Genomic DNA, 100,060 nt, shown 5'->3' on the forward strand with positions numbered 1-100,060 from the left:
ATCGACTGATATGACTACTGATGCAGTGCAAACCATGATCCCGACGCTCGATGTCACCGAGCGTCCGGCCCCGCGTGCCAAGGTTGAAGCCGGCGTCAAGCTGCGCGGCGCCGAGAAGGTTGCACGTATCCCGGTGAAGATCATTCCGACCACCGAACTGCCGAAGAAACCCGACTGGATCCGCGTACGCATCCCGGTTTCCCCGGAAGTCGATCGCATCAAGGCCCTGTTGCGCAAACACAAGCTGCACAGCGTCTGCGAAGAAGCGTCCTGCCCGAACCTGGGCGAGTGCTTCTCCGGCGGCACCGCGACGTTCATGATCATGGGCGACATCTGCACCCGTCGTTGCCCGTTCTGCGACGTTGGCCACGGTCGTCCGAAGCCACTCGATGTCAACGAGCCGGAAAGCCTGGCCATCGCCATCGCCGACCTGAAACTCAAGTACGTGGTGATCACGTCGGTAGACCGCGACGACCTGCGTGACGGCGGTGCCCAGCACTTTGCCGACTGCATCCGCGAGATCCGCAAGCTGTCGCCGAACGTGCAGCTCGAAACCCTGGTCCCGGATTACCGTGGCCGCATGGACGTCGCGCTGGAAATTACCGCCGCCGAGCCGCCAGATGTGTTCAACCACAACCTGGAAACCGTGCCGCGCCTGTACAAGGCGGCGCGTCCGGGTTCGGACTACCAGTGGTCGCTGACCCTGCTGCAACGTTTCAAGCAGATGATGCCGCACATTCCGACCAAATCCGGCCTGATGCTGGGCCTGGGCGAGACCGACGAAGAAGTCATCGAAGTCATGAAGCGCATGCGCGAACACGACATCGACATGCTGACCCTCGGCCAGTACCTGCAACCGTCGCGCAGCCACTTGCCGGTCCAGCGTTTCGTGCACCCGGACGTGTTCGCCTGGTTCGCCGAGGAAGGCTACAAGATGGGCTTCAAGAACGTCGCTTCCGGCCCATTGGTACGTTCCTCGTACCACGCCGACGAGCAGGCGAAGCTGGTCAAGGCCGAGCTGATGTCGTCCTGATCCACTGCAAGACATGAAAAAACGCCCGCCAGGCATTCAGCCTCGCGGGCGTTTTTTTGCCTTGCCCACGGCCACTACCGCCTTTTCCTGCAACCTGCGGAGCAACGAAGCCTCTTCTGTTTGTCTCCGTTCCTGACTACTGTGTGCTTGACGCTTTCACGCAGGGAGATTCATGGATGACCGTTCGACCGACCCACACCCTTTGCCCTCATGCACCCGTTCCGGCCTTGCCGTCGGCTGGGCTGATCGGCGTCATCGCGCCTGCCGGTCCGGCGGCGCTGGATACCGATAAAGCCATAGCCTGGATGCGCGCTCGCGGGTATTCGCTGCGGGTATTTCCCGGTGTGTATGAGCAGGATGGCTATCTGGCCGGCAGCGATGAGGTGCGGCTCAATGATCTGCATGCGGCGTTCGCCGACAGCGAGGTCGACGCGATCATCTGCCTGCGCGGTGGCTACGGTACGCCGCGACTGCTTGATCGAATCGACTTCGCACTGCTGCGCAACAATGCCAAGCCGTTCATCGGCTACAGCGATATCACCGCGCTGCACCTGGCCATTAGTCGTTACGCGGGGTTTGTGACCTTTCATGGCCCGATGCTCAACGCTGACGTGCTGGGTGAAAAGCAAAAACCCACCGAGTCCTCGTTTTTCAACCTGCTCAGAGGGCAGGTGAAGGCGGGCAGCGTGCTGACGCACCCGGTGGCCTACCCGTTGACCACGATCGAGCCTGGCATCGCACACGGGCGTTTGTTGGGCGGTAATCTGTCGATGATCGCCGCGACCATGGGCACGCCGTACGAGATTGATGCCGAGGGCGTCATCTTGTTCATCGAGGACATTAACGAGCCGCTGTATCGCATCGACCGGCTGCTGACCCATTTGCGTTTGGCGGGCGTGTTAAGCAAGCTGCGAGGGGTTCTGGTCGGGGATGTGGCAGGTGTGGACAGCGATGCGCTGGCGCGCTTGCTCAAGCAGACCTTCGAGCCATTGCGCATTCCGGTGCTGGCGGGATGGCGCAGCGGGCATTGTGATCCGAACCTGACGTTGCCGATGGGGGCGCTGGTGAGGCTGGATGCGGGGAACAGGGAATTGGTGTTGGAGCAGGATGTGGTAATCAAGCGGTAGGCATTCATCGCCTGATAGTTAGTCTTCGCGAGCAAGCCCGCTCCCACATTTGATCTATGTTGTTCACAAATTATGTGTTCACAGAAAATCAAATGTGGGAGCGGGCTTGCTCGCGAAAGCGGTATCCGCCATACGGCTAACTATCGGCTACGCAAACCTTCCAGCAACTTGTGCGTCGGATAACCATCCGCCGGCCAGCCAAACGACTGCTGGGCGCTGCGGATCGCCTTGCGGGTGTTGGCGCCGATGATGCCGTCGGCCGTGCCCGCGTCGTAGTTCTGCGCACTCAGCAAGCTTTGCAGTTCCATCCGTTCGCTGCGGCTCAGGGGCAAATCGTCTTTGGGCCACGAGCCGTTGATCAGGCCTGAACCGTTGAAACGCTCGGACAACAGGCTCACCGCCAACGCATAGGACGACGAATTGTTGTACTTGAGGATCGCGCGGAAGTTGTCGAGCACCAGGAACGCCGGGCCGCGGTAGCCGGCTGGCAGCAGCAGGGCGGCGGACAGATGTTCGGAGCCTGGTGGAACCTGGCCGCCATTGGGCAGTGTCACGCCCAGTTGCTGCCATTCGGCGACGCTCTTGCGAATCGTGCCATCGGCCAGCACGTAGTTGAAGCTGCCCGGCAGTTGCACTTCGAAGCCCCATGGCTGGCCTTTCTGCCAACCGGAGCTTTGCAGGTAGTGCGCGGTCGAGGCCAGGGCATCGGCGGAACTGCCCCAGATATCGCGACGGCCGTCGCCATCGAAGTCCACCGCGTGGGTGTTGTAAGTGGTCGGAATGAACTGGGTCTGGCCCATGGCGCCGGCCCAGGATCCGAGCATTTTCTCCGGTTCGATATCACCCTGTTGCAGAATTTGCAGGGCGGCGATCAGTTGCGCGTGGGCGAAACCAGGGCGCCGGCCTTCGTAGGCCAGGGTCGCCAGCGAGTTGATCACCGACTTGCTGCCCTGGAACTGCCCGAAGTTACTCTCCATGCCCCACACCGCGACCAGTGCCTGACGATCGACGCCGTAGCGCTGTTCGATGCTTTGCAGGATGTCGGCGTATTGGCTGACCAGCGCTTCGCCTTTACGCACGCGCAGTGGCGAAAGGGCGCCGTCGAGGTATTCCCACACGGGGCGAGAGAATTCCGGCTGGCTACGGTCGGCGCGGATCACGCTGTCGTCGAAGCTGACATTGGCGAAGGCGCGGTCAAACAGATCGGCGCGAATACCGGCGGCCAGGGCGTCCTTGCGGAAACCGGCCTGCCATTCGGCAAAGGTCTGGGTCGGCTGGATGTCGAGGTTCTCACCGTTCGGCACCACGGGCGGAATCATCGCAGGGGCGGTCGCGACGGGGAGGGTCTGAAGCGGTTGGGCGTCGGCGGCGGTCGGTTTTTCCGCGCAAGCGACTAGCAAGATGAGGCTGGAGGCAGCGATCAGTTGGCGCAGGTGCCAACGACGGGAAAGACAAAAGGGCATGCACGGGTCCAGGGAATACGGATCAGGTGCAGACCTTAACATGTTGAGCGAGCGCCTGCCTTTCAGGCAGCCAGAAAGTAAGAAGCCTCCCAGCTTTTAGACTGGAAGGCTTCGCGGCGGTAGCTGCCTTTGCCCTTGCCGGCGGGTTCCTGACGGCTGCGGAACAGTGGCTGGGCGATGATCGATTTGGCCTTGTTGGGGCCATTCCTGGATGGCTTTTTGCTCATGATGATTGCTCGCAAGTGAGTGGGTTTTGCGGGGGAAATAATCTGCTGATGTTGGGGTTCTGTCTATAGGGGAAATGGAGGCGGTTGTTGTAGGAAACAAGATCAAAAGATCGCAGCCTCGTTTCACTCGACAGCTCCTACAGGGGGGCGCATTCCAATGTAGGAGCTGTCGAGTGAAACGAGGCTGCGATCTTTTGACCTTACTCGGCAGGCAAGGTAAGGCGCTGGCCCGCCATCAACAACGACAACCGGCTCAAACTCATCCACGGCGAACCCGCGGCCTGGCCTTTTATCTGGGCGTCGATGCGCTGTGCTTCCAGCAACAACTGCGCCCAGCGTTGCGCCGAATAGCGTTGCAGGGCTTTGCTCATCAGCGGTTTGCGCTTGTCCCAGACCGGCGGTCGGGCCTGGCTGAAGGCTTTGTCCAGCGGCACACCCTGGCTGTATTGCAGTGACAGGTTGGCCAGCAGGCGCAGTTCGCGGGCCAGGGCCCAGAGAATCACCGGTGGTTCGACGCCTTCACCGCGCAGCCCTTCGAGCATGCGCAAGGCGTGGGCGGCCTCGCCGTTGAGAATCGCATCGGTCAGCCCGAAGACGTCGAAGCGCGCACTGTCGGCCACCGCCGCTTGCACGGTTTCAACGGTGATCTGACCACCTTCGGCCATCAACTTGAGCTTTTCGATTTCCTGGGCGGCGGCCAGCAGGTTGCCCTCGACCCGTGCCGCGATCAGTTCGACCGCGTCCTGGCTGGCGGAAAGCCCGGCCTGGGACAACCGTTGGCGGATCCAGCTCGGCAACTGATTGGCATCCACCGGCCAGATTTGCACGAACTGGGTTTGCTGGCCGTCGACCAGCGCCTTGCCCCATTTGGTTTTCTGCGCACTGCCATCGAGCTTGGGCAGGCTGATCAGCAAAATCGTGTCTTCGGGCGGCCGCGCGCAGTATTCGATGAACGCCGCAGCGCCTTTGTCGCCGGGCTTGCCTGATGGCAGACGCAGTTCCAGCAGGCGTTTTTCAGCGAACAGCGACATGCTTGCGCCCGCTTGCAGCAGCGTACCCCAGTCGAAACTGGCGTCGGCGGCGAAGACCTGGCGTTCGTCGAAACCTTGTTGGCGGGCGGCGGCACGAATCGCGTCGGCAGCCTCCTGACACAACAGTGGGTCATCGCCACTGATGATGTAGACCGGCGCAAGCGGGCCTTGCAGGTGTTTGGCGAGTTGGGCGGGAGCGAGTTTCATAGGCTAGGGCGAACGGGGCGCCTGAGCGCCCCGTAAGTCTTACTGCTGCGGCAGCTGGATGGGCGACTGACGCGGCGTTTCCGCTTCAGACTTCTGCGCCGCTTCCAGCGCTGCGGCTTCAGCCTTGGCTTTGGCCTCGGCCGTCTGTTGCAGCTGATCCAGTTGAGTCGGCGTGAGCTGCTGCAGGCGCAGCATCATGCGTTGAACCAGTTCGCGACGCATTTCGACGCGGGCGTCGTTGGCTTCCTGATCGGACCCCACCAGGTTGTTGCCGTCGTGAATGAAGACTTTCTGTACTTCAAGCTTGTCGGTCATCAGCGGCAGGTTGCCCTGGCCACGAATGTCGTAGCTGAGCACTGTCGTCATCTGGTACTCGCCAGTACGGCCGGCGCCTGCGTAGCTGAGGATGCGCTGGCTTTCCTGCTCGTCGGTCAGAATCAGTTTGTACGGTGCGCCGCTGTAGACCTTGACGCCGCTGCTGCTCAGAACCTGACGCAGTTGGGTGACGGTTTCGCCATAGGCGTTGCGGGCGGTCAGGTCGAGTTCCTTGATCGCCAGTTCAGTGGTGCCGGTGCCGCGCAGCTGGAAACCGCAGGCGCTCAGCAGAACGGCGAGGCCTATCACCAGCAAATTGCGTTTGATCATCTTGTTGCTCCCCTTGAAACCATGGGGGCCGATCTTGCGGCCCGAAAGGTTTTACTCGGCGCCAGGCATGACCTGGCGCCCGATCCAATTAGCTGGCGACGATATTGACCAGTTTCCCGGGCACTACGATCACTTTACGAATCGTCAGACCGTCGACGAAGCGCAACACGTTCTCGTTGGCCCGTGCAGCGGCTTCGACGTCTTCGCGGCTGGCGCTGGCGGGCATTTCGATGTGTCCGCGCAGCTTGCCGTTCACCTGAATCACCAGTTGCAGGCTGTCTTGCACCAGCGCGCTTTCGTCCAGCTTCGGCCAGCCAGCGTCGATCACCGGGTCAGCGTGACCCAGTCGATTCCACAGCTCGTGGCTGATGTGCGGAGTGATCGGCGCCAGCAGCAGGACCACGGTTTCCAGGCCTTCGTGAATCAGTGCGCGATCCTGTGCGGTGCCTTGCGGGGCTTTTTCCAGCACGTTCATCAACGTCATCACCTGGGCGATGGCGGTGTTGAATTTGTGGTTCTGGCCGACGTCGTGGCTGGCCTGCTTGATGGCCTGGTGGATCGAGCGGCGAATGGCTTTCTGCTCGTCGTTCAGACTGGCGACGTCCAGTGTGCCCGGCAGGCCCTGAGTCACGTGCGCTTGCGCCAGGCGCCAGACGCGCTTGAGGAAGCGGTGCGAGCCTTCTACGCCGGAGTCGGACCATTCCGCGCTCATGTCGGGTGGCGAGGCGAACATCATGAACAGGCGGCAGGTGTCAGCGCCGAACTGATCGATCATCGACTGTGGGTCGACGCCGTTGTTCTTCGACTTGGCCATCTTCTCGGTGCCGCCGATCTCGACCGGCAGGCCGTCTGCAATCAGCTTGGCGCTGACGACCTTGGCCTTGCTGTCGCGTTCGAGTTCGACGTCCGCCGGGTTGAACCAGGTGTAGGCACCGTTGGCTTCGCGACGATAGTAAGTCTCGGCGATCACCATGCCTTGGGTCAGCAGGTTCTTGAACGGCTCGTTGGAGCTCACCAGGCCTTCGTCACGCATCAGCTTGTGGAAGAAGCGCGCGTACAGCAGGTGAAGAATCGCGTGTTCGATACCGCCAATGTACTGATCCACCGGCAACCAGTGGTCGGCCGCGGCTTTTTCCACCAGGCCACCTTCATAGTGCGGCGAGGCATAGCGGGCGTAGTACCACGAGGACTCGACGAAGGTGTCCATGGTGTCGGTTTCACGCTTGGCTGGCTGGCCGCATTTCGGGCAAGCGCACTCGTAGAACTCGGGCATGCGCGCCAGTGGCGAGCCGGCGCCATCCGGTACGACGTCTTCCGGCAATACGACCGGCAGTTGATCTTCCGGGACCGGCACATCACCGCAGGTCTCGCAGTGGATGATCGGGATCGGGCAGCCCCAGTAGCGCTGGCGGCTGATGCCCCAGTCGCGCAGGCGGAACTGGGTGCGCGAGGCGCCGAGGTTTTTCTTGATCAGCGCAACTTCAATGGCGTCGAACGCTCCGGCGAAGTCGAGGCCGTCGAACTCGCCGGAATTGATCAGCGTGCCGTGCTCGCCATAGGCGTCCTGCCACGGGGCCGGGTTGGTGTCACCGGAACTGGTGCGCACCACCGATTTGATCGGCAGGTTGTACTTTGTGGCGAATTCGAAATCACGTTCGTCGTGCGCCGGTACAGCCATGACCGCGCCGTCGCCGTAGTGCATCAGCACATAGTTGGCGACCCACACCGGGAGTTTCTCACCGGTCAGCGGGTGCTCGACGAACAGCGAGGTCGGCAGGCCTTTTTTCTCTTGAGTGGCGACGTCGGCTTCGGCAACGCTGCCGCCTTTGCATTCAGCGATGAACGCTTGCAGCTCAGGATTGTTCTGTGCGGCCAGGGCCGCCAGGTGGTGTTCGGCGGCCACGGCAACGTAGGTCGCGCCCATCAGGGTGTCCGGACGGGTGGTGAACACTTTCAGCGCGCCGGTTTCGCCGATGGAATCGACGTTGTACGGGAACTGCACTTCCATGCCGCGGGATTTGCCGATCCAGTTGCGCTGCATGGTCTTGACCTGTTCAGGCCAGCCCGGCAGATCGTCGAGGCTCTCCAGTAGCTCATCCGCGTAAGCGGTGATCTTGAAGTAGTACATCGGGATTTCGCGCTTTTCGATCAGCGCGCCGGAACGCCAGCCACGGCCGTCGATCACTTGTTCGTTGGCCAGGACGGTCTGGTCGACCGGGTCCCAGTTCACGGTGCCGCTTTTTTTGTAGATCACGCCTTTTTCGAACAGGCGAGTGAACAGCCATTGTTCCCAGCGGTAGTAATCCGGCTTGCAGGTGGTCACTTCGCGCGACCAGTCCACCGCCAGGCCCAGGCTGCGCAGCTGGGTTTTCATGTAGGCGATGTTTTCGTAGGTCCACTTGGCGGGCGCTACGTTGTTCTTCATCGCGGCGTTTTCCGCCGGCATGCCAAAGGCGTCCCAACCCATGGGTTGCAGGACGTTCTTGCCTAGCTTGCGCTGGTAGCGGGAGATCACGTCGCCGATGGTGTAGTTGCGCACGTGCCCCATGTGTAGCTTGCCGCTGGGGTAAGGGAACATCGACAGGCAGTAGAACGTCTCCTTGCCTGGCTGTTCACTGACTTCAAAGGACTTTTGCTCGTCCCAGAACGACTGGGCGGCGGCTTCGATTTCACGGGGCTGATATTGTTCGTGCATGGCTACTTTTGAACTGAATAGGGGTGGCCTAATCCTCTTCAATGCAACGTTGGACATTGATCACGCCAAATCGGCGTTTCGGTGTCCAGACGAGCTGGAAGTGGAGTTACAGGAAGCGCCGTAGCATACATGACCGCGCTCTACCGAGGGAAACCCTGATTACTGCCGCAGGTCACCCGAAACCCGCTGCGAGGGCCGTTGGTCGCAGCACTCAGCCGGTTTGTTGATGGAAGCTAAGCTCTAAATGGGGAGTAAGTCTTATCTTCAATGAGGTGAGGGATGGTTGAGTCACGGCAAAAAGTTACAAAACCGGAGCTTTACGAAAGACTGATCGATCGTCTGGGAATGGCCCTGGACGCGGCTAAAACCGCTGGCCGGTTACGCGACGAACGTCCGCTGGAACTGGAATTGCGTGGCTTGAGCCCCGCAGAGTTTGCACTGGTCAAAGCGTACCTCGATCGCAGTGAACGTGAGACACACGGATGCTTGTCAGAAGCAGTGAAGCAACTCGACGCACCACGTTCGGCCAAGATCATCTGGCTCAAGGACAAGACTCCCGGCAGAGACGCGGTAAAGGTCCGGTCTCTGCAATTCAAGTAAGGGCACTTGAAGCCATGTCGTATGGTTTTTTGAAGCATAGTCCTTCCGCATCTGTTGTCGCATCGCGTCAACCCACTTAGGCTTCGAGCATCTCTGGAGATGCTCGATGCCTTTTCGTTATTTCGTGAAACAACTTCTACTGCCGCCCGGCATTCTTTTGTTGCTGTTGGTCCTCGCCTGGTGGCTACGCCGCTCAAGACCGAGACTTGCCAGCCTGTGCTTTGTCCTCGGCGCGGGCGGCTTCTGGTTGATGAGCCTGCCCGTTGTCGTGCAGTGGAGCGCCGAACTGCTTGAGCGTGAACCGCCGCTGGCTCGCGACGAATGGGCGACGCTGGCCCAACAGGCTGACGCGATAGTGGTGCTGGGTTCAGGGCGTGAGCGTGGCGACCTGGCGTGGGGTGAAGACCAGCCGACCGGCGTGGGCCTGGAGCGCCAGCGGTATGCGGCGCGATTGGCCAAGGCGTCCGGCCTGCCGATCCTGACCAGTGGCGGCCTGCATTACGGCACGCCGCCGACTGAAGCCAAATTGATGGCTGACTCTTTGCTGGATGATTTCGGCGTGACCGTGCGTTGGCAGGAAGGGCGTAGTCGCACGACTTGGGAGAATGCGCAGTTCAGCGCCGAGGTGTTGTTGCCGCAAGGGATCAAGCGCGTGGTGCTCGTGACCCAGGCGTGGCACATGCCGCGTGCGGTCTGGAGTTTCCAGAAGGCCGGGTTTGAGGTGGTGCCGGCGCCGATGGGGTTTCTGGGCGTAGACAACGCCCGGCCATTGGGTGGCTGGTTGCCGGAGTTCAAGTCGATCTGGCAGAGCGGGCAGTTGATGAATGAGGCGGTGGGGCAGGTCGGGTATTCGTTGTTTTACCGGAGTGAGGTCACCGCCGATTGATGCGGCGTCTGCTGTACCGCCTTCGCGAGCAAGCCCGCTCCCACATTTGAACTGCGTCGTACACAGATCAAATGTGGGAGCGGGCTTGCTCGCGAAGCTTTTAAACGGTCTTGGCCATCCGGCTGGCTATCAACGCCCAGCCAAACAACAACACACACACGATGATCAGCGGCCAGGAACGCCATTCCAGGTACGGCGTCAGGTTGTGCATTGGCACCACTTCGCCATACAGAATGCCGCGTTCGAACTGCGGGATCTGCACCGTGATCTGCCCGAACGGGTTGATCAGGCCGGTCACGCCGTTGTTGGTGGCGCGGATCATCCAGCGACCGGCCTCCAGCGCGCGCATCTGCGCCATCTGCAAGTGTTGCAGCGGGCCGATGGAAGTGCCGAACCAGGTGTCGTTGCTGATGGTCAGCAGCAGATCGCTTCGGGCGGCGAGGCTGGCGGCGAATTCCGGATACACCACTTCATAGCAGATGAACGGCGCAATCTGATAACCCTTGGCCTGCAACATCGGCTGGTCGGCCGGGCCACGGGCAAAGTCCGACATCGGCAGGTCGAAGAAGGCGATCAGGCCACGCAGCACGTCCTGCAACGGCACGTACTCGCCAAACGGCACCAGCTTCTGCTTGAGGTACGTGCCGTCGCCTTCACCGACCACGGTAATGCCATTGAAGAAACGCTTTTCGTGGCGGACTTCTTCGCGAATCGGTACCCCGGTGATCAGCGCGGATTTACGCTCGGCCGCGAAGTTGCCCATCATGTTCAGGTAGCCCTCGGCGGACTCCTTGAGCACCGGGACTGCCGTTTCCGGCCAGATCAACAGGTCGACAGGTTTGGAGCTGAAACTCATGTCGCGGTACAGCGCCAGCTGCGCGTTGAGCTGCGCCGGGTCCCACTTCATGCTCTGTTCGATATTGCCCTGAATCGCCGCGACACTCAGCGGAGCGCCCGCCGGGGTTGTCCAGGCGTGTTCCTTCAGCGTCATACCGGCCACCCACGGGCCGATCAGCAGCAACACACCGGCGGCGATGAAGCCTTTGCGCCCGGTGCGCACCAGTCGTACAGCGTTGTAGATCAGCGCCGCCGTCAGGGCCAGGGTGAAGGAAATCAGCCACATCCCGCCAACCGGCGCGAGCCCGGCCAATGGCCCGTTGAGTTGGCTGTAACCGGAGTAGAGCCACGGGAAACCGGTCAGGAACCAGCCGCGAAAGGCTTCCTGGCCGACCCATAACGCGGCAAACGCCAAGGCATCGGCCAGCGGCGCCTCGTTACGACGCAGCCAGCGCGCCCAGATCCAGGCGGGCAGGGCGAAGAACCAGGCAATCGCCGCCGTGAAGATCAGCATCAGGAAACCGGCCAGCAGCACCGATGCGCCGCCGAAGTGGTGAATGCTGTAGTAGATCCAGCTGGTGCCGGCACCAAACAGGCCGAAACCGAAACACCAGCCACGGCCCAGGGCCTGACGGGGATTCAGTTCGCGCAAACCGGCATAGAAGAAACCTACCGCCAGCAATGCCAGCGGCCAGATATCGAACGGCGCCAGGGCCAGGGTGGTGAGTGCACCGGCCGCCACGGCCAGCAGGTTACCGGGCCAGCCGGGGCGGGTCAGACGATGCATTTCAATCCTTAGCGTGCAATAGGTGTCAGGCGCAGCAAGTGAATCCGACGGCTGTCGGCGTTCAGGATGCGAAAGCGATACGGGCCGATTTCAGTGATTTCGTTGCGTTTGGGCAAGTGCCCGAACGCGCTCATCACCAGACCGCCCACAGTGTCGAATTCGTCATCGGAGAATTGGCTGTCGAAGAACTCGTTGAAGTTCTCGATCGGCGTCAGGGCCTTGATCAGGAAGTCACCGCTGGGCAGTGGCTTGATGTAGCTGTCTTCTTCGACGTCGTGTTCGTCTTCGATGTCGCCGACGATCTGTTCCAGCACGTCTTCGATCGTCACCAGACCCGCCACGCCGCCGTATTCGTCAATGACGATGGCCATGTGATTATGGTTGGCGCGGAACTCGCGCAGCAGCACATTCAGGCGCTTGGACTCCGGCACGAAGGTGGCCGGGCGCAGCAGGTCCTTGATGTTGAAGCTGTCGCCGTTCTCCTTGAGGATCAACGGCAGCAAGTCCTTGGCCAGCAACACGCCCATCACGTCATCGTGACTTTCGCCGATCACCGGGTAACGGGAGTGGGCCGAGTCGACCACGGCCGGCAGGAACTCGCGGGGTGTCTGGGTCGCCTTGATGCTGACCATCTGCGAGCGCGGGACCATGATGTCCCGTACTTGCAGGTCCGCCACCTGGATGGCGCCTTCGACGATGGCCAGCGCTTCGCTGTCCAGCAGTTTGTTTTGGTGTGCGTCGCGCAGCAGCTCAAGCAGCTCCTGGCGGTTCTTCGGCTCGTGGGCAAAAGCCTGGGTGAGCTTACCCAGCCAAGACTTTTGCCCGTTGCTCGATCGATCTTCGCTCATAGCGATTACTCTGAATCCTTTGTTGTTACGATTGGGGGTGTGTCAGTTTCGTCGTCCGCATACGGGTCTCGATGACCCAGCTCTGCAAGCAACGTTCGTTCCAGTGCTTCCATTTCTTCGGCTTCCTCGTCATCTATATGGTCGTAACCAAGCAGATGCAAGCAGCCGTGAATGACCAGATGCGCCCAGTGGGCCTTGAGTTCCTTGCCTTGTTCGGCGGCTTCGCGCTCGACCACGGCCACGCAGATCACCAGATCGCCCAGCAGCGGGATGTCGAGAAACTCGTCAGGCACGTCGGCAGGGAACGATAAGACGTTAGTGGCGTAATCCTTTTGCCGCCAGGTGTGATTCAGTTCGCGCGCTTCTTCTTCATCGACCAGGCGAATGGTCATTTCGGAGTCAGCCGTGCGCTGGCGCAGAGCCAGTTCGCACCATTGGCGGAACTCGGCTTCGCTGGGGGCAGGCGCTTGGGTAGCCAGTTGCAGATCAAGCTCAAGCATCGTGGCGATTGTCCTTGGAAGAGAACTTCGCCGGTTCGTCAGCCACACGATTCTCGAAGCGCTCGTAGGCTTCGACAATGCGCTGCACCAGCGGATGGCGCACAACGTCCTTGGGCATGAAATGGGTGAAGCTGATACCCGGCACGTCTTTGAGCACTTCGATCACATGGTGCAGCCCGGACTTGGTGCCTTTCGGCAGGTCGACCTGGGTGATGTCACCGGTGATGACTGCCGTGGAGCCGAAGCCGATCCGGGTCAGGAACATCTTCATCTGCTCGACGGTGGTGTTCTGGCTTTCGTCGAGAATGATGAAGCTGTTGTTCAGCGTACGACCACGCATGTAAGCCAGCGGCGCGACTTCAATGACCTGGCGCTCGATCAGCTTGGCCACGTGTTCGAAGCCGAGCATCTCGTAGAGTGCGTCGTAGAGCGGGCGCAGGTACGGGTCGATCTTCTGGGACAGGTCGCCGGGCAGGAAACCGAGCTTTTCGCCCGCTTCAACCGCCGGACGAACCAACAGGATGCGGCGGATCTGCTCGCGTTCCAGCGCATCCACAGCGCAGGCAACGGCCAGATAGGTCTTGCCGGTACCGGCCGGGCCGATGCCGAAATTGATGTCGTTACCGAGGATTTCCTTCACGTAGCGCAACTGATTCAAGCCGCGAGGGCGAATCATGCCTTTCTTGGTGCGCAGGGCGACGGAAGGTTCGGACGGGGAAACGTTGTCCAGCTCTTCGACGGCCGATTCCTGCAGGAACAGGTGAACCATGTCCGGCGACAGCTCGGTACCCTTGGTTTCCCGGTACAGGCGGCGCAGGAGGTTTTCCGCGGAGGTGGTGTGTTTGGGTTCGCCGATCAGTTCGAACTGGTCTCCGCGGTTGCGGATCTCGATATTCAGGCGCTGTTCGATCAAGCGCAGATGCTCGTCGAATTGCCCGCACAGATTGGCGAAGCGGCGAGCCTCAAAGGGCTCGAGGATAAAACGATGTGGTTCTATGGGTGCGTTCAAGGTCGTATTTAGCCGCCCTGGGGCAATTAAGATGAAATCAAGGATAACGCCAGTGGGCTGGGTGCGAAAGGCCTTAAATAACCAACGTCTGACACCGCCCTTGCAGGAGTGAGGCTTGCCCGCGAAGGCGGACTGACATTCAACCGATGAGTTGTCTGTCGTGGCGCCTTCGCGGGCAAGCCTCGCTCCTACAGGTTATGTGGGGTTATTGGATCAGCGAGCCCCGCAGCGAGTGCGGTTGTGCCGCGTCGATGTGCACGTCGGCGAACTGGCCGATCAAGGTCGGGTTGTCGCAGCGGAAGTTGACGATGCGATTATTCTCGGTCCGGCCTTGCAACTCACCGGGGTCTTTTTTCGAATAATCGGTGACCAGGATCCGCTGGATCGAACCGACCATTTGTCGGCTGATCTCGAAACCTTGCTGGTTCAGGCGATGTTGCAGGGCGTTCAGGCGTTCTTTTTTCAGCGCTTCCGGCGTTTCGTCGGCCAGGTCGGCCGCAGGTGTGCCCGGGCGTTGGCTATAAACGAACGAATAGGAGAAGTCGAAACCGACGTCTTCGATCAGTTTCATGGTCTGTTCGAAGTCTTTCTCGGTCTCGCCCGGGAAGCCGACGATGAAGTCCGAGCTGATGCAGATCCCCGGCACGGCGGCGCGCAATTTGCGCAGCTTCGATTTGTATTCCAGCGCCGTGTGGTTGCGTTTCATTGCCGACAGAATCCGGTCCGAACCCGACTGCACCGGCAAGTGCAGGTGTTTTACCAGCTCCGGGACGTCGGCGTGGGCCTGGATCAGGCTGTCGGAGAATTCCAGCGGGTGCGAAGTGGTGTAGCGAATGCGGTCAATGCCATCGACGGCGGCCACGACGCGGATCAACTCGGCGAGATCGGCCAGGCGTCCATCGTGAGTGGTCCCGCGGTAGCCGTTGACGTTCTGCCCCAGCAGGGTCACTTCACGCACACCGTTTTCGGCGAGGTGGATGATCTCGGCGATCACGTCGTCGAACGGCCGGCTGACTTCTTCGCCACGGGTGTACGGCACCACGCAAAACGTGCAGTACTTGCTGCAGCCTTCCATGACCGACACATAAGCGCTCGGGCCGTCGATGCGCGGTTCGGGCAAATGGTCGAATTTTTCGATTTCCGGGAACGAGACGTCGACCTGCGGCAGCTTGGTCAGGCGTGCGGCGTCGATCATTTCCGGCAGGCGGTGCAGGGTCTGCGGGCCGAACACCACATCGACGTACGGCGCGCGATCGCGGATGGCTGCGCCTTCCTGGCTGGCCACGCAACCGCCGACGGCGATCACCATGTCCGGGTTGGCCAGTTTCAGTTCACGCCAGCGGCCGAGCTGGGAGTACACCCGGTCCTGGGCGCGTTCGCGAATGGAGCAGGTGTTGAGCAGGATCACGTCGGCGTCTTCAGCGCGAGCGGTGACTTCCAGGGCCTGATGTTCGCCCAGCAGATCGACCATGCGCGAGCTGTCGTACTCGTTCATTTGGCAACCGTGGGTTTCGATGTAAAGCTTCTTGGCCATGGACAGAGTCATCACGTGATTCAAAGAACCGCGCATTATAGGGAACATGTTCCCAGGTTCCTACCGCTGTGCGTCCGGCGGCTATGCTATAGTTCGCGCCCTCATTTTTATCCCCCGATGTGTTGCTCGCCCACCATGACCAAACGTGAAGCTCCAATCTACAAGGTGATTTTCCTCAACCAGGGCCAGGTGTACGAAATGTATGCCAAACAGATCTATCAAAGTGATCTGTGGGGCTTCCTGGAAGTGGAAGAGTTCGTCTTTGGCGAGCGCACGCAAGTGGTCGTCGATCCGAGCGAAGAGAAGCTCAAGGCTCAGTTCGAAGGCGTTGTGCGCAGTTTTGTGCCGATGCATTCGATCGTGCGCATCGACGAGGTCGAGCGCCTTGGCACCCCGAAAATCAGCGAAGCCCGCGGCGCGGTCGGCAATGTCATGCCGTTTCCGATGCCGATGCCTGAGAAGTAAGTTTCGAGACCGAGTCGCGCCCTTCGCGAGCAAGCCCGCTCCCACATTTGATTTGTGTACGACGCAGATCAAATGTGGGAGCGGGCTTGCTCGCGAAGGGGCCTAGTCATAACAACGCAGATTCAGGGGAGTGGCGAAAAAGGCGTACGCCCATCGGCGCTTTGCAATTCCATCAGGTACTTGCGGAATATCTGCCCCAGCACCTGAGTCGCCACCTCAAGCTCTTCGCGTGGCATCTTCTCGGCGACTTCGTCAGCCGTGTCCAGCGCGTCTTCCGCGCCATTGACCGCCGCCATTTTCAGCACGATGTACGCCTGAACGTTATTGGCTGGCACGCCTTCGCCGTGGAAAAACATGGTGCCGAGTTTGAATTGCGCCTGGGCGTGGCCTTGCAGCGAGGCCTTTTCGAAGTAGTCCAGGGCTTTCTTGAGGTCGCGCGGGGTGTTATTGCCGTCGTAGTAGAACTCACCCAACTCGTATTGCGCTTGCGCATCCCCTTCATCCGACGCTTTCTGGCAGGCAGCGAGTGCCTGAGCCAGGTCTTGCGGCTGAGTATTGAGGGTGCAACGACCCATCGCTGGGATTAACAACGAGTTGCCGCCTGCTTGTGCGAGCGCGAGCAGGGGCTGAAGGAGCAACAGGCAGCCCAGTGCAAGGGCGCGGCCGGTGCGGTTCATGGGAATCGACTTACCTCTGAAGGGCGCGCGGACCCATCGAGGGGATCCAATAAGCGCGCATTATGAAATAAGCAGGGCCAACCTTACAAAGTCTTTACTCGTTTTTCTGCTGCGCGGGGAATATATCGCCCACTTTGCGGCTGATTGCTGGCAGAAGCGTAGGAAAAGAGGCGGGAATGTAGGTGAAAGCTGACGCTGGCAATCGCCAGCGTCAGCGCAACAGCGTTATTTCAACGCGGCAAATGCGCGTTCGGCGGCATCCAGGGTCAGTTTCAGCTCGGTGTCGCCGTGGGCGATCGAGGTGAAGCCGGCTTCGAATGCGCTCGGTGCCAGGTACACGCCACCTTCCAGCATCAGGTGGAAGAAGCGCTTGAACAGGTTCGCGTCGCTGCCCATCACGTCATCGAAGGTCACGATGTCGTCGGCGCCGCTGAAGTACAGACCGAACATGCCGCCGGCCTGCGTGGTCACGAACGGAATGCCGGCGGCATCGGCGCGTTGCTGCAGGCCGTCGAGCAGGCGGCTGGTGTAGTCGGTCAGCTCGGCGTGGAAGCCCGGACGGCTGATCAGGCGCAGCGTGGTCAGGCCGGCAGCCATCGCCAGCGGGTTACCCGACAAGGTGCCCGCCTGATAGACCGGGCCCAGTGGCGCGATGTGCGACATGATTTCGCGCTTGCCGCCGAAGCAGCCGACCGGCATGCCGCCACCGATGATCTTGCCGAAGGTGCTCAGGTCCGGCGTCACGCCGTAGTGAGCTTGTGCGCCGCCGAGGGCAACCCGGAAACCGGTCATCACTTCGTCGAAAATCAGCACCACGCCGTGCTGGTCGCACAGGGTCCGCAGGCCTTCGAGGAAGCCCGGTGCCGGCGGCACGCAGTTCATGTTGCCGGCCACCGGTTCGACGATGATGCAGGCCACGTCCTGGCCGACGTCGGCGAGCATGGTTTCTACCGCGTCGATGTCGTTGAACGGCAAGGTCAGGGTGTGTTTGGCGAAATCCGCCGGCACACCGGCCGAGCTCGGCACGCCTTGGGTCAGGGCGCCGGAACCGGCCTTGACCAGCAGGCTGTCGGAGTGACCGTGGTAGCAGCCTTCGAACTTGATGATGCTGTCGCGGCCGGTGAAACCACGGGCCAGGCGGATCGCGCTCATGGTCGCTTCGGTGCCGGAGCTGACCATGCGCACCATTTCCATCGACGGCACGATCGAGCAGACCAGATCAGCCATCTGGGTTTCCATCTCGGTCGGCGCGCCGTAGGACAAACCGTGTTCCAGTTGTTTGCGCACCGCGTCCAGCACGTCCGGATGGCTGTGGCCGAGAATCATCGGCCCCCAGGAACCGACGTAATCCACATAACGCTTGTTGTCTTCGTCGGTGACGTAGGCGCCTTCAGCGTGTTTGAAGAACAACGGCGTGCCGCCAACGCTTTTGAACGCGCGAACAGGCGAGTTCACGCCACCGGGAATGTGTTTCTGGGCATTGGCAAACAGGGTTTCGGAACGAGACATGATCGGGCTCTCAAATCAGATTTTTAGCTACTTAAACAGAAAGCAGGTCGTTGAATGCGCGGGCGCGGCGTGTCACTTCCGCCGTGCTCTCGGCGCCAAACAAGCCATGCACCACCGCCAGCAGATCGACCCCGTGGGCCACCAGCGGGGCGGCGTTGTCGAGGGTGATGCCGCCGATCGCGCAGATCGGCAGGTGCAGTTTGCTGCGGGCCTGATCGAGCAGTTCGAGGCTGCACGTCGGGGCGCCGGGTTTGGTGCTGGAATTGAAAAAGCGGCCGAAGGCGACATAACTGGCGCCTTCCTTGGCGGCTTGCTCGGCGAGTTCGAGTTGCGCGTGGCAGGTCGAACCGATGATCGCCTGGCGACCCAGCAGCGCACGGGCCGGGGTCAACGGGCCATCGGTCTGGCCCAGGTGCACACCGACGTTCAGGCGTGCGGCCAGTTCGGCATCGTCGTTGATAATCAGGTGAGTCTTGTAGCGTTCACACAGATCGCGCAGGGCTTCGGCCTCACGCAGACGGCGGGCTTCGTCGCTGCTCTTGTCGCGGTATTGCAGCAGGGCGACGCCGCCTTCCAGCGCCGCCTCCACGTACGTAAGAAATTTACCGGCCAGTAGCTGGCTGTCAGTAATGGCGTACAGGCCACGTAGTTTCATCGGACAAGCCTCAATGGCGTTACGAACAGAAATCCAGCGGCAGGCGGCGTGGCACGAATTGGCCTTTGCCCAGCTGCTCGGCATCTCGCAGGGTGCGCCAAGTGTAGTCAAGCGCGGTCTTCACGGCGCTGACGAGATGTTCGCCCTGAGCGAGACGACCGGCCAACGCGCTGGCCAACGTGCAGCCGGAACCGTGATAGCTGCCGGGCAAACGCTGGCAGGTAAAGGTTTGGCGGCTGCCGTCACGGCTGTACAAGCGATTGTGGATTTCGTGTTCATCGCCATGGCCGCCAGTGATCAGCAGGTGTTTGACGAACGGCAGGAGTTTTTCAGCGCACTCGTCCGCGGTGCCTTCGGGCAGTTCGGCGAGGATGCGGGCTTCGGGAAGGTTAGGGGTGGCAATGATGGCCAGGGGCAGAAGGCGTTCGCGCATGGCGTAGCCGACTTCGTCCTTGCCCAATCGTCCGCCGCCACCGGCGCGCAGCACCGGGTCGCAGACCATCGGCAAATGCGGGTGCGCCTGGAGCAGTTCGACGACGGTGTCGACCATTTCCAGGGAACCGAGCATGCCCAGTTTGACCGCCGCTACCGTCGAGTCGTTGAGCACGGCATTGGCCTGGGCCAACACCCACTCACGGTCGAGGACGCGGAAGTCAGTGACATTGACCGTGTCTTGCACGGTCAGGGCGGTGACGGCCGGAGCCGCATGGCAACCCTGGGCGAGCAGGGCTTCGATATCTGCCTGCAAGCCGGCGCCACCACTTGGGTCGTGGCCGGAGAGACAGAGGACAACGGGGCGAGAGCTGTAGATATTCATGGTGCGCGAGCTTACCACCAGTCGACCAGCGAGTCATGAAGGACCCTGTAGCGGTTAAGCAGCCTGCTGCTACAAAATTGTCGCCAGCCGCCGATGCAAAGTCAGGGGCTGATCGGGCTATTAGCTTTAGCACAATTTTAGGTGCTGGAACGCCCGTACTAGAGCCTTTGTAGGAAAAATTTCAATGGTGCTCAATGGCCACCAACGGCTATGCTAGAGTGGATCCAAATCAATAACAGGTAATACCGGTTTTACGTCTACTCAAAAGGAATGAGGGGCTTCCTGAGATAACCGGACAGGCCACGCTGGGGCTTAAATGCGCTATTTGCTAATGTTGCTGTTGTGCTTGCCCCTCCTGGCGAGCGCCGTCGAATTCGATGAATTCACTCAAAGCCTTCCCCTGGGCCGAACCCTGCAAGTGTTCGAGGACGCCGGTGGTCAGGCGACCATCGCCGATGTGCGTGCGCAAGCCGCGGCCGGTAACTTCAAACCCCACGATAAGGACACCCTCAACGCCGGTTATTCGCGTTCGGCGTTCTGGCTGAAAATCGACCTGCATTACCGCCCGACCAATCCCGCCGTGCAACGCACCTGGTTGCTCGAACTGGCCTATCCGCCCCTCGATCACCTCGATCTCTACGTGCCCGATGCGGCCGGTGTGTATCAGTTGGTCCAGCGGACGGGTGATGCCTTGCCGTTCGCCAGTCGCGAGATTCGGCAGAACAACTACCTGTTCGCTCTGAATTTCACCCCCGACCAGGCGCAAACGGTGTACCTGCGTCTGGAAAGCGAAGGCTCGGTCCAAGCGCCCGTCACGTTGTGGTCGAGCACCGCTTACCTCGAAGAACAGCCGATCCGCCTCTATGTGTTGGGGCTGATCTATGGCGTGTTGGCGGGGATGCTGGTCTACAACCTGTTCATCTACCTCAGCGTGCGCGACACCAGTTACCTCTATTACATCTTCTACATCGCCTCGTTCGGTTTGTATCAGCTGTCGGTCAACGGCGCGGCCGTGGAGTATTTCTGGCCGGACAACCCTTGGTGGGCCAACGCCGCAACACCATTCTTCATCGGTTGCGCCGGGCTGTTCGGCAGCCAGTTTGCCCGTAGCTTCTTGCAGACAGCCGAGCACAGTCGCTGGCTCGACCGCTTGCTGCAGGCGTTGATTGCGTTTGGCGCGTTGGTGGTCGGGTTGTCGCTGATGACCAGTTACGGCCTGGCCCTGCGTCTGGCGACGGCCTTGGCGCTGACGTTCACCGTGGTGATTTTTGCCGCGGGGATTTTGGCCTGGCTGCGTGGCCTGCGGGTGGCGCGGTATTTCATCATTGCCTGGTCGGCGTTTTTGCTCGGCGGCATCGTCAACACTCTGATGGTGCTGGGCTATCTGCCGAACGTGTTCCTGACCATGTATTCCAGCCAGATCGGTTCGGCCATCGAAGTCGCGTTGTTGTCTTTGGCCCTGGCCGACCGCATCAACGCGATGCGCGAGCAGCAGGCGCAGACGCTGTTCGATGCCGGCCAGAAGCTTGAAGTGCTCAACCAGCAACTGGCGCACAGCAACAAACTCAAGGACGAATTCCTCGCTACCCTGACCCACGAACTGCGCACGCCCATGAACGGCGTGATCGGTTCGCTGGAGCTGATGCAGACTGTCGAGATGGACCCGGAACTGGAGCAGTACCAGCAAACGGCCGCCGGTTCGGCGCGCGACATGATGCGCATGGTCAATGGCATCCTCACCCTGACCGAGTTGCAGGCCGGCCGGCTCAACGCGACGGCGGCCACCTTCAGTTTGCGCGGTGTGGTCGAGGCCTTGCGCGTGCAGTTCGAGAGCAATGCCTTGAGCAAGTCGCTGGATTTCAAAGTCGAGGTGACGCAAGGGCTGCCGGACCGCTTGCACGGTGACAGCGCCAAGTTGACGCAATGCCTGGAATGCCTGCTGGATAACGCGATCAAGTTCACCCGGATCGGCGGGTTGGCGCTGCGGGTCACGGGCAAACCTGTGGAGCCCGACCGGCTGGCGTTGTCCTTTGCGGTGATCGACACCGGCATCGGCTTCACCGATCTGGGGGAGGCGACGATGTATCAACGGTTCTTCCAGGTCGATGGCTCGATGACCCGCGAGTACGGCGGCCTGGGCATCGGCCTGGCCATCTGTCGGCAACTGATCGAATTGCTCGGCGGGCGCCTGACACACCGCACCGAACCTGGGCGCGGCAGCCGCTTCCAGCTGGATGTCGAGTTCGAGTTGCCGGTCGTGGAGCGGGTGGCAACGCCCTTTATGACGCGGGATTTCCCGCGCCTGCGGCTGCCGCAGGATTGCACCGTGCTGCTGGTGGATGACAACAGCATCAATCAACTGGTGATGCGCGGGATGCTGCTCAAGCTTGGGTTTCGGGTGCGGACTGCCGACAACGGTCATGCCGCGCTCGATCATTTGCAGCGAGAGACTTTCGACGCGGTGCTGCTGGATAGCCCGTTACCGACGCTGGACGGCGTATCGTTTTGTTGCCAGATCCGCGCGTTGCCGGGTTGCGGCGAACTGCCGGTGTTCGTGATTGCCGTCAGCGTTGAGCGGGAGCGCTGCCCGACCGGTGCCTTGATTGATTACCTGAGCAAACCGGTGAAGTTCGAAGATTTGCAGGCGGCGTTGTATCGACGGGTGCTCTGTCCAAGGCAGGGTGAAAGCGCCGACAGTTAGGCAGATATGACACTTTGTTCGGCCACGGGGCGGTGCTTAACTGAAATCCCTTGGCTGACCAAAGGAGCCCCGTCATGAACCTGCATCAGTTCGCCGAAACCCACGAAGTCACCAACCAGCCACCGTCGCTGGATGGCACCAACCTGTATCGCATCGACCTGCCTTTGCAGGAGTGGTCGCGGCGTTTCGGGGCCGGGTGGGCCGAGTCGCGGATCGACGCTTACGGCGCGCTGGCCGGTGGGCCGCTGATGGAAGCAGGGTTCCTGGCCAATCAGAACAAGCCGGTGTTTAGCAGCCATGACCGTTACGGCCATCGTATCGACCTGGTGGAATTTCATCCGGCTTATCACGAACTGATGCGCACGGCGGTCGAGCACGGTTTGACCTCGTTGCCCTGGGCGCATCCGCAGTCCGGCGCCCACGTCGCCCGCGCCTCCATGACGTATCTGCACAGCCAGGCCGAAGCCGGCAGCGGCTGCCCGCTGACCATGACCTTCGCCAGCGTGCCGGCCCTGCGCCTGCAAGCGGACCTGGCCAAACAGTGGCTGCCGAAGATCCTCGCCACCGAATACGACCCGCGCAACGTCGGCATGGCGCATAAGGCCGGTGTCACCATCGGCATGGCCATGACCGAGAAACAGGGCGGCACCGATGTGCGCGCCAACACCACCAAGGCCTATCCGGTCGGCGCCAGTGGTCCGGGCCAGGCCTATGAACTGGTGGGCCACAAGTGGTTCTGTTCGGCGCCGATGTGCGACGCCTTCCTGACCCTGGCCCAGACGGACAAGGGTTTGACCTGTTTCCTGCTGCCGCGCCATCGCCCGGACGACACGCGCAATCAGTTCTACATCCAGCGCCTGAAAAACAAACTCGGCAATTGCTCCAACGCGTCCAGCGAAGTGGAGTTCCGTGGCGCGCTGGCGTGGATGGTCGGCGAAGAGGGCCGAGGCGTTCCGACCATCATCGAAATGGTCGCCATGACCCGCTTCGATTGCATGGTCGGTTCCAGCTCGCTGATGCGCCAGGCGCTGACCCAGGCCAGCCATCACTGCGCGCACCGGATGGTTGGCGGCAAATTGCTCAGCGAACAACCGTTGATGCAGAACGTCTTGGCCGACCTGGCGCTGGAAAGCGAAGCCGCCCTGGCGCTGAGCCTGCGCATGGGCAAGGCGCTGGATCATCTGGATGACAGCCATGAAGCGAAATTCGCCCGGCTGGTGACGGCGGTGGGCAAATACTGGATCTGCAAACGCGCCCCCGCAATGATCAATGAAGCCGCCGAGTGCATGGGCGGTGCCGGTTATGTCGAAGACAGCATCCTGCCGCGTTTGTACCGTGAGGCGCCGGTCAATTCGACGTGGGAAGGTTCCGGCAACGTGCAATGCCTCGACGTGCTGCGGGCCCTGTCGAAAGAACCCGGCGTGCTCGATGTGTTGTTCAGCGAGTTGGGCGATGGCCATGGCGACAAACGCCTGGCCGCGCACATCAGTCAATTGCAGGCAGCCTTCAAGGACACCAGCGACATTCAATACCGCGCCCGGCAGTTGACCGAAGACATCGCCCTGGGGCTGCAGGCCAAGCTGTTGCTGGAGGCTGGCAACTCTGCTGTCAGTGATGCCTTCATCGCCAGCCGGCTCGGTTCGGCGGGGCGGGTGTATGGCGCGTTGCCGCGAGGGCTGGATGTGGAAGCGATTGTGGCGCGATCGACCCCGATGCTGTGATCGACATCAAACCCCTTGTGGGAGCGGGCTTGCTCGCGAAGGCGGACTTTCAGTCAACATCACTGTTGAATGTTAAACCGCCTTCGCGAGCAAGTCGAATCGTCGCACCGCCGCTCCCACATTGGATCTGCGGTGGACTTGGGATTTGTGTCGCCATCGCTGTTCCCGTGAAGCGATGTTGCAGGCAAGATGAAGCTCTGCAAGTCAGAACACAGGATGCTGATCGTGACCGAAGCTTTTATTGTCGTTCAAACCGCCGAGCAAGCCGTGGATCGGCTTGCGCTCTTGCACAATCGTGCAACCACCGCGCTGAACCAGGCGCTCAAGCGTTACCTCAAGGATCGTGTCGAGCCGGACGCCGAACAGCGTGCGATGTTTCGCTATCCCGAACTGCGTCTGACCTACCATTGCCAGGGCGAAGTCCCACAGACCACGCGTGCCTACGCCAAGGTTCAGCTGCCGGGGACCTACAGCGTCACCGTCACCCATCCGGCCGCGTTCCGTAAATACCTGCTGGAACAGCTGGTGCCGTTGATGCACGACTTCACCGTGACCGTGGAAGTCGGCGTCAGCCAGCAGAACATTCCTTATCCGTACGTGGTCGAGCAGGGCGATGAGCTGGCCGGCTCCGGCGTGACCGCCGCCGTGCTGGCGCGGGTGTTCCCGAGTACCGACCTGTCGGCCGCGACCGATGGCATTGCCGATGGTCTGTACGATTGGGAAAACACCGATCCGCTGCCGCTGGCCCTGTTCGATGCGGCGCGAGTGGATTTCTCCCTGCGCCGATTGGTGCATTACACCGGCAGCGACTGGCGTCATGTGCAGCCGTGGATTCTGCTGACCAACTATCACCGTTATGTCGACCAGTTCATCGTTCACGGTCTTGAGCAATTGCGCAGCGACCCGCGCTTCGTGCGCATGGTGTTGCCGGGCAACGTGATCATCGAAAAGAGCATGGACCACGGCGAAGCCTCGGCGATTGCCGCGGGCGTGGTCTGGCACCGTTATCAAATGCCGGCTTATCACCTGATCGCCAGCGATGGCCACGGCGTGACGCTGGTGAACATCGGCGTCGGCCCGTCCAACGCCAAGAACATCACCGATCACCTGGCCGTGCTGCGTCCGCACTGCTGGCTGATGATCGGTCACTGCGGCGGTTTGCGTCAGTCGCAGACCATTGGCGACTATGTACTGGCTCACGCCTACATGCGCCGCGACGGGATTCTTGACCGTGTCGTGCCGCCGAACATTCCGATCCCGGCCCTGGCTGAAGTGCAGATGGCCTTGCAGCAAGCGGCGGCCAATATCACCGGCGAGAAGGGTGACGAACTGAAGAAACGCCTGCGCACCGGCACCGTGCTGACCTACGATGACCGTAACTGGGAATTGCGCTGGGCTCAGGAACGTCCGCTGATCAACCTGTCTCGCGCCGTGGCGGTGGACATGGAAAGCGGCACCATCGCCGCGCAAGGTTATCGTTTGCGGGTGCCTTACGGCACGTTGCTCTGCGTGTCGGACAAACCGCTGCACAGCGAAATCAAGCTGCCGGGCTCGGCCAACGCCTTCTATGAGCGCGCGGTCAGCCAGCACTTGAAGATCGGCATCGAGGCGGTGGACCTGTTGCGCACCGAACTCAACTCGTTGCACTCGCGCAAACTGCGCAGCTTCGACGAGCCGCCGTTCCGCTGATAGTGGTCATGGTCATTTGGCGGTCAGGGCACTAGCATTAGCAGCCCTGACCGCTAGATGTTCACATCCCATGTCCCGTCCGCCACGTCCCGTTTCCCGCCGCCCTGGCGCGGATAGCCCGAAACCAGCGCCACGCCGAGTCGCCAAGGCGCCGCCGGCCGAGCCGAAGCTGATCCTGTTCAACAAACCGTTCGATGTGCTGACGCAGTTCAGCGACGGTGAAGGGCGGGCGACGCTCAAGGATTTCATAGAGATTCCCGGGATTTACCCGGCCGGGCGGCTGGACCGTGACAGTGAAGGGTTGCTGCTGTTGACCAACGACGGCCAGCTTCAGGCGCGCATCGCCGACCCCAAGCACAAACTGGCCAAGACCTATTGGGTGCAGGTCGAAGGCGAGCCGAGCGCCGAGCAGCTGCAGCGCTTGCGCGATGGCGTGGAGCTGAACGACGGCATGACCTTGCCGGCCGAGGCGCGGCAGCTCGAAGAGCCTGAGTTGTGGCCGCGTAACCCACCGGTGCGCTTTCGCAAAACCGTGCCGACCTGCTGGCTGGAACTGATCATTCGCGAAGGGCGCAACCGTCAGGTACGGCGCATGACCGCAGCGGTTGGCTTGCCCACGTTGCGCCTGGTGCGGGTCAGAATCGGCGACTGGTCGATCGAAGGGCTCGATCAGGGTCAGTGGAAGGAAGTGCCGGCGCGGTTATAACGTGCCGGACTCGATCAGGCCGATGACCACGCTTTTGATCACAAATGCAGCGACGCCCAGACCCAGCACAAAGAATAGGATGAAAGAACCAAAGCGTCCGGCTTTGGATTTCTTCGCCAGATCCCAGACGATGAAACCCATGAAAATGATCAGGATGCTGACCAGACCGGTCATCATCCACTCTTCAAATACTGCAGGATCCATTGAACATCTCCAGCGCGGGCGGGGCTAAAAGGGCGCGGGGAGTATACGGCACGGCGAGAGGGTCGGGCATTGACCTGCGGCAGTGTGCCGCAGCTATTCGTCGGCTGTGCCGGCCCCTTCGCGGGCGAGCCTCGCTCCTACAGGGTTCGTGTCGAGTCGAAATCCTGTGACCGTCCCCAATTCTGTAGGAGCGAGGCTTGCCCGCGAAGGCGTCTTCAGCTACGCAAATGAGTCAACGGCAGCTCAGTGCTGTTGAGCACCTGGTTCAACACAAAACTCGACCGCACGCTCGTCACCCCTTCAATCCGTGTCAGGTGCCCCAGCAGCAACTTCTGATAATGGTCCATATCCGGCACCACCACCTTGAGCTGATAATCGGCGTCCATCCCCGTCACCAGGCTGCATTCGAGCACCTGCGGCAATGTCCGGATCGCCGCTTCGAAGTTCTCGAAACGCTCCGGCGTATGCCGGTCCATGCCGATCAGTACGTAAGCCGTCAGGCTCAGGCCAAGCATTTTGCGGTCGAGCAGGGCGACCTGGCGGGTGATGTAGCCGTCGTCTTCCAGTTGTTTGACCCGGCGCGAGCAGGGCGAGGGCGACAGGCCGATGCGTTCGGCCAGCTCCTGGTTGGAAATGCGCGCGTCACGCTGCAATTCCGCCAAAATGCTCAGGTCGTATCGGTCGAGTTTGCTCATCAATCAGGCCTTTGTCATAACTATTGCGGCAGATTATCTATCCAGGGTTAAAAATTGCGCAAGTGATGTTTATTTCAGCAATCTTCGCAATCCTCTGCCGGCGCCTGCGGCCTATTCTTATCACCAGAATCACTGCTCGGACAAACAGTCCACAGCGGCTCGCCCAATCAGGCCAGCTGCGGTCGCCACCCCCACAGGGGATGTGTCGGCCCCCGAGCTACACACTGTCCAGAAGACGGCGTGAGGTGAGCCGACGTCATAAGCGTCGAGCACGGACGAAGTTCTCAAAGGGAGGCCGACGGGTCTCCCTTTTCTTTTGCCTGCGATTTGTTGCCGGCCCCTCAATAAATAAGTTTCGCGACTGATAACCTGTTGCAGAACCGGCCTGCGCTTTCCCAGTCTTACCTACAGGCCCTAACCCGCAGTGAGGAAAAGCATGAAGTCGCGCATCTGGCGTTTGGCCGGTGTTGGTTTGCTGTGTGTAAGTGTCACTGCGCAATCGCTGGCCGATGAGCCGCAAAACCGTGGTCCCGACGGTGGCCAACATGGCTCGGACGGCCATCAAGGCAATGGTCAGGGGCGTGGCGGCAACAATAATCAGCAGCGCCCGCAAAATAATCAGCCTCCTCAGAACAATCAACCGCGTCAGCAGAACAACGAGATCATTCGGGGCGATAACAGCCGCCAGTTCGAACACAACGGCCAGAATCAGAACGGTGGTCAGTGGCAGAATCGCCAGCAACCCAACTACAACAATCCGGTTCGGTCACCGCCGCCACCGCCGCAACTGCCGGCCAATGACTTGCCGATCCAGGGCCGGCCCGACACCGTGCGCCAGACCCAGCCACCACAGCGTGGTTACTATCAGGATGTGCCGCGGCGCAACGATAACAACCCGCACTGGCAGAACAATGGTCCGCGTCCCGATGACCATCGCTGGGCGGGTCGTCCGGACGGGCACGGAAATGGCTGGGGACCGGGTCCGCAGTACCGGCCCGGCCATGTGATCGATCGCTTCCCGGACCGTGACTACCGCGTGCCGTACCGTGGTCAGGATTACTTCTACTCCGGCGGCTATTGGTATCGCCCGCAAGGTCCGCGGTATGTGGTGGTGCAGCCGCCGCGCGGGATTCGCGTCAGTTATTTGCCCGATTACGCCCGCGAAGTGTGGATCGGCGGTGCGCTGTTGTTCCTCGCGGCCGGTTCGTATTACGCCTATCAGGAGAGCACGCAGGATTACGTCGTGGTCGAGCCGCCGATGCAACAGCAGCCGCAACCGGTCAGCAACAGTTACGACGTGGAGGCGTATCCGGCTAACGGCCAGTCGCCGGAACAGGTCAACCAGGACGGTTACGAGTGCTATCAATACGCGGTGCAGCAGAGTGGCTTCAATCCGCGAACCGCCACCTATCAACCGGACCCGTCGGTGGTTCAAGCCTACCGCCAGGCCCAGGGCAACTGCCTGAGCAGTCGTGGTTATCAGGTGAGCTTCTAAGCCCTGGCGGCTTTCACCACTTCCTGCGGGTCGGCGTGCACCAGCACTTCGGCTCGCGGGTAGGCGGCGTGAATGGCATCGGCGGCCTGATCGCTGATGCCGTGGGCAACTGACAGGGTCAAATGCCCCGGCAATTCCAGGTGCAACTGCACGAACCACTGGTTACCGGAAATCCGCGTGCGCAGGTCATGCGCGCCCAGCACGCCCGGTACGCTGCAGGCCAGTTCGAGCATGTGCTGGCTGACGTCCGGCGGCAGCTCTTCATCCATCAACACGGTAAAACTTTCCCGGGCGATTTGAATGGCGCTCCAGAAAATGTACACGGCGATTCCCATACCAAACCATGGATCTACCTGATGCCAGCCAAACCCGGCGAGCACCAGCGCCACCAGAATGCTGCCGTTGAGCAGCATGTCCGAGCGGTAATGCAGAGAGTCGGCGCGCACGGCATTGGAGCCGGTCGCCTTGACCACGCGATGTTGCAGCATCAGCAACGCCAGGGTCAGCGCCAGGGAGAACACGATCACCCCGATGCTGATCCACGGTGCGCCCACCGGTTCCGGATGTTTCAACCGGTCAACCGCCTGCAAGGCAATCAGCACCGCACTGCCTCCAATGAACAACGCCTGAGCCATGCCTGCCAGCGACTCGGCCTTGCCGTGCCCGTAGCGATGATCATCGTCGGCGGGGCGCAAGGCGTAATGCACGGCCAGCAGGTTGAGCAGCGAGGTGACGCCGTCGAGTGCCGAGTCGGTCAGCCCGGCGAGCATGCTCACCGAACCGCTCAGCCACCAGGCGATGGCTTTGGCGACGATCAGCGTACACGCCACCGCCACCGAGGCGCGCGTCGCCAGCCGCAGCAGGCGGGCGTGTTCGGAGCTGGAAATCATAGGCTCGGCTTGTCCTTTAAGTGTTCCTTCACCGGCACGGATTACGCAGCAGGTTGCAGGCCGAACATGGCCAGTTGCTGGGTGCTGCCCTTGTGCTGGATGAGGCGTGGGTCGTCCAGCGGGAAGCTGCGGCCCAGTTCAGTTTCCAGAATAGTCTGCAGCTTGTGGTTATCGACCTTGCCGTCAGCGCCGATGGCTTCCTTGAGTTTTTCCGGAGCCACTTGTGCAGTCTTGCCCGGTTCGAAGTAAATCGCGCCAGTGGCAAAATCGACCGCAAAAGCGATCAGACCGGGAATGATGTAGAACAGCAGGCCCACGGCATCGAGCACGGCGATGGCCGGGTCGATCTTGCCGTCAATCTGGCCACGGCGATCCGGGTAGAAAATCGATCCGCAGGCGGTCACTTGGGTGAGCAGGGTGGCGACCAAAACACCGCCAATCAGGCGAAAGGGAACACGCATATGAAATCTCCTGAGTCATCTGAATAACGAAGCGTCGTCGATATGAATTAGGACAGCAACGAGCGACAAGCAGTTCGCCGTTATACTCGCGCCTGGCAGGGCGTGCCCACAGTAAATTGCGGCCGCGTCTCACCCCCACTGGAATAATTGAGGATTGACGTTGTTTTTTCCAAATCGACAACGCGTAACGGCTGATCGAGGTTGTCGGGGTTCGGCCCTCCGGGCTGAACCTGTGGGCGTGCCATGCTGCGTTGCGGTACTTGGCAAGGAAACGACCCTTGCCTGCGTCCCGCGCCTTGCCTGGCACCCCCACAGGTTCAACGCGACTCGCAATTTACTGTGGGCACGCCCTGGGGAGCCAGCATGATTTCTTTGCCGATTGATGAAGTTTTACCCGCGCTGCGTGAAGCCTTGGCGACACGCCATGAAGCTGTGCTTGAAGCGCCGCCCGGTGCCGGTAAAACCACCCGTGTTCCACTGGCCTTGCTCAACGAGCCGTGGCTGGCCGGGCAGACGATTCTGATGCTTGAACCGCGCCGGTTGGCGGCGCGTGCAGCCGCGGAGCGCTTGGCCAGTGAACTGGGCGAGAAGGTCGGTGAAACCGTCGGTTACCGGATTCGGCTGGACAGTAAAGTCGGGCCCAATACCCGGATTGAAGTGGTCACCGAGGGCATCCTCACTCGGCGTTTGCAGGACGACCCGGCGCTGGATGGCGTGGGCCTGCTGATCTTCGACGAGTTCCATGAACGCAGTCTCGACGCTGACCTGGCGTTGGCCCTGAGCCTGAATGGCCGGGAGCTGTTTCGTGACGATCAGCCGCTGAAAATCCTCTTGATGTCGGCAACCCTTGAAGGCGAACGCCTGGCCGGTTTGCTTGATGACGCGCCGATCCTGCGCAGCGAGGGCCGCATGTACCCGGTCGCGATGCGCTGGGGGCGGCCGTTTCAACCGGGCGAGTTCATCGAGCCGCGTCTGGTGCAGACCATTCTCGAAGCCCTGAATGATGAGGCCGGCAGCGTGCTGGTATTCCTGCCGGGGCAGGCGGAAATCCGTCGGGTGCATCAGCAACTGGCCGATGCGTTGGGCGAGAGCACGCAGGTGTTGCTCTGCCCGTTGCACGGTGAGCTGGATTTGGCGGCGCAACGTGCGGCGATCGATCCGGCACCGGCGGGCAAACGCAAAGTGGTGCTGGCGACCAACATTGCCGAGACCAGCCTGACCATCGACGGCGTGCGCGTGGTGATCGATGCCGGGTTGGCGCGGGTGCCGCGTTTCGACCCGGGCAGCGGCATGACCCGCCTCGACACGCAGCGCATCTCGCGCGCCAGTGCCACTCAGCGTGCGGGCCGGGCAGGGCGACTCGAACCTGGCGTGTGTTATCGCTTGTGGTCGCAGGATCAGCACGAGCAACTGGCGGCCTACGCCAGTGCCGAGATTCTGTCGGCGGACCTTGCCGGCCTGGCGTTGCAACTCGGGCGTTGGGGCGTAACCCCGACGCAGTTGGTGTGGCTCGACGTGCCGCCCGCCGCCGCATATGCCCAGGCTCAGGATTTGCTCGAGCGTTTGGGTGCATTGGACGGCGAGGCGCTGACGCGTCACGGTCAAGCGATGGCCGAGCTGCCGGCGCATCCGCGCATCGCGCATTTGCTGTTGCGGGGGCAGGCGCTCGGGCTTGCGGACATGGCGTGTGATGTCGCGGCACTGCTCGGCGAGCGGGATATTTTGCGTGGCGCCGGGGCGGATCTGCACAGCCGGCTGGTGCTGTTGTCCGGCGAAGAACGCGCCGCACGTGGCGCTCAGGGTGGCGTTCAGCGTGCACGGCAACTGGCACGGCAGTATCGCGGTTATCTGCGCAGCAGAGCGTCGGAGCCGGTCAGCGATCCGGATCATCCGCGTTGGCTCGGCGCATTGTTGGCGCTAGCTTACCCGGATCGGGTCGCCCAGCAACGACGGGCCGGTGGCGCGGAATATCGACTGGCCAATGGTCGTGCGGCGCTGTTCGCCGAAGCCGACAGTTTGATGAAACAGCCCTGGCTGGTGATCGCCGATCTCGGCAGCCGTCAGGGCCAGCGTGAGGAACGGATTTACCTGGCGGCGGATTTCGATCCGGCGTTGTTTGATTCGGTGCTGGCCGAGCAAGTGCGCATGGTCGATCAGCTGGATTGGGACGAGCGCGAAGGCGTGTTACGGGCCGAGCGGCAGCGCAAGGTCGGGGAGTTGATCCTCAGCCGCGAACCGTTGACCGGGCTTGATGAAACGGCGCGCAGTCAGGCGCTGGTGAATCTGGTGCGGCGTAAAGGCCTGGAGCTGTTGCCGTGGACACCGGAGTTGCGCCAGTGGCAGGCGCGGGTGGCGTTGTTGCGGCAGTTGGACCTTGGCGGCAAGGGTGAGAGTGAATGGCCGGATGTCAGCGACGCGGCGTTGCTCAAAAGCCTTGAACACTGGCTGATGCCGTACCTGGGGAAAGTTTCGCGGCTCAGTCACTTCGGTAATCTGGACTTGTCGAGCATCGTCCATAACTTGTTGCCGTGGCCGCTGCCGCAACGGCTGGATGAGCTGGCGCCGCATCATTTGAGCGTGCCGTCGGGGTCGTCGATTCGTCTGGATTACAGCGAGCAGCCGCCGATTCTGGCGGTGCGGTTGCAGGAATTGTTTGGTCTGGCCGAGACGCCGCGAATTGCGGGTGGCCGGCAAGTGGTCAAGCTGCACCTGCTGTCCCCGGCGCGGCGACCCGTGCAGGTGACGCAAGACCTGGCGAACTTCTGGCGCAGCACGTATGCCGAGGTAAAGAAGGATTTGAAGGGGCGGTATCCGAAGCATTACTGGCCGGATGATCCGCTGGTGGCGGAAGCGACGGCGCGGATCAAGCCCCGTAAAAGCTGAGGATCAAAAGATCGCAGCCTCGTTTTACTCGACAGCTCCTACAAGAGATACGCGGTAGAGGTAGGAGCTGTCGAGTGAAACGAGGCTGCGATCTTTTGACATTGACGTTCAAGAGCCAGCCTTCGCGGTCAGTTGCTCTCGACAATAATCGGCAAACAACTGCGCCGGTTTGGTCAGTTGCCCGCGCTTGAGCCACGCGGCCACTAGCCCTGAGCCGGTGACGTCTTCGACGATGTCCACGCACACCACTTTCTGGCCGTCATAGGTGCATTCCGAATGCGGCCGGGTGACCAAAATCGAGAAGCCGAACCCTTGGCCGACCATCCCACGCACCATCTCGATCGACGGTGAGCTGAAGGCGATGTTCGGCGTCAGCTGCAACTCTTCGAACAGGCTGACAAAGTAGGTCCGGCTCGGTTGTACGTCGAGCAAAATCATTGGCTCCAGGCACAGGTCGCGCAGCGACACTTGCTTCAACTGAGCAAAGCGATGATCCGCCGGCAGCAACGCATAAGGCCGTTGCGCGGGCATCAGCGGTTCGGTCTGGATGGTGGCGTCGAGGTCGTGCTCGTACAGGATGGCAAAGTCGAAGGTGCCCGACGTCAGGCCTTGCACCAGCTCTTGCTGCTCGCCGTCACGGATGCGGATTTTCACCCCTGGATACAGCGCCGAGAATCCGGCAATCAGCTGCGGCAGGTACAGCGGCGCGACGGTTTCGAAGCAGCCGATATCGATTTGCCCAGCTACCACGTCGTTGTCGGCCAGGGCGTTCTGTTCGAACTCCTTGGCCATGCGCAGCAGTTCCTGGGCCTTGCGGTAGAAGCGCGCGCCGCTGGGAGTCAAGGACACGCCTTGGGCGTGATGGCGGATCAGCAGTTGCACGCCGAAGCTGTCTTCCAGGCCTTTGATTGCCGTGGAGATGGCGGGTTGAGCGATGTACAGCTTGCGCGACGCTTCGGCGACGCTGCCGCACTCGACGGTGGTGATGAAGTACTTCAATTGACGCAGGTTGTAGGCAGCCACGGCAAACCTCGGGGTGGATGATGTCGACATCCAAGCAAATTGCGAGCCGCCCGCATCCGTTCTGACGACGGTGTTTTTATGCCTGAACAATAGACCTTATGCGGCTCGACTGGGGAAATGGGCTGCCCAGTTTTTTCATCGTCTGCGAAGACATTTTTACTATTTTTCCTCGACACAGGCCTGGGCCACCATCCAAAACACAAGAAAAGCCCATGGAGCATCTGAACGTGTTCGAGCTTGCATACTGGCAAAACAAGGCCGCTGCGCTGCAGTTTCCCGATCAAGCCGTGATCGCTGGCAAACCCTGTTTGGCGCAGTCGGGGCAAACCTTTGCCGCGATCAACCCCGCCACCGGCCAATGCCTGGCGAATGTCGCGGCGTGCGGCGCGGAAGACGTGGACGCGGCGGTGCGCAATGCGCGGCAGGTGTTCGAGGCCGGCAGCTGGTCGGCGCGCTCGCCTGGTGAGCGCAAGCAAGTGCTGTTGCGTTTGGCCGATCTGATCATGGCCAATCGCGAAGAACTGGCGCTGCTCGATTCGCTGAACATGGGCAAACCGGTGATGGATGCCTACAACATCGATGTGCCGGGCGCCGCCGGGGTGTTTCGCTGGTACGCCGAAAGCCTCGACAAACTCTATGACCAGATCGCCCCCAGTGCGCAGAACGTGCTGGCGACCATCACCCGCGAAGCGCTCGGTGTGGTGGCGGCGGTGGTGCCGTGGAATTTCCCGCTGGACATGGCCGCCTGGAAACTCGGTCCTGCGTTGGCGGCGGGGAATTCGGTGATCCTCAAACCGGCCGAGCAGTCACCGTTTTCCGCCCTGCGCCTGGCCGAGCTGGCGCTGGAAGCCGGCTTGCCGGCGGGCGTACTCAACGTGCTGCCGGGGCTCGGCGAGCAGACCGGCAAAGCGCTGGGTTTGCACCCGGATGTCGATTGCCTGGTGTTCACCGGCTCCACCGAAGTCGGCAAATATTTCATGCAGTACTCGGCGCAATCGAACCTCAAACAGGTGTGGCTGGAGTGCGGCGGCAAGAGTGCGAACCTGGTGTTCGCCGATTGTCAGGACCTTGATCTAGCCGCAGAAAAAGCGGCGTTCGGGATCTTCTTCAACCAGGGCGAAGTCTGCTCGGCCAACTCGCGATTGCTGGTGCAGCGCTCGATCCATGATGAGTTCGTCGAACGCCTCAAGGCGCAGGCCGAACGTTGGCAGCCGGGCGATCCACTGGACCCGTCAAGCCGCGCCGGGGCCATCGTCGACAGCCGCCAGACCGCGCACATCATGAAGTTCATCCAGCAGGCCGAGCGCCAAGGCGCGACGAAGGTGTGCGGCGGCCGGCAGTCGATTTTCAATGGGTCCGATAACTTCATTCAGCCGACGATGTTCACGCACGTCAGCCCGCACATGCCGCTGTTTCGCGACGAGGTCTTCGGGCCGGTGCTGGCGATCACCGCGTTCGATGACGAGGCCCACGCCTTGCAACTGGCCAACGACAGCGTCTACGGTTTGGCTGCCTCGCTGTGGACCGACGACCTCAATCGCGCCCACCGCGTAGCGCGGCAACTGCGCGCGGGCACGGTGTCGGTCAACAGCGTCGATGCGCTTGATGTGACCGTGCCGTTTGGTGGCGGCAAACAGTCCGGTTTCGGCCGTGACTTGTCGCTGCACTCATTCGATAAATACACCCAGTTGAAGACCACCTGGTTTCAACTGCGCTCATAACAGCCGCTAATAACAAAACGGAGAACTGGCGATGACCACACCACGTGAAACCCGCGACTACCAGGCCGCCGATGCTGCGCACCACATCCATGCGTTCGTCGATCAAAAGGCGCTCAACGAAGAAGGGCCTCGGGTGATGGTCCGGGGCGAGCGCCTGCACCTGTGGGACAACGATGGTCGGCGTTACCTCGACGGCATGTCCGGGTTGTGGTGCACCAACCTCGGTTATGGCCGCAAGGATTTGGCCGCTGCGGCGACTCAACAGCTGGAGCAGTTGCCGTACTACAACATGTTTTTCCACACCACCCACCCGCAGGTGATCGAACTCTCGGAGTTGCTGTTCAGCCTGTTGCCAGGGCACTACAGCCACGCGATCTACACCAACTCCGGCTCCGAAGCCAACGAGGTATTGATCCGCACCGTGCGGCGTTACTGGCAGGTGCTTGGCAAGCCCGAGAAGAAAATCATGATCGGTCGCTGGAACGGTTACCACGGCTCGACCCTGGCGGCGACGGCGCTCGGTGGCATGAAGTTCATGCATCAAATGGGCGGCATGCTGCCGGACATCGAACACATCGACGAGCCGTATTTCTTTGCGCACGAGGGCAACCTGACGCCGGCTGAATTCGGCTTGCGAGCCGCGCAGCAACTGGAAGCGAAAATTCTCGAACTCGGCGCCGACAAGGTTGCAGGCTTCATCGCCGAACCGTTCCAGGGCGCTGGCGGAATGATCTTTCCGCCCGAGAGTTACTGGCCGGAAATCCAGCGGATCTGTCGTCAATACGACGTGCTGTTGTGCGCCGACGAAGTGATCGGTGGCTTCGGTCGCACCGGCGAATGGTTCGCCCACGAGCACTTTGGTTTCGAGCCGGACACCTTGTCGATCGCCAAGGGTTTGACCTCGGGCTACATCCCCATGGGCGGGTTGATCCTGTCGAAGAAAATGGCCCAGGTGCTGGTGGAGCAGGGCGGGGTATTTGCCCACGGCCTGACTTATTCCGGGCACCCGGTAGCGGCGGCGGTGGCGATTGCCAACCTCAAGGCGTTGCGTGATGAAGGGGTGGTGACGCGGGTCAAGGATGACATCGGGCCGTACCTGCAACAGTGCTTGCGCGAGGTGTTCGGCAACCACCCGTTGGTGGGCGATATTCAGGGTGTCGGGATGGTGGCGGCGTTGCAGTTGGCCGAGGACAAAAGCACTCGCAAGCGCTTTGCAAACGAGAACGATATCGCCTGGCGCTGCCGCACGATTGGCTTCGAGGAAGGGGTGATTATTCGCTCGACGCTGGGGCGGATGATCATGGCGCCGGCGTTGATTGCCAGTCGTGAAGAGGTGGATGAACTGGTTGGCAAGACCCTCAAGGCGGTGGATCGTACGGCGCAGGAATACGGCCGGCTTTGATTTTGTAGCGCTCTAGCGGGCCTCTTCGCGAGCAAGCCCGCTCCCACATTTGACCGTGTCCAACATAAGAATGCGGTCAAATGTGGGAGCGGGCTTGCTCGCGAATGCTATGGCCGATTTAACACACATTTGATGTCTTGCACCCACTCCGTGCACCCCCGCCAACCCCGCCCTTTTCCGGCGCACGCTAACCAGTTTTTTCATCTCTCCCATCGACATATTTCCTAATTTTCCTAATCCCCGCCGTGGGCCAACATCGACCTCGCCAGTCAGCCAAACGCTGACCACCGAAAGGTCCCTCAGAGACCACCGGTTGCTTCTGCTCCAAGGCCACTGGCCGTACTGCCCATGACAAAACTAAATCAACAGCTTTGGGAGTGCTCCATGATCAAGTCCTTGCTGAACTGCATCACTCATCCACTGGCGGTCACCGCCATCGCCGCGACGGTCGCCACCAGCGCCCAGGCCGGCACCCTGTCCATCGGTCACACCACGTGGGTCGGCTACGGCACACTCTACCTCGCCCAGGACCTGGGCTACTTCAAGGAAAACGGTTTGACCGTCGAGTTGCCGGTGGTTGAAGAAGCCTCGATGTACATGGCCGCTCAGGCGTCAGGCGAATTGTCGGGCTCGGCGTCGACCATCGACGAAGTGCTCAAGTACCGCCCGCAATTCTGCTTCAAGGCGGTGGCCGCGCTGGATGACAGCCACGGTGGCGACGGTGTTCTGGTCGGCAAGGACGTCAAGAGTCTGCAGGAGTTGAAGGGCAAGGCCGTGGCGGTCAACGAAGGGTCGACCTCGCAGTTCTGGCTGTCTTACCTGCTGAAAAAACACGGCATGACCATGAGCGACATCACCGTGCAGAACATGACGGCTGACGACGCCGCCACTGCGTTCATCGCCGGTCGGGTGCCGGCCGCCGTCACTTGGGAGCCGCATCTGTCGATGGTGCGCAGCAAGCAACTAGGCAAGGTGTTGATCGACAGCAGCAGCACGCCGGGGGTCATCGTCGACGTGGTGGCGCTCAACTGCACGGTGATCGAGAAGCAGCCGGAAGACGTCAAGGCGTTGGTGACGGGTTTGTATAAAGCCGTCCAGTACACCAAGGACCACCCGGAAGAAGCCTACAAAATCATGGCCAAAGGTGTTGGTGGCTACCTCGCCGATCCGAAGGAACTGGCCGCCGCCGCGCAAGGCGTGCGCTTCTACGATCAGGCCATGAGCGAAAAACTCCTCGGTTCGCCGGGCAAGCCGGGCGACAGCGAACCACTGATCAAACTGGCCAACGAGACCGCCAGTGAATTGCAGGGCAAACCCTACAACGTCAGCAATGACGACCTGATCGACAACCGCTTCGTCAGCCCGACGCTCTAGGAGGTCCGCATGTTCAAGCGCAATTCATGGCTGAGCCGCTGCATCACACCCAAGACCGGTTTGCCAGTGTCGGTGATCTGGAGTGCAAGCGGGCTGGCGTGGGTCTTGTTGGTCGGCCTGTGGGCCGGGTTGTCCTACGGTGGCGTGGTGCCGGGCATGTTCCTGCCGACACCGGGCGCGGTGGTTGAAGCCGCCGTGCGCCTGAGCCGCGACGGCACCCTCGGCCAGCACGTGTGGGCCAGCGTCGAAGTGGTGATGGTCGGGTTCATCGTCTCGTCGCTGGTGGCGGTGCCGCTGGGGTTGTTGATGGGCAGCTTTCGCATCGTCCAGGCGTTCCTCGAACCGCTGGTCAATTTCATCCGTTACCTGCCGGTGACCTCGTTCGTGCCGCTGTTCATTCTGTGGATCGGTATCGGCCTGGAGCAGCGAGTCTCGGTGATCATCTTCGGGGTGTTTTTCCAGCAACTGGTGATGATCGCGGACGTGTCCAAGGGCATCTCCAAAGACTTGATCAACGCCTCTTACACCTTGGGCTCGAACCGCCGCGACGCGGTGCTGCATGTGATCGCTCCGGCGTCGTTGCCGGGGGTGCTCGACACCTTGCGCGTGACCATGGGCTGGGCCTGGACGTACCTGGTGGTGGCCGAACTGGTCGCGGCTTCCAGCGGCCTGGGTTACTTGAGCCTCAAAGCCATGCGCGGCTTTCAAGTGGATGTGATTTTCCTCGCCATCGCGATCATCGGCCTGCTGGGCCTGGTCACCGATCAACTGTTCCGTTTCCTTCGTTTGAGGATCGCCGCATGGGCTCAGTAACCGCCGTCAACCCTCGTTTCGTCACGCCCCAGGCGGCCCCGGTGCAAACTGCGCCACGGCTGCAAGTGGACAAGGTCAGCCTGCGCTATCAGAAACCTGACGGCGGCATGTTCACCGCGCTGGAACAGGTGTCGTTTGAGGTGCCGGATCAGCAATTTGCCGTGTTGGTCGGGCCGTCGGGCTGCGGCAAGTCGAGTTTGCTGTACCTCACTGCCGGTCTGAATGAGCCCACCGAAGGCGAGATTTACGTCGGTGGTCAGCAAGTGCAGGGGCCCGGTGCGGATCGCGGCATGGTGTTCCAGAGCTACACGCTGTTCCCGTGGCTGACCGTGCGCCAGAACGTCGAGTTCGGTCTCAAGCGGCGTGGCATGGCGGCGGCCCAGCGCAAGGAAATCGTCGACTACTACGTCAATGAAGTCGGCCTGACCGGGTTCGCCGACAACTACGCCAAGCAGCTGTCCGGCGGCATGATGCAGCGCGTGGCGATTGCCCGGGCGCTGGCCAATGACCCGCAAATCCTGCTGATGGATGAACCTTTCGGCGCGCTCGACAGCCAGACGCGTTTGCAAATGCAGCAGCTGTTATTGCGGGTCTGGGGCAACAGCAAGAAGACCGTGCTGTTCGTGACCCACGACATCGACGAAGCGATTCTGTTGGGCGACCGGGTCTACGTGATGGGCGCGCGGCCCGGGCGAATCAAGCAGATTCTCGACGTGCCGATCGAACGCCCACGGACCCTGGACATGGTCATGGAGCGCTCGTTCATCGAGATGAAACGCAAGATCTTCGGGCTGCTGCATGACGAGCTGGAGGAGGCGCATTAAGTTGCGCCCAATCCCTGTAGGAGCCGAGCTTGCTCGCGAAGAGGCCGCACATTCAGCATGGAGGTCGGCTGACACACCGCCTTCGCGAGCAAGCTCTGCTCCTACAGGTTTGGCGTTGCGCCGGGGTTAGGGGGCGGCCGGCAACAGGAACCGTGCAATCACCGGCAAATGATCGGAGATCCGCAAGGTATCGTCCTGTCTCACCACCGCTTCGACCCGTTTGATCCGGGTGCTGTAAAACAGGTAGTCGACGGTCCGGTCCGGACCATTCAACCCCGGGTCGTTCGGGTAATGGGTCAGCCAGCGCGCACGGTCAATGCCGCTGGCTTCATTGTTGGTGGGGATCATCGGGTACTTGTCCCACAGCACATGCAACGCGCTGTCGGCGGAGTAGGGCGTGCGTTGCTCGGCCGGCAGGCGTTGATATTGCCCCAGCGGCAACAGGTTGAAGTCGCCGCCGATCAACCACGGCGTACCGCGGCTTTCGTACTTGTCGAGGACTTTGGCCACGGCAGTCACCTGCGCTTGCAGGGTTTCATCGGGCTGGATCACCCGGTCCAGATGAGTGTTGAGCACCGCGATCTGCCCGCCGTCACTCAGGGGCAGGTACGTGACCAACAAGGCGTTTTTCGGTTTGAACTGGCGGCTGATCAGATTGGCCGACGCGACGGGCAATTGCAGGCGCTCGGCGTGTTCGATCTGGTAGCGGCTCAGCGTTGCCAGTTGCCGACCGACGCTGCCGAAGATGTGCGGTTGCGGCACGAAGTCGGCTTTCCAGTCGAAGGCGTGAGCGCTGCACGGATAAAGGTCGGCGAGCCTTTCTTGAAGCAGTTTGATCTGGTTCTGGTAATCGCTGGCCTTGGCGCCGTCATCGAGTTCTTGCAGCAGGACAATGTCCGGTTGCTCATCGCGAATCACCCGCGCCACTTCATCGAGGCTGAACGCCATGTCTTCCGGTGTGGGCTTTTCGTCGCTGCCGGCGGCCAGGTCATTCCAGAATACGTAGCGCTTGCCCGCCAGGTACTGAACGTTCCACGTCATCACTTTCAACGCCTGGCCGGGCACCAGGGTGGGCGCCTGGGCGCTGCAATTGACGGGCAGCACTTCCTTGGCTTCGGGGCGCCAGGTCAGGCTGTAGATCAGCGAGATCAACACGCCGATGACAATCAGCAGGCCCAGCAGGGTGTAGCGCAGTAGACGGGTCATGGCTCGGCTTATAGCGTTACAAAAGATGGCTCCGAGCATAACCGAGAGCTGCGCCGAAGCCCATGGTTAGAGCTGCCCGTCGATTTTCTCGGGGGCGTCGCCGATCAGCATGAACAGGCGGAACAGCACCACGCTGACGAACAGTTGCAGGAAGCTGTGAGCGCTGTCGATCAGCAACGAAATCACCGGGTTCTGCGGCTCGGGGTACACCGCCAGGGTCGCGCCCTTGAGCACCCACAACGGGCCCATCACACAGAGGATGCACACCAGAATGCGCAGGAAATGGCCGCGGGTCAGGCGCAGGCTTTCCTTCATCGCCGCCAGCGGGGCCATGCCGCGCAGCACCAGTAAATACTCGCCAAACGCCAGGGTCACCATCAGCCAGATGCCCGGCAGGAAATACAGCGACAGGCCGATCAGGATCAGCAGCGTATTGAGCGCCGTCAGCACGGCAAAACGCGGCCACAGGTAGGCGGACCTCGACAGCAGGTCGCGGTTGCGCGGCGATTCGCCACGACTGCGAGCATCGAGAAACAGAATCAGCGCGGCGGTGTACAGCGGGTAAATCAACAAGCCGACCATCACGCTGATGCCGGGAAAACTGTCGGGCTCCGTGGAGTGATCGACCACTTGTTGCAACAGCGCCTCCAGAATCACCAACGGCAGGCACAGCCGGACGATCTGGCCCAGATTGCGCTTGAAGAAATACAGAGAGTCACGCAGCACATCGAACGAATTCATCAGTCGGTATCGCAGGTTGGAAGCAGTGGCTCACTTTAACCGATCACGTGCCGGGAGGCGCAAACGTAAACGTTCGGTAAAGAACATTGAAACATCCCGTTTCAGCCTCCATTACGAAGGAGCACCTTATCCACAGTGGATGAGGGCGACGATATTCCCGGCAATCTACGAGGTCGCCATGAACAGCGAAGAACAAACCCTGATCGATGGACTGTTTTCCCGGCTGCAACAGGCCGAAACGGACTCAGCCCCGCGCGACGCCCAGGCCGAGGCGCGGATCAAGGAACACCTGACTCGCCAGCCCGCGGCAGGCTATTTCATGACCCAGGCGATTCTGGTGCAAGAGGCCGCCATCAAGAGCCTCGACCAACAGAACAAGCAACTCACCCAGCAAGTCCAGCAATTGCAGGCCGAACTGCAATCGGCCAAGGCGCAGACCACCGCGCCGGCACCCAGCAGCGGTGGCTTTTTGTCGAGCATCTTCGGCGGTGGTTCCCGCGATCCGCAGCCAGCACCCACCCAAAACGCACCGGCATCGAGCGGTGGCGGCTGGCGTGAACCGGCGCGGCCGTCATTCAATTCGCAGCCGCCACAACAGAACTTTGGTGCAGCGCCACCTCAGCAGAATTACGCGCCGCAACAACCTGCCGGCAGCGGTTTCCTCGGTGGTGCTTTGAAAACCGCAGCGGGCGTGGCCGGTGGCGTGATGCTGGCGCAAGGCATCAGCAGCCTGTTCCATCACAATCAGCAGCCGGAAGTGGTTGAAGTGATCAAGGAAGAACCGGCTCAGGTCAACGATCAGAGCGACAGTGACAAGGGTTGGGGCGACGATCAGCGCGTGGCGGACAACAACGCCAATGATCAGGGCGGCTTCACCGATGCCGACTACAGCGATGACAGCTCATCGTTCTTCGGCGGCGACGACGATTCCTTCGTCTGACACGCCATTCGTCCGGAGCGCCACGGCGCTTCGGGCCGATTATTCGCGGAACAATCCTTAGGGCTGGCATACTGGGCGACTTATCGGGCCTTGGCGCCTGATCCTGCCTGCGCTCCGGCGCGCTAACGAGGATGACCGGTGAAAAAAATCGCAGTGTTCGCCGACGTTCAAAACCTCTATTACACCGTGCGTCAGGCTTATGGTTGCCACTTCAACTATGCCGCGTTGTGGGCTGACATCAGCAAACAGGGCGAGATCGTCGAGGCCTATGCCTACGCGATCGATCGCGGTGACAGCAAACAGCAGCAGTTCCAGCAGATCCTGCGCAACCTCGGTTTCGTCGTGAAGCTCAAGCCTTATATCCAGCGCAGCGATGGCTCGGCCAAGGGCGATTGGGACGTGGGCATCACCCTCGACATCATGGACGCCGCCGATCATGTCGACGAAGTGGTGTTGGCCTCCGGCGACGGTGATTTCGACATGCTGCTGGAGCGCATCATCGCCAAGCACGGGGTGCAAGCGGTGGCTTATGGCGTCCCTGGCTTGACCGCCAACTCGCTGATCCGTGCCGCCAGCCGCTACGTGCCGATCGAAGGCGCGTTGCTGCTCAAGAATTGATTTTTACGGAGTTGAAACAGGTTTGGAACGCATAGCAGTCATCGACTTTGAAACCACCGGGATCTCCCCGAGCAGCAGCTGCCGGGCCACGGAAATTGCCGTGGTGATCCTTGAACAGGGGCGCATCGTCGAGCGTTACCAAAGCCTGATGAACGCCGGCGTGCGCGTGCCAGGCTTCATCGAACAACTCACCGGCATCAGCAACGCCATGCTGCGCACCGCGCCATCGGCCGAGCAAGTGATGAACGAGGTCAACGAGTTCGTCGGCATCACGCCACTGCTGGCCCACAACGCGGCGTTCGACCAGAAGTTCTGGGACTTCGAGTTGGGGCGTATCAAACGCACACGCTTGCAGAACTTTGCCTGCTCGCTGCTACTGGCCCGCCGCTTGATGCCCGCCGCGCCGAACCACAAACTCGGCACCCTCACCACGTTTGCCAACCTGCCGCACACCGGTAAAGCTCACCGGGCGATGGCGGATGCGGAAATGGCGGCGAACCTGACGGCGCATCTGGCGCAGGAATTGCGGCAGAAGCACGGGTTGCGCGAGTTGTCGCATGATCTGTTGGTCAGCTTGCAGAAAGTGCCGGCGGCGAAGATCAATGAGCATCTGAAGCGGCATCGCGGGTTTTAGGAACACCGCAGATCGAGTGTGGGAGCGGGCTTGCTCGCGAAAGCGATTTACCATTCAACATTGATGTCGACTGACACTCCGCTTTCGCGAGCTAGCCCGCTCCCACATTTGATCTCCAGCGCGATTAGATCGCCTTACCTTCCAACTGCCCCAACGGCACGCGTTTCTCTATCGCGCTCGACAGCACGATCGAGGTCTTGCTGAACCCGAACTTGGCAATCCGGTTGATCAACTCTTCCAGCTCCGGCATCGAGCCCACCGCCGCTTGCATGATCACGCACGGATCACCCGTCACCCGGTGACACTCGGTCAACTGTGGGATTTTGATCAGGTCGTCGTAAGCCTTCTGGTTGCCGTGCTGGTTCAGGCGCAGTTCGATCACGCACTGGATTGGCAACCCCAGCTTGGCCATGTCGACCTTCGCCTGATAACCAGTGATCACCCCACAGGCTTCGAGTTTGGCCACGCGCTCGGCCACGGCCGGGGCGGACAGGTTCACTTTGCGCGCCAGGTCAGCGTAGGACGCACGACCGTTTTCCAGTAGGGCGCTGAGGAGCATGCGGTCGTATTTATCCATCGGGGTATTCCTGAAAAGTGGCTGACTTTCGAAAGCACGGTTTATGCCGTAAATCTCCGTGTTTTGAAAAGTGTACCGGCGCTATAAACAGGTTTTGTAACTTATTTTACGCCGCTGGCCTTTCTAGAATAGCGGTTCACTTGTCCTGCCTACGAGCTGCCCAATGCCTGGCTTACGTCGTTTTCCCTTACCGTTGATCGCTGCCTTTTTCGCGTTGTACGTGATTTGGGGCTCGACTTACCTGGTGATTCGCATCGGCGTGGAGTCCTGGCCGCCATTGCTGCTCGCGGGTATCCGCTTCGTCATCGCCGGTTCGTTGATGTATGGCTTCCTGCGTTGGCGCGGGGCGCCGGCACCGACCTGGGCGCAGTGGAAAGCGGCGGGGATCATCGGGATTTTGCTGCTGGCCTGCGGTAATGGCGGGGTGAGCGTGGCTGAACACATGGGCGTGGCCTCCGGTGTGGCGGCGCTGGCGGTGGCGACGGTGCCGCTGTTTACCTTGCTCTGCGGATATTTCTGGGGGGCGCGTAATACCCGTCTCGAATGGGCCGGGATTGCGCTCGGGCTGATCGGTATCGCCATGCTCAACCTCGGTTCCAACCTGCAGTCGAGTCCGCTGGGCGCGTTGTTGCTGGTGTTTGCCGCAGCGTCCTGGGCCTTTGGTTCGGTGTGGAGCAAGCACTTGCCGTTGCCGCAAGGCGCGATGGCCAGTGCCGTGGAAATGCTGGTGGGCGGCGTGGCCCTGTTGATCGGCAGTGCGTTGAGCGGCGAGCACCTGGACCGCGTGCCGCCGATTGAAGGCTGGGCAGCCTTGGCTTATCTGACCTTCTTCGATTCGATCATCGCCTTCAACGCTTATATGTACCTGCTGAAAAACGTGCGTCCGGCGGCAGCGACCAGTTATGCCTACGTCAACCCGGCCGTGGCGGTGTTGCTGGGGATCGTGTTTGTCGGCGAGACCATCGGGATCGAGGAAGCGCTGGCCATGTTGGTGATCATCAGTGCCGTGGTGCTGATCGGATTGCCGCAGTGGCGCCGGGCTCCGGAACGACCTGCTGCGGTGGTGCAGACAGAATCGAGTGTGAATTAGGGTAAACTGCGCGCCATTGCACACTCTTTTTGCACAACCGCGTTGAATTCTCCTACGGTAATCCCATGACTTTCGCCTCCCTTGGCCTGATCGAACCCTTGCTGCGCTCTCTCGAGAAGCTCGGCTACCAGACCCCGACGCCGGTTCAGGCGCAAGCCATCCCGGCGGTGCTGGCCGGTCGCGACCTGATGGCCGCGGCCCAGACCGGCACCGGCAAGACCGCCGGTTTCGCGCTGCCGCTGCTGCAACTGTTGGCCATGGAAGGACCGAAAGTAGCCTCCAACTCGGTACGCGCGCTGATCCTGGTGCCGACCCGTGAGTTGGCCGAACAGGTTCATGAAGCCGTGCGCCAGTACGCCGAAAACCTGCCGTTGAGCACTTACGCGGTGTACGGCGGCGTCAGCATCAACCCGCAAATGATGAAGCTGCGCAAAGGTGTCGACGTGCTGGTGGCGACACCGGGCCGGCTGCTCGACCTGTATCGCCAGAAGGCGCTCAAGTTCAATCAGCTGCAAACCCTGATCCTCGACGAAGCCGATCGCATGCTCGATCTGGGTTTCTCCGAGGAGCTGGGGAACATTTACCGCGTGCTGCCGAAGCAACGCCAGACGCTGTTGTTCTCCGCGACCTTCTCCGACGCGATTCGCTTGCTGGCCGGGCAAATGCTCAACGATCCGTTGAGCATCGAAGTCAGTCCGCGCAACGTGGCCGCCAGCACCGTCAAGCAATGGGTGGTGACGGTGGACAAGAAGCGCAAGCCCGAGCTGTTCGTTCACTTGATGCGCAAGGGCAAATGGAAGCAGGTGCTGGTGTTCGCCAAGACCCGCAACGGCGTGGACGCGCTGGTGGAAAAACTCCAGGGCCTGGGCATCAACGCCGACGGCATCCATGGCGACAAACCGCAGGCGACCCGTCAGCGCGCGCTCGACCGTTTCAAGCTCAGTGAAGTGCAGATCCTGGTCGCCACTGACGTCGCGGCCCGTGGTCTGGATATCGAAGACTTGCCGTTGGTGGTTAACTTCGACCTGCCGATCGTGGCGGAAGACTACATCCACCGCATTGGTCGTACCGGCCGCGCGGGCGCAAGCGGGCAGGCCATTTCGCTGGTGTGCGCCGATGAAGTGAATTTGCTGTCGGCCATCGAGACATTGACCCGTCAGACATTGCCTCGGCAGATGGAGCATGACTTCGAACCTGAGCACCGCGTGCCGGATACCGATGCCAGCGGTCAGGTGGTCAAGAAACCGAAAAAGCCGAAGAAGCCAAAGACCTCCGGTGGCGGTAAGCGCAACCTGGGTAAGTGGGTTGAGAGCGGTGATGCTTCGGCGCCGGAACCTTCGATCAAGCCTGTGCGAAAAGTGCCGGTGTTCAATACCGGACCGCGTAAGAAGAAACCTTGATGAGCTGCGGCGCCTGTTAAGCCGCCTTCGCGGGCAAGCCTCGCTCCTACAAGGGCACCACCAATCTGTAGGAGCGAGGCTTGCCCGCGAAGGGCGCGCCTCGGTCTTCAGCCCTTGCGCTGCAACCACTCCACCATCCCCAACCCCGCCGCTCGCCCACTGGCGAAACACGCGGTCAGCAGATAGCCGCCCGTCGGTGCTTCCCAATCGAGCATCTCACCCGCGCAGAACACGCCAGGCAATGGCTTGAGCATCAAGCGTTCATCCATCGCCTCGAACATCACGCCTCCGGCGCTACTGATGGCCTCGTCCAGTGGGCGGGTTTTAACCAGCGTCAGTGGCAATGCCTTGATCGCTTTGGCCAGCAGCGCCGCGTCGGCGAAAGAGTCGGCCGGCGTGAGCTCTCGCAGCAACGCCGCTTTGACGCCATCAATCCCCAGCTGACTGTGCAGGTGTTTGGCCATGGAACGTGAACCGCGCGGTTTGCTCAACGCGGCCTGGACTTTATCCACAGGCTTGCCCGGCAACAGGTCGAGATGAATCGTCGCCGCGCCGTTCAGGTTAATGGCCTCGCGAATCGGTGCCGACAGGGCATAGATCAAACTGCCCTCGATCCCTGTCGCGGTCATCACACATTCGCCGAGTCGTGGGACGTCGTCATTCAGGCCAATGGCGATGTTTTTCAGCGGTGCACCGGCGAATTTGCTGACCATCAGTTCGCTCCAGGCCTGCACCTCGAAGCCGCAATTACTCGGTTGCAACGGCGCCAGTCCTACGCCGCGCTGTTCCAGTGGCAGCCTCCACGCGCCGTCCGAACCGAGGCGCGACCAACTGCCGCCGCCAAGCGCCAACAGGGTTGCATCAGGCGTTAAGGTTTTCTCGCCCTCGGGGCTCGCTACTTTCAAACTGCCATCGGCATTCCAGCCTAGCCAACGGTGGCGGGTGTGGATAACGACCCCGGCATCGCGCAAGCGTTTGAGCCAGGCGCGTAACAGCGGCGCGGCTTTCATGTCGGTGGGGAAAACCCGGCCAGAGCTGCCGACAAAGGTTTCAATGCCCAGGTCATGAATCCATTGGCACAACGCCTCGGCGCCGAAGCCCCGCAGCAGTGGTGCAATTTGCGGTGCGCGCTCGGCGTAGCGCGAGAGAAACGCCGGGTAGGCTTCGGAGTGGGTGATGTTCATGCCGCCGACACCGGCCAGGAGGAATTTGCGCCCCACTGACGGCATGCTGTCGTACAGGTCGACCTTGATCCCGGCCTGGCTCAGCACTTCAGCCGCCATCAGACCGGCGGGGCCACCACCGATGATGGCGACGTGATGGGGTAAAGAAGTCGAGGACTGAGTCATGGAATGCGCTGCGGTTTGGCGGAATGAAGCCGGGCATTCTACCAGCACAGATCCCTGTGGGAGCGGGCTTGCTCGCGAAAGCGGTGTGTCAGTCGACATCAATGTTGGATGACGAATTGCCTTCGCGAGCAAGCCCGCTCCCACATTGATCTTCGGTGTTTTTGGGGGTTGATCAAAAAACAACCACCGATCTGTAGCCTACACCCCGCATGGGCTGTAGGCGCTTTCACTCAGGTTATCCACAGGCGGTTCCACAGGCATTGTGGGTAAAGACTCACAGCTCAATGACAACCTGATGACTGCCAGACCCGCTGGGCGCTGTGATGCAGGATGCCATGGCGGCGGGCGAGGGCCTTGCGGTCCTTGCTGTAGCCGCCGCCGATCACCCCGACCACCGGAATGTCGCGGCCCACGCAATGGCGCATCACGCTTTCATCACGTGCGGCGACGCCTTCGTCTGTCAGCTTCAGGTAACCGAGGGCGTCATCCTTATGCACATCGACGCCGGCGTCATACAGCACGAGGTCAGGTTGGTAGAGCGGCAGCAAATAGTTGAGCGCATCGTCCACGACCTTCAGGTATTCAACGTCGCCCATGCCCATCGGTAACGGAATGTCCCAGTCACTTTCGGCTTTGCGTGCCGGAAAATTCTTTTCGCAATGCAGGGAAACGGTTATCGCCTCCGGGGTGTTGTGCAGGATCCGTGCAGTCCCGTCGCCCTGATGCACATCGCAATCGAAGATCAGCACCCGATTCACACGGCCACTTTCCAGCAGGAAATGGCTGATCACCGCCAGGTCGTTGAAGATGCAGAACCCGGCAGGGTGATCGTAATGCGCGTGATGGGTGCCGCCCGCCAAGTGACAGGCCAAGCCATGTTCCAGCGCCTGTTCGGCTGCCAGCAACGAGCCGCCTACTGCCCGCACCGTACGCCGGGCCAGGGCTTCGCTCCACGGCAGACCGAGGCGCCGCTGGTCTTCGCGGGACAACTCGCCACCCATGTAGCGTTCGATATACGCAGGGTCATGAGCGAGGGCGAGAATCTCTGGCGGGCACAGCTCCGGGCGCAGCAGATCGGCGTCGAGGGTCAGCCCACTGTCCACCAGGTGATCACGCAGCAGGCGAAATTTGTCCATGGGGAAGCGGTGATCCGCCGGGAACTCGGGGCTGTAGTCTTCGTGGTAGATCAACGGCAGGGGCATGATGAAATCGTGTAGGAATGAGTGAACGATCCTACCAGCGATGTAGACTTGCGGCATGGAATTGGAGGGGCACGATGGAGCCGATACGGGAACTCGAGAGCGCACGACTGCTGTTGCGGCAGTGGCGCGATGAAGATTTGCCGGCATTTGCGGCGATGTGTGCCGATCCACAGGTGATGCGCTATTTCCCGGCGCCCTTGAGTCGACTGGAAAGTGCTTCGCTGATCGGGCGGATTCGCGGGCATTTTGCCGAGCACGGCTTCGGCTTCTGGGCGCTGGAGCGCAAGGACACCGGGGCATTTATCGGTTTTACCGGACTGGCTGTGGTCGGTTTCGAAGCGCCCTTCACCCCGGCCACCGAGATCGGTTGGCGCCTGGCCCGCGAGCACTGGGGCCTGGGTTACGCCAGTGAAGCGGCGTGGACCGCTCTGCGCTGCGGGTTTGACCGGTTGGCGCTGAAGGAGGTCGTGTCTTTTACGACCGAGGCCAACACGCCATCACAGAAAGTCATGCAGGCGATCGGCATGCAGCATGATTCAGCCGATGATTTCGATCACCCGACACTCGCCGCCGATCATCCCCTGCGTCACCATGTGCTGTACCGGATTTCCCGTGAACAATGGCTGCAAACCTTGCATGGATAAGCGGGCACGGACGTTTACAATGGCCGAAAGGGCCCTGGCCGGAAACTGAATCGACCGCCGCAGCCAAGACTGCGCGGCATTGCGTTGTGTGAGGAGACTCTGAATGAGCCAAGTGTTGGATGATCTGGTTGACCTGCTGACCCTGGAACCGATCGAAGAAAACCTGTTCCGTGGCCGCAGCCAGGACCTGGGTTTTCGTCAGTTGTTCGGCGGTCAGGTGATTGGTCAGTCCCTGTCGGCGGCCAGTCAGACGGTCGAAGAAACGCGCCACGTGCACTCGATGCACGGTTATTTCCTGCGTCCGGGCGATTCCGCGTTGCCTGTGGTGTATCAGGTTGATCGGGTGCGCGACGGCGGCAGTTTCAGCACGCGTCGGGTGACGGCGATCCAGAAAGGCAATCCGATTTTCACCTGCAGCGCTTCGTTCCAGTACGACGAAGAAGGCTTTCAGCACCAGGCCGAGATGCCGATTGTGGTCGGCCCGGAAAACCTGCCGTCGGAACTGGAACTCGCTCAGCAGCGCGCGCACCTGATCCCCGAGCACATGCGTGAAAAACTGCTGTGCCCGAAACCGATCGAGTTCCGACCGATCACCGAGAAAGATCCCTACAACCCGCAGCCGTCCGATCCGATCAAGTACGTCTGGTTTCGCGCCGACGGTGCCTTGGCCGACTCTCCGGCGCTGCATAAATATTTGCTGGCCTACGCCTCGGACTTCGGTCTGCTGACCACGTCGATGCAGCCCCACGGCAAATCGGTCTGGCAGAAAGACATGCAGGTCGCGAGCCTCGATCATGCGTTGTGGTTCCACGCTGATCTGCGCGCCGATGACTGGTTGCTTTACGCGATGGACAGCCCGTGGGCCGGCAATTCGCGCGGGTTTACCCGTGGCAGCGTGTTCAACCGCGCCGGGCAACTGGTGGCGTCGGTCACCCAGGAAGGCCTGATTCGTCATCGCAAGGATTGGGCATGAGCCTGGCCGAGGTGCGGCACTGGGTGTTCGACATGGACGGCACCCTGACGGTGGCTGTGCATGACTTCGCGGCGATTCGCGAGGCGTTGGCGATCCCGGCCGAAGACGACATCCTGACCCACCTCGCCGCGCTGCCGGCTGAAGAAGCGGCGGCCAAACACGCGTGGTTGCTGGAGCACGAACGCGACCTGGCGTTGGGCTCGACGCCGGCGCCGGGCGCGGTGGAACTGGTGCGTGAATTGGCCGGGCGCGGTTATCGCCTCGGCATCCTGACGCGCAATGCTCGCGAATTGGCGCATGTGACGCTGGAGGCGATCGGCCTGGCCGACTGCTTCGCGGTGGAGGATGTGCTGGGTCGCGATGAAGCGCCGCCAAAACCTCATCCGGGTGGTCTGCTGAAATTGGCCCAGGCCTGGCATGTGCCGGCGAGTGAGATGGTGATGGTCGGTGATTACCGCTTTGACCTGGATTGCGGTCGGGCGGCGGGCACGCGGACGGTGTTGGTGAACCTGCCGGATAATCCGTGGCCTGAGTTGACGGATTGGCATGCGGCGGATTGTGGGGTGTTGCGGCAGATGCTGTTCGCTTGAGGGTCCCTTCGCGGGCAAGCCCCGCTCCTACAGGGTTAGGCGTCATCACTCACTGAACAACGCTTTCTGCCCCTCCGGCGAATTAAACATCCCGTCCCCATCATGCCCGACCCCGGGCACTTCGATCAGTTGCTGACTCAACCCTTGAGGATGCAGCCGCTTCAGATAAGCAAAATAATTGCGCCCGCGCGCCAATCGATTCACTCCCTGGGCTTTGGCCTCGCAGCTTTTATCCAGCGCCGGATGATTCGGGTCGATGTCCTGCTGCCCCAGTAGATAAACGATGTCACGCGTGGCGTAGTTTTCCTGCAACTGTGCAGGAGTTTGTCCCTCGGCATAGGCGGGCAGGTCCGCCAGCCCGTACTTCCAGCGATTGAAACCCGGGCAACCAGCGTGGTTGAACGCCACCGGCCGGCGTTCGTCGAAGTACGCGTAAGAAGACGGGTTGGCGATCACGTATCGCACCTGTATTCCGGCCTCCTTGAGCTCTGGTTGATCGTGACCCAGCAGCGCATAGCGTTGCACCACCTGAGCCCCACCCGAGTGACCGGCGATAACGATTTGCTTCACGTCCGGAAACTGTCGGCGATCGCCAATTCGGGCGACGATTTCGTCGAGTGCCGCGTAGGAACTCAGAGGGAATGGCGCGGTGGATAAGCCACCGGCCATCCAGTCATTACCCTGCCAGCGCAATACGCTGTCAGCCACGGGATGGGCCGCGACGTCGGTTTCATTGAGAAATTGCGGGGCGATCACCAGCGTGGTCGCAGTTTGTCCCGCCTGTTCGGCCGCACGCTCGGCACTTTGGCGGTAGGTTTCGGCATTGCGCAATCGACCATGGATGATGATCAGTACGCGTTCGATTTTGCTCGGCGCCGGGCCGATGCCCACCGCGATCTCACCTTCCTTCAACAACAGCCGGCCTGGGCTGAGCTCTTTAACGCCGTGTTCGGCAGCCTGGGCGCTTGCGCAGGTAAACAGTAAAGCCAACAGCCACTTATTCATTAAAGGTTTTTCGCTGCAAAGGTGTCGCACTGGCCGACCTGGCCTTGGGCGAATCCGGTTTTAAACCAGCGCACCCGTTGCGCCGACGTGCCATGGGTAAACGAGTCCGGCACCACGCGACCCTGACCTTGCTGCTGCAAGCGGTCGTCGCCGATGGCGTTGGCGGCGTTCAAGGCTTCTTCAATATCACCCGGTTCCAGCCAGTTCAGACGCTTCTGTGCATTGTTCGCCCAGACGCCGGCCAGGCAATCGGCCTGCAGTTCCTGACGCACCAGCAATCCGCCGTCGCCTTCCATCTGCCGGCCTTGCTGGCGAGCTGTCTGAATTTTCGCTGAAACGCCAAGCAAGGTCTGAACGTGATGTCCGACTTCGTGAGCGATCACGTAGGCCTGAGCGAAGTCACCGGCGGCCGCAAAGCGTTGCGACATCTCCTGGAAGAAACTCGTGTCCAGATAGACCTTCTGGTCTGCCGGGCAATAGAACGGACCGGTGGCCGAACTGGCCAGGCCGCATGCCGAGTTGACGCGGCCGCTGAACAGCACCAGGGTGGGTTCCTTATATTGACGACCGGCCTGCTGGAAAATCTGGCCCCAGGTGTCTTCCGTATCGCCGAGGATCGAGCGCACGAATTCGGCGCCTTCATCATTGGCCGGTGGCGCCTTGCGGGTTTGGCTGGTGGTCGGTGCCGATTGCTCGCTCATCTGACCGGTGAGTTGCCCGAGGATTTGCATCGGGTCCTGGCCGGTGAGCCAGCCGATCCCGACAATCAGAATGATCGCCGTCAGGCTCAGGCCCTTGCCGCCACCGAAGCGCATCCCGCCGCCACCGCCGCCGACATCATCGCCACGGGCATCGACCACGTTGTCGCTGCGTCGGCCTTTTTTCCATAGCATGTGGGAATCCTCTGATTGTCCGTGGGGATGAGTGTTGCTGCTGAGTGGGAGCGGCGCCAGTCCGGTCGTCCATCTTTTGCTGCGTGCAGGCGTCTTCCCGGCCACCTAGAGTGGGTTGCCGGGAACATACAGACTCGTATTGAACACAGACGACCCATCTAATTCCTTCCAGCGATGGGTTTTTATCGAGCAGGCGACCGCCTGTGTCGAAGGATTACTGGTCGAACGCGTCCCCTACCGGCGGAATGCGCAGCGACGGGACTTGGGTTCCAGATTTCGCATTCATCCGGTTGTCTTCTAGAATCGAACAAATTTTGTGTGGAAACCCTCATGGCCGGCAGTCAGATCGAACGTGTTTTCAGCGTGCTGGAAAGCCTCACCAGTGACCCACGCGGCCTGCCGATGCAGACGCTGGCGGAGCAGCTGGATATCCCCAAAAGCGCGACCCATCGTCTGCTCGCCGAATTGATTCGCCTGGGTTACGTGCGGCAGAACCCGGAGAATTTGCGCTATCACCTGTCGACCAAACTGGTGGCAATGGGCTTTCGTTACTTGTCGAGTAGCGGTGCCGATATCGTTCAGCCGGTACTCGATCGCCTGGCGCAGGAAACTGGTGAGCTGGTGCGCCTTGGGGTGATCGAAGGTGAGCGACAGGTCTGGATCGCCAAGTCCCAGGGCGCCCGTTCCGGTCTGCGGTACGACCCGGACATGGGCCGCGATGCACCGTTGTTTTACACCGCGTCGGGGCATGCGTGGCTGGCGTGCATGAGCGATGCCGAAGCCTTGTCACTGGTGGAGCGCCAGGGCAGCGATCGGCCGAAGGACCTGGGGCCGAATGCACCGCGCTCCAATATTGAACTGCTGGAACGCCTGCGCCTGGCGAGGGAGCAGGGCTATGCCTGGGTCGAGGAGAGTTCGGCAGTGGGCACGTCAGCGATTGCGGCGGTGGTGCGGCATCCGGGCGATGGCCGGGTGATTGGCGTGCTGAGCATTGCCGGGCCCAGCGCGCGGATGCCGGGGGCACGGCTGCATGAGCTGGCGCCGTTGTTATTGAAGTTTACCGAGGAGTTGGCGGCGGCGAGCCTGGCTTCGGAATTATTCAGTTAGTCCTGGCGCCGCAGATCCATTGTGGGAGCGGGCTTGCTCGCGAAAGCGGTGGTTCAGTCGATATGAATGTTGCCTGAAGCACCTTCGCGAGCAAGCCCGCTCCCACATTTGATCGTAGATATTCAAAGATGTGCGCTGTTCGAACACTTTCGATCCTCCGTGTGTGCAAGAATCTGGAATCTGGTTCTAAATTGTTTGAGTTCGACCCTGGCGAACGAATTTTCTTCCAAGCCAGTCTGACGGTACTGTAGGAGCACGGCGTGCCCGCGATGCTTTTGACCCTATGAACAAGGATATCTCATGACCGTCAGCACTCCGCTTTCCGGCGTCAACCAGCCCTTCAAAGGGATCCTGCTGATTGTTCTCGCGACCTTCCTGTTTTCCAGTCATGACGCGTTGTCGAAGTACCTTTCGGGGTTCTACCCGATTGTCATGGTGGTGTGGGCGCGTTATCTGGTTCACACCCTGCTGATGGCGGGGATTTTTCTGCCGCAATCCGGGCTGCGTGTCCTACGGTCCAAGCGTCCGTTGCTGCAATTGCTGCGGGCGTTGTGTCTGCTGGGCACGAGTTTGTTTTTCACCACTGGCTTGCAGTACATCCCGTTGGCCGAAGCCACGGCGGTCAACTTTCTCGCGCCGGTATTGGTGACCGCGCTGTCGGTGCCGTTGCTCGGGGAGCGGGTGACGCGCGGTCAGTGGATCGCGGTGATTTGCGGATTCATCGGTGTGGTGATCATCGTCCACCCTGGCGGTGAGTTGTTCACCCCGGCTGTTTTGCTGCCGCTCAGCTCGGCACTGTTTTTCTGCTTCTATCAGCTGCTGACCCGCATGCTCAGCAAAATCGACAGCCCGACCACCAGCAACTTTTTCGCTGGCTTGTGCAACACCTTAGTGATGAGTGCGCTGGTGCCGTTCTTCTGGCAGGTCCCGAGTCTGGGACACGGGGCAATGATGCTGGCACTGGGCGCGTGCGGGATGACGGCGCATCTGTTTCTGACTCAAGCCTTCCGCCATGCGGCGCCGGCATTGCTGGCACCGTTTGGCTACTGCCAGATTGTGTTCGCCGGTCTGCTGGGCTGGTTGGTGTTTGCTCACACGCCGACCCTCACCGCGGTGATCGGGATCGCTGTGATTTGCTGTAGTGGCCTGGCAGCGGCGTGGCAACAAAGTCGCCGCTGAGAAGAGCGATGCAGGCCTGGAGTCAGGCCTGCCGGTTGAAGGGATATTACTCGGTGACGGTCGGAATCTTGCGCGGCGCCATGAAGTACATCCAGATCAGCGCGATGAAGTACATCGCCGGAATCATGGTGAACAGCACGGTGTAGTTGTTGTTGGTGATGGTCAGAATGTGCCCCACCAACTGGGTCATGAACATCCCGCCGATGGCCGCGCACATGCCGCCGAAGCCGAACACCGTGCTCATCATGTGTTTAGGCGTGTAGTCCATCACCAGGCTCCAGATGTTCGCGGTCCAGGCCTGGTGCGCACCAATGGCCAGGGAGATGGCGAACACCGCGACCCACAGATTGCTCGAACCGGCGGCCATGATCACGCCGATGATGCAGCAGGCGAACAGGAACATCGACATCAGGCGTGCCTTGATCGGGTTGATCCCGCGACCGATCAGGAACGAGGAGAGGATCCCGCCACCGACGCTGCCGAAGTCCGCCGTGAGGTAGATGATGATCAGCGGAATGCCCATCTGGGTCACGTTGATGCCCAGGTTGTATTGCTGATTGAGAAACGGTGGCAGCCAGTACAGGTAAAACCAGAACACCGGAGCCGTCATCGAATAGGCGAGGGCGAAAGCCCAGGTGCCGCGCATGCGCAGGATTTTCGAGAACGGCACGCGGGTTTGTTCCGGTTCGACTTCCTTCTGGATGTAGTCCAGTTCCGATTGTTTAACGCTCGGATGCTCTTCCGGGTTGTAGTACTTCAGACCCCAGAACACCAGCCAAATGCCGCCAAGCGCCGACATGCACAGGAACGCCGCCTGCCAGCCCCAGACGTGGAGGATCAGCGGCAACAGCATCGGTGTGAACATCGCACCGACGTTGGTCCCGGCATTGAAAATGCCGGTGGCCACGGCGCGCTCGCCGGCCGGGAACCACAACCGGGTGGTTTTCACGCAGGCCGGGTAGTTGGCGGCTTCGGTCAGGCCGAGGATGAAGCGGCACACCATAAAGCCGACCGCTGAAGTGGCCAAACCATGGGCGCCGGTTGCCAGGCTCCAGAGCAGCACGGCACAGAAGAACACGCGCTTCACGCCGACGCGGTCGATCAAGCGGCCTTGCAGCACGAAACCGATGGCGTAGCCGACCTGGAACCAGAAGTTGATGTTGGCATAGTCCATCGCCGTCCAGCTCATTTCCTTGGCCAGGATCGGCTGCATCACGCCCAGTGCGGCGCGATCGATGTAGTTGAGGGTGGTGGCGAAAAACACCAGCGCCAGCATGCCCCAACGGGTTTTGCCGACCGCCATGGCGCCGCGGATTTTATCGCCGATACCGCCTGTGGCAGAAGTCATGGAGCGACGCTCCATGGGAGAGCTTCGAGAAGGAGTCATGTAGGCCACCCGATTATTTTTATGTGGTGTGCTGCGTCGTGGAAAACCAAACCCGGTGGTTGATGACCGGACTCAATGTGCAGTCGATGTTGCGCAGTGGGCGAAAAATCGTCAATTCGCTATCGGCCATTGTGTTCGATAATCGCACGCAAAACTAACCGGGTAGTACACTTTAAATTGCCGTGTCGGATCGCGCAGCCAATAATTTACCCCAAGAGAAAAGTGATCCCTGTAGGAGCACGGCTTGCCGGCGAAGGCGCCCTCAAGATCGCCAACGTGAGCAATCCGTGCACCTACAAAGCGTGCAATGCCCCTAACAAGATGGTCTCCAGACCGGGAGTCGACCTATGCAGCGTTCCATTGCCACCGTTTCCTTGAGCGGTACCCTGCCGGAAAAACTCGAAGCGATTGCCGCCGCCGGTTTCGACGGTGTGGAGATTTTCGAAAACGACCTGCTCTACTACGACGGCAGCCCTCGGGAAATTAAACAGATGTGCGCCGATCTCGGCATCGCCATCACACTGTTTCAACCCTTTCGGGATTTCGAAGGTTGCCGCCGTGATCGCTTGTCACGCAATCTGGAGCGGGCCGAACGCAAGTTCGACCTGATGCAAGAGTTGGGCACCGACCTGGTGCTGGTGTGTAGCAACGCTTCGGCTGACTCCATCGGCGACGAGCAAATTCTTGTCGACGACTTGCGCCTGCTCGCCGAACACGCCGGCGCACGCGGCCTGCGGATCGGTTACGAAGCACTGGCCTGGGGCCGTCACGTCAATACGTATCAACAGGTGTGGAACATCGTTCGTCAGGCCGATCACCCGAATCTCGGCGTGTTGCTCGACAGCTTCCACACCCTGTCGCTCAAGGGCGATCCAAGCCCGATCGCCGACATTCCCGGCGACAAGATCTTTTTCGTGCAAATGGCCGATGCGCCGATTCTCGCGATGGACGTGCTGGAGTGGAGTCGGCATTTCCGCTGCTTCCCGGGCCAAGGCGAATTCGACCTCGCGGGTTTCCTCGCGCCGATCATCAAGAGTGGCTACACCGGGCCGTTGTCGCTGGAGATCTTCAATGACGGTTTCCGCGCCGCACCGCCTCGGGCTAACGCCGCCGATGGTTTACGGTCGTTGCTCTATCTGGAAGAGAAAACCCGCCAGCGTCTGGAGCAAGAAGCCAAGCCGGCGGCCAATCTCGACAGTTTGTTCGAGACGCCGAAGGCCAGTGAATACAACGGCATCGAGTTTCTTGAGTTCGCCGTGGATGAAAGCCTTGGCGCCAAGCTGTCCCATTGGCTGGAGCGACTGGGGTTCGTCAAGGCCGGCCAGCATCGCTCCAAGAGCGTCAGCTTGCTGCGTCAGGGCGATATCAACCTGATCCTCAACTCTGAGCCATACTCGTTCGCGCACAGTTTTTTCGAGGCCCACGGTCCATCGCTGTGCGCCACCGCCGTGCGGGTCAAGGACAGCGCCAGTGCGCTGGCCCGGGCCGTGGCTTACAAAGGCCAGCCGTATCGCGGGCTGGTCGGCCCCAATGAACTGGAACTCGCCGCCGTGCGCGCGCCGGACGGCAGCCTGATTTACCTGGTGGACCAGGACGCAGACGTCTACGGCACCGACTTCAATCTGCAGCCAGTCGCCGAGACCAGTGGCGGCCTCAAGCGTATCGACCACATGGCCATGGCGTTGCCGGCCGACAGCCTCGACAGTTGGGTGCTGTTCTATAAAAGCCTGCTGGATTTCGAGGCTGACGACGAAGTGGTGTTGCCCGATCCGTACGGCCTGGTGAAAAGTCGGGCGTTGCGCAGCCGTTGCAGTTCGATTCGCTTGCCGCTGAACATTTCCGAGAACCGTAACACCGCCATCTCACATGCGTTGTCGAGTTATCGCGGCTCTGGCGTGCATCACATCGCGTTTGATTGCGACGATATCTTCGCCGAAGTCAGTCGGGCGAAAGAGGCGGGCGTGCCGCTGCTGGATATTCCGCTCAACTACTATGATGACCTCGCTGCCCGGTTCGATTTTGACGACGAATTCCTCAGTGAGCTGGCCTACTACAACGTGCTCTACGATCGCGATGCCCAGGGTGGCGAGCTGTTTCATGTTTATACCGAGCCGTTCGAAGGGCGGTTCTTCTTTGAAATCATCCAGCGCAAGAACGGCTATGCCGGTTACGGCGCGGCGAATGTGGCGGTGCGCCTGGCGGCCATGGCCAAATCCCGAAGTGGTGCCATCCGTCAGGCAAAGTTGTAGGAAATTCGTAACCGCGAGGCTAAACCGCCGCCGCACGGCTTCCTTCAGTGTGCGGCGCGGCCCATAATCGCCAGCTTGTGCAGTGATGGCCGTGAGCCCGCAATGACAATAAATTCGAAACTCTCCGTAACGCCCGACGAGCCCATTGCCGAACCGCGCAAGAGTCGCAAGAACAACCCGGAAAAGACCCGCGAGAACATCCTTCAAGAGGCCATTGTCGAGTTCGTCCAGCAGGGGCTTTCCGGCGCCCGCGTCGATGCAATCGCCGAGCGCATCCACACCTCCAAGCGCATGATCTATTACTACTTCGGCAGTAAGGAACAGCTCTACATCGAGGTGCTGGAGAAGCTCTACGGCGATATCCGCAGCACCGAAAACCGTCTGCACCTGGCTGAACTGGCGCCGGTCGAGGCTATTCGGCGGCTGGTGGAGTTCACCTTCGATCACCATGATCGCAACGTCGATTTCGTGCGCATCGTCTGCATCGAGAACATTCACAACGCCGAGTACGTGAAGCGCTCCGATGCGATCAAGGCGATGAACAACACCATTCTCGATTCACTGGGCGTGATTCTGCGCCGGGGTGTCGAAGACGGTGTGTTCCGTGCCGGTCTCGATCCGCTGGATGTGCACTTGCTGATCAGTTCGTTCTGCTTCTATCGCGTGTCGAACCGCCACACGTTTGGCGAGATTTTTCAGATCGACTTGCCGGATGAAGGCATCAAACAGCGTCATCGGGAGATGATTTGCGAGTCGGTGTTGCGGTATCTGCAGGCCTGACGCCTTCGCGGGCAAGCCTCGCTCCTACAGGTTCTGCTTTGTTCCTGTAGGAGCGAGGCTTGCCCGCGAAGCTTTTCACCCATTCATGCTTTGAAAGTGCGCCAGCATTCGTTGGGCATCCGGCACCACGCCGCTGAACAACTCAAACGCTTTCACCGCCTGAAACACCGCCATGTTGCCGCCATCCAGCGTCCGACAGCCCAAGGCACGGGCGTGGCGCAGCAGTTCGGTTTCCAGTGGGAAGTAAACAATTTCCGCCACCCACAAATCAGCCCGAAGCAGCTCCACCGGCACCGGCATGCCTGGCAGTTTTTTCATGCCCATCGGCGTGGTGTTCACCAAGCCATCAGCCTGGGCCATCGTGCTCGGCAGGTCATGGCCGGCAACGGCCCGTCCGGGGCCAAAATGCTGATTCAGGTTATTTGCCAGCGATTGAGCGCGGCCGTCATCCACGTCGAAAATGCACAGCAGCTGTACGCCTTCGCTCAAAAGCGCGTGGGCCACCGCCGCACCGGCGCCACCGGCGCCCATTTGGACGACGCGCTGCAGGGCAACGCCCTTCAAGCCGCGCCGAAAACCCTCGGCAAACCCCAGGCAATCGGTGTTGTGGCCGATGCGTTTACCGTCCTTCAACACCACCGTGTTCACCGCGCCGATTCCGCGGGCTTCCGGCGATAACTCGTCGAGCAGCGGGATGATCGCCTGCTTGCACGGAAAGGTGATGTTCAGACCGGTGAAGTTCATGCGTTCGGCGGCTGTCAGCAGGTCGGGCAGGGCGCTGCTGTCGAGTTGCAACGGGTCGAGATCGATCAAGCGATAAAGGTAACGCAAGCCCTGGGCATCGCCTTCGTGCTCGTGCAACGCCGGGGTGCGGGACGCCTGGATGCCGGCGCCGATCAGTCCGGCCAGTACTGCGTTGTTCTGAGTCACGGCGTTCACCCCTTCAAGCGCAAGCTGAAATGCTCCAGCGCCAGGCGGTAGCCATGGCTGCCGAACCCGGCCATCACCGCAGTAGCGATGGCCGAGACGAAGGAGTGATGACGGAAGGGCTCGCGGGCGTGGACGTTGGACAAATGGACTTCAATCACCGGCAGTTCGCTGGCGACCAGGGCATCGCGTATTGCCACCGAGGTGTGGGTCCAGGCGGCCGGGTTGATGACGATACCGGCACAGCGGCCACGGGCGGCGTGAATCCAGTCGAGCAGTTCGCCTTCATGGTTGGTCTGGCGAAACTCCACCGCCAGGCCGAACTCTTCGGCGGCACGTCCGCACAAGGCTGAGATATCTGCCAGGGTTTCGTGACCGTAAGTCGCCGGTTCACGGGTGCCCAGCAGGTTCAGATTCGGGCCGTTGAGCACCAGAACGATTGGGGACATCGGAGTCTCTCCACTTATTATTTTTGGCATTGGCTGAGGGTTTCAGCCTGTGGAGATAAATTGTACTAGCTGGTTAATTTGGTCAATTGAAGAGGCGACGTCTTCGGTTTTTGTGTGCGGTGATCGGACGATTTCGATGTCAGCGCGGCAAATGCTCCACCAGAAAATCGACAAATGCCCTCACCCGCAAAGGCATATGGCGACTCTGCGGATAGAGCAGGGTGAACGGCCGCGAGCGTCCGCCATAGGGCTTGAGCACTTCTACCAGCGAACCATTGGCCAATTCTTTTTCGACGATGAATCGGTAGGTCTGAAACAAACCCGCTCCGTGCTTGGCCAGGGTCACGCCGCCCAGTACGTCATCGGAACAACTGAGATTGCCCTCGGCCAGAATCTCCCGTTCAACGCCATTGTCGTTGAAGAGCCAGGCAATCCGCCGACCGCTGCTGGGCAGTTCATACTGGATGCATTCGTGCTGTTTGAGATCGTCCAGCGTTTGCGGAACGCCCGCGTGTTTCAGGTAGTCGGGACTGGCAATCATCACCAGCGCGGCGTCTTCAAGGTGTCGGGCGATCAGGCCGGAATCCGGAATCGCCCGCACGCGAATGGCCATGTCATAGCCTTCGCCAACGAAATCGATATTGCGATTACTGATGTGCGACTCAACCTTCACCGACGGAAAGCGCGCCCGAAATTCAGGCAGCAACGGCAGGATCCGGTGGTGTGCGTACGTCGTGGGAATGCTGATGCGCAAGGTGCCGGAAGGTTGTTGTTGCTGGCCCATGACTTCACGTTGGGCCTCGACCAGTTGCGCCAGCGCCTGACGACATTCCTCGTAATACCGACGCCCACTGTCGGTCAGCTTCACGCTGCGAGTGGTGCGCGCGAATAGCCGCACACCCAGGCGTTCTTCCATGCGCGACACCGACCGGCTCACCGCTGCCGGTGTCACGCCAGCCCCCAGTGCGGCAGCGGTAAAACTGCCAGCCTCGGCGGCGAGACAAAAAAGCTCGATGCTGCCCAACTGAAGATCGTCGAATTGTCGCTGCATGATTAATTACACCGGGGATCAAATAAAGTGTGCGGATCAGTATTTATCAGATGCCCGCACACAGATACAGTGAGTTCGCGTTGAGCAGTGAAAAGCGAAGCCTTTCTTAACCAGCCAGCAGGAGCAACACCATGCCTTTCGTTAGCGTACGCATTACCCGTGACGGCGTGACCCGGGAGCAGAAGGCTCAGGTCATTGCCGAAATCACCGACACCTTGAAGCGCGTCCTCGGCAAGCCGCCGGAGTTGACCCACATCGTGATTGAGGAAGTCGATACGGATAACTGGGGGTACGCGGGCATCACCACAACCGAGTATCGAAAAAACCAGCCAGGTTGATTTCCTGAAAGCCAAGACAGCCGTCCTCGGGACGGCTTTTTTGTGGGCGCGAGAAAGGATTGCTTACCAATTTTCGGTGTTATCCACCGACTTGAGGCGAGGCTTGGCACTAGGCTCAGAGGCGTAGTAAGGATTCAGTGCTGCACCGGTGATCGGATTTTCCAGGGAATGTCGAGTCTTCGGATTCATTAACCTAACGGATGGGTTAGCATGAGATTGTTCAGTTACAAAGGCTTTTCAATGGTGATCATGTTGCGCGATGAACACTGCCCGCCGCATGCCCATGTGGATGCCGGAACATGGAGTGCGCGCTTCAAGTTCAGCTTCTGGCACAACAGTGTCGAACTGTGGGACGTGGTTCCTCATTCACGCAGGCCTCCTGTGGCGGTGCTGGAAGGGTTACGCCACGCGCTTGGACGACCCGCGCACTTGCGCCGTGCCCGGGGTATCTGGTGGGACAAGCTGCACACGGTCTGCCTCGATCATCAGATATGGGACTGGCAAGCCAGCGAAGTCGTGGTGGTAAAAAGGATTGCGAGTACGACCTGGATGATTGGCTCGGCTTGCTATGAGCCCGAGACGAACAAGACCCTGCTGGCGCTGATCGGCGTTCCAGAGGGCGTGGAGATCGAACTGTGAAAACGATAACAGCAAAAATGTTGACGGATCGGCCCGTCACCGAAGCGGTGCTGGATGAAGCCATCCAGCGTGGGCAAGTGCGCCACAAAGGCGGTTTGCAGGCGACTTCGGTGACCTTTGTGGATCCGTGCCTGGCGGTCGGTTTCGTTGATGGCAGTGGCGTGCTGCTGCCCGTGCAGCACTATCCGGAATTCGATGAGTTCGACGTCGAGGATTTCGCAGACCTGAAAGTCGGTTTTTCCGGGACAGCCCTTTGCCACGAGGGTAAGGATCTGCACGTTTCCATCGCCGGGATGATTTCGGCCAGCAAGCCGCTGATGGACATGGCCGCCTCGGTCATCGCCTCGCGTAATGGTCGCCAAAGCAGCGCCGCCAAAGCCGAGGCGGCGCGAGCAAATGGCCGCAAGGGCGGGCGTCCACGCAAGGCAGATGTCACCGATTGAGCGCGCACAAAAAAGCCGTCGTACTGACGGCTGTTTTGTAGCGGACCGCTGCAATCAACGACGGGTCAACAACACGCCGGATTCCATGTGATGCGTCCACGGGAACTGGTCGAACATCGCGCATTGAGTTATGCGATGGGTGTCGTGCAGTTGGGCGATGTTGGCCGCCAGGGTTTCGGGGTTGCAGGAAATGTACAGGATGTTGTCGAAACGTCGGGTCAGCTCGCAGGTGTCCGGGTCCATGCCGGCACGCGGCGGATCGACGAAGACGCTCCCGAACTCGTAGCTCTTGAGGTCGATGCCGTGCAGGCGACGGAACGGGCGCACTTCATTCAGGGCTTCGGTCAGCTCCTCGGCGGACAGGCGCACCAAGGTGACGTTATCCACAGCATTTTCGCTGAGGTTGCTCAGCGCCGCGTTGACCGACGCCTTGCTGATTTCGGTGGCCAGTGCCTTGCGCACGCGGGTTGCGAGCGGCAGCGTGAAGTTACCGTTGCCGCAATACAGTTCCAGCAAATCGTCGGAGCGATCACCCAGTGAGTCGTAAGCCCAGTTGAGCATCTTCTGGTTCACGGTGCCGTTCGGCTGGGTGAACGCGCCTTCTGGTTGGCGGTAACTGAACGTGCGACCGCCGACATCCATCCGCTCGACCACGTAATCCTGGCCGATGACTTCGCGCTTGCCCTTGGAGCGACCGATGATGCTGACGTTCAGGTCGGCGGCCAGTGTCGACGCCGCCGCGTGCCAGTGCTCGTCCAGTGGACGGTGATAGCACAGGGTGATCATCGCATCGCCGGCCAGGGTGGTCAGGAACTCCACCTGAAACAGTTTGTGGCTCAGGGCCGCGCTCGCTTGCCACGCCGCTTTCAGCTGCGGCATCAACTCGTTGATGCGCGTGCTGGCGATTGGAAACTCTTCAATCAGGATCGGCGTGCGTTTGTCGTCCTGGGAAAACATCGCGTAGTGGCGCTCGCCGGCTTCGCGCCACAGGCGGAATTCGGCGCGCAGGCGGAAGTTCTGCAGCGGCGAGTCGAATACGGCCGGCTCAGGTGCATCGAACGGGGCCAGCAGATCACGCAGGCGCGTGACCTTTTCTTCAAGCTGAACGGCGTAAGCCTGGGAATCAAAAGTCATGCGTTGAACCAACCCAACTTGATCACGAACAGAATCGACAGAATCACCAGCGCCGGGTTCAGCTCACGGCCGCGACCGGAGAGCAGCTTGATCGCGGTCCAGGAGATGAAACCGAAGGCGATGCCGTTGGCGATGGAATACGTGAATGGCATGGCCAGCGCAGTGACCACGACCGGTGCGGCAACGGTGATGTCGTCCCAGTCTATTTCGGCCAGCCCGGATGTCATCAATACCGCGACGAACAGCAGTGCAGGTGCGGTGGCGAATGCCGGAATGCTGGCAGCCAGCGGCGAGAAGAACAGTGCGAGCAGGAACAGAATCGCCACGACGATGGCGGTCAGGCCGGTGCGGCCACCGGCACTGACGCCGGCTGCGGATTCGATGTAGCTGGTGGTGGTCGAGGTGCCCAGCAGCGAACCGGCCATGGCCGCGGTACTGTCGGCGATCAGGGCACGCCCCATTTTCGGCATGTGGCCGTCCTTGCCCATGAGGCCGGCGCGCTTGGCGACGCCGATCAAGGTGCCGGAGTTGTCGAACAGGTCGACGAACAGGAAGGCGAAAATCACGCTGACCAGACCGATGTCCAGTGCGCCCTTGATGTCCAGTTGCAGGAAGGTTGGCGCCAGCGAAGGCGGCATCGACATCACACCGCCGAACGGGGTGAAGCCCATCAGGATCGAAACGATGGTCACCGCCAGGATGCCGATCAGCACCGCACCGCGCACGGCGAGGGCTTCGAGGGCGACGATCAGGGCAAAACCGAGGGTGGCGAGGATCGGTGCCGGTTGTTTCAGGTCACCGAGGCCGACCATGGTCGCCGGGTTGCTGACCACGATGCCGGCGTTGTGCAGGGCGATCAGTGCCAGGAACAGGCCGATACCGGCGGCAATCGCCGACCGCAGTGGCAGCGGGATGCTGTTGATGATCCATTCACGGATGCGGAAGATCGACAGCAGGAAGAACAGCACCGCCGAGATGAACACCGCGCCCAGCGCCACTTGCCACGTGTGGCCCATGTGCAGGACAACGGTGTAAGTGAAGAAGGCGTTCAAGCCCATGCCCGGCGCGAGGGCGATCGGGTAGTTGGCGATCAGGCCCATCACCGTGGAGCCGATGGCCGCGGCCAGACAGGTCGCGACGAACACCGCTCCCTTGTCCATGCCGGTCTCGCCGAGGATGCTCGGGTTGACGAACAGAATGTAGGCCATGGCCAAAAAGGTCGTGATGCCCGCCAGAATCTCGGTCCGCACGTTGGTGTTATGTGCCTTGAGTTGAAACAGCCTTTCCAGCATGTCTGCTCCCCGTGGCGCGCCCGGCGCCGTGAATGTATCGACCTCAACAGCAAAGCACAGACCACTGCAGGCGCCTGGTAATTTTCTGTGGGTCGGAAAAAGCCGCGCATCATACCAGCAGCATGGGGCTGTGGCTGCTTATGGCTGCGATCGTCGTCGATGTTTTGCGCTAAAGCCAAGTGAGCCATACTGCGCGCTGGTTTTGGGGGTACGTATGCATTGCATCAAAAAGCGTCTGGCGGGTGTGTTCGCAATGGCGATGGCCTTGTTCGTGGGGGCGCAAACTGTCTCGGCGGCCTCGGCGCCACCGTTGACTCAGGTCAAAGTGCTCAAGGTCGAATCACCGGGCTGCGGTTTTGAAGATATTGCCGAGGGGCAGGCGCAGACGCGCTGCAATCACAGCGGCCCGAACATAAAGGTCTACGTGCTGGAGGTTGGCTACGGACGCCAGCCGCAGGTCGCGCTGGATGGTTTTGAAGTGGACGGCACCCGGACTAAGGTCTGCGCTTTCGCTAATGGCAACCTGACTGACTGCTCGGAACGGACGAAAGTCGTCGGCTATCTGTACATCTTCAATCTGGCGGGCAAGCAGGAAGGCACCTTCACCTTCAGCAATACCTCGATCAACGCGCCCGGCAATACGCTGTCGACGCAGCTTTACATCAAGTAACGGCAGGCTCGAACAAGGGGCAGGAAAGCTGACTACGCTTTAAAGATCATTCTGTGGACTGAGCCCATGACTTTTAGAGCCCTGATTACCCTTGCCGAGGGCATCGATGACTTGCAAGCCGCGACCCTGATCGATGTGCTGCGCCGCGCCAAGGTTGAAGTGGTAGCGGCCAGCATCGAGGGGCGGCGCATGATCACTTGTGCTCGCGGCACCCGGCTGACGGCCGATGCGATGCTGGTGGATTTGCTGGCGCAGCCGTTTGACCTGATCGTCCTGCCGGGTGGTGCCGTCGGCGCACAACACCTGGCCGCCCATCAACCCTTGCAACAATTGACCAAGGATCAGGCGGCGGCCGGGCGCATGTTCGCCGGCATCGCCGAAGCCCCGGCGCTGGCGCTGCAAGCCTTTGGCGTACTGCGACAGCGACGCATGACCTGCCTGCCATCGGCCAGTCATCAACTGTTGGGCTGCAACTTCGTCGACCAACCGGTGGTGGTCGACGGCAACTGCATCACCGCCCAAGGCTCGGGGGCGGCGCTGCCATTTGCGCTGGCGCTGGTGGAGCACCTTTGCGGCAAAGCCACGCGAACGGCGGTGGCGGGGGAGTTAATGGTTTAGAAAGCGTCAGGCGTGGGCGGCGATAGGTTCGATGAGCGGTTGCTCACGGTGCTCCGCTTGCCAGAGGTCGTAGTCGGTCTGAACGCCTAACCACGTCCGGGCCTTGCCAATTCCAGCACGTTCCAGACGTACTGCCAGGTCCGGACTAATCGGCGCGTGGCCGTGCAGCACTCTCGATAGATGCGGGCGGGCAAACCCAAGGTGGCGGGCCAATTCTGTGACGCTTATGCCCAGCTCGGGCAAAACATCCATCAAGAGTGTCTCACCAGGGTGTGGCGGGTTGTGCATGGGCATGTCCTGCCTCCTGTCAGTGGTAGTCCAGATAGTCGATCAGTTCAATGTCCGAACCCATAAAGCGAAAAATGACTCGCCAATTCCCCGAAACACTCAGTGACCAATATTCGGTCAATTCACCCTTGAGCGGGTGTAACCGCCATCCTGGAAGGTCGAGGTCGCCGGGAACTACTGCGCGGTCCATGAACTGCAGCAGGCGAGCCAGACGTTTCGCACGATCTGCGCGGATCCCACGAGTCGAACCTGTTTCATAGAAGCCACGAAGGCCTTTGTGCTGAAAGGATTTGATCATGGGCTGAGTGTAAGGCGATACATTACACTCGATGCACTATCTATGTATTGCACCTGGTCGGCAAATTTGTGTTTGGTCGCAGCTTCAGACCTTCACTTCCTCCACCGGCACATGCATGCGGTCGCGGCTGGCCAGGGTCGGGAACAGTTTGATCCACGCCCCGGTTACCACCAGCGTGCCGATGCCACCCATGACCACCGCCGGCACGGTGCTGAACCAGTGGGCGGTCAGGCCGGATTCGAACTCGCCCAGCTGGTTCGAAGCGCCGATGAACAACCCGTTCACAGCGCTGACCCGGCCGCGCATTTCGTCCGGGGTTTCCAGTTGCACGAAGGACGCGCGGATCACCATGCTGATCATGTCCGCCGCGCCCAGTACCACCAGCACCGCGAGGGAAAACCAGAACGAGGTCGACAGGCCGAAGGCGATGGTCGCGACACCGAAGATGCCCACGGCGGTGAACATCACCCGTCCCACGTTGCGCTCCACGGCAAACCGCGCAAGGTACAGCGACATCAGGAGCGCGCCGACCGCCGGTGCCGAACGCAGCAGGCCCAATCCCCAGGGGCCGGTCAGCAAAATGTCCTTGGCGAACACGGGCAGCAACGCCGTGGCGCCACCGAGCAATACGGCAAACAGATCCAGGGAGATTGCCCCGAGAATGTCCGGACGACTGCGAATGAAACGGATGCCCGCCAGCAATGAATCCAGGGTCGCCTTGCCCTTGTTCAGCGGCGTTTGCCGGGCGGGGAGGTTGAGCATCAGGGAACAGGCGATGACGTACAGGATCACCGTCGGGCCATAGACCCAGACGCTGCCGAACGCATAGAGCAAACCGCCGAGCGCCGGCGCGACAATCGTCGCCGATTGCTGAGCCGATTGTGCGGCGGCGACAGCGCGGGGAAACAGCGCGCTGGGCACGATGCTCGGCAGCAACGCCTGGGTGGTCGGCATTTCGAAGGAGCGGGCGGCACCGAGCAGGAACGCGAGGATGAAGATCATTTCGCGGGTGACATGGTCGGTGGCGCTGCCAATGGCCAGCGCCAGGGCGATCAACGCTTGCAGGGACTGGCAGATGGCCGCGACTTTGCGCCGGTCATAACGGTCCGCGACATGCCCGGTGTGCAGCATGAACAGCACGCGCGGAGCGAACTCGACCAGACCGACCAGGCCCAGATCCAGCACGTTGCCGGTCAGCTGATAGAGGTTCCAGCCGATGGCCACGGTGAGCATCTGAAAGCCGCTGGCGGTAAACACCCGAGCCAGCCAGAACGCGATGAAAGGACGGTGATGACGTAACAGCAAGGGCGCTTGGCTGGGCATCTGGAAGCAGGTCTTGAGCGAGGGGAAGGTCGAGGTTATCACCAAGCTGTAACCAGAAGTTACGGTGAAGGAAAATTTAGTTAGCAAGACATCGATCTGAATAAACACGGGAGTCCCCTGTGGGAGCGGGCTTGCTCGCGAAGGCGACGGGTCAGGTAAATTGATTTCGACTGACCCACCGCCTTCGCGAGCAAAGCCCGCTCCCACAGGGAATGTGTTTCAGCGCATGAGCAGCGCTATGAGGCAACCTGTCACGCGGCAAAAGACCACACCGTCCATCGCCTGAAATGCGACTACTCTTTTAGCGTTGCTTGATCCAGATCAAGACGCTTGGCGCATTTGATCCGGCGGCCAGATGGCCAGATTCCCTACGTTGTGATGATTGTAGAAAAAGAACGAATTCAAATTCGCCGCACTCCATATCCGTGGGGGCCGTGGGTGTAGGGCCACAAGCCCTCCAGCCGGTATTACCTGACAGAGGAAGACTTATGTTCGGTTTGGAGGCGCTCGATCTCGCCCGAATTCAGTTCGCGTTCACCATCTCGTTTCACATCCTGTTCCCGGCGATCACCATCGGCCTGGCGAGTTACCTGGCGGTACTCGAAGGCTTGTGGCTGAAAACCCATAACGACACTTACCGCGATCTGTACCATTTCTGGTCGAAGATCTTTGCCGTCAACTTCGGTATGGGCGTGGTTTCCGGGCTGGTCATGGCCTATCAGTTCGGCACCAACTGGAGCCGCTTTTCGGACTTCGCCGGTTCCGTCACCGGGCCGTTGCTGACCTACGAAGTACTCACCGCGTTCTTCCTCGAAGCCGGTTTCCTTGGCGTCATGCTGTTCGGCTGGAACAAGGTCGGGCGCAATCTGCACTTCTTCGCTACGGTCATGGTCGCCATCGGCACGCTGATCTCGACCTTCTGGATTCTCGCCTCCAACAGCTGGATGCAAACTCCGCAGGGCTACGAAATCGTCAACGGCCAGGTCATTCCGGTGGACTGGCTGGCCGTCATCTTCAACCCGTCGTTCCCGTACCGCTTGATGCACATGGCAACCGCTGCGTTCGTGGCCACGGCCTTCTTCGTCGGTTCCTCGGCGGCCTGGCATTTGCTGCGCGGCAAGGACAACCCGGCGATCCGCACCATGCTCTCGATGGCGATGTGGATGGCCTTGATCGTCGCGCCGATCCAGGCCGTCATCGGCGACTTCCACGGCCTCAATACGCTTGAGCATCAGCCGGCGAAAATCGCCGCGATCGAAGGTCACTGGGAAAACAAAGGGGATGAGGCGACTCCGCTGATCCTGTTCGGCTGGCCGGACATGAAAGAAGAACGGACCAAATTCGCCGTCGAGATTCCGTACCTGGGCAGCCTGATCCTGACGCACTCCCTGGACAAACAGGTGCCAGCGCTTAAGGAGTTCCCGCCGGAAGACCGGCCGAATTCAACCATCGTGTTCTGGTCGTTCCGGATCATGGTGGGGCTGGGCATGCTGATGATCTTCACCGGTCTGTGGAGCCTGTGGCTGCGCAAGCGCGACAAGCTCTACACCTCGCGTCCGTTCCTGTACCTGGCGTTGTGGATGGGGCCGTCCGGCCTGATCGCGATCCTCGCCGGTTGGTTTACCACTGAAATCGGCCGTCAGCCGTGGGTGGTTTACGGTTTGATGCGCACGGCGGATGCGTCTTCCAATCACAGCTTCATGCAGATGAGCATCACGTTGGTCCTGTTCGTCGTGGTGTATTTCGCGCTGTTTGGCACCGGTCTTGGCTACATGATGCGCCTGGTGCGCAAAGGGCCGAAGATCGACGAAGGCAAGGAAACCAACGAGGGTGGTCCCGGGCAGAAGCGTACGCCGGCCCGTCCGTTGTCCGCTGCCGACGACGATCACGCCGATGCCGACCACACCGTGACCAAGGAGATTTGAATCATGGGTATTGATCTTCCGCTGATCTGGGCCGTGATCATCATCTTCGGCATCATGATGTACGTGGTCATGGACGGCTTTGACCTCGGCATCGGGATTCTCTTCCCGTTCATACCGGGCAAAAGCGACCGCGACGTGATGATGAACACCGTCGCCCCGGTCTGGGACGGTAACGAAACCTGGCTGGTCCTCGGCGGTGCCGCGTTGTTTGGCGCCTTCCCGTTGGCCTATTCGGTGGTGCTGTCGGCGTTGTACCTGCCGCTGATCTTTATGCTGATCGGGCTGATCTTTCGCGGCGTGGCGTTCGAGTTCCGCTTCAAGGCCAAGGACGACAAGCGTCACCTGTGGGACAAGGCCTTCATCGGCGGCTCGGTGGCAGCAACGTTCTTCCAGGGCGTGGCGCTGGGTGCGTTTATTGATGGGCTGCCGGTGGTCAATCGCCAGTTTGCCGGTGGATCACTGGACTGGCTGACACCCTTCACGCTGTTCTGCGGCGTCGCGCTGGTGGTGGCGTATGCGCTGCTCGGTTGCACCTGGCTGATCATGAAAACCGAGGGCAAGTTGCAGGAGCAGATGCATGACCTGGCGCGGCCGTTGGCATTCGTGGTGTTGGCGGTGATCGGCATCGTCAGCATCTGGACCCCGCTGGCCCACGCCGAGATCGCGGCGCGCTGGTTCACTTTGCCCAACCTGTTCTGGTTCCTGCCGGTGCCGATTCTGGTGTTGGTCACCATGTACGGACTGATCCGCGCCGTGGCGCGCAACGCGCACTACACGCCGTTCCTGTTGACGCTGGTGCTGATCTTCCTCGGCTACAGCGGCCTGGGCATCAGCCTGTGGCCGAACATCGTGCCGCCGTCGATCTCGATCTGGGACGCCGCCGCGCCACCGCAGAGCCAGGGCTTCATGCTGGTGGGCACGCTGTTCATCATCCCGTTCATCCTGGGCTACACCTTCTGGAGCTACTACGTGTTCCGCGGCAAGGTCACCCACGAAGATGGTTACCACTAGGCCGTTACACCGAACCTGTAGGAGCCGAGCTTGCTCGCGAAGGCGTCTTCACAGACGCCATCAATCCTGACGAGAGGGTAGAAAGCTATGACCAACAAACACACCTTGCACGACATTGAAGAAGCCGAAAAAAAGCCGCTCTGGCAGCGGCTCGGCTGGCTGGCAATGATCTGGACCGGCAGCGTCGTGGCGCTGTTTATCGTCGCGAGCCTGATGCGCATGTTCATGAACGCCGCGGGCCTGACGACCCACTGATCCCATCCCGATGCCTTTGGGCACGGATTTACAACCCTCCTGCGCTGGAGGGTTTTTTTTGCCCGGGATTATTTGCGTGCTTTAAGGATGACGAACTTGGGTGTGGCCGCCACTTGTTCGACGCCGCGGAACAACCGTGCAAGCTTGCTGTGATAACCCAGATGACGGTTGCCAACGATGTACAACGCGCCGCCCACCACCAGCGCTTCCCGGGCTTGCTGGAACATGCGCCAGGCCAGGAAGTCGCCCACCACCTGTTGCTGGTGAAAGGGTGGGTTGCACAGCACCACGTCCAGAGACTCAGGCTCCTGACCCGCCAGGCCATCGCCGGCACGCACGATGACATCCCGCTCACCCAGCGCTGCGCGCCAGTTTTCGGCCGCCGATTGCACGGCCATGAACGACTCGTCCACCAGCGTGTAGTGCGCCTCAGGGTTTTGCAGGGCACTGGCGATGGCCAATACACCGTTGCCGCAACCGAGGTCGGCAACCCGCGCTGCGCCAAGGTTTTTCGGCAAGTGCGGGAGAAACGCCCGCGTACCGATATCCAGGCCTTCGCGGCAGAACACATTGGCGTGGTTGAGCAGTTCGATTGCTGGCTCGTCGAGACGATAGCGGGTTGGATAGGGTGACGTGGCGGGTGCTTTGGCTTCTGGCGTGGCGATCAGCAGCCGAGCCTTCTTTACCGCCAATGAAGCCTGCACCGGACCGATGTAGCGCTCCAGCAAATCCCCGGCTGCGCGCGGCAGATGCTTGACCATCGCGGCGGCAATCACCTGGGCACCCGGCGCCAATTGGCCTTGCAGGCGGATCAGTTGTTCTTCCAGCAGCGCCAGGGTTTTCGGCACCCGGATCAACACACGATCGAATGGCCCGACCAACGCTTCGCTGGCGGGTACGTTCGGCACGGCATCAAACGCGAGGCCGTTGCGGATAAGGTTCTTTTCCAGTCCTTGAAGGGCCAGGAACGAGTCGCCGCTGCTGATCACCCGGACCTTGCCTGCCAAACTCGCCGCCAACGCACCAAAACTGTCATTGAGCACCAACACTCGGGTGTCCGCCGCCGGCTGCTGTGCGGCCAGGTGACTGAGCAGGTATTCGTCCGCCGCATCGAAGGCTTGCAGCGGTTCGTTCGGCTGGTCGGGTTGGCGGATCAGATCGAGTTGGGCAAAAGGCGTTTCGAGCAGGGGCATGGGGCGGGGGCTCTGGATAATAAACGGGTGTCCCGCGGCCCGGGGGCGTTGTAGCGGGCGGGACCGTCCGAGTGGACTGCGTCGTGGTGTCTCACACGTCATCACTCAGGAAGGATCGCAAATGGTACGTTTTTTTCGATTGGATTACCCGCAGGTTTTCCTGTTGAAACCGAGCGCATTCAGAGGAAATGGAACCTCGCCGCAGCGATCACCGCCGCCATCTTGTTGTTGACGCCGAATTTCTCGATTGCACTGTGTACATGGAAGTGTACGGTGCGTTCGCTCAGGCACAGGATTCTGGCGACCTCGTACGCTGTCTTGCCATCGGCCGACAGTTTTAAGACCTCGATTTCCCGTGGTGATAAATGCGGTGCCTGGGGACGAGGCGGTCTTTGCGGTTGAGCTTGCGTCACCAGAGCGTGCAGGTGGTGGCTGATAAAAACCGTGAAGCCGAGGTTTTCATACAGCTCATAGGCCGTGATCGGGCAATGACTTCTGGCCAGGCTCAAGATGCTGCTCAAACCGCTGTGCTCATCATGGATCGATTGCGACCAGCCATGCTGCAATCCGTGTTGTTGCAGCGATTTCCAAAGCCAGGGCGTCTTGGAAAACAGCGCTTCGCTCCAAAGTATGGGCAACATGGAATGATTGCAGTGCGCCACTATTGGGTCTAGCGCGGTAGCGTTGTTTTTTTCATATTGCGTATTCCAGTCAAGGGGGAAATTGTTCAGGTTAACGCTGCTACAGCGGGTATCACTTGTACGTGAACTTGTTGAAAAGGCACAAAATTTGTAACCAAGATTCTTAACAAAGTTGAGTGCGATTTTATAGGCAGTGTCGATTTCCTTTGCGTGGGCTAATTGTTTTAGTTGAGATTCCTTCCACATCTCCATCGCGTTTCTCCAATTTTGCCTCAGGGTGCTTTTTTGGATCCAAGACCCGGCACGCACCGAGTGTAGGATAATTCCTACTTTTGTGCTGTGACTTTTTTGCTCTTGCCAATGTGTCGAAGTGCATATCCAGTTCTTAGCGATGTAACGTATTGAGATAGCAAGTGACATGTAATGAAGGTAGTTGTACAAGTTGGTTAATTGCTGAGTTGTAAGTGGGAATGGTTCGAATACGGGGTGGGCTTTATCAACGCACACTAAAGCCACTACAAATCACCGGTGTTTACGCCACCTGCTTTGCGGGACACTGTGGCTATCTGTTGAAGGGAGCGACCCATGACCGCCAGTGCAGAAAAATTCACTCGTCAGACCCTGCTTGACGTCCAGCCGTTGACCCCGAGCCTGTTCACCCTACGTACCACCCGGGATCCAGGTTTTCGATTTCGCGCAGGGCAATTCGCCCGGTTGGGCGTGACCAAGGCTGACGGCAGCACGGTCTGGCGGGCTTATTCAATGGTGTCGTCGCCCTACGACGAATTCCTTGAGTTCTTCTCAATTGTGGTGCCGGGGGGCGAGTTCACCAGCGAGCTGAGCCGGCTGGAAGTCGGCGACACGCTGCTGGTCGAGCGTCAGGCCGTTGGTTACCTGACCCTTGATCGCTTCATCGACGGGCGTGACCTCTGGCTGTTGTCCACAGGCACCGGCGTGGCGCCGTTTCTGTCGATTCTGCAGGACTTCGAGGTCTGGGAAAAATTCGAGCGAATCATTCTGGTGTACAGCGTGCGCGAAGCGCGGGAGCTGGCCTATCGGGACTTGATTGCAGGGCTGGCGCAGCGCGATTACCTGGAAGAGTACGCCCACAAGCTGCAGTTCATCGCTACCGTCACGCGTGAACAGCATCCTGGAACCCTGAATGGCCGGATTACCGCGCTGATAGAAAGTGGCGAGCTGGAACGGGCCGCCGGCGTGGCGCTCACCGCCGAGCACTCGCGGGTCATGCTGTGCGGCAATCCACAAATGATCGATGACACGCGCAAGTTACTCAAGCAGCGGGATATGCACTTGAGCCTCACTCGACGGCCCGGGCAAGTGGCGGTGGAAAACTACTGGTAAAAAACGGAGCCCGCCCTTGTAGGAGCGAGCTCGCTCGCGATGGACGTTAACGATAACGCGTGTTTGCTGACCAAACGCGTCGCCCTCAGGTCCATCACGATCAAGCTCGCTCCTACACATTGCCTTAACTGCCTGAAGACGCCGTTTTTGAAAGCAACACGTCACTCAGGCCGGTTGTTCTGGGCCTTGAGCAGGTCGCGGATCTCACCCAGCAGCTCTTCTTCCTTGGTCGGAACCGGCGGCAGGGTGGGCGCAACGGCTTCTTCGCGCTTCAGGCGGTTGATGGCTTTGACGCCCATGAAGATCGCGAAGGCGACAATGATGAAATCGATCATGCTCTGGATGAATTTGCCGTACGCCAGCACCACCGCCGGGGCGTTGCCATCAGCCGCCTTGAGCGTAATGGCCAGGTCGCTGAAGTCCACCCCACCGATCAGCAGGCCAATGGGCGGCATGACCACGTCGCCGACAAACGACGAAACGATCTTGCCGAAGGCGGCGCCGATGATGATACCCACGGCCATGTCGACCACGTTGCCTTTGACCGCGAAGGCCTTGAACTCACTTATCACGCCCATAGGTTGATTCCTTATTACAGATGAGGTTGGTGAACGCAGTGTAAATCAGCAAAACACATCTTGCTTGAAACACCCGCTTTAGGGGGCTTGCCTGCTATCGACCTGAAGGTCGGAGAAAAGTTTTCAAAACGCCATCATTTCTGAAAGAGCGGGGTAAAGGTACTTGCGAAGGGGAAGGTGGGACGGTTGATAAAACCTAGGTCGAAGTTTTAGTTCGAAAGTGTGCAGGATATAAAATTCGACTCAAAGGAAGCGGTTGATGTTCGAAGATAAAGCGCTCAGTGGAAGATTGCTGGAGGTGTTTTTTATTAGAAAGACTAACTAATTGAAGTGGGGGTTGTACGCCCATGCCTTACTTGCTTAACAGTTGTACAGGTTTTACTTCTATTTAACGGGGCGCGCTCTGTGTGCCAGAGCGCAAAGTTGTACAAGTTTCCCTGAATCGTAATACGGTGGGTGTTTCCAAGGAATTCGAAAAACATTCTGTCAACACCGCCCGGCAACAGCGCGCGCTGATCCGCTCCAGCTGAGCTATCATCGCGGTTTTTGCCGGGAGTTCAGATGGCCAAGGCCAAACGCATGTACGGCTGCACCGAGTGTGGCTCAACCTTCCCCAAGTGGGCCGGCCAGTGCGGTGAGTGCGGGGCCTGGAACACCCTGACTGAAACCATGGTGGAAAGCGGCGGGGCAGCCGCCCCGAGCGGTCGCACCGGGTGGACCGGTCAGCAGGCCCAGATCAGGACCCTGGCCGAAGTCAGCGTCGAAGAAATCCCGCGATTTTCCACAGCCTCCAGTGAACTCGATCGGGTGCTGGGTGGCGGTCTGGTGGACGGATCAGTGGTGTTGATCGGCGGTGATCCGGGCATCGGCAAGTCGACCATTCTGTTGCAAACCTTGTGCAACCTCGCCAAGACCATGCCGGCGCTGTATGTCACCGGTGAAGAATCCCAGCAACAAGTAGCCATGCGTGCCCGGCGCCTGGGGTTGCCTCAGGATCAGCTGCGGGTCATGACCGAGACCTGCATCGAAACGATCATTGCGACTGCCCGGCAGGAAAAGCCCAAGGTCATGGTGATCGACTCGATTCAGACGATCTTCACCGAGCAACTGCAATCGGCACCGGGCGGCGTGTCTCAGGTTCGGGAAAGTGCAGCGTTACTGGTGCGCTACGCCAAACAGAGCGGCACGGCGATTTTCCTGGTTGGCCACGTGACCAAAGAAGGCGCATTGGCCGGTCCGCGCGTGCTGGAGCACATGGTTGACACCGTGCTGTATTTTGAAGGCGAGTCCGATGGGCGTTTGCGTCTGCTGCGAGCGGTGAAAAACCGCTTTGGTGCCGTCAACGAACTGGGCGTGTTCGGCATGACTGACAAAGGCTTGAAAGAAGTCTCCAACCCATCGGCGATTTTTCTGACGCGCGCGCAGGAAGAAGTCCCGGGCAGCGTGGTCATGGCGACGTGGGAAGGCACACGACCGATGCTGGTGGAAGTCCAGGCGCTGGTGGATGACAGTCACCTGGCCAATCCGCGCCGCGTGACCCTCGGGCTCGATCAGAACCGACTGGCGATGTTGCTGGCGGTTCTGCACCGTCACGGCGGCATTCCGACCCACGACCAGGATGTGTTCCTCAATGTGGTCGGCGGGGTGAAAGTCTTGGAAACCGCTTCCGACCTGGCCTTGATGGCGGCGGTGATGTCCAGTCTGCGCAACCGGCCATTGTCCCATGATTTGCTGGTGTTCGGCGAAGTGGGCTTGTCCGGCGAAGTGCGCCCGGTGCCAAGCGGCCAGGAGCGTTTGAAAGAAGCTGCCAAACACGGCTTCAAGCGCGCCATCGTGCCTAAGGGCAATGCGCCGAAAGAGGCACCGCCAGGGTTGCAGATTATTGCGGTAACGCGCCTGGAACAGGCCCTCGACGCCCTGTTCGAATAGTCCTGTGTGAAGCAAGGACCCTGTGGGAGCGGGCTTGCTCGCGAAGGCGGACTGTCAGTCAACATCTCTGTTGAACGTGACGGCCTCTTCGCGAGCAAGCCCGCTCCTACATTAGTCGGTGATTAGACTTTCAAACCTCGATCAGGGCACCCAATTCCCGCTCAAGCTCCTGCTGATCACCAAGATTAAGCTCGATCAACCGCCGCAGGCGTTCGATGGACTCCAGGCTGATGTGTTTACACGCAAATCCAAGCTGGCCATGGTCATCGTGGGTCAGCTGCACATCCATCTTGATGTTGAACTCTTCGTTGAGATGAACATCGACCAGGAAATGCCACTCCGGATTACCCAGCCAAGGCTCGGGCTTTTCGATCAGCACGCCCTTGAGCGACAAGTCGATCAGCTTCACCGGCCAGATGAGTTCTCCCTGGCTCAGCTCCGTTCGGGCATCGAACGCAATACGTTTGAAGCGGCGGCGATCGACAGTCTGGTCGCTCATGGCGCAATCCTCGATAAGGTTCGCTGACTATAGACCCGCATTGTCAAAGCCTGCCAGCCAAGACAAACCTCTAGACCAATGTTGGGTATGGCCTTTGCTGCCAGTAGCGCTAAACTCGGGGTGGCTGTCTTTCTTGTCCACTCTGGCTGGAATCATAAAATGAAAAATAATAATAGCCTGGCACGCCACATACCCTGGCTGCTGCTGGCAATCGTAGGAGCGTGCGCTCTTGGTGTAGTGGCATTGCGCCGAGGCGAGGCGATCAACGCCTTGTGGATTGTGGTCGCTGCCGTGGCCATCTATCTGGTTGCGTACCGCTATTACAGTCTGTTCATCGCGAACAATGTGATGCAACTCGACCCGCGACGGGCCACTCCCGCCGTGCTCAACAATGACGGTCTGGACTACGTCCCTACCAACAAACACATTCTTTTCGGCCACCATTTCGCCGCCATCGCTGGCGCGGGACCGTTGGTCGGTCCGGTGTTGGCCGCGCAGATGGGTTACCTGCCCGGCACGCTGTGGCTGATCGCCGGCGTGGTGCTGGCCGGTGCGGTTCAGGACTTTATGGTCCTGTTCATGTCCACCCGCCGCAATGGCCGCTCCCTGGGCGACATGGTCCGTGAAGAAATGGGCCGCATTCCCGGGACCATCGCGCTGTTTGGCTGCTTCCTGATCATGATCATCATCCTTGCGGTGCTGGCGCTGATCGTGGTCAAGGCCCTGGCTGAAAGCCCGTGGGGCATTTTCACCGTGATGGCGACCATCCCGATCGCGATGTTCATGGGCATTTACATGCGCTACATCCGCCCGGGCCGCATCGGTGAAATCTCCGTGGTCGGCGTGCTGTTGCTGCTGGGTTCGATCTGGCTGGGGGGGCAGATTGCCGCTGATCCGGTGTGGGCCAAGGCGTTCAGCTTCACCGGGGTGCAGATTACCTGGATGCTGGTCGGTTACGGTTTCGTGGCCGCCTCGTTACCGGTGTGGCTGATTCTGGCGCCGCGTGACTACCTGTCGACCTTCCTGAAAATCGGTACCATCGTCGCCTTGGCGATCGGCATCCTGGTCACCATGCCTGAGCTGAAAATGCCGGCGCTGACCCAGTTTGTCGACGGTACCGGGCCGGTGTGGAAGGGCGGTCTGTTCCCGTTCCTGTTCATCACCATTGCCTGTGGCGCGGTCTCCGGTTTCCACGCGCTGATCTCCTCTGGCACCACGCCAAAACTGCTGGATAACGAGGTCAACTCCCGTTACATCGGTTACGGCGCGATGCTGATGGAATCCTTCGTCGCCATCATGGCGATGGTGGCAGCCTCGGTGATCGAACCGGGCGTGTACTTCGCCATGAACAGCCCGGCCGCCGTTGTCGGCGGTGATGTGGTGGCTGTGGCGCAAACCGTCAGCAGCTGGGGTTTTGCAATCACTCCGGAAGCGCTGCAAGCGGTGGCCAAGGACATTGGTGAAACCACCATCCTGGCCCGTGCCGGTGGCGCACCAACGCTGGCGGTCGGTATCGCACAGATCCTGCACAGTGTGCTGCCGGGTGAAAACACCATGGCGTTCTGGTACCACTTCGCGATCCTGTTCGAAGCGCTGTTCATCCTCACCGCTGTCGATGCCGGGACGCGTGCCGGGCGTTTCATGCTGCAGGACTTGCTCGGTTCCTTCGTGCCGGCGCTGAAACGCACCGAATCCTGGACCGCCAACCTGATCGCGACCGCCGGTTGCGTGGCGATGTGGGGGTGGTTGTTGTACCAGGGCGTGATCGATCCGCTGGGTGGCATCAACACCTTGTGGCCGCTGTTCGGTATCTCCAACCAGATGCTGGCCGGTATCGCGCTGATGCTCGGCACGGTTGTGCTGATCAAAATGAAACGCCAACGCTACGTCTGGGTGACCATGCTGCCCGCGGTATGGCTGCTGATCTGCACCACCACCGCAGGCTTCATCAAGCTGTTCGACGCCAACCCGGCAATCGGCTTCCTGTCGCTGGCCAAGAAATACAGCGATGCCCTGGCCAACGGCCAGATCCTCGCTCCGGCAAAGGACATCACTCAAATGCAGCACGTGATCTTCAACGCCTACACCAACGCAACGCTGACGGCGCTGTTCCTGTTCGTGGTCTTCAGTATCCTGTTCTATGCGCTCAAGGTCGGTATTTCCGCCTGGGGCACCAAGGAACGCACCGATAAAGAAGCGCCATTCCAGGCCCTGCCGGATGCTTGATCGAGGATTGCAGCATGTTCAATGACCTGAGTCGCCTCGGTAAATACCTCGGTCAGGCCGCGCGCCTGATGGTCGGCATGCCCGACTACGACAACTACGTCGAGCACATGCAAACCAAACACCCGGACAAACCGGTGATGAGCTACGAGATGTTCTTCCGCGAACGTCAGGAAGCCCGTTACGGTGGCAAGGGTGGGCCGAAGTGCTGTTGATCCGGTTTTCGGATTAACAGCAATCCCTGTGGGAGCTAGCCTGCTAGCGATGGCGGCTGACCATTCAACATCACTGTTGATTGATAGTCCGTCATCGCTAGCAGGCTAGCTCCCACATTTATTTTGTGTTGATACTTCAATTCTGTGAGACAGGAGATCCAGTTTGTCCTCTCCCATCCCGGTCACGATCCTCAGCGGCTTCCTTGGCGCTGGCAAGACCACCTTGTTGCGCCACCTGCTCAAAGCCGAGCACGGCCTGAAAATCGCCGTGATCGAAAACGAATTCAGCGACGCCGGCATCGATACCCAACTATTGGGTGATGAGCCGGTGCAAGTGATGACGCTGTCCAACGGCTGCGTCTGCTGCACCATCCACACCGACCTGACCAAGGCCTTGTACCTGTTGCTCGAACGCCTGGACAGCGGCGAAATTGCCTTCGACCGTCTGGTGATCGAATGCACCGGCCTGGCCGATCCGGCGCCCGTGGCACAAACCTTCTTCATCGACGAAGAGTTGCGCGAGCGCTACATCCTCGACGGCATCATCACCCTGGTGGATGCGGCCCACGCTGACACTCACCTGACCCAGACCATCGCCCAGGCACAGATCGGTTTCGCCGACCGTTTGCTGGTGAGCAAACGCGACCTGGTGGACGAACCGACCTTCACTGCGCTGAGCGAACGCCTGACCCGGATCAACCGTCGCGCACCGATCCGCGTGGTCGACCACGGCAAGATCGACCTGGCCGAACTGCTCGACGTGCGTGGCTTCAACCTCAATGCCGACCTCGGCGGCGGCATCAGCCTGCGCCCCGTGAGCAAGACACCCTCCATCGATCGCATTTCCAGCCTGGTCCTGCGCACCGATAAACCGCTGGATATCGACAAGCTCAGCGAGTTCATGAACGAACTGCTGGAAGAGCATGGCAAGCAATTGCTGCGCTACAAAGGCGTGTTGAGCATCGCTGGCGAGCCGCGACGCATGGTATTTCAAGGGGTGCTGAAGCTTTACGGTTTCGACTGGGATACCGAGTGGGCCGACGATGAAATCCGCGAAAGCGTGATCGTGTTTATTGCCGATGATTTGCCGGAAGAGAAGATTCGTGAGGGGTTTGCGCGGGTAGCGGCGGAGTAGGGGCGGGCTTCTTCAGCGTGTCTGAGGCCGCTTTCGCGAGCAAGCCCGCTCCCACATTAATCTCTGTATGACCACTCTCTTGTGTCCGACAAAGATCAAATGTGGGAGAGGGCTTGCTCGCGAAGGCGATCTAACCGGCCACACGATTTTTGCCAAGAATCGATACGGGGTTAAGCAACATTTCTTCCAGATGATCCAGATGCCGGTTCATCAACGTCACTGCCATTGCAGCATCCCTTCGTTCTACTGCGTCGATAATTCCCGCGTGCGCCCGCCACGTGCAGTAGCCGTCCACCTGCGCATCAAACTGCGCCAGGGTCAACGAAGTCAGCGGCACAAGGCTCCCGAGAAAATGCGCTAACGGGGCATTCCCAGCCATTTCCGCCAACCGCAGATGAAACTCACCCGATAACCGAATCGCCGGACCACGCTCTGCACATAGGTGTTCTCTTTCGATCAAGGCACGCAGTCGTTTCAGATCTTGCGGACAAGGTCGCTGACAGGCCAATCGCACCAGCATGACTTCGGCCAGTCGCCGCGCGTGCAGTGTCTGTCGGGTCTGTTCTGCATCAATTTCGGCTACGCGGGGGCGATGGTTGACTCGAAGGATGATGATCTGCTGATGGGACAGTTGCATCAGCACCTCGCGAACATCGCTGCGTCGAACGCCGAACATTTGCGCCAGGCTTTCTTCAGTGAAGCGGCTTCCCGGATGGATTTGCTGTTCGAGAATTGCCTCGAAGATTCGTGCATACAGATCATCCACCGACGGCGCAAAGGGCAGGGCAACAAGAGTCTGTGGTGAGGCGAAGCTGTTCATGGCCTGTCTCCAGTTTGAAGCGGATTCAACTGCCGAGGTTGTCGTCCGGGATGTTCAATTCGATGCCCATTCGCTGGCCTTCGCGGAGGATGTGCCGACGCATCTCGGCACTGGCCTGGGCGCTGTTCTTGCTGCGGATCGCTCGTACCACGGCTTCGTTTTCCTCGAGACGTTCCGCCAGATGCTCCGGGGAATTGCGCAACACCTCGGCACTTTGCTTGAGGGCGTTGCTTGTCTGCTGCACCACGCTCTGGAAGATCGGGTTCGAGGTCAGCGTGAACAGTTCTTCGTGGAACGCGATGTAGGCGTTGACGCCGGCTTCGCTGTCGTTGGCCTCCAGGGCTTCGCGCATGTCCATCAGGGTCAGGCGCAACTGTCCGACTTCCTTGCTGCTGATCGACTGCGCTACCAGGCCGACAATGAACGGTTCGAGGGTGTAGCGCAGTTGCAGCACATCCTCCAGGCTCGCACCGGCCACCGCGCTGTCGTGGTGTTGGCTGTCGCTGAGATTGGCCTCCAGTACGACCACGCCTTTACCCGGCATGGAACGCACCAACCCGAGGGTTTCCAGCACGATCACCGCTTCTCGGAGGCTCGGGCGGCTGATGCCCAGTTGTTCGGCCAGTTCACGCTGCCCCGGCAACATTTCGCCGGAGCGCCACTGACCACGGGCCAGCGCGGCCCGAAGTTTTTCTACTACTGAATTCACAACGGTCGACGAGGTGATCACTGTTCGCTCCACGAGCATCCAAAACGATTGATGACCGTGCCTGCCCATGGGCAGGCACGGGGTTATTCAGAATTCCTGCTGATGGGCCGGGGTGACAGGTTTTCTCGGCTGGAAGGTATAACCCACTTGGCCGGAAAGCACTTTGTTTGCCCGTTGAATATCGATGTCCTTTTCCCAGCGAGCGATGGCCACGGTGGCGACGCAGTTGCCGATCAGGTTGGTCAGCGCCCGGCCTATGCCCATGAACCAGTCCACCGCCAGCACCAACACCAGGCCGACCACTGGAATCGCCGGGATTGCGGTCAGGGTCGCCGCGAGAATCACCAGCGCCGAACCGGGAATGCCGTGGGCCCCTTTGGAAGTGATCAGCGACACCAGCAGAATCGTCAGCAAATCGGTCATGGCCAGCGGCGTGCCGGTGGCGTTGGCGATGAACACGATGGCGAGGGTCAGGTAGATCGAGAAACCGTCCAGATTGAACGAGTAGCCGGTCGGAATGACCAAGCCGACGGTCGAACTGCCGATGCCCAGATGCTCAAGCTTGCGCATGATTTGTGGCAGCACGGCATCGGAAGACGCGGTGCCCATGACGATCAGCAGTTCTTCACGCAGGTACTTGAGCAACGGCCACATCCGCAGGCCGGACAAGCGCATCACCAGGCCGAGGATCAGCGACACGAACGCCACGCACGTCAGGTAAAACAGGCCGACCAGGCTGCCCAAGTGCTGCAACGAATCCAGGCCATATTTACTGGTGGTGAACGCAATCGCGCCGAACACGCCGATCGGCGCCAGGCGCACGATCATGCCCATGATGCGGAAGATCACGTGGCTCAGCTCATTGATCAGCCGTGAAATGCCCGATGCCGCTTCGCCCACCAGATTCAGCGCGCTGCCGAACAGCACCGAAAACAGCAGGACTTGCAGGATGTTGTTATCGGCAAAGGCGCCGATGACCGAGGTCGGGATCAGGTCCATCAGGAACTGCGTGGTGGTGTGCATGTGCTGACCGCGCTGGGCGATGTCGCCTATGTCGGCGGCGGAAAGCTGATCCAGATGAATGTTTGCACCGCTACCGATGCCAGTGCTGAACGCGAACACCAGGCCGATCACCAGGGCGATGGTGGTCAGCACTTCGAAATAGATCACCGATTTCAGGCCGATGCGGCCGACCTTCTTCAGGTCGCCGGCACCGCTGATGCCGCTGACCACTACGCAGAACACGATCAAGCCGATGAGCATCTTGATCAGCTTGATGAAACCGTCGCCGAGGGGTTTGAGTTGGGCGGAGTATTCGGGAAGGGTCAGCCCGCAGACGATGCCGAGCACCAGTCCGAGAACCACTTGGAGGAAGATTGAACGCGAGCACCATCTGAGCATGGGAGGAATCCTGGTCGGTGTCCTGGCTGCCGTGCGCTGAACGCATCAGATTCAGGACTTAATTATTGTGGTCTTACCGGTATGTCCAGTGCAGGCGCAGTCTAGGCGCTGTTTTGTAACGTACGCAAGTGGAAATTGCGCAATTGGCATGACCGGTCTTACCAGTGGTGCAGGAAGTCCCGACCTTGAGCCTCCTCATATGACAAATGCCAGTCGGCTGGGCTGACTGGCATCGAGTGTCATTTGCAGGGGCCGGTTCTCGTCGGCGGGTGGCCAATCAATAGTCTTGCGACTGACTGTTCGATCGACGATCCAGACTCATTATGATTTTGTCGAATAGACATCACGAGGATCGCGGTCGAGGATTTTTAATGTAAAAACCAGCGGGCTCCCGATGCGGTTTGGATCATCAGTCAAAACCGGGAAGAAGGGTGGTTCGCCGTAGGTTTTAACCGGGCGCTGTTGCGGCCCGGTGTAAAGATAAACTTCGCTGATATCGTCCGGAATTTCATCAAGTTTCACAATTTCACCGGAGATATTAACGATTCGGTAGTAAGTTGGGTCATCTCCCTTGAATTTGCTCAAGTTCCGAGGTGATCCTTCCATACTTGCCGTTTCATTGAAAAGTCCGTCAACTCTTTTGATTCTGATCGTATATACACCATTCTGATGTTTGAAGTAGAACGTTTCGGGCGTTACACCTTCGCCATAGCTCAGTTCCTGGGGGTCGCTCTCGCGGAGGTCACGAAGTAACTGGCGTAGCTCGCCTTGAATTTCTTGGCTTTCCAGCATTTTGCCAAGGACTTTTCTGGCCTCTGCAACCGGCTTGTCGCCGACAAAAAGTTGCGCGGTGAATGATTGGTCTACATCCGAGTTTTGCATGATATATGTCTCTTCCTTGATTGATGAATAACCCTGGTGTTGGGTTGTTCAATGTATTGGGTTCCGCCATTTGTAGGCGTCGGAAGAGGCTACCATGAGATTTAAATGTCTGAGTTTCAGGTGTGTTGCAAAATAATGGATTTTATCCAGTAGTGTGATCTTTGAAGATGTTGTTGTTTTTATTAGTTGTAGTTGGCAGGCATAAAAAAACCGGCACAAGTGCCGGTTTTTTGATTGCGGTTAAACGGGGCTAATTAAGCGCCGTACACCGGCAGCTTCTTGCAGATAGCCTTGACCTTCTCACGAACGGCGTCGATCACCGCTTCGTTGTTCAGGTCTGCCAGGATGTCGCAGATCCAGCCGGCCAGTTCCTTGCACTCTGCTTCCTTGAAGCCGCGAGTGGTCACAGCCGGAGTACCGAAGCGCAGGCCGGAGGTAACGAACGGGGAGCGTGGATCGTTTGGCACGGAGTTCTTGTTCACGGTAATGAACGCCTTGCCCAGAGCGGCATCAGCGTCTTTACCGGAGATTTCCTGCTTGATCAGCGACAGCAGGAACAGGTGGTTTTCAGTACCACCGGACACCACGTCGAAACCGCGCTCGATGAACACGCCGGCCATGGCCTTGGCGTTTTTCACCACTTGTTGCTGGTAAGCCTTGAACTCAGGCTGCAGCGCTTCCTTGAAGCAGATCGCCTTGGCAGCGATCACGTGCTCCAGCGGGCCGCCCTGGGCGCCCGGGAATACCGCGGAGTTCAGCTTCTTCTCGATGTCGGCGTTGGCGCGAGCCAGGATCAGGCCGCCACGTGGACCGCGCAGGGTCTTGTGCGTGGTGGTGGTCACGACGTCAGCGAAAGGCACCGGGTTCGGGTAGACGCCTGCGGCGACCAGACCGGCCACGTGAGCCATGTCGACGAACAGGTAGGCGCCAACCTTGTCGGCGATTTCACGGAAACGCGGGAAGTCCAGAATCTGCGAGTAGGCAGAGAAACCGGCCACGATCATTTTCGGCTTGTGCTCAACCGCCAGGCGCTCGACTTCGTCGTAGTCGATCAGGCCGTTGGCGTCGATGCCGTACTGAACGGCGTTGTACAGCTTGCCGGAGGACGACACGCTGGCACCGTGGGTCAGGTGACCACCGTGGGCCAGGCTCATGCCCAGAATGGTGTCGCCTGCTTGCAGCAGGGCCAGGTAAACGGCGCTGTTGGCTTGCGAACCGGCGTGCGGCTGGACGTTGGCGTAATCAGCGCCGAACAGTTCTTTGGCACGGTCAATGGCCAGTTGCTCGACCACGTCGACGAACTCGCAACCGCCGTAGTAGCGCTTGCCCGGATAGCCTTCGGCGTACTTGTTGGTCAGTACCGAGCCTTGAGCTTCCATCACCGCTGGGCTGGTGTAGTTTTCCGAAGCGATCAGCTCGATGTGTTCTTCCTGGCGCTGAGCTTCTTGCTCCATGGCGGCAAAAAGGTCGGCGTCGTACTTGGCAATAGTCAAATCACGGCTGAACATGGCGGTCCTCAAGGATCGGGGCAGAAAAGGGGGGCATTCTAACCCAATGGGTTTTAGATGGCATATGAAAGGACATCATGTCGCAGACAAGTGGGCTTCATGACCGATATGCGGTGTCTGTGCCGGCCCCTTCGCGAGCAAGCCCGCTCCCACATTTAACCGAGTTCTTCCAGGGGAATGCGGTCGAATGTGGGAGCGGGCTTGCTCGCGAAGGCGTCATCGGCCGCGGCGCAAAGTTTCAGTCGAACATGAACAACGCATCATTGCTGAACTGCGCTTCAAACCGGCTCGCCGGCATCGGCCGCCCGAACAGATACCCCTGAACCTCATCGCAACCATGCTCACGCAGGAAGTCGAGCTGCTCATGGGTTTCCACACCTTCGGCGATCACCGCCAGGTTGAGGCTGTGGGCCATGGCGATGATCGCCCGGGCAATCTGTGCATCCTGTTCACCCGACGGCAGGCCGTCGACAAAGGTGCGGTCGATTTTCAGCACGTCGATGGGAAACTGCTTGAGGTAGTTCAGCGACGAGTAACCGGTGCCGAAGTCGTCGACCGCAATGCTCAGGCCAAGGTTTTTCAGGCCGGCGAGAATCTGCATCGCCTCGCTGACTTCGCGCATCAAAATACTTTCGGTCAGCTCCAGCTCCAGGCACGCCGGGGGCAGGCCGGTTTCCTTGAGAATGGTGGCGATCCGCGTGCCAAGCTGGCCATCGGAGAACTGCCGGGCCGAAATGTTCACCGAGACTTTCGGCACCCGCACCTTGGCCTGATGCCAGGTCTTGAGCTGACGACAGGCCTCGCTGATGACCCAGTCGCCGACGTCCACCACCAGGCCGAGCTCTTCGAGCACCGGAATGAAATCCCCCGGCGGCACCAGACCGCGTCGCGGATGACGCCAGCGCAGCAAGGCTTCGGCGCCGGTCAAGCGTTTGCCGTCACCGCTGAACTGCGGCTGGTAGTACAGCACAAATTCGTTTTGCTCCAAGGCGTGACGCAGGTCGCTTTCCAGCTCCAGACGCTCCAGGGCGCTGGCGTTCATGTCCGCCTGATAGAACTGGAAGTTGTTTTTGCCGCGTTCCTTGGCGTGGTACATCGCGGTGTCGGCGTTCTTCATCAACTGGCTGAGTTCGTTGCCGTCTTGCGGGCTCAGGGCGATGCCGATACTGGCCGTGACGAAGAACTCGCGGCCTTCGAGGACGAACGGTTTCACCAGGCTGGCGAGAATCTGTTCCGCCACATGAATCGCCCGGTTCAAGGCAACTTCACGGTTGATGCGCGGTTGCAGCAACAAGGTGAATTCATCGCCGCCCATGCGCGCCACGGTGTCGTCATCGTCGACGCAACCAAGCAGCCGCGTGGCCATTTCCTTGAGCATGCGATCGCCGGCGGCGTGGCCCAGCGAGTCGTTGATCGGCTTGAAGCGGTCGAGGTCGAGGAACATCAGTACCACCCAGGACTTCTGCCGGTCGGCCGATTGCAGCGCCGTGTGCAGGCGATCCTGGAACAGCGTGCGGTTCGGCAGGTGAGTCAGGGCGTCGTAGTAGGCGAGGCGGTGAATCCGCTGTTCACTGGCCTTGCGCTCGCTGATGTCGCTGAAGAAACACACATAGCTCGCCAGATCGCCTTCGTCGTCCAGCACCGCTGTGATTCCCACCCAGGCCGGGTAATGCTCGCCGTTGCGACGCTTGAGCCAGACTTCGCCTTCCCAAGTGCTGTGCTGATTCAGTTGCTTGAGCACATAGCGCAGATGAGCTTCCTGCTGGTCATCGACGGTGAGCATGTTCGGCAATTGATCGAGCACTTGTTCCACCGCATAACCGCTGACGCGACTGAACGCTTCGTTGGCCTGGACGATGTAACCGGCCGGGTCGGTGATCAGGATCGCCGAGGTCGAATGTTCAAACACCGTCGCCGCCATGCGCAGGTCTTTCTCGGCCCGGCGTTGCTGGCTGATGTCGCGGCCGACGCCCAGTACGCCCTCGAATGCACCGTGTTCGTCCCACACCAGCACCAGCCGCAGTTCGATCGGAATCTTGCGCCCGTCAGCCCGCAGGCAGTCGAACAAGAACAATTGCGTCTGCACCTGACTGCGCAGCAGCGCCAGTTGCTCGGGTTTATCTAGCGCTTTGCCGACCCGGTCCATCAGCTGGTAAATGCCGCTCAGTTGTTGCGGGTTGGCGATGGTCGATTGCCAGCCGTTCTGGAAAATCCAGTCGACGTCGTAACCCAGCACGGCGTGCACCGACGGGCTGACGTAGTTGAGCGACATCTTGCTGTCGGTGGAGAAAATCACGTCGCTGATGCTTTCGGCGAGCATCCGGTAACGCTGCTCGCTGTCGCGCAAGGATTCACTGGCTTCGATCTGCTCGGTGATGTCCTTGGCCACGCCGATGATCCGCGTGACCTGATCGTTCTTGTCCCGCGCCAAGGCTTGTTCGCGAATCTCGAAACGCCGCCATTTGCCGTCCCGGTGACGGAAGCGCAGCTGGCATTGCAGCAATTGCCGGTAACCGGCGTGCCGCTGGATCTGGCGTGAGCGATGGTAGAAGTCGGCATCTTCAGGGTGCAGGAGGATTTCCCAGAAGTACTCGCCCATCTGGTGCAACTCGGTGCGGTTGTAGCCGAGTGTCTGCCCCAAGTGGTGGTTGCTGAAGATCATTCGCTGGCTGATGACGTCTTGCACGTACAGATGATCCGGCACCGTGCGCACGACGTCAGACCAGAATCCTTCACGCTCCAGCAGCGACAGTTCAATGAGCTTGCGGCTGGTGATGTCGGTGATGCTCAGGATCACCGCTTTATAGTCGTCCTGGTGTTCCGGCAGGCGCAGTACCAGCCACAAGTGCTGGTCGCGGCCGTTGGCGTCCTGGAGTTTGATTTCCAGTTCAAGCTGCTTCTGATGATTGAGCACCGCTTCAAGCATTTGATTGCCGATGGCCGGGCCGCTCAGCGGACCGCCGGCGATCAGCAGATTCCAGGCCTGTTTGCAGGAATTGACGTTGAGCAGTTGCAGGGCAACCTGGTTGACCTCGGTGATCCGCAGCTCCTGCAGCAATGCCTGACGCTGTTCCGGGATGTCCAGCCAGGCGTGCAAGCGTTCGTTGCTGTGCACCTGGGCCTTGTCGAAGGCGCTTTTGAGGCCGGACACATCGAGTACGCACAAGGCAACGCCGGTGCCTTCGAAAATATCCTGGTAGCGGCGACGGCCTTCGTGCAGCTGGCGTTGACGGCGGCGCATGCTCAACAGGGCGATGAACGGCAGCAGGGAAAAGGCCAGGCCCAGCAGGCACTTGCCGATGAACGCCGGCAGCAGCTGTTCCAGCACTCGATGGCGGTCGAAAAGCCCGCGCAGTTGCCAGTCGCTGCTGCTCAGGGGAACGGTGAGCACGCTGTTGGCCCGGTCTTCGGGGGTCAACATGCCCGGATTGACCGAAGGCAGCGCTTCATCGCGACTGATGATCTGGTGGTTGACGCGGTTTTCCACCAGCCATAGCGGGCGAATGGCGGCTTCGTTTTGTTTGGACAAGGTCGAGAAAAAACTCGGCGTCAGGCGCAGGGCCCAGTAGCCGCGAGTGCTGCCACTGGCTTGATGCAGCAGCAGATGCACCACGGAACCGTCGTCGGCGTTACTGAAATAGTGCGCCTGGGCACGGCTGCGTCGCACCAGTTCGCTCAGGTAGTCGGCATCATCGCTGTCGGCGGCGCTGTCGCTGATCATTTTTCCGGAGGGACTGAGTAACGCGAGGCTGCGCACTTGCGGCAAGGATTGCTGCAGTTTGCGCAGCAGGGCCTGCTGTTCGTCGGCGCTTTGCGGTTGCTCGACGATCGGCAGCAGGTTGAGGGCGATCTGCGCGTTCAGCGCCATATTCAGGCTGACTTGCGAAGCGAGATCTGCGGTGTAGTCGATCGTGTATTGACGCTGGTTTTTCTGTGTTTCGCGAAGCTGGTCGAGCAGCTGCCAGAACAACAGCGCGAGCAGCATCAACACGAGTGTCGCCAGCGCGCCCTTCAATGTACCGCGCAGGGGGGAGCCGACCGCAACAGTCGGTGCACGGGTGGTCAGGGGCGGAGTGACATTCGACAAACTGTAATCCTGCGGATTGGCTGGACTGGCGCGGCGTGCACTATAAGCCGGACGCCCGAAGGGCGGCTAGCATGCCTTGAGTTGTGGCGAAGTGCCAGCCCCGCTCGGCTGGACGGCCTTCTGTCATTCAGGTAGCTTTGCCGGTTACGCGGGAGCGTTCCAGCTCCTAGAATCAGGTTTTTTCAGCGCGCACCATTGATACCCATCAATCGTCGACGCGCACGGCCTGGCCGGGCATCGCCCGCGCTCCAACCATTCATCTGTCACTGACCCAAGGTTCTCCATGGCTCAATACGTCTTCACCATGCATCGGCTGGGCAAAGTTGTTCCGCCGAAGCGGGAAATCCTGAAAAACATTTCGCTGTCGTTCTTCCCCGGCGCCAAGATCGGCGTACTCGGCCTTAACGGTTCGGGTAAGTCCACGCTGCTGAAAATCATGGCAGGCGTCGACACCGAGTTCGACGGCGAAGCCCGTCCGATGCCGGACCTGAACATCGGCTACCTGCCGCAGGAACCGATCCTCGATCCGACCAAGACCGTGCGTGAAGTGGTCGAGGAAGCGGTCAGCGTGATCAAGAATGCCCAGGCGCGTCTGGACGAGGTCTACGCGGCTTACGCCGATGAGGATGCCGACTTCGACAAACTGGCGGCAGAACAGGCCAAGCTCGAAGCCATCCTGCAAGCCAGCGACGGTCACAACCTGGATCGCCAACTGGAAGTCGCCGCCGATGCGCTGCGTCTGCCGGCGTGGGATGCCAAGATCGAATTCCTGTCCGGTGGCGAGAAGCGTCGTGTGGCCCTGTGCCGCCTGCTGCTGTCCGCCCCCGACATGCTGCTGCTCGACGAACCGACCAACCACTTGGACGCTGATTCCGTCGCCTGGCTGGAGCACTTCCTGCACGATTTCCCGGGTACCGTGGTTGCGATCACGCACGACCGTTACTTCCTGGACAACGTGGCTGGCTGGATTCTGGAACTCGACCGCGGCGCCGGTATCCCTTACGAGGGCAACTACTCGGGTTGGCTCGAAGCCAAGTCCGACCGTCTGGCTGCCGAATCCAAGCAGCAGTCGGCCCACGAAAAAGCCATGAAGGAAGAACTGGAGTGGGTGCGCAAAGGCGCCAAGGCCCGCCAGTCCAAATCCAAGGCTCGTCTGCAACGCTTCGAAGAAATGCAATCGCAGGAATTCCAGAAGCGCAGCGAAACCAACGAGATCTACATCCCGGCCGGTCCGCGCCTGGGTGACAAGGTCATCGAGTTCAAGAACGTCTCCAAGGGCTACGGCGATCGCGTGTTGATCGACAACCTGTCGTTCTCCATGCCCAAAGGCGCCATCGTTGGCGTGATCGGCGGTAACGGTGCCGGTAAGTCGACCCTGTTCCGCATGCTGATGGGCAAGGAAACGCCGGATTCGGGCAGCATCGAAGTCGGCGAAACCGTGCAACTGGCGTGCGTCGATCAGAGCCGCGAAGACCTGGACGGCAGCAAGACGGTGTTCCAGCAAATCTCCGACGGTTCCGATCAGATCCGCATCGGCAACTACGAGATTCCGTCGCGTACCTACGTCGGTCGCTTCAACTTCAAGGGCGGCGATCAGCAGAAGTTCGTCAAGGACCTGTCCGGTGGTGAGCGCGGTCGCTTGCACCTGGCCTTGACCTTGAAAGAGGGCGGCAACGTCCTGCTGCTCGACGAACCGTCCAACGACCTCGATGTTGAAACCCTGCGTTCCCTGGAAGAAGCCCTGCTGGACTTCCCGGGCGCCGCCATTGTGATCTCTCACGATCGGTGGTTCCTTGACCGCGTCGCGACACACATCCTGGCGTACGAAGACGACTCGCAAGCAGTGTTCTTCGAAGGCAACTACACCGAGTACGAAGCCGATCGCCGCAAGCGCCTTGGCGAAGCGGCTGCCCAGCCGCACCGGGTACGGCACAAAAAACTGGCCTGATTTCGGGTGGGTTGCATAAAAAAACGGAGCCTTCGGGCTCCGTTTTTTTGTCCGGGTTTTTTCAGCGATAACGAGTTGAAGCCATCGCTGGCAGGCCAGCTCCCACAGAGTTTTGTGCTGACAACAAATCCCCGATTCACCACCAATCCACTGTGGGAGCTGGCCTGCCAGCGATGGCGGTGTAACTGTTGGTGCATTTCCTGGATTCGATCTCCCTGTTCAGGTGCAAAACCAGCCAAAAAACAGGCTTATTTATATCCTGTGCACCATTTAATTTCATAAATGCGACATGTTGCTCTGTTCCTGTGCGCGATTCGTTTGCTAAAGTCCGGCCCCATCGCTTCCAACGACAATAAATTTGCCGAGACTTTTCCATGTTCGAATCCGTTGAATCCTTCCTTGCCCGCCTGAAAAAACGCGATCCTGACCAACCCGAATTCCACCAGGCCGTGGAAGAAGTCCTGCGCAGCCTGTGGCCGTTTCTTGAAGCCAATCCGCACTACCTGACCTCCGGCATTCTGGAGCGGATTTGCGAACCGGAGCGGGCCATCGTGTTTCGGGTGTCCTGGGTCGACGATCACGGCAAGGTGCAGGTCAATCGCGGTTTCCGCATCCAGATGAACAGCGCGATCGGCCCCTACAAGGGCGGCCTGCGTTTCCATCCATCCGTGAACCTCGGCGTGCTGAAGTTCCTGGCTTTCGAACAGACCTTCAAGAACTCCCTGACCTCGTTGCCCATGGGCGGCGGCAAGGGTGGTTCGGACTTCGATCCGAAAGGCAAAAGCGACGCCGAAGTCATGCGTTTCTGCCAGGCCTTCATGAGCGAGCTGTACCGCCACATCGGCGCGGACGTTGACGTTCCTGCCGGTGATATTGGTGTCGGTGCCCGCGAGATCGGTTTCCTGTTCGGTCAGTACAAACGGTTGAGCAACCAGTTCACCAGCGTGCTCACCGGCAAGGGTCCAAGCTATGGCGGCAGCCTGATTCGCCCCGAAGCCACCGGTTTCGGCTGCGTGTACTTCGCCGAGGAAATGCTCAAGCGTCGCGGTGAAGCCGTCGAAGGCAAGCGCGTGGCCATCTCGGGTTCGGGCAACGTCGCGCAATACGCGTCGCGCAAGGTCATGGACCTGGGCGGCAAAGTGATTTCGCTGTCCGACTCCGAAGGCACGTTGTACTGCGAAAGCGGTTTGACCGAAGAACAGTGGCTGGCGCTGCTGGAGCTGAAAAACGTCCAGCGCGGGCGCATCAGTGAACTGGCCGGCCGTTTTGGCCTGGAGTTCCTCGCCGGCCAGCATCCATGGTCTTTGAACTGCGACATCGCGCTGCCGTGCGCGACGCAAAACGAACTGGACGCCGAGGCCGCTCGCACCTTGCTGCGCAACGGCTGCATCTGTGTGGCGGAAGGGGCGAACATGCCGACCACGCTTGAAGCGGTGGACCTGTTCGTGGAAGCGGGCATATTGTTTGCGCCGGGCAAGGCATCCAACGCCGGTGGTGTGGCGGTGAGCGGGCTAGAGATGTCGCAGAACGCCATGCGCCTGCTATGGACCGGTGGTGAAGTGGACAGCAAACTCCACGCGATCATGCAGTCGATCCACCATGCTTGCGTGCATTACGGCGAAGAGAATGGTCGGGTGAATTACGTCAAAGGCGCGAACATCGCCGGCTTCGTCAAAGTCGCCGACGCCATGCTCGCCCAGGGCGTGGTTTAAGCCGGTTCGATGCGGATGATCTCGATCGACTGATCGCCGGCCGGACGTTGCCACAGCACCTCGTCACCGAGTTGCGCCCCGAGCAACGCCCGGCCCAGCGGTGAACCCCAATTGATCAGGCCCACCGCTGCGTCTGCCTGGTCCTCACCGACCAGTTGCACGGTTTGCTCGGTGTCGTGTTCGTCGGCGAAGGTCACGCGGCTGCCGATCTGCACTTTCTGCGTTGAGTTGGCGGGCGTTACCACCTGAGCGCTGTGCAGGCGCTGGTTGAAGTAGCGCAAATCCCGTTCAAGGTCCGCCTGGCGCTGTTTGTCGGCCTGCTCGCCTTTGGCCGATTGCTCGCTGAGCAGCTGTTGTAGCTCGCTGACTTTCGCCTGCAATTGGGCCAGGCCCGTGGGCGTGACGTAATTGGGTTGCGCGCTGACCTGCCGTTCGACCGGCTGATCGGCTTGCGCGGCGGCATTATCTTCATTGACGAAGGCACGACTCATGGTTTTCTCCCGTTATAGGGTTTGGTCCATGGTCGCAGGCTTTTAGTTTCGAGGGATATCTGTCAGCGACTCATTGCGAGCGATAGGCACGGGCAGCGCTTTGATCTTTTTGCTGCTGCCAGGCTTTGTCGCGATCGTCCCAATGGTGGCTGCGGTAGTCCTCGCGGTCCTCGTTTTCGCGCATGGCCTGGCACTGGCGGAACCCGTCGCTCCAGCCTTCGGCGTATTGCTTGTCCTTGAGATAACGCGGGACGTTCTTGCGAAATTCACCGGTGATCGCCCCAGCGGCTTGCCGGCCACTGCTGCAACCGTCATCGAAACCATCGGCGAACGCCGGTGGATAACCTTTGGCGATCAAATCCTCGTGGGTCGTCTGGCAACCTGCGAGCAACAGCAACACACCCAACACACCTGCGCAACGCCACATCTCGTACTCCCGGGGCCGTTCAACGGCCTATAAGGGAAGTCTCGGAGTGGATTCGTCAGGTATTCGTGAAAGGTCTGTGATTAATCCGTTGAGCACCACAAATCAAATGTGGGAGCGGGCTTGCTCGCGAAGGCGGTGTATCAATCGACATCGATGCAAACTGACACACCGCTTTCGCGAGCAAGCCCGCTCCCACATTTGTTTTGTGGTGCATTGGGGATCAGTAGTGATACCACTTCACCTCAAGCATCACTTCATTCTCGGGTGAGGCCAGGTGGCTGAATTCGCGTTGGGCACTCAGGCGCAGACCGAGGTTGCGCGACAATTCCCACTGCTGATTCAGACTCACGCTACGGCGTACTTCGCCATTGGTGAAGAAGTCGCCCTTGGCCTCCAGGCTGAAGTTGCCCAGCGGGTTTTTCCACAGCAGGCCGCTGTTGAAACCCGCCGCCGGGGCGATGAAACCGGCGAAGTCGTTATTGTGCTCCACGCGCACCGTGCCCAGGGCAAAACCGAGCAGGTCATCACCCAGTTGCCAGGTGCCACCACCGCCACCGTTGACGTGGCTGACCAGCGTTTCATCGTCATGCTTGCCCGGTACGCGCTCCAGCCCGCCGGTGACCTGCCACGAGAGCGGTTGCAGCAACGCGTTGCGCGGGGTCAGTGAGCGAATGGTCGCCAGGTCCAGTTGCTGGAACTGCCAGTGATTACCTTCGTACTGGCGCAGTTTCATTTGCAGGATTTCGATCTGCGCACCGAGGGGAAAGCTTTCGGCGTTGTCGTTGAGGTCGTGATAGGCCATGCGCAGACCATATTCACCAAAGGTTTTGTCGCCCCGAGTGCCAATACCGGCTTGCCAGGTGCGGGACTCATGGCCGTCCTCGGGCAGGCCGGGGCGCGCGATATCCAGCTCCGGCGGCGGGTTCTGGTTGATCGCCCGCAGCAGCTCGAAAGATCGCTGCGCCCGTTGCGGGTCGCGTTCCTGACCGTTGGCGCGGTAGCGTTCCAGTCGATAAGCCGCGTCGATGATCAGCGCCTGACGGTCGCGGGGTTGTGCCTTGAATGCCGGCTCCTGCAATTGTTTCTGGTCAGCGCTGACCTTCAGCACCCAATCCTGTTCTTCACCCGTCAACGGCTCGGCGCGGCTCAGCAGTTCGCGCTCGCGGGACGGGCGATACTCGATGGACTCCACCAGCCCGGCTTCTTTCACGGCTTTGACGGTGTCGGTGGGGATGGCGGTCAGGGGGAATTGTTCGGTCAGGCGCAGGCTCGGACGCGCCACTTGCAGCAGTTCCAGCAGGCGATAGGAGCAGTTTTCGTCAAAGAAAAAATAGTCGAACTGGATCTGTTTCAGTTCCCAGACGTGCTCGACCATGCGCTCGGTTTCTTGCTGGGTCAGGTTCAGGCGGTATTCCCACAGGTCGCGGTTTTCGAGACTGCGGTATTCCGAGAGTTTTTCCTGATAGGGCACCAGTGCAAACAGCCCCGGATAGCCGCCCATCAAGCCTTTCCAGGCATACAGGATGCTGTTGTCCGAGCCTTCGATGTAGGCGCCGAAGTTGATGGCGTAACTGAGCAGGGCGGTTTGATTGCTCTGCACGTCAGCCTGGTCGATGCGCAGCAGGGTGTGACCGAACATCGAAGACGGACTGTTCAAATAGGCCGCCGGAAAAATCATCACTGCGCTGTGAGGTGAAACGTCCTTGAACCATTTCGTGAACTCAGTGCAGTCCAGCGTCGGCAGATCGCTCAGGTTGAGCTGCGCCTTCAACCAGCGGGTGCGCGCGGGGTAGACGCATTGAGCGTGTTGTTCGCCGGCGCTGGCGGGGGCGTATAGCGCTTGTACGGTCGCGGCCAGTTCACGGTCCGGATGTTCGTTGCCGTCGGGAGCAAGAAAGAATTTCTTGTCGCTGACATAGCTGCGCCAGCCGCCGAGCTTGGCGGTTTCATAGTGGCCCAGGGAAATCCAGAAGGGGTCATTGGCCAGTTGCTGCAAACGTTGATTGTCGATGTGGGGCGCGGCAGACAGCGGGGCGCAGACACAGAGCGCCAGCCAGGCAAGGCGTTTGAGCATAGTGGGCAACTTAAGTCGAAAGAAACAAAGACCCAAAAAGGGACAGGTCCAAAAAATAAAGCCCGCTCCCCGAAAGGCGCGGGCGTGTCGAGCTTAAGCTTGAGTGGCGTACTTGGCCAGACGAGGATCGGACTTCAGGACAGCCAGGGTGTTGGTATGCACGTCGTCAGCGGTCACGTCAGCCTTGCTGAAGATCTGCTGGAAGTGCTCGTGAGTCACAGCAGCGAAATGCGCACGGTCTTCCGGCGCCACGCCCAGTACCACGGCGTAAGTAGTCAGTGCTTCGCCCTGACCTTTAGCCATGTCTTCGGACAACTCGTTCATCATGCCATTCATGGCAATCCAGGATTTGCCGCCATAGGTCAGCGACGCATTGGTCGAGCAACCGTTGGTACCCGAGGTCATACCGAATGTTGCGTTGCCGGAAGTGCCGTTGGTGGTGGATGCCAGGAAGTGAGCCGGGGTGCCACGCTGACCTTCGAACAGCATGTTGCCCCAACCGCAATCCGGGCCGCCTGGCGCCTGAGCCATGGCGTTGATGGATACAGCGGTGAAGAGAGTACCGAGAAGAATCCGTTTCATAGCTTTGTTCTCTTTATGTGCATACCAATGGACAGGGGTCTGGCCCGATCTGGCGCCAGTGGGCCGGTTATTGTTCCAGCCGCGCAGTTTGGAGTTTAGGCACGTTCCAGGGGTTCCGTGATTTTTTGCAAAACATTCGTTGAAATCATTGATTTGCGCCCGTCCCGCCTAGTTCGTCGAGCACGAGATCAACCCGCACGTCGAGGAGTGGGAAAAAGCCGGACGCTTTCCGATCCACGAGATTTTCCGCAAGGCCGGCGACCTC

92 protein-coding genes and 1 pseudogene are annotated in these 100,060 nt (G+C 60.2%); 44 read left to right on the plus strand and 49 right to left on the minus strand.

The genetic code is table 11. From position 1 onward, the window contains the following. The first annotated feature begins 10 nt into the window (after window positions 1-10). Together lipA and ACIPL2_RS15210 are read left to right on the plus strand one after the other, a co-directional pair. Window positions 11-1,033 carry a lipoyl synthase gene (gene lipA, locus ACIPL2_RS15205; RefSeq protein WP_059402097.1) on the plus strand — a complete coding sequence of 341 codons (1,023 nt, stop codon included), beginning with the start codon at window positions 11-13 and terminating at the stop codon, window positions 1,031-1,033. 176 nt (window positions 1,034-1,209) lie between these two features. After that, window positions 1,210-2,160: an LD-carboxypeptidase gene (locus ACIPL2_RS15210; RefSeq protein WP_401357620.1), complete on the plus strand. Its 951-nt coding sequence runs from the start codon at window positions 1,210-1,212 to the stop codon at window positions 2,158-2,160. A gap of 140 nt (window positions 2,161-2,300) precedes the next feature. Here ACIPL2_RS15210 and ACIPL2_RS15215 read toward each other — a convergent pair whose 3' ends face one another. From ACIPL2_RS15215 to leuS, 5 genes are all read right to left on the minus strand, one after another. Further along, window positions 2,301-3,623, minus strand: coding sequence for a lytic murein transglycosylase (locus ACIPL2_RS15215; protein WP_401357622.1), 1,323 nt, complete (start codon window positions 3,621-3,623; stop codon window positions 2,301-2,303). A 62-nt stretch (window positions 3,624-3,685) separates the two neighbouring features. After that, window positions 3,686-3,850 (minus strand): alternative ribosome rescue factor ArfA, encoded by a 165-nt coding sequence (gene arfA / locus ACIPL2_RS15220; protein WP_059402094.1) that lies wholly within the window; start codon window positions 3,848-3,850, stop codon window positions 3,686-3,688. 200 nt (window positions 3,851-4,050) lie between these two features. Next, window positions 4,051-5,088: a DNA polymerase III subunit delta gene (gene holA / locus ACIPL2_RS15225; RefSeq protein ID WP_401357623.1), complete on the minus strand. Its 1,038-nt coding sequence runs from the start codon at window positions 5,086-5,088 to the stop codon at window positions 4,051-4,053. Between the two features lie 39 nt (window positions 5,089-5,127). Next, entirely contained in the window at window positions 5,128-5,733 is a 606-nt protein-coding gene (gene lptE / locus ACIPL2_RS15230) for an LPS assembly lipoprotein LptE (RefSeq protein ID WP_401357625.1), read from the minus strand. An 88-nt stretch (window positions 5,734-5,821) separates the two neighbouring features. Further along, window positions 5,822-8,428: a leucine--tRNA ligase gene (gene leuS, locus ACIPL2_RS15235; protein ID WP_401357626.1), complete on the minus strand. Its 2,607-nt coding sequence runs from the start codon at window positions 8,426-8,428 to the stop codon at window positions 5,822-5,824. Between the two features lie 279 nt (window positions 8,429-8,707). Here leuS and ACIPL2_RS15240 point away from each other — a divergent pair, with 279 nt between their 5' ends. Together ACIPL2_RS15240 and ACIPL2_RS15245 are read left to right on the plus strand one after the other, a co-directional pair. Then, window positions 8,708-9,028, plus strand: coding sequence for a hypothetical protein (locus ACIPL2_RS15240; protein ID WP_282383331.1), 321 nt, complete (start codon window positions 8,708-8,710; stop codon window positions 9,026-9,028). A 106-nt stretch (window positions 9,029-9,134) separates the two neighbouring features. After that, a complete protein-coding gene (locus ACIPL2_RS15245) occupies window positions 9,135-9,914 on the plus strand; it encodes a YdcF family protein (protein WP_401357627.1) in 780 nt (259 codons plus the stop codon). Window positions 9,915-10,014: 100 nt separating this feature from the next. On the opposite strand, the gene lnt is transcribed toward ACIPL2_RS15245, so the two are convergent. The 5 genes from lnt to miaB form a co-directional block, all read right to left on the minus strand. Then, window positions 10,015-11,538, minus strand: a complete 1,524-nt coding sequence (gene lnt, locus ACIPL2_RS15250) for an apolipoprotein N-acyltransferase (protein ID WP_401357628.1) — start codon at window positions 11,536-11,538, stop codon at window positions 10,015-10,017. An 8-nt stretch (window positions 11,539-11,546) separates the two neighbouring features. Then, the gene (locus ACIPL2_RS15255) at window positions 11,547-12,386 is read right to left on the minus strand and encodes an HlyC/CorC family transporter (RefSeq protein ID WP_401357630.1); all 840 of its coding nucleotides are present in this window, start codon (window positions 12,384-12,386) and stop codon (window positions 11,547-11,549) included. Between the two features lie 5 nt (window positions 12,387-12,391). After that, a complete protein-coding gene (ybeY, locus tag ACIPL2_RS15260) occupies window positions 12,392-12,886 on the minus strand; it encodes an rRNA maturation RNase YbeY (protein ID WP_059402086.1) in 495 nt (164 codons plus the stop codon). Further along, window positions 12,879-13,895, minus strand: coding sequence for a PhoH family protein (locus ACIPL2_RS15265; protein ID WP_095130815.1), 1,017 nt, complete (start codon window positions 13,893-13,895; stop codon window positions 12,879-12,881). The genes ybeY and ACIPL2_RS15265 overlap by 8 nt, the downstream gene beginning before the upstream one ends. 205 nt (window positions 13,896-14,100) lie before the next feature. Further along, window positions 14,101-15,429, minus strand: coding sequence for a tRNA (N6-isopentenyl adenosine(37)-C2)-methylthiotransferase MiaB (gene miaB / locus ACIPL2_RS15270; protein WP_401357632.1), 1,329 nt, complete (start codon window positions 15,427-15,429; stop codon window positions 14,101-14,103). 135 nt (window positions 15,430-15,564) lie between these two features. Here miaB and ACIPL2_RS15275 point away from each other — a divergent pair, with 135 nt between their 5' ends. Next, complete coding sequence (locus ACIPL2_RS15275; RefSeq protein ID WP_007894425.1) at window positions 15,565-15,894, plus strand: DUF1820 family protein; 330 nt, start codon at window positions 15,565-15,567, stop codon at window positions 15,892-15,894. A 122-nt stretch (window positions 15,895-16,016) separates the two neighbouring features. Here ACIPL2_RS15275 and ACIPL2_RS15280 read toward each other — a convergent pair whose 3' ends face one another. The 4 genes from ACIPL2_RS15280 to ACIPL2_RS15295 all read right to left on the minus strand — a co-directional run bounded on the left by ACIPL2_RS15280 (window position 16,017) and on the right by ACIPL2_RS15295 (window position 19,552). Continuing rightward, window positions 16,017-16,571 carry a tetratricopeptide repeat protein gene (locus ACIPL2_RS15280; protein ID WP_059402085.1) on the minus strand — a complete coding sequence of 185 codons (555 nt, stop codon included), beginning with the start codon at window positions 16,569-16,571 and terminating at the stop codon, window positions 16,017-16,019. A 225-nt stretch (window positions 16,572-16,796) separates the two neighbouring features. Continuing rightward, complete coding sequence (gene hemL / locus ACIPL2_RS15285; RefSeq protein ID WP_401357633.1) at window positions 16,797-18,080, minus strand: glutamate-1-semialdehyde 2,1-aminomutase; 1,284 nt, start codon at window positions 18,078-18,080, stop codon at window positions 16,797-16,799. Window positions 18,081-18,111: 31 nt separating this feature from the next. Then, window positions 18,112-18,735: a thiamine phosphate synthase gene (thiE, locus tag ACIPL2_RS15290; RefSeq protein ID WP_401357634.1), complete on the minus strand. Its 624-nt coding sequence runs from the start codon at window positions 18,733-18,735 to the stop codon at window positions 18,112-18,114. 19 nt (window positions 18,736-18,754) lie between these two features. Next, a complete protein-coding gene (locus ACIPL2_RS15295; protein ID WP_401357635.1) occupies window positions 18,755-19,552 on the minus strand; it encodes a hydroxymethylpyrimidine/phosphomethylpyrimidine kinase in 798 nt (265 codons plus the stop codon). 316 nt (window positions 19,553-19,868) lie between these two features. Here ACIPL2_RS15295 and ACIPL2_RS15300 point away from each other — a divergent pair, with 316 nt between their 5' ends. The 4 genes from ACIPL2_RS15300 (at window position 19,869) to ACIPL2_RS15315 (ending at window position 26,369) form a co-directional block, all read left to right on the plus strand. After that, window positions 19,869-22,253 (plus strand): 7TM diverse intracellular signaling domain-containing protein, encoded by a 2,385-nt coding sequence (locus ACIPL2_RS15300; protein WP_401357636.1) that lies wholly within the window; start codon window positions 19,869-19,871, stop codon window positions 22,251-22,253. A 74-nt stretch (window positions 22,254-22,327) separates the two neighbouring features. Then, window positions 22,328-23,974: an acyl-CoA dehydrogenase family protein gene (locus ACIPL2_RS15305; protein ID WP_401357638.1), complete on the plus strand. Its 1,647-nt coding sequence runs from the start codon at window positions 22,328-22,330 to the stop codon at window positions 23,972-23,974. Window positions 23,975-24,163: 189 nt separating this feature from the next. After that, the gene (gene amn / locus ACIPL2_RS15310) at window positions 24,164-25,663 is read left to right on the plus strand and encodes an AMP nucleosidase (protein ID WP_178114332.1); all 1,500 of its coding nucleotides are present in this window, start codon (window positions 24,164-24,166) and stop codon (window positions 25,661-25,663) included. A 70-nt stretch (window positions 25,664-25,733) separates the two neighbouring features. After that, the gene (locus tag ACIPL2_RS15315) at window positions 25,734-26,369 is read left to right on the plus strand and encodes a pseudouridine synthase (protein WP_401357640.1); all 636 of its coding nucleotides are present in this window, start codon (window positions 25,734-25,736) and stop codon (window positions 26,367-26,369) included. On the opposite strand, the gene ACIPL2_RS15320 is transcribed toward ACIPL2_RS15315, so the two are convergent. Both ACIPL2_RS15320 and ACIPL2_RS15325 read right to left on the minus strand, forming a co-directional pair. Continuing rightward, window positions 26,364-26,573: a DUF2788 domain-containing protein gene (locus ACIPL2_RS15320; RefSeq protein ID WP_007937369.1), complete on the minus strand. Its 210-nt coding sequence runs from the start codon at window positions 26,571-26,573 to the stop codon at window positions 26,364-26,366. The two genes, ACIPL2_RS15315 and ACIPL2_RS15320, sit on opposite strands and share 6 nt — an antisense overlap. A 215-nt stretch (window positions 26,574-26,788) precedes the next feature. Beyond that, window positions 26,789-27,268 carry an Lrp/AsnC family transcriptional regulator gene (locus tag ACIPL2_RS15325; RefSeq protein WP_007894448.1) on the minus strand — a complete coding sequence of 160 codons (480 nt, stop codon included), beginning with the start codon at window positions 27,266-27,268 and terminating at the stop codon, window positions 26,789-26,791. 436 nt (window positions 27,269-27,704) lie between these two features. Between ACIPL2_RS15325 and ACIPL2_RS15330 the strand changes: the two genes are divergently transcribed. Then, window positions 27,705-28,763, plus strand: coding sequence for a DUF6515 family protein (locus ACIPL2_RS15330; protein WP_401357641.1), 1,059 nt, complete (start codon window positions 27,705-27,707; stop codon window positions 28,761-28,763). Here ACIPL2_RS15330 and ACIPL2_RS15335 read toward each other — a convergent pair. Together ACIPL2_RS15335 and ACIPL2_RS15340 are read right to left on the minus strand one after the other, a co-directional pair. Next, the gene (locus ACIPL2_RS15335; protein WP_401357643.1) at window positions 28,760-29,653 is read right to left on the minus strand and encodes a cation diffusion facilitator family transporter; all 894 of its coding nucleotides are present in this window, start codon (window positions 29,651-29,653) and stop codon (window positions 28,760-28,762) included. The genes ACIPL2_RS15330 and ACIPL2_RS15335 overlap by 4 nt on opposite strands. A gap of 41 nt (window positions 29,654-29,694) precedes the next feature. Then, entirely contained in the window at window positions 29,695-30,114 is a 420-nt protein-coding gene (locus ACIPL2_RS15340; RefSeq protein ID WP_059402075.1) for a hypothetical protein, read from the minus strand. A gap of 363 nt (window positions 30,115-30,477) precedes the next feature. Between ACIPL2_RS15340 and hrpB the strand changes: the two genes are divergently transcribed. Beyond that, entirely contained in the window at window positions 30,478-32,997 is a 2,520-nt protein-coding gene (hrpB, locus tag ACIPL2_RS15345; RefSeq protein ID WP_401357645.1) for an ATP-dependent helicase HrpB, read from the plus strand. A 108-nt stretch (window positions 32,998-33,105) separates the two neighbouring features. Here the strand turns inward: hrpB and ACIPL2_RS15350 are convergent, their stop codons facing one another. Continuing rightward, a complete protein-coding gene (locus ACIPL2_RS15350; RefSeq protein ID WP_401357646.1) occupies window positions 33,106-34,020 on the minus strand; it encodes a LysR substrate-binding domain-containing protein in 915 nt (304 codons plus the stop codon). 227 nt (window positions 34,021-34,247) lie between these two features. Between ACIPL2_RS15350 and ACIPL2_RS15355 the strand changes: the two genes are divergently transcribed. From ACIPL2_RS15355 to ACIPL2_RS15375, 5 genes are all read left to right on the plus strand, one after another. Beyond that, window positions 34,248-35,741 carry an aldehyde dehydrogenase gene (locus ACIPL2_RS15355; protein WP_401357717.1) on the plus strand — a complete coding sequence of 498 codons (1,494 nt, stop codon included), beginning with the start codon at window positions 34,248-34,250 and terminating at the stop codon, window positions 35,739-35,741. 31 nt (window positions 35,742-35,772) lie between these two features. Then, window positions 35,773-37,143 (plus strand): aspartate aminotransferase family protein, encoded by a 1,371-nt coding sequence (locus ACIPL2_RS15360; RefSeq protein WP_401357647.1) that lies wholly within the window; start codon window positions 35,773-35,775, stop codon window positions 37,141-37,143. A gap of 384 nt (window positions 37,144-37,527) precedes the next feature. Then, window positions 37,528-38,517 carry an ABC transporter substrate-binding protein gene (locus ACIPL2_RS15365; protein ID WP_401357648.1) on the plus strand — a complete coding sequence of 330 codons (990 nt, stop codon included), beginning with the start codon at window positions 37,528-37,530 and terminating at the stop codon, window positions 38,515-38,517. A gap of 9 nt (window positions 38,518-38,526) precedes the next feature. Beyond that, a complete protein-coding gene (locus tag ACIPL2_RS15370; protein WP_401357649.1) occupies window positions 38,527-39,330 on the plus strand; it encodes an ABC transporter permease in 804 nt (267 codons plus the stop codon). Next, window positions 39,318-40,154: an ABC transporter ATP-binding protein gene (locus tag ACIPL2_RS15375; RefSeq protein ID WP_401357651.1), complete on the plus strand. Its 837-nt coding sequence runs from the start codon at window positions 39,318-39,320 to the stop codon at window positions 40,152-40,154. Before ACIPL2_RS15370 ends, ACIPL2_RS15375 begins: the two co-directional genes overlap by 13 nt. A gap of 126 nt (window positions 40,155-40,280) precedes the next feature. Here ACIPL2_RS15375 and ACIPL2_RS15380 read toward each other — a convergent pair whose 3' ends face one another. Both ACIPL2_RS15380 and ACIPL2_RS15385 read right to left on the minus strand, forming a co-directional pair. Then, window positions 40,281-41,360: an endonuclease/exonuclease/phosphatase family protein gene (locus ACIPL2_RS15380; RefSeq protein WP_401357652.1), complete on the minus strand. Its 1,080-nt coding sequence runs from the start codon at window positions 41,358-41,360 to the stop codon at window positions 40,281-40,283. 66 nt (window positions 41,361-41,426) lie between these two features. Further along, window positions 41,427-42,101 (minus strand): YciC family protein, encoded by a 675-nt coding sequence (locus ACIPL2_RS15385; protein ID WP_401357654.1) that lies wholly within the window; start codon window positions 42,099-42,101, stop codon window positions 41,427-41,429. A gap of 178 nt (window positions 42,102-42,279) precedes the next feature. On the opposite strand from ACIPL2_RS15385, the gene ACIPL2_RS15390 reads away from it, so the two are divergent. The 3 genes from ACIPL2_RS15390 to ACIPL2_RS15400 all read left to right on the plus strand — a co-directional run bounded on the left by ACIPL2_RS15390 (window position 42,280) and on the right by ACIPL2_RS15400 (window position 44,293). Continuing rightward, entirely contained in the window at window positions 42,280-43,041 is a 762-nt protein-coding gene (locus ACIPL2_RS15390; protein WP_401357656.1) for a DUF2076 domain-containing protein, read from the plus strand. Window positions 43,042-43,179: 138 nt separating this feature from the next. Continuing rightward, a complete protein-coding gene (locus tag ACIPL2_RS15395) occupies window positions 43,180-43,659 on the plus strand; it encodes an NYN domain-containing protein (protein ID WP_059402065.1) in 480 nt (159 codons plus the stop codon). A gap of 22 nt (window positions 43,660-43,681) precedes the next feature. Beyond that, window positions 43,682-44,293 (plus strand): PolC-type DNA polymerase III, encoded by a 612-nt coding sequence (locus ACIPL2_RS15400; RefSeq protein WP_059402064.1) that lies wholly within the window; start codon window positions 43,682-43,684, stop codon window positions 44,291-44,293. A gap of 124 nt (window positions 44,294-44,417) precedes the next feature. Here ACIPL2_RS15400 and ACIPL2_RS15405 read toward each other — a convergent pair whose 3' ends face one another. Then, window positions 44,418-44,870 (minus strand): Lrp/AsnC family transcriptional regulator, encoded by a 453-nt coding sequence (locus ACIPL2_RS15405; protein ID WP_401357657.1) that lies wholly within the window; start codon window positions 44,868-44,870, stop codon window positions 44,418-44,420. A gap of 163 nt (window positions 44,871-45,033) precedes the next feature. On the opposite strand from ACIPL2_RS15405, the gene yedA reads away from it, so the two are divergent. Both yedA and ACIPL2_RS15415 read left to right on the plus strand, forming a co-directional pair. Next, window positions 45,034-45,960 carry a drug/metabolite exporter YedA gene (gene yedA, locus ACIPL2_RS15410; protein WP_401357658.1) on the plus strand — a complete coding sequence of 309 codons (927 nt, stop codon included), beginning with the start codon at window positions 45,034-45,036 and terminating at the stop codon, window positions 45,958-45,960. A 65-nt stretch (window positions 45,961-46,025) separates the two neighbouring features. Further along, window positions 46,026-47,360: a DEAD/DEAH box helicase gene (locus tag ACIPL2_RS15415; protein ID WP_401357659.1), complete on the plus strand. Its 1,335-nt coding sequence runs from the start codon at window positions 46,026-46,028 to the stop codon at window positions 47,358-47,360. Window positions 47,361-47,467: 107 nt separating this feature from the next. Here ACIPL2_RS15415 and ACIPL2_RS15420 read toward each other — a convergent pair whose 3' ends face one another. Together ACIPL2_RS15420 and ACIPL2_RS15425 are read right to left on the minus strand one after the other, a co-directional pair. Further along, complete coding sequence (locus ACIPL2_RS15420) at window positions 47,468-48,709, minus strand: TIGR03862 family flavoprotein (RefSeq protein ID WP_401357660.1); 1,242 nt, start codon at window positions 48,707-48,709, stop codon at window positions 47,468-47,470. Window positions 48,710-48,990: 281 nt separating this feature from the next. Continuing rightward, window positions 48,991-49,911: a histone deacetylase gene (locus ACIPL2_RS15425; RefSeq protein ID WP_401357661.1), complete on the minus strand. Its 921-nt coding sequence runs from the start codon at window positions 49,909-49,911 to the stop codon at window positions 48,991-48,993. 74 nt (window positions 49,912-49,985) lie between these two features. On the opposite strand from ACIPL2_RS15425, the gene ACIPL2_RS15430 reads away from it, so the two are divergent. The 3 genes from ACIPL2_RS15430 to ACIPL2_RS15440 all read left to right on the plus strand — a co-directional run bounded on the left by ACIPL2_RS15430 (window position 49,986) and on the right by ACIPL2_RS15440 (window position 52,118). Next, window positions 49,986-50,555 carry a GNAT family N-acetyltransferase gene (locus ACIPL2_RS15430; protein ID WP_401357663.1) on the plus strand — a complete coding sequence of 190 codons (570 nt, stop codon included), beginning with the start codon at window positions 49,986-49,988 and terminating at the stop codon, window positions 50,553-50,555. Between the two features lie 103 nt (window positions 50,556-50,658). Beyond that, window positions 50,659-51,528, plus strand: coding sequence for an acyl-CoA thioesterase II (gene tesB / locus ACIPL2_RS15435; protein ID WP_401357665.1), 870 nt, complete (start codon window positions 50,659-50,661; stop codon window positions 51,526-51,528). Then, entirely contained in the window at window positions 51,525-52,118 is a 594-nt protein-coding gene (locus tag ACIPL2_RS15440) for an HAD family hydrolase (RefSeq protein ID WP_401357666.1), read from the plus strand. Before tesB ends, ACIPL2_RS15440 begins: the two co-directional genes overlap by 4 nt. A gap of 45 nt (window positions 52,119-52,163) precedes the next feature. Here ACIPL2_RS15440 and ACIPL2_RS15445 read toward each other — a convergent pair whose 3' ends face one another. Continuing rightward, window positions 52,164-53,123 carry an alpha/beta hydrolase gene (locus ACIPL2_RS15445; protein WP_401357667.1) on the minus strand — a complete coding sequence of 320 codons (960 nt, stop codon included), beginning with the start codon at window positions 53,121-53,123 and terminating at the stop codon, window positions 52,164-52,166. Beyond that, window positions 53,123-54,016, minus strand: coding sequence for a neutral zinc metallopeptidase (locus ACIPL2_RS15450; protein WP_401357668.1), 894 nt, complete (start codon window positions 54,014-54,016; stop codon window positions 53,123-53,125). Before ACIPL2_RS15450 ends, ACIPL2_RS15445 begins: the two co-directional genes overlap by 1 nt. A gap of 330 nt (window positions 54,017-54,346) precedes the next feature. Here ACIPL2_RS15450 and ACIPL2_RS15455 point away from each other — a divergent pair, with 330 nt between their 5' ends. Both ACIPL2_RS15455 and ACIPL2_RS15460 read left to right on the plus strand, forming a co-directional pair. Then, window positions 54,347-55,123 (plus strand): IclR family transcriptional regulator, encoded by a 777-nt coding sequence (locus tag ACIPL2_RS15455; protein WP_401357670.1) that lies wholly within the window; start codon window positions 54,347-54,349, stop codon window positions 55,121-55,123. A gap of 300 nt (window positions 55,124-55,423) precedes the next feature. Continuing rightward, window positions 55,424-56,302 (plus strand): DMT family transporter, encoded by an 879-nt coding sequence (locus ACIPL2_RS15460; RefSeq protein ID WP_401357671.1) that lies wholly within the window; start codon window positions 55,424-55,426, stop codon window positions 56,300-56,302. A gap of 46 nt (window positions 56,303-56,348) precedes the next feature. Here the strand turns inward: ACIPL2_RS15460 and ACIPL2_RS15465 are convergent, their stop codons facing one another. Further along, window positions 56,349-57,665 carry an MFS transporter gene (locus ACIPL2_RS15465; protein WP_401357718.1) on the minus strand — a complete coding sequence of 439 codons (1,317 nt, stop codon included), beginning with the start codon at window positions 57,663-57,665 and terminating at the stop codon, window positions 56,349-56,351. 371 nt (window positions 57,666-58,036) lie between these two features. Here ACIPL2_RS15465 and quiC point away from each other — a divergent pair, with 371 nt between their 5' ends. Both quiC and ACIPL2_RS15475 read left to right on the plus strand, forming a co-directional pair. Then, window positions 58,037-59,938, plus strand: a complete 1,902-nt coding sequence (gene quiC, locus ACIPL2_RS15470) for a 3-dehydroshikimate dehydratase QuiC (protein WP_401357672.1) — start codon at window positions 58,037-58,039, stop codon at window positions 59,936-59,938. A gap of 102 nt (window positions 59,939-60,040) precedes the next feature. Then, window positions 60,041-60,718 carry a TetR/AcrR family transcriptional regulator gene (locus tag ACIPL2_RS15475; protein WP_401357674.1) on the plus strand — a complete coding sequence of 226 codons (678 nt, stop codon included), beginning with the start codon at window positions 60,041-60,043 and terminating at the stop codon, window positions 60,716-60,718. Window positions 60,719-60,793: 75 nt separating this feature from the next. On the opposite strand, the gene ACIPL2_RS15480 is transcribed toward ACIPL2_RS15475, so the two are convergent. From ACIPL2_RS15480 to ACIPL2_RS15490, 3 genes are all read right to left on the minus strand, one after another. Beyond that, the gene (locus tag ACIPL2_RS15480; protein WP_401357676.1) at window positions 60,794-61,648 is read right to left on the minus strand and encodes a shikimate dehydrogenase; all 855 of its coding nucleotides are present in this window, start codon (window positions 61,646-61,648) and stop codon (window positions 60,794-60,796) included. Between the two features lie 5 nt (window positions 61,649-61,653). After that, window positions 61,654-62,094, minus strand: a complete 441-nt coding sequence (gene aroQ, locus ACIPL2_RS15485) for a type II 3-dehydroquinate dehydratase (protein ID WP_401357677.1) — start codon at window positions 62,092-62,094, stop codon at window positions 61,654-61,656. Window positions 62,095-62,233: 139 nt separating this feature from the next. Continuing rightward, entirely contained in the window at window positions 62,234-63,145 is a 912-nt protein-coding gene (locus ACIPL2_RS15490; protein ID WP_401357678.1) for a LysR substrate-binding domain-containing protein, read from the minus strand. Between the two features lie 131 nt (window positions 63,146-63,276). Between ACIPL2_RS15490 and ACIPL2_RS15495 the strand changes: the two genes are divergently transcribed. From ACIPL2_RS15495 to ACIPL2_RS15505, 3 genes are all read left to right on the plus strand, one after another. Further along, window positions 63,277-63,483: a 4-oxalocrotonate tautomerase family protein gene (locus tag ACIPL2_RS15495; RefSeq protein WP_059402046.1), complete on the plus strand. Its 207-nt coding sequence runs from the start codon at window positions 63,277-63,279 to the stop codon at window positions 63,481-63,483. Between the two features lie 210 nt (window positions 63,484-63,693). Then, window positions 63,694-64,122, plus strand: a complete 429-nt coding sequence (locus tag ACIPL2_RS15500) for a DUF4160 domain-containing protein (protein ID WP_401357680.1) — start codon at window positions 63,694-63,696, stop codon at window positions 64,120-64,122. Then, a complete protein-coding gene (locus ACIPL2_RS15505; protein WP_401357681.1) occupies window positions 64,119-64,565 on the plus strand; it encodes a DUF2442 domain-containing protein in 447 nt (148 codons plus the stop codon). Before ACIPL2_RS15500 ends, ACIPL2_RS15505 begins: the two co-directional genes overlap by 4 nt. Window positions 64,566-64,619: 54 nt before the next feature. Here ACIPL2_RS15505 and trmA read toward each other — a convergent pair whose 3' ends face one another. Further along, complete coding sequence (gene trmA / locus ACIPL2_RS15510) at window positions 64,620-65,699, minus strand: tRNA (uridine(54)-C5)-methyltransferase TrmA (protein WP_401357682.1); 1,080 nt, start codon at window positions 65,697-65,699, stop codon at window positions 64,620-64,622. Beyond that, a complete protein-coding gene (locus ACIPL2_RS15515; protein ID WP_401357683.1) occupies window positions 65,696-66,991 on the minus strand; it encodes an NCS2 family permease in 1,296 nt (431 codons plus the stop codon). The genes trmA and ACIPL2_RS15515 overlap by 4 nt, the downstream gene beginning before the upstream one ends. A 214-nt stretch (window positions 66,992-67,205) precedes the next feature. On the opposite strand from ACIPL2_RS15515, the gene ACIPL2_RS15520 reads away from it, so the two are divergent. Together ACIPL2_RS15520 and ACIPL2_RS15525 are read left to right on the plus strand one after the other, a co-directional pair. Next, window positions 67,206-67,661, plus strand: a complete 456-nt coding sequence (locus ACIPL2_RS15520) for a DUF4879 domain-containing protein (protein ID WP_401357685.1) — start codon at window positions 67,206-67,208, stop codon at window positions 67,659-67,661. A gap of 66 nt (window positions 67,662-67,727) precedes the next feature. Continuing rightward, a complete protein-coding gene (locus ACIPL2_RS15525) occupies window positions 67,728-68,279 on the plus strand; it encodes a DJ-1 family glyoxalase III (RefSeq protein WP_401357686.1) in 552 nt (183 codons plus the stop codon). A gap of 6 nt (window positions 68,280-68,285) precedes the next feature. Here ACIPL2_RS15525 and ACIPL2_RS15530 read toward each other — a convergent pair whose 3' ends face one another. The 3 genes from ACIPL2_RS15530 to ACIPL2_RS15540 all read right to left on the minus strand — a co-directional run bounded on the left by ACIPL2_RS15530 (window position 68,286) and on the right by ACIPL2_RS15540 (window position 70,188). Further along, window positions 68,286-68,573: a HigA family addiction module antitoxin gene (locus ACIPL2_RS15530; RefSeq protein ID WP_401357687.1), complete on the minus strand. Its 288-nt coding sequence runs from the start codon at window positions 68,571-68,573 to the stop codon at window positions 68,286-68,288. A gap of 13 nt (window positions 68,574-68,586) precedes the next feature. Continuing rightward, window positions 68,587-68,865, minus strand: coding sequence for a type II toxin-antitoxin system RelE/ParE family toxin (locus ACIPL2_RS15535; RefSeq protein WP_401357688.1), 279 nt, complete (start codon window positions 68,863-68,865; stop codon window positions 68,587-68,589). A gap of 84 nt (window positions 68,866-68,949) precedes the next feature. After that, window positions 68,950-70,188 (minus strand): MFS transporter, encoded by a 1,239-nt coding sequence (locus tag ACIPL2_RS15540; RefSeq protein WP_401357689.1) that lies wholly within the window; start codon window positions 70,186-70,188, stop codon window positions 68,950-68,952. A 488-nt stretch (window positions 70,189-70,676) separates the two neighbouring features. Here ACIPL2_RS15540 and ACIPL2_RS15545 point away from each other — a divergent pair, with 488 nt between their 5' ends. From ACIPL2_RS15545 to ACIPL2_RS15555, 3 genes are all read left to right on the plus strand, one after another. Then, entirely contained in the window at window positions 70,677-72,113 is a 1,437-nt protein-coding gene (locus tag ACIPL2_RS15545) for a cytochrome ubiquinol oxidase subunit I (protein ID WP_401357690.1), read from the plus strand. 3 nt (window positions 72,114-72,116) lie between these two features. Then, window positions 72,117-73,124 (plus strand): cytochrome d ubiquinol oxidase subunit II, encoded by a 1,008-nt coding sequence (cydB, locus tag ACIPL2_RS15550; RefSeq protein WP_401357691.1) that lies wholly within the window; start codon window positions 72,117-72,119, stop codon window positions 73,122-73,124. 87 nt (window positions 73,125-73,211) lie between these two features. Beyond that, a complete protein-coding gene (locus ACIPL2_RS15555) occupies window positions 73,212-73,379 on the plus strand; it encodes a DUF2474 domain-containing protein (RefSeq protein ID WP_082377757.1) in 168 nt (55 codons plus the stop codon). Between the two features lie 68 nt (window positions 73,380-73,447). Here the strand turns inward: ACIPL2_RS15555 and ACIPL2_RS15560 are convergent, their stop codons facing one another. Together ACIPL2_RS15560 and ACIPL2_RS15565 are read right to left on the minus strand one after the other, a co-directional pair. Then, window positions 73,448-74,572 (minus strand): methyltransferase, encoded by a 1,125-nt coding sequence (locus ACIPL2_RS15560; protein ID WP_401357693.1) that lies wholly within the window; start codon window positions 74,570-74,572, stop codon window positions 73,448-73,450. Between the two features lie 179 nt (window positions 74,573-74,751). After that, a complete protein-coding gene (locus tag ACIPL2_RS15565) occupies window positions 74,752-75,465 on the minus strand; it encodes an autoinducer binding domain-containing protein (RefSeq protein WP_401357694.1) in 714 nt (237 codons plus the stop codon). 333 nt (window positions 75,466-75,798) lie between these two features. Between ACIPL2_RS15565 and ACIPL2_RS15570 the strand changes: the two genes are divergently transcribed. Then, on the plus strand, window positions 75,799-76,575 hold the full coding sequence (locus ACIPL2_RS15570; RefSeq protein ID WP_401357695.1) for a ferredoxin--NADP reductase: 777 nt from the start codon (window positions 75,799-75,801) through the stop codon (window positions 76,573-76,575). A 161-nt stretch (window positions 76,576-76,736) separates the two neighbouring features. Here the strand turns inward: ACIPL2_RS15570 and mscL are convergent, their stop codons facing one another. Further along, on the minus strand, window positions 76,737-77,153 hold the full coding sequence (gene mscL, locus ACIPL2_RS15575) for a large-conductance mechanosensitive channel protein MscL (RefSeq protein ID WP_401357696.1): 417 nt from the start codon (window positions 77,151-77,153) through the stop codon (window positions 76,737-76,739). 561 nt (window positions 77,154-77,714) lie between these two features. Between mscL and radA the strand changes: the two genes are divergently transcribed. Next, window positions 77,715-79,082, plus strand: coding sequence for a DNA repair protein RadA (gene radA / locus ACIPL2_RS15580; protein WP_401357697.1), 1,368 nt, complete (start codon window positions 77,715-77,717; stop codon window positions 79,080-79,082). A gap of 130 nt (window positions 79,083-79,212) precedes the next feature. On the opposite strand, the gene ACIPL2_RS15585 is transcribed toward radA, so the two are convergent. Continuing rightward, window positions 79,213-79,581 carry a PilZ domain-containing protein gene (locus tag ACIPL2_RS15585; RefSeq protein ID WP_401357698.1) on the minus strand — a complete coding sequence of 123 codons (369 nt, stop codon included), beginning with the start codon at window positions 79,579-79,581 and terminating at the stop codon, window positions 79,213-79,215. Between the two features lie 159 nt (window positions 79,582-79,740). Here ACIPL2_RS15585 and ACIPL2_RS15590 point away from each other — a divergent pair, with 159 nt between their 5' ends. The 3 genes from ACIPL2_RS15590 to yjiA all read left to right on the plus strand — a co-directional run bounded on the left by ACIPL2_RS15590 (window position 79,741) and on the right by yjiA (window position 83,154). Beyond that, window positions 79,741-81,807, plus strand: a complete 2,067-nt coding sequence (locus tag ACIPL2_RS15590; RefSeq protein WP_401357699.1) for a carbon starvation CstA family protein — start codon at window positions 79,741-79,743, stop codon at window positions 81,805-81,807. A gap of 14 nt (window positions 81,808-81,821) precedes the next feature. Continuing rightward, window positions 81,822-82,019 (plus strand): YbdD/YjiX family protein, encoded by a 198-nt coding sequence (locus ACIPL2_RS15595; protein WP_007895266.1) that lies wholly within the window; start codon window positions 81,822-81,824, stop codon window positions 82,017-82,019. Window positions 82,020-82,182: 163 nt separating this feature from the next. Beyond that, window positions 82,183-83,154, plus strand: a complete 972-nt coding sequence (gene yjiA / locus ACIPL2_RS15600) for a GTPase (RefSeq protein ID WP_401357700.1) — start codon at window positions 82,183-82,185, stop codon at window positions 83,152-83,154. A 130-nt stretch (window positions 83,155-83,284) separates the two neighbouring features. Here yjiA and ACIPL2_RS15605 read toward each other — a convergent pair whose 3' ends face one another. The 6 genes from ACIPL2_RS15605 to ACIPL2_RS15630 form a co-directional block, all read right to left on the minus strand. Next, window positions 83,285-83,974, minus strand: coding sequence for a GntR family transcriptional regulator (locus ACIPL2_RS15605; protein WP_401357702.1), 690 nt, complete (start codon window positions 83,972-83,974; stop codon window positions 83,285-83,287). Between the two features lie 25 nt (window positions 83,975-83,999). After that, on the minus strand, window positions 84,000-84,704 hold the full coding sequence (locus tag ACIPL2_RS15610; RefSeq protein ID WP_401357704.1) for a FadR/GntR family transcriptional regulator: 705 nt from the start codon (window positions 84,702-84,704) through the stop codon (window positions 84,000-84,002). 66 nt (window positions 84,705-84,770) lie between these two features. Next, window positions 84,771-86,084, minus strand: coding sequence for a C4-dicarboxylate transporter DctA (locus tag ACIPL2_RS15615; RefSeq protein ID WP_401357705.1), 1,314 nt, complete (start codon window positions 86,082-86,084; stop codon window positions 84,771-84,773). A 321-nt stretch (window positions 86,085-86,405) separates the two neighbouring features. Then, window positions 86,406-86,966, minus strand: coding sequence for a hypothetical protein (locus tag ACIPL2_RS15620; RefSeq protein WP_401357706.1), 561 nt, complete (start codon window positions 86,964-86,966; stop codon window positions 86,406-86,408). Between the two features lie 254 nt (window positions 86,967-87,220). After that, window positions 87,221-88,474: a serine hydroxymethyltransferase gene (gene glyA, locus ACIPL2_RS15625; protein ID WP_059402023.1), complete on the minus strand. Its 1,254-nt coding sequence runs from the start codon at window positions 88,472-88,474 to the stop codon at window positions 87,221-87,223. A gap of 238 nt (window positions 88,475-88,712) precedes the next feature. After that, on the minus strand, window positions 88,713-92,561 hold the full coding sequence (locus ACIPL2_RS15630) for an EAL domain-containing protein (RefSeq protein ID WP_401357707.1): 3,849 nt from the start codon (window positions 92,559-92,561) through the stop codon (window positions 88,713-88,715). Between the two features lie 283 nt (window positions 92,562-92,844). Here ACIPL2_RS15630 and ettA point away from each other — a divergent pair, with 283 nt between their 5' ends. Continuing rightward, complete coding sequence (gene ettA, locus ACIPL2_RS15635; protein WP_201116263.1) at window positions 92,845-94,509, plus strand: energy-dependent translational throttle protein EttA; 1,665 nt, start codon at window positions 92,845-92,847, stop codon at window positions 94,507-94,509. A gap of 374 nt (window positions 94,510-94,883) precedes the next feature. Further along, the gene (gene gdhA, locus ACIPL2_RS15640) at window positions 94,884-96,221 is read left to right on the plus strand and encodes an NADP-specific glutamate dehydrogenase (protein ID WP_401357709.1); all 1,338 of its coding nucleotides are present in this window, start codon (window positions 94,884-94,886) and stop codon (window positions 96,219-96,221) included. Here gdhA and ACIPL2_RS15645 read toward each other — a convergent pair. From ACIPL2_RS15645 to ACIPL2_RS15660, 4 genes are all read right to left on the minus strand, one after another. Next, entirely contained in the window at window positions 96,218-96,712 is a 495-nt protein-coding gene (locus ACIPL2_RS15645) for a GreA/GreB family elongation factor (protein WP_401357711.1), read from the minus strand. The genes gdhA and ACIPL2_RS15645 overlap by 4 nt on opposite strands. Window positions 96,713-96,782: 70 nt before the next feature. Further along, the gene (locus tag ACIPL2_RS15650; RefSeq protein ID WP_401357712.1) at window positions 96,783-97,139 is read right to left on the minus strand and encodes a hypothetical protein; all 357 of its coding nucleotides are present in this window, start codon (window positions 97,137-97,139) and stop codon (window positions 96,783-96,785) included. A 220-nt stretch (window positions 97,140-97,359) separates the two neighbouring features. Further along, complete coding sequence (locus tag ACIPL2_RS15655; protein WP_401357713.1) at window positions 97,360-99,213, minus strand: DUF4105 domain-containing protein; 1,854 nt, start codon at window positions 99,211-99,213, stop codon at window positions 97,360-97,362. 93 nt (window positions 99,214-99,306) lie between these two features. Continuing rightward, window positions 99,307-99,795: a DUF3015 domain-containing protein gene (locus ACIPL2_RS15660; RefSeq protein ID WP_008154254.1), complete on the minus strand. Its 489-nt coding sequence runs from the start codon at window positions 99,793-99,795 to the stop codon at window positions 99,307-99,309. A 172-nt stretch (window positions 99,796-99,967) separates the two neighbouring features. Here ACIPL2_RS15660 and ACIPL2_RS15665 point away from each other — a divergent pair. Further along, window positions 99,968-100,060, plus strand: a pseudogene (locus ACIPL2_RS15665) (acyl-CoA dehydrogenase family protein); the annotation flags it as partial.

The sequence above is a fragment of the Pseudomonas sp. NPDC086251 genome, from assembly GCF_044746405.1.
Classification (GTDB): domain Bacteria; phylum Pseudomonadota; class Gammaproteobacteria; order Pseudomonadales; family Pseudomonadaceae; genus Aquipseudomonas.

What these genes read in the sequence shown, in the direction of transcription:
- arfA (WP_059402094.1), bottom strand. Translation starts at nt 3,850, where the DNA reads ATGAGCAAAAAGCCATCCAGGAATGGCCCCAACAAGGCCAAATCGATC.
- ACIPL2_RS15515 (WP_401357683.1), bottom strand. Translation starts at nt 66,991, where the DNA reads ATGCTGGAAAGGCTGTTTCAACTCAAGGCACATAACACCAACGTGCGG.
- ACIPL2_RS15375 (WP_401357651.1), top strand. Translation starts at nt 39,318, where the DNA reads ATGGGCTCAGTAACCGCCGTCAACCCTCGTTTCGTCACGCCCCAGGCG.
- ACIPL2_RS15325 (WP_007894448.1), bottom strand. Translation starts at nt 27,268, where the DNA reads ATGAGCAAACTCGACCGATACGACCTGAGCATTTTGGCGGAATTGCAG.
- ACIPL2_RS15605 (WP_401357702.1), bottom strand. Translation starts at nt 83,974, where the DNA reads ATGAACAGCTTCGCCTCACCACAGACTCTTGTTGCCCTGCCCTTTGCG.
- ACIPL2_RS15240 (WP_282383331.1), top strand. Translation starts at nt 8,708, where the DNA reads ATGGTTGAGTCACGGCAAAAAGTTACAAAACCGGAGCTTTACGAAAGA.
- ACIPL2_RS15595 (WP_007895266.1), top strand. Translation starts at nt 81,822, where the DNA reads ATGTTCAATGACCTGAGTCGCCTCGGTAAATACCTCGGTCAGGCCGCG.
- hemL (WP_401357633.1), bottom strand. Translation starts at nt 18,080, where the DNA reads ATGTCTCGTTCCGAAACCCTGTTTGCCAATGCCCAGAAACACATTCCC.
- hrpB (WP_401357645.1), top strand. Translation starts at nt 30,478, where the DNA reads ATGATTTCTTTGCCGATTGATGAAGTTTTACCCGCGCTGCGTGAAGCC.
- ACIPL2_RS15425 (WP_401357661.1), bottom strand. Translation starts at nt 49,911, where the DNA reads ATGCCCCTGCCGTTGATCTACCACGAAGACTACAGCCCCGAGTTCCCG.
- ACIPL2_RS15385 (WP_401357654.1), bottom strand. Translation starts at nt 42,101, where the DNA reads ATGAATTCGTTCGATGTGCTGCGTGACTCTCTGTATTTCTTCAAGCGC.
- lipA (WP_059402097.1), top strand. Translation starts at nt 11, where the DNA reads ATGACTACTGATGCAGTGCAAACCATGATCCCGACGCTCGATGTCACC.
- ACIPL2_RS15405 (WP_401357657.1), bottom strand. Translation starts at nt 44,870, where the DNA reads ATGGATAAATACGACCGCATGCTCCTCAGCGCCCTACTGGAAAACGGT.
- ACIPL2_RS15340 (WP_059402075.1), bottom strand. Translation starts at nt 30,114, where the DNA reads ATGCGTGTTCCCTTTCGCCTGATTGGCGGTGTTTTGGTCGCCACCCTG.
- ACIPL2_RS15490 (WP_401357678.1), bottom strand. Translation starts at nt 63,145, where the DNA reads ATGCAGCGACAATTCGACGATCTTCAGTTGGGCAGCATCGAGCTTTTT.
- ACIPL2_RS15520 (WP_401357685.1), top strand. Translation starts at nt 67,206, where the DNA reads ATGCATTGCATCAAAAAGCGTCTGGCGGGTGTGTTCGCAATGGCGATG.
- yedA (WP_401357658.1), top strand. Translation starts at nt 45,034, where the DNA reads ATGCCTGGCTTACGTCGTTTTCCCTTACCGTTGATCGCTGCCTTTTTC.
- ACIPL2_RS15255 (WP_401357630.1), bottom strand. Translation starts at nt 12,386, where the DNA reads ATGAGCGAAGATCGATCGAGCAACGGGCAAAAGTCTTGGCTGGGTAAG.
- ACIPL2_RS15370 (WP_401357649.1), top strand. Translation starts at nt 38,527, where the DNA reads ATGTTCAAGCGCAATTCATGGCTGAGCCGCTGCATCACACCCAAGACC.
- tesB (WP_401357665.1), top strand. Translation starts at nt 50,659, where the DNA reads ATGAGCCAAGTGTTGGATGATCTGGTTGACCTGCTGACCCTGGAACCG.
- ACIPL2_RS15465 (WP_401357718.1), bottom strand. Translation starts at nt 57,665, where the DNA reads ATGGAGCGTCGCTCCATGACTTCTGCCACAGGCGGTATCGGCGATAAA.
- ACIPL2_RS15450 (WP_401357668.1), bottom strand. Translation starts at nt 54,016, where the DNA reads ATGCTATGGAAAAAAGGCCGACGCAGCGACAACGTGGTCGATGCCCGT.
- ACIPL2_RS15590 (WP_401357699.1), top strand. Translation starts at nt 79,741, where the DNA reads ATGAAAAATAATAATAGCCTGGCACGCCACATACCCTGGCTGCTGCTG.
- ACIPL2_RS15545 (WP_401357690.1), top strand. Translation starts at nt 70,677, where the DNA reads ATGTTCGGTTTGGAGGCGCTCGATCTCGCCCGAATTCAGTTCGCGTTC.
- mscL (WP_401357696.1), bottom strand. Translation starts at nt 77,153, where the DNA reads ATGGGCGTGATAAGTGAGTTCAAGGCCTTCGCGGTCAAAGGCAACGTG.
- miaB (WP_401357632.1), bottom strand. Translation starts at nt 15,429, where the DNA reads ATGGCCAAGAAGCTTTACATCGAAACCCACGGTTGCCAAATGAACGAG.
- ACIPL2_RS15430 (WP_401357663.1), top strand. Translation starts at nt 49,986, where the DNA reads ATGGAGCCGATACGGGAACTCGAGAGCGCACGACTGCTGTTGCGGCAG.
- ACIPL2_RS15455 (WP_401357670.1), top strand. Translation starts at nt 54,347, where the DNA reads ATGGCCGGCAGTCAGATCGAACGTGTTTTCAGCGTGCTGGAAAGCCTC.
- ACIPL2_RS15390 (WP_401357656.1), top strand. Translation starts at nt 42,280, where the DNA reads ATGAACAGCGAAGAACAAACCCTGATCGATGGACTGTTTTCCCGGCTG.
- ACIPL2_RS15210 (WP_401357620.1), top strand. Translation starts at nt 1,210, where the DNA reads ATGACCGTTCGACCGACCCACACCCTTTGCCCTCATGCACCCGTTCCG.
- ACIPL2_RS15525 (WP_401357686.1), top strand. Translation starts at nt 67,728, where the DNA reads ATGACTTTTAGAGCCCTGATTACCCTTGCCGAGGGCATCGATGACTTG.
- ACIPL2_RS15570 (WP_401357695.1), top strand. Translation starts at nt 75,799, where the DNA reads ATGACCGCCAGTGCAGAAAAATTCACTCGTCAGACCCTGCTTGACGTC.
- ACIPL2_RS15275 (WP_007894425.1), top strand. Translation starts at nt 15,565, where the DNA reads ATGACCAAACGTGAAGCTCCAATCTACAAGGTGATTTTCCTCAACCAG.
- lnt (WP_401357628.1), bottom strand. Translation starts at nt 11,538, where the DNA reads ATGCATCGTCTGACCCGCCCCGGCTGGCCCGGTAACCTGCTGGCCGTG.
- thiE (WP_401357634.1), bottom strand. Translation starts at nt 18,735, where the DNA reads ATGAAACTACGTGGCCTGTACGCCATTACTGACAGCCAGCTACTGGCC.
- ettA (WP_201116263.1), top strand. Translation starts at nt 92,845, where the DNA reads ATGGCTCAATACGTCTTCACCATGCATCGGCTGGGCAAAGTTGTTCCG.
- lptE (WP_401357625.1), bottom strand. Translation starts at nt 5,733, where the DNA reads ATGATCAAACGCAATTTGCTGGTGATAGGCCTCGCCGTTCTGCTGAGC.
- ACIPL2_RS15530 (WP_401357687.1), bottom strand. Translation starts at nt 68,573, where the DNA reads ATGCCCATGCACAACCCGCCACACCCTGGTGAGACACTCTTGATGGAT.
- ACIPL2_RS15280 (WP_059402085.1), bottom strand. Translation starts at nt 16,571, where the DNA reads ATGAACCGCACCGGCCGCGCCCTTGCACTGGGCTGCCTGTTGCTCCTT.
- ACIPL2_RS15440 (WP_401357666.1), top strand. Translation starts at nt 51,525, where the DNA reads ATGAGCCTGGCCGAGGTGCGGCACTGGGTGTTCGACATGGACGGCACC.
- ACIPL2_RS15650 (WP_401357712.1), bottom strand. Translation starts at nt 97,139, where the DNA reads ATGTGGCGTTGCGCAGGTGTGTTGGGTGTGTTGCTGTTGCTCGCAGGT.
- ACIPL2_RS15365 (WP_401357648.1), top strand. Translation starts at nt 37,528, where the DNA reads ATGATCAAGTCCTTGCTGAACTGCATCACTCATCCACTGGCGGTCACC.
- quiC (WP_401357672.1), top strand. Translation starts at nt 58,037, where the DNA reads ATGCAGCGTTCCATTGCCACCGTTTCCTTGAGCGGTACCCTGCCGGAA.
- ACIPL2_RS15535 (WP_401357688.1), bottom strand. Translation starts at nt 68,865, where the DNA reads ATGATCAAATCCTTTCAGCACAAAGGCCTTCGTGGCTTCTATGAAACA.
- ACIPL2_RS15585 (WP_401357698.1), bottom strand. Translation starts at nt 79,581, where the DNA reads ATGAGCGACCAGACTGTCGATCGCCGCCGCTTCAAACGTATTGCGTTC.
- ACIPL2_RS15380 (WP_401357652.1), bottom strand. Translation starts at nt 41,360, where the DNA reads ATGACCCGTCTACTGCGCTACACCCTGCTGGGCCTGCTGATTGTCATC.
- amn (WP_178114332.1), top strand. Translation starts at nt 24,164, where the DNA reads ATGAAGCTCTGCAAGTCAGAACACAGGATGCTGATCGTGACCGAAGCT.
- leuS (WP_401357626.1), bottom strand. Translation starts at nt 8,428, where the DNA reads ATGCACGAACAATATCAGCCCCGTGAAATCGAAGCCGCCGCCCAGTCG.
- ACIPL2_RS15335 (WP_401357643.1), bottom strand. Translation starts at nt 29,653, where the DNA reads ATGATTTCCAGCTCCGAACACGCCCGCCTGCTGCGGCTGGCGACGCGC.
- ybeY (WP_059402086.1), bottom strand. Translation starts at nt 12,886, where the DNA reads ATGCTTGAGCTTGATCTGCAACTGGCTACCCAAGCGCCTGCCCCCAGC.
- ACIPL2_RS15320 (WP_007937369.1), bottom strand. Translation starts at nt 26,573, where the DNA reads ATGGATCCTGCAGTATTTGAAGAGTGGATGATGACCGGTCTGGTCAGC.
- ACIPL2_RS15245 (WP_401357627.1), top strand. Translation starts at nt 9,135, where the DNA reads ATGCCTTTTCGTTATTTCGTGAAACAACTTCTACTGCCGCCCGGCATT.
- ACIPL2_RS15495 (WP_059402046.1), top strand. Translation starts at nt 63,277, where the DNA reads ATGCCTTTCGTTAGCGTACGCATTACCCGTGACGGCGTGACCCGGGAG.
- ACIPL2_RS15660 (WP_008154254.1), bottom strand. Translation starts at nt 99,795, where the DNA reads ATGAAACGGATTCTTCTCGGTACTCTCTTCACCGCTGTATCCATCAAC.
- radA (WP_401357697.1), top strand. Translation starts at nt 77,715, where the DNA reads ATGGCCAAGGCCAAACGCATGTACGGCTGCACCGAGTGTGGCTCAACC.
- ACIPL2_RS15565 (WP_401357694.1), bottom strand. Translation starts at nt 75,465, where the DNA reads ATGGAGATGTGGAAGGAATCTCAACTAAAACAATTAGCCCACGCAAAG.
- ACIPL2_RS15300 (WP_401357636.1), top strand. Translation starts at nt 19,869, where the DNA reads ATGCGCTATTTGCTAATGTTGCTGTTGTGCTTGCCCCTCCTGGCGAGC.
- ACIPL2_RS15620 (WP_401357706.1), bottom strand. Translation starts at nt 86,966, where the DNA reads ATGCAAAACTCGGATGTAGACCAATCATTCACCGCGCAACTTTTTGTC.
- ACIPL2_RS15615 (WP_401357705.1), bottom strand. Translation starts at nt 86,084, where the DNA reads ATGCTCAGATGGTGCTCGCGTTCAATCTTCCTCCAAGTGGTTCTCGGA.
- ACIPL2_RS15215 (WP_401357622.1), bottom strand. Translation starts at nt 3,623, where the DNA reads ATGCCCTTTTGTCTTTCCCGTCGTTGGCACCTGCGCCAACTGATCGCT.
- ACIPL2_RS15445 (WP_401357667.1), bottom strand. Translation starts at nt 53,123, where the DNA reads ATGAATAAGTGGCTGTTGGCTTTACTGTTTACCTGCGCAAGCGCCCAG.
- ACIPL2_RS15475 (WP_401357674.1), top strand. Translation starts at nt 60,041, where the DNA reads ATGACAATAAATTCGAAACTCTCCGTAACGCCCGACGAGCCCATTGCC.
- aroQ (WP_401357677.1), bottom strand. Translation starts at nt 62,094, where the DNA reads ATGTCCCCAATCGTTCTGGTGCTCAACGGCCCGAATCTGAACCTGCTG.
- cydB (WP_401357691.1), top strand. Translation starts at nt 72,117, where the DNA reads ATGGGTATTGATCTTCCGCTGATCTGGGCCGTGATCATCATCTTCGGC.
- holA (WP_401357623.1), bottom strand. Translation starts at nt 5,088, where the DNA reads ATGAAACTCGCTCCCGCCCAACTCGCCAAACACCTGCAAGGCCCGCTT.
- ACIPL2_RS15645 (WP_401357711.1), bottom strand. Translation starts at nt 96,712, where the DNA reads ATGAGTCGTGCCTTCGTCAATGAAGATAATGCCGCCGCGCAAGCCGAT.
- trmA (WP_401357682.1), bottom strand. Translation starts at nt 65,699, where the DNA reads ATGACTTTTGATTCCCAGGCTTACGCCGTTCAGCTTGAAGAAAAGGTC.
- ACIPL2_RS15360 (WP_401357647.1), top strand. Translation starts at nt 35,773, where the DNA reads ATGACCACACCACGTGAAACCCGCGACTACCAGGCCGCCGATGCTGCG.
- ACIPL2_RS15555 (WP_082377757.1), top strand. Translation starts at nt 73,212, where the DNA reads ATGACCAACAAACACACCTTGCACGACATTGAAGAAGCCGAAAAAAAG.
- gdhA (WP_401357709.1), top strand. Translation starts at nt 94,884, where the DNA reads ATGTTCGAATCCGTTGAATCCTTCCTTGCCCGCCTGAAAAAACGCGAT.
- ACIPL2_RS15330 (WP_401357641.1), top strand. Translation starts at nt 27,705, where the DNA reads ATGAAGTCGCGCATCTGGCGTTTGGCCGGTGTTGGTTTGCTGTGTGTA.
- ACIPL2_RS15305 (WP_401357638.1), top strand. Translation starts at nt 22,328, where the DNA reads ATGAACCTGCATCAGTTCGCCGAAACCCACGAAGTCACCAACCAGCCA.
- ACIPL2_RS15460 (WP_401357671.1), top strand. Translation starts at nt 55,424, where the DNA reads ATGACCGTCAGCACTCCGCTTTCCGGCGTCAACCAGCCCTTCAAAGGG.
- ACIPL2_RS15295 (WP_401357635.1), bottom strand. Translation starts at nt 19,552, where the DNA reads ATGAATATCTACAGCTCTCGCCCCGTTGTCCTCTGTCTCTCCGGCCAC.
- ACIPL2_RS15540 (WP_401357689.1), bottom strand. Translation starts at nt 70,188, where the DNA reads ATGCCCAGCCAAGCGCCCTTGCTGTTACGTCATCACCGTCCTTTCATC.
- ACIPL2_RS15500 (WP_401357680.1), top strand. Translation starts at nt 63,694, where the DNA reads ATGAGATTGTTCAGTTACAAAGGCTTTTCAATGGTGATCATGTTGCGC.
- ACIPL2_RS15415 (WP_401357659.1), top strand. Translation starts at nt 46,026, where the DNA reads ATGACTTTCGCCTCCCTTGGCCTGATCGAACCCTTGCTGCGCTCTCTC.
- ACIPL2_RS15315 (WP_401357640.1), top strand. Translation starts at nt 25,734, where the DNA reads ATGTCCCGTCCGCCACGTCCCGTTTCCCGCCGCCCTGGCGCGGATAGC.
- ACIPL2_RS15655 (WP_401357713.1), bottom strand. Translation starts at nt 99,213, where the DNA reads ATGCTCAAACGCCTTGCCTGGCTGGCGCTCTGTGTCTGCGCCCCGCTG.
- ACIPL2_RS15560 (WP_401357693.1), bottom strand. Translation starts at nt 74,572, where the DNA reads ATGCCCCTGCTCGAAACGCCTTTTGCCCAACTCGATCTGATCCGCCAA.
- glyA (WP_059402023.1), bottom strand. Translation starts at nt 88,474, where the DNA reads ATGTTCAGCCGTGATTTGACTATTGCCAAGTACGACGCCGACCTTTTT.
- ACIPL2_RS15420 (WP_401357660.1), bottom strand. Translation starts at nt 48,709, where the DNA reads ATGACTCAGTCCTCGACTTCTTTACCCCATCACGTCGCCATCATCGGT.